Below are 115,343 nucleotides of genomic sequence, written 5' to 3'. Positions count from 1 at the left end.
GATGCCACAAACTATTTTTTTTAAAAAAAAGATTAATAAACAGCGTACGGCAAAAATATATAATACAGCCAAAAAAATGCTTTTTCTAGCCCGTGACTTTACTTCTTTCGAAATAGCCAAACAAATGTTTCCAGACATATCAGTTGAAGCATATCCAGACATAGTAACTTCACTTATCGGCACACTTCATTTTAAGCACCAACGCAAAGGTGTATGCTTATGCGTTCGCAATGATGGTGAAAAGTTTTATTCTGACAATGATTTGTCAAAATTGAAATCCAACTTGGAAAAAGTTGGTGCAGAGGTAACAATTACAGATACAACTATAAAAACTTCTTATTTAAAAATACGTAAAAACATACAGCATTTTATTGAAGAAGCAATAGAAAAGTTTTCTTATTATGATGTCACAATTACCGATCGTTACCATGGTACTATTTTTTCTCTTGTAGCAGGAACACCCGTCATTATAATCAAAAGCAATGACCATAAAGTTGTAACAGGTGCAGATTGGTTTAAAGGCGTTTATGATGATTATGTATTTGTTGCAAAAGACCTAGATGATGCCATCACAATATATAGTAGAATTAAACAAAAATCTCTAAATTGCACACTACAATCTTATTTCGCAGATCAATACTACAATAAATTAGAAAGCAAATTCAAAAATATTATTAAATAATTTTCAATGTTTTATCTAATTTTATTCTTTGCCATATTGGTATTGTATCTCTCTTTTCCGCAACAAAAAGAAAAAGCTTTAATCTTTTCTATGATACTCCTGTTTATACCTTGGGGATTGCAGTTTGAAATGGTGCAAGATTGGACCGCAAATTACAGCAGATGGCATATCGTAAATAATCTAAACCAAACAGCACAATATGGCAACCGCGAAATAGAAGTTGGTTATGTATGGCTGCTAAGATTTGCAAAACCACTTGGATTCTTTGGGTATTTAATGGCATGCGCAATAATTGAACTTTGTATAATAGGAATATTCATAAAAAGATATGTAAGACCTCAGTTTTATTGGTTGGCAATCATGGTTCTTATGCTGAATCCCAATTATGGAATGCTAATTATCAATTCAAATAGACAATCTGTTACATTGACATTGACACTTATTGCTGTTTTTATTATTTTCGAAAGCAAAAGAATTTCGTTTTTAAAAAATATCCCCCAGTATGTAATATATATATTAACAACCATATTGATTGGCATCAGCACTCAAATTCACAGCGGTTCATACTCAGCTTTTGTACTTCTAGCTATTTTCATCTTGGCTAGATACTACAAAGGAGAAAAATTATTATGGATGTTCATTGTTTGCAATCTTTTATATTTTGGTCGCTATTTTATTGATTCATCCCATTGGCAAACATTGGTGTCCTCTCAATGGACATTTTTAGGAGTAGAAGGTTTTGATTCATATATTGAAGAACTAGATAATTCCATCCGTAAATATTCTATTGTAGAACAATTTATTTGGATATTTTTCATGAATTCCGCCATCTATTTCTACAAAAAGATGGATTTACCTCAAAGATTTTTTATGCTTTGTTTAATAATTGGCTTTTTAGGTGATGGGTATCTGATTCGTACCATTGCACGCATATTGATATATTTCAACATTTTTACAATCTTTGCAATTCCCGAAATTATAAGACAATGGTCACGTGTAAAAAATCAAAGAATAAAGGAATCTAGTAAATTCATTTTTATCGTCTCAATTGCATATCTATTCTTCATGTTTTACAAAAGCCAAACAAAAGGAGTATACTATGAACGCTGGGCTGATTTTCAGACTGTTTTTTCTGCTCCTTTATGGTTATAACTATATTATCAAATATGAAAATACTTTGGATTACAAATACTTTATTACCACCTTTGGCTGAAATTTGTGGAAAGAATATTATTGGCTCAGGTGGTTGGATGTATGCTTCTTTACAAGCACTACAGCAGCAAGATCCTACATTACAGTTTGCTGTAGCTACCATGGGAGGCAAAGGAATAAATTTGAAAGAAGAAATTAATGGTATAACATATTACCTGCTCCCATTTGAAATAAATCCTAAAACATATAACTCGTCAATGGAAGTCGCATGGCGTAAGGTTCGTGACGACTTCCAGCCTAATGTTATTCATATTCATGGAAGCGAATACATACAAGGACTTGCATATATCCGTGGATGTAGTAACAAACATGTGGTACTTTCTATTCAAGGCATAATCAGTGTGATTCAGCGCTATATCACTGGGGGGCTCACTCCGCATGATGCTTGGGATAATCTAACTTTAAAAGAGTTTTTCAAAGCAGAACTTCGAAGAATGCCAGAACATAACCAAAAGCGAACTAACATAGAAATAGCTTACTTCAAAGAAATACAACATGTTATAGGACGTACATCTTGGGATAAATGCCACACTCTTTCCGTAAATCCAAAGTTAAATTATCACTTCTGTAATGAGACCTTAAGAGATGCATTTGAGGGGCATAAATGGTCTCCTTATTCTTGTGAGCGACATAGCATTTTCATCAGCCAAGGTATGTCACCATTAAAAGGTATGCACAAGATTATAGAAGCCCTCCCATTTATTCTTCGTTATTATCCTAATGCACAGGTTTATGTAGCCGGCAAGAATATCACTTCAGTTACCTCACTTAAAGAACTATTCAAGCTATCAGCATATGCCAATTATCTACGTCATTTGATCCGAAAATTTGACGTTTCAAAACATATTCATTTTTGTGGTATACTCACTGCTGAACAGATGGCTCAACGTTATTTGAACAGTAACGTATTTGTTTGCCCTTCATCTATTGAAAATTCTCCTAACTCATTGGGTGAAGCCCAATTGCTAGGAGTGCCATGTGTATCTTCTTTTGTGGGAGGTGTTCCTGATTTTGTAGAGGATGGTAAAACTGGACTTCTATACCGATTTGAGGAGACTGAAATGATGGCTGATTGTATATGTCGAATATTTGCAAACGACCAGTTCGCAATACAACTTTCCAATGAAGAGCAAAAAGTGGCTTCTGTTAGGCATAATAAAAAAAACAATGCTTTAGAAACAATCAAAATATATAGTGAGATTGCGAATGAAAAATAAACATCTTAATTTTTTGTGTCATGATTTCCGAGGTGAAATTTGGTTTATTTGTGCCAAGATATTCAAAATACAACACACTGCAATAACAACAATGTTAACTAAAGTATTACTTACAATTGGAGGAACAAAGTATGGCAAAAATCTCAGTTGTCGCGGTATTTTACAAGTATCACGTGCGCAGTGTAGCACAATAGTGATTGGCAATAACTGTAAATTCAATTCATCTTCACTTTATAACCAAAGAGGTATTGATCACCGATGTATAATATCTACAGGAAAAGAAAAGGCTCGCATCATCATCGGTGATCGATGCGGTTTTTCTGGAGTAAGTGTGGTTGCGGACAAAGAGGTTATAATAGGAAATGATGTAACAATTGGAATAGGTGTACGCATAGGTGATCGAGATGACCATGAAGAGCTTTATGAGACAAATGCCAAACCTGTTCACATAGGAAACCACGTTTGGTTAGGAATGAATGTCACTGTAATGAAAGGCGTTACCATTGGAGACAATAGCATTGTAGGAGCTGGCGCCATTGTAACAAAAGACATTCCTTCTGGCGTTGTAGCGGCAGGCATACCAGCTAAAGTAATTAAAATTTTGAACTAATTCCGATACATAACTCTCTATTGAGTTATAACCATATGAACGAAATCACATTAAATATAGTATATGTGGGTAACCATAACTTCCCATTTGGCAATGCCACAACCAAGCGTATCAGGTATCAAATTGATTATCTGAACGCTCAGCATATATCCTGCCACAAGCTAATTTCAGGAATACGAGCTACAGGAGAACAGAAAGACAAACAATTACCATTTGGGATATATGGATTTTGCGACTATGTAGATATTACACCTATTGCTGAGCAAAAAGGGCTTCGTGCCTTTTGGAAGATAGGTAAAGACCAATTAAAAAAATGGTATGATCCTAATGCTAAAAATGTTATGATAATGGGCATTCTTTTAAAACCGGCAGAATATCCATTTTACCGCTATGCACGGAAATTAGGTTATAAAATTGTATTTGACCAAACAGAAACTAGCTTATTTCACAGTAGTCACAATATGCCATTTCGTCACAGAATGAACATATACATTAGCGAATGGCTTTCGAAACGTGCTTACGCTCAGACTTCATCATTTGTCATATCTAAAAATCTGTGGCATGAAAATAAGGAACGATGCCCCTACATTAAACTATGTCTGTTACCAAATTCAACACCTATCATCTGCGAAAAACCGAAATTAACATTGAATTATCCACTGAAAGTTCTTTATTCTGGAACTTACGGCGAGAAAGAGGGTGTTTCATATCTTATTAATGGGATTATTCAAGCCAGAGAATCCGGATGTCCTTGCGAACTTTATCTTCTAGGTAAAGGCTCACAAAGAGATATGGAAATTTTAAAAATGGCAGACAGTAAACCATATATTCATTATCTTGGTTTTGTTAGTGATGAGGAATTATTACGCTTAATGAAAGAAAGTGATGTACTTTGTATGGTACGCACAAACACCCGTTTTGCAAATTATGGATTTCCATTCAAGTTGTCCGAGTATTTGGCCACAGGAAATATTGTATTAGCCACTAATGTAGGCGATGTTTGTGACTATATAGAGAACCAAAAAAACGCATACATTATAAAACCAGAAAGCAGCCAAGCCATAGCTAATGCTTTATTACACATACAACAAAATCAGTCCGAAGCGATACAAATAGCAGCAGGTGGTTTAGAAATAATGAAAAAGTATTTCAGTATAGAAAAAGTAGGAAAGCAATTTGTTGATTTTTTGAAATTGATTTGAGTAATGCTATTTTCAATTAAACATATCAATGTTCAGACAATCTTAAATATTATTAAGTTATGAACCAATATATTACTGTATTATTCTCCAAACACAAGAAAAAATTACCTAAAAAATTTCAAGGTACAATATTAGACGAATGGATTCGCTACGGTTTCCTGACAATTCTTTCAGCATGGTTTTTTCAAGGAATGTTATACGCTAATTGGCGTGAAAATGTTATTAAAATAAGCTTGGATATAATTATTACAATACTATTATCACTAATAATACCATGGTGGATGAGTTTATTTATTGCTCATACTCTAAATTATATGTTCAATGCCCAAGCAAAAGCTGTCTATAATCATATGGGAGCTGGTAATAAGCCTGCAATCGACTTCTATAATAACACCCTAGCCATGAGAAATAGATTGGAGAAAACAGATTGTTTAATGTCAGCAATAGCCTATGGTTCGCTTTCTCGAGGTTGTTACAAACCGACTTCAGACATTGATGTACGTTTCATACCTAAGCCAGGCGAATGGAATTATTGGAAAGCTTGTTTTTGGACATTAAAGGAACGTTGCATTAGTTTTTTATCAGGATACCCATTAGATAGTTATGTGTTTACACTAGAGCACACCCAAAAAGTCATGCGCAGTGACGAACTACCTATCCTAATATTAGAGCGTGATGATACAATCAAGAAATTATATCCAAAACGAATAGAATGGAAAGAATGGTGTAATGTGTTTAAGAGAGAGCAAAAATTGACATCCATGAAATGAATTATGCAACAAAGATTTGAATTCATTGATTTAGCTAAAGGAATTGGAATGATGATGGTCATATATTTACATGTGACAATCAATTATCCTAGCAAAATAAATATATACGCAGGCTCCCACTGGGATATATTTGTACATTCTATGTTCATGCCTATATTTTTCATTCTATCTGGAATGTTTTTTTCAACAAAAACACCATTCAAAGAATGGATAGTAAAAAAGATAAAGAGACTTCTAGTTCCTTTTGCCATATTTTACACATTGACCTATCTATTAAATATAATACTGGTAACATTTCTAAATGTAAACTTAAAGAGTGGTTTCAGCTACTGGGATATATTTGCCGTATTTCATAAGGATGTTTATCCCAACTCTGCTTTATGGTTTCTATTAGCATTATTTTGGTGTTCATTATACTTATATACTATAATAAAAATTACACAGATATTTTGGTTACAGGTGTTATTCGTTGCTATCTGCTTTAGTATAGGTATAATGTTAGATAAGACGGCAACAGATATACCACTATACATAGATACAGCTTTTACATCTGTACCTTTCCTGTATATAGGTTATTGGACTAGAAAAAAGGATTTACTCAATTGGTTGCAATCCCAAAACAAAATTGTACATATATGCTATACGTTCAGCATAGCTGTAATCTGTTTTTTTATAGATTGGCAGATTGGAGAAGGGGTTAGTATGGTTAATAACAGCAACGGTAATCCTTTATATTTTTTGATTGGGGGAGTAGCTGGTTCTTTATCAATTATAAGTTCCAGTTTCCTAATTGGCAAGTTGCCAATAATAAGTTATATTGGTAGATATTCGATGTTTGTACTCTGTACCCACATGTTCTTAACCAACTTATTTACAAAAGTTCTATTGAAATTTGATGTTTCATTTTTCATAAGTTCTATGCTTGCTACTTTTTTGGTTTGCCTTTGCTATTTCATAATCATACCTTCTGCAAAACGCATCTATTTTATAAATAAATTATTATAACAAGGCATAAACACACCAAATGAAAGTAGCATTTACAACCGTTGACCTCTATCCTGGCCGTGAGTTTCTGATGCCTTGGCGTACTGTTATTGAGGTATGCAAAGTGATGAATCTGGAAGGATATAACGTCCAAGTGGTAACCGTACCAGTATCATGCAATAATAATGACTATGAGTTTCATGGGATGAAAATCGTATCTGCCCCTCGTGATTTCAATCGGTTTTGCAGATTTATAGAGAATGAGCAATTTGATGTATTGATTTATCCAATACCATGGCGGGAAGCTTTGAAAGACATCGCCGCTTTTGGCAGATTAAAATGTAAAAGAATCGCTTACATTCCGGGAGGAGTGTATTCCATGGGTAACAATCTCGCTCTTTGGAAATGGGGAGGATTTGCAGCAGCAAAACCTTACATTATCGACACTCTGACATCTTACAGTAGATATGTAAACAAATTGAAGAAACTAGGCTTTTCTTCAATCGTGAGCTTAAGTCCATATACGGCTGATGCAGTATGTAGTGCAGGGTTCAAAAATGCCCTCTGCATCTTGCCCGGCAAAGATAATTTTGAATTACTGGAAGATGAACCGGAAGTTCTAAAACGCATAGGTCTGAAATCTAACGAAAAGTATCTACTTTTTACAGGAGCTCCGGCAACTACACGGGGCAGTCAAGTACTAATGAACGTCTGCAAGCGGTTAGCCCAACGGAAAGAAAACATCAAAGTTCTCTTCTTGATGCGGAAGGATACGGGTTCTGACTTCACATTATTTGAATCGACCTATAATGCTTTGCCAAGTAAAGCTAACGTTTTAGTTGCAACAGAACAGGTTAATAGAAATGAACTGAAAACACTGATGAAACATGCCCGTGGCGTGATTCTGCCTTTTCTGGTTATACCGTCAGAAATTCCTATTACTTACTTTGAAGTACTCTCTTTAGGCACCCCAATCATTACTTTCAAAAATAATGGCACTACCGAATATCTGAAAGATGCATTACTCACCTGCAAGTCGGGCGATACTGCCGGTTTAGCCGAGAATATGAAGCGCCTGTGGGAAGACGATGATTTACATACAGAGCTCTCACAGAAAGCGCTTGATATCATGGCAAGTCACCCTACATGGAATCAGATATCAAGCCAGTGGATCAATCTTATCAAAGAATGAAAAAGTATATTATAATATCGGGCATTGATGGCAGTGGTAAGACAACCGTCATCAACGAACTGACCAAAGCGCTGGAAGCTGAGGGAAAAACGACCGAATACATTTGGATGCGTTTCAATCACTACAGTGTGAAAGCAATGAACATGTTAGCTCGCATGATGGGTTTAAGCGTAAAAGTTCATAATGCTTTTGGTGATGTGTGGGAGCATCGTCTTTATAAAAACCGTACCTTTTGCAAACTCTATGTCTGGTGCTCGTACATAGATAATAAGCTTGCCCGCAGCAAAGCATTGAAGCTGGACGCAGACTATATTATTTGTGATCGCTGGATGAATGATACACTCATTGATTTAGGTGCCGAATGTCGCATTAGCAATATATTAGACGGTAAATGGTACTATCGATTTCAAAACATTCTACCTGAGAATAGTATACAGTTTGTTGTGATACGCAATAAAAAGAATATATTGGATTGTCGGATAGAAAATATAACTAACCCTGACTTCCCATACCGTTATGCTCTCTATGAGAAATTACTAGAAAAGCCAGAAATAAATACGGTAAATAACAGTGGTAATATCAATGAAAGTGTGCAACAAATAATAAATATCATCAAGAAGTAAAAATTATGGCATATATTATATCAAAGTCATTATCCCAACATGTACTAATGGTAGGCAGTGTTTTTAAGACAACTATTCCTGGTGGAGGTGGTATTCAGTCTGTGATAGCTTCTTATAATGAATACATTAAAAACATGCGCCATTTAGCAACATGGAAACCAACAAATAAGTTGAATAAGGCTTGGTTCTTCTTTTACCACTATTTATGGTTGTGGTTTTTATTAAGCTTTGATAGAAGAATAAAAATCGTACATATTCATTCTGCGGATGGCCCTTCTTTAAGAAGAAAATTGATGATAGCTAATGTAGCGAAACTAATGGGTAAAAAAGTAATCATGCACATGCACTCAGCCAATTTGAAAGACATTTATGCAGAAGGAGATGACAATACGAAGAGAAAAATACGTGAAGGTCTCCAAATGGTTGATATAGTAATTGTACTGTCTGAATCTTGGAAAGATTTCTTTATTAGTATCGGCATTGATAAAAATAAAATCATTGGACTCAACAATATTATCACCCCACCAACAGAGAATGTTTTGGCAAAAAAAATGTCTGTATTGGGCAACCGTTTACCTATTAAGATACTATTCCTTGGATGGTTGGGCAAGCGCAAAGGTATTTGGGATTTATTGGAGGTGATTATAGCCCATCAAGATGAGTTGTACGGCAAACTCATTCTAAAATTTGGAGGTAATGATTTTGAGGAGGAAATCAGATCATTGATAAACCGAGAAGGAATAGGTAACATTGCACAGTTTGAAGGATATGTGACAGGAAATAATAAAAAATCATTATTGGAGTGGAGCGACATATATATACTCCCATCATACAATGAAGGATTGCCAATATCCATACTTGAAGCTCTGAGTTATGGTATGCCTATCATATCAACAACAGTTGGCGGTATACCCGAAGTAGTAAAAGATAAAAAAAATGGATTGCTTATAACTGCCGGTGACAAAAAGCAAATCTGGCAATCCTTGAAATTCTTTATAGAAAATCGGGACAAAATCATCCCTTATGGCAAGGAGAGCCTTAAAATTGTAAAACTATATACGCCTAATTATGTAATTCATGATTTAAAGGTAATATATGAAAAACTTTTAAAATAGCACCATGACTAAGATACCTAAATTTTGTCTGACATCGTCTGCCGGTGGTCATTTACACGAACTATTATTAGCCATCAGAAACATAGATACCACCAATAGTTATTGGGTAATGTATAATTCTCCCCATGTACGTAAGTTCTGTAGTGACAAGAAGCACTACTTTGTGATGAATACCTCACCAACAAACAAACTCACATGGCTAGTGAATGCAGTGAAGTCACTGCTTATCTTATTGCGTGAACGTCCGGATGTTATTATATCTACAGGTGCAGGTGTCAGCTTTCCAACCATGTGGCTAGGTAAGAAGCTTTTGGGAGTCAAAGTTATTTATATTGCATCGGCAGCAGATGTCACTCAACCTGCCCGAACTCCCTATCGTGCTTATGGCATTGCTGATCTTTTTCTTGTGCAGTGGCCAGAGATGCTCCATTTATTTCCAAAAGCTAAACTAATCGGTGTTTTATGAAAATACTTTGCTCACTAGGGACACATACACAAGATTTCTCTCGTCTGGCGCAGGCAGTGGATGAGTTGGCCGGCAAGACTGATTATGAATTCTCTGTACAAACAGGTGCTACCAAATACAACTTCAAACATATACAAAACCATTTCGACTATTGCTCCAAAGATAAAATGAATCAGTTGATGAATGAAGCTGATATCCTCATCTTACAAGGCGGTTGGGGAGGTATTGAAGAGGCGATAGATAAAGGTAAACGTTGTGTCTTAGTCCCTCGGATAGAAGGTTCGGAACATATCCACAATCAGGAACAACTCGTCCTCAAACTGGATGAAATGGGATGTGTGATCGGTTGCTTCAATGAGAAGCAATTAGGCGAATGCGTCCAACATGCCTTACAAATGAATGTTCAACCTTTGGAAAAAGGTGATGCTACAGAATGTATTTACAATGCGCTGAACGAATGGTTTGGCTTTAAGAAATTATGAATAACATAAAAGTTTCAGTCATCACAGTGGGAATGAACCACTTGAAGTACATTAAAAACCTATACAGAACCCTCTTGGTGGAACAAAGACCATTAGTCTATTTTGAAGCTATTTACGTTGATAATTGTTCGACAGACGGTAGTCAGCAATGGTTACGTATGACATTTCCAGAGGTAAAAATTATTCAAAATGAACATGTTTATGGTTTCGGTGAAAACAATAATATTGGAGTCAAAGCATCGTGTGGCGAATATATAGCCATCATCAATCCAGACATTGAGATTCTTGATCATGCAATCGATCGTCTTATAAGTTATGCTGACCAAAATAAAGGACGATTTGGAATAATAGCACCCAAATTACTAAATCCTGATGATGAACATACCGTACAATACAGCGTCAGACATTTCATCACATTAGGTATGTTCGTAAACCGTTTTTTTAGTAGAGGTAATGACAATTCTGATAATACCAAAGTGTGTAAATACCTTTGTAAGAATTTGGATACAACAAAAGTTCAGCAGGTCAACTGGGCTATGGGTGCAGCACTTTTTCTAACCAGAAATTTCTACAATCAACTAGATGGATTTGATCAGGATTACTTTCTCTATATGGAAGATGAAGACATCTGTTTGCGTTCATGGAAGGTTGGTAAACCTGTTATTTATCATGGTGAAATAGCTGTCATTCATAATCATCTGCGCGGAAGTTCTAAGGTTGGAAAAAAAATGTTGAGACACTTTCAGAGTTTATTTACATTCTTCCGTAAGCATGGACTAAATGTAAAAAGTTATGTTTAAATTAGTACCTTAAAAATATATTTTTCAGAAAGCTCTTGTTTATTATACACATTATCTTTACATTTACCGCAAATTTCATACATACTACAATTGCTTGTTCCAAACACCTATCCTTGTGACAAGCAATAGCGGAGCGTACTCTGCGGAAATGAACTACTTCTTTATACATCTTTAAGTTGAAAATAACTTCGCTTCTTGGCTATAGAATAATAGCTATATGCCTTTGCTTACTATTGGAGGGTACACAACTACGCGCCCAATATTCAATGGGAAATACTGGGTTACTAAATATTCCTACAGCAGACATGCAAGAAACCGGAACTTTTATGGGTGGCGGGAATTATCTTCCTAATGGCATGACACCATTTAATTTCAATACAGGAAATTACTTCGCAAATGTAACTTTTCTATCTATCCTGGAATTGAGTTACCGATGTACATTGCTAAAAAGAACCCGGTATGACGGGAAGCAAGGTTACTTTCAGCAAGACCGGTCTATGTCGGCCCGAATGCGTCCTTTGAAAGAAGGGAAATATCTTCCAGCATTAGTAGTTGGCACTAATGATCCTTTTAAGGACACAGGTATCAATTACTTTGCCACCGTATACGGTGTGCTGACCAAAAGCTTTTCCATTATTCAAGGTGATCGTTTGGCAGTATCGGCCGGATATTATATTCCACTGAATAATCATAGTGTGCAAAAAGGACCATTCGGAGGGATCAGCTACTCCCCTGCTTCGTGCAGGGAAGTAGCTTTCATGGTAGAATATGATTCGGATGGAATTAATGTAGGAGCCGCCGCAAGAATATGGAAGCATCTCTCTATACATGTGTTTACACGGGAGTTCAACTGTATTTCTGGAGGAATACGATACGAATGCAGACTATTACACTGAGAATAATGACTAGTGATTCAAGCAGAATGAAGTTCTATTCATATTTCAAGATTACGTCTTATTTACGGTATATATCATTTGCGGTATGTTGCTGTGTTCTATCAACCATTCACGCACAAATAACAGAAGAGTTGAAATCCATCGGTATGGAAAATATCCGATGTGCACAAAGTCCCGGCATGACCACTGTAAGTTTTGAAAATAATGTATACAGAAGTTCCTACAATGGCGTAGGAAAAGCAATAGATGCCTGTTTAAAAAGCAAAATACAAGGTAATCTGCAACTGGTAGTATTAGTGAACCAAATCCCCAGATTATGTATCAGCCTGCCGGATACGCTGCTTCAAGCCTATCAGCAAAAAAAGATCACCTTGAAACAACTCTATCAACGAATGGGAATCAGTGTAGATACCGACCAAGCTATGGATGCATTAAAGAATACTGATAAAGAAGTAGCATCTTCTGCTTGGAAGATTGACTTAGTAGTATATCCTGATCTGTTTTTGGAAAATAATACATTTGATGAGCTATATACATACGCTATTAATCTGAATCCTGCCGTAGAAATGGAATTATGGAAGGGAGGCAGAGTGACCGCACAAGTCATTTTACCTATCGCCACCAATCTGAATGGAGAGATGAAACGAATAAGGCCCAGTGTGATTGCTTTATCCCAAGATATAAGGCTCAGGCATAATATCTTCGGGAAACTGACTATAGGAAACTTCACCAACAACCGCATTGGTGCACAATTGGAAATGAAATACCGCAATAACAACGGACGATTGGAATTCGGTACCTTGGTAGGTTCTACAGGATTTTCAGCAGTAACATCGAATGAAGGATGGTATATCGGTAGAAGACAACGCATCAACGCTTCTATTTCAGCATCGGTCTACGAACCTAACACCAACTTGCAATTCGACCTGAAAGCAAGCCGGTATATATATGGAGATTATGGGCTGAGAGGTGATTGTACAAGGCATTTCGGTGAATATGCCATAGGTTTATATGGAATCTATACAGATGGAGAGATTAATGGAGGCTTCCACTTCGCCATCCCTCTGCCAGGGAAGAAATGGAGTCGAAAAGGATTTATCCGGATAAAACCTGCCGACTACTTTGCATGGGCATACAGTATGGTGGCGGATGGCAAGTATATCGATGAACAAATGGGTAAAAGCTACAACGTCAGTCCAAATGAGAACCGCAGCAGCAATTTCTATCAACCGGACTATATCCGCTATTTCCTTATCAAGGAAACAGAAAAGAATACTCGAAATTAAAATAAATACATAGTAAGCATATCAGTATTATTAAATGACAAAGTTTATGAGAAAGAGAAGTTTGTTTTTGGAAGGTTTATTATTAATAACTATGACCTTTGGTATATCCGGTTGTGCCATTGGCGGAGATGATAAAGAAAACGAAATCGTAGAAGATCCGCTGAAAAACCAATCAGAATACTACATTGTGGGTACTGTGAAAAGTTCCACCGGAATGATCTCCAACGCTACGGTGACAATATCCGACGATATTAAAACAACCACCAATTCAAGTGGCGTATATTCATTAGCAGTATCCGAAGCGAAAACATATAAACTGACAATTACTGCAGACGGTTATGAAACTTTTGAAACTACAGCCAGTCTTGCATCCGGTATCGCTAAACGCAGTCTGACAACAAACCATGTCAAGTTAGCTAAAGCTTTGGCTTTCGGTCCGTTGTATAAAGCTAACGGAGCTACTATTGAAGTACCAAAACTGGAAAGCCTTTCTCAAGAGATAGCCGGTATTATAGGTATTCCGATTGATGGAGCAGATGATAATACGAAAATCGCAGCTGTAGCCTTTGAAGAAGCTCGTGTAGCCAACCCGGCAATTTCTACTCAACCTCAGCAGACGCAAGCTTCCAATAACAACATTGCGATTAAAGCAAGTCCTAGCGACGCCAAAGCTACTAAAGATATCAAGATATCGATACCAAATCCAAGTGCTCAAGCTAATCAGGGATATTTCAACATCAACAACATGACTGTTGAATCCAAGAACTTACCCGTAACCAAAGCCGCCTCTCCTAACGTAAACTTTGAGAATAACCATTATATCATCACCATTCCCAAAGGTGAAATGATTGCCGGAAAATATTTCCTTAGAGTGAAGTTTACCAAACAAGCTGAAAACATTGTAGCAGATGGTTACAACTCTGTAAATGGCAAAAATGGAGTCCTGAAAATAGAAAACAGCGACTATAGCGCCCAAACAAACATCCCAGTGAAACTCAAAATAAAAAGCGGATGGGATTATATAACCACTCCGGACAAAGCCCTAAAAGATGCAGGCGCATCCGATGCTTTAGCAACGGAAATCGGTAAATATATCGAGGATGAAGAAGGTGGAAAGAGTGGCTCATACGAAATTGAGAAAAATCTGACCACAAGCATCAGCGGAAACCACGTGTTATACTATGGAAGCAAATGCATGAGCCGAGTGAAAACATATACTTTCAAAGTAATGGTGAACGGACAAAACAAAGATATCGCAATAAAACTGAAAAGTTATGAAGGTCATAAAGAAGAATATACCAATGGTCCTATCAGTCAACATTCAGGTGGAGGTACAGGTACTCAGAAGTAATTTTTAATTAATCGAACAAACATACATACAAATTATGAAGAAAATAGCATTGATCTCAGGTATAACAGGTCAAGACGGTTCATTCTTAGCAGAATTCCTTATTGAGAAGGGGTATGAAGTACATGGCATTCTACGCCGTTCCTCCTCTTTCAATACGGCACGAATAGAGCATTTGTATCTGGACGAATGGGTACGCGATATGAAGAAAAGCCGTCTGGTAAATCTGCATTATGGAGATATGACGGATAGTAGTTCGCTTATCCGCATCATCCAGCAAGTGCAACCGGACGAGATATATAACCTTGCCGCACAGAGCCATGTCAAAGTAAGCTTCGATGTACCTGAGTACACTGCCGAAGCAGATGCCGTAGGTACACTGCGCATGCTCGAAGCAGTAAGAATCTTAGGACTCGAAAAGAAAACACGGATATATCAGGCCTCGACTTCTGAACTTTATGGTAAAGTACAGGAAGTTCCGCAAAAAGAAACAACTCCTTTCTATCCACGTAGTCCGTATGGCGTAGCAAAACAATACGGCTTCTGGATTACTAAAAACTATCGCGAAAGCTATGATATGTTTGCTGTAAACGGCATCCTCTTCAACCACGAAAGTGAGCGACGGGGAGAGACATTCGTTACCCGGAAGATTACCCTTGCCGTTGCACGCATCGCCCAAGGTTTTCAGGATAAATTGTATCTCGGCAATTTAGATTCGCTGCGCGACTGGGGATATGCAAAAGATTATGTAGAATGCATGTGGTTGATTCTGCAACACGATACGCCTGAAGACTTTGTAATTGCCACAGGTGAAATGCATACGGTACGCGAGTTTGCCACACTGGCATTCAAGGAGGCAGGAATTGATTTGCGTTGGGAAGGAGAAGGAGTTGATGAAAAAGGCATCGATATGAAAACAGACCAAGTTCTTGTTGAAGTCGATCCCAAATACTTCCGTCCATGCGAAGTTGAACAGTTATTGGGCGACCCCACCAAAGCAAGAACCCTGCTGGGATGGAATCCTACTAAAACAAGTTTTCCTGAATTAGTAAAAATCATGGTAGCGCACGACATGAGATTCGCCAAGAAGCTCTACATGAAAGCGCAAATGGGAGAATAAATAAAATAGAGACTACAAGAAGTTAACCCTTTAAAACATCAACAGATCATGACATTACAAAGTTTCTTATCAAGCCGTACCGGCAAACGCTTCTACAACTTTTGTTATTGCTGGGGAGCATGCCTCGTTATTCTGGGTGCCGTATCAAAAATAGCATACCTACCATACAGCAACGTTTTTTTAATGGTCGGCCTCATCACAGAAGTATTAATATTCTTCATCTCTGGTTTCGACGAACCTTCTAGAGAGTATAAATGGGAAAGAGTATTCCCTATACTGAACAGCAAAACTGCTAATACAGACCCTAAAGTAGCCGCCACTAACATAAATCTTTCAGGCTTTAACCCTGTTGCGAGTGAAACAAGCAAAATGGAATTAGCTAAATTGGAAGATAATATAAAGAAACTCAGCGAGGCCTATGAAGTTCAACTGAAACAAGCCAACAAACAAATAGAATTGCTGAATAACATGCAGCAAGCAGATTTACAACAGGGTATTCAGCAAATGGCTGCATACATCGAATTGCTCAACAAGCAATACAAACAAATGTTGGATGCACTCAACGTAAAAACCGAAAAGTAAACTACAACTATGCCAAAGTATGTAATGCCGCCAAGGCAGAAAATGATCAATCTGATTTATATCGTTCTGATTGCCATGCTAGGTATCAACGTTTCTCAAGACGCACTGGAAGGGTACGACTTATTCAGTAAAGATTTCCAGCCTCAAATTGCCTTTTTACAAACATACAATGTAAATCTGGGAGCAAATATTGCAAAGGATAAACCGGAACTGGAAACCATTACCCAACAAGTGAGAGAGAAAACTGAAACCATACAGCAGGAATTGAACCAACTGAAAGTAAAAATAGCTCAGACCGCAGACCGGAGCAACTACCAAAACGGTAAGTTACTGAACCGGGATAATATGGACGCCACCCCGAATGTCATGCTAAACTTCGGGCAAGCAAAAATACTCCGGACTAATATAGAGACTTACAAAAAGCAGATGAATCTATTTGTAGGTAATGGAGAGCAGCTGAATTTGTTGGGTAGCTATCTTGATACCAATCCCCAAAGAGGCAATTCATCTTGGGAGAACGAAACCTTCGCACATCTTACTGCCAATGCAGGAATCGCTATCCTCAACAAACTGGAAGAAGAAGCCTTGACTTATGAAAAGGAAGTCTTGCAAGCTCTGATCAATCAAAAAGATGAACTTCCTGAATCGCAGCCCGAAATTCCTCTTATTGATGAAAATCAAATCTACATTAATGGCGCCCCCGTAGATGTATTAGCCAATGGAACTATCCACACCCCGCTGGTGCAAGTCAGTTCGGAATCAGCATCCATCTTGTATAAAGGATATGAAAACAGGCTGAATCTTGTCAGTATCGGTGTTGCCGGACATGATTTGAAGCTATCCATGAAAGGAGGTCAAATCATAGAACGGAACGGACAATATTGGGCAATACCCGATAAGACTGCTCAAAGTGCCGGTATCACTGCCAGCAAAGGTAATGAAGTATTGGCACGCTATGACTATTTAGTAAAAGAGTTGCCTGATCCGATGCCCTATGTAGTTTACAATGAACAAGGAAAGCAACAGTTATACAAAGGCAATGTACCTTTGAGCAAGAGTAAAGTGCAAGCTATGACCGAACTTGTTGCCTCAGCTTCGGAAGGTCCTCAGATAGCCTATCGCATCCAGTCCTTCGAAACCGTCTTCATCAAATCGGGAAGTGACAAAGTGATTACTTTGAAGAACCAGGGGAACAAATTCTCTGAAGAACAACGAAGATTAATCAATCAGCTACAACCCGGAGATAAATTCTACATCACCTCGATCACGGTGTCGGGAGGAGCAAAGAATAACGAGCAGATAGCTTCCATCAATATAGTGTTGATCTAACAAAAAGATAAAACAATGAAACAAACTTTGAAATATATTGTGCTTGCCATGGTACTTCTGTACACCGGCAATCTCGTTGCACAGGAAGAAAACAGCAGAAAGCTTTATGAGAAATACAATTGGTTTGTCTCCGGAACCTTGAACGGTGAATGGCTATTTAAGACTACCGGCAACATGTATTTGGGTGGCAAAATAGGTGGAGGTATTCACCTGGACCGCTTCTCGGCCATACGGTTAAACTTTCTTGCGGGAAAGAATCGTATAGATAGTCAGGAGGCGGAACAATATGGTGTAGGGCTGGATTATATGGTAACACTGGTTGGCAACAACGGATTCCGTCCTTTCAATCTGGCAGCCATCATAGGAGCCAACTTCAACTTTCTGAATACCGACCAACTGGGAATAAAGTATAAGGATATCAGTGCCATTGGCGGTACATTCGCTATCCAGGCATCCTACAATATCAACCGGAAACTCAGTTTCTTTATCGAACCGTCGCTATCTATTCTTCCTAAATATTATAGCGACAAGAATAAAGACAACATGTATTTACAGACCAACCTTGCTCTCGGTATCTCTTACAGTTTTAAAGATAAATACAAAGTTCAGCAGTCACAGAGAAAAGCAAATGCCAATGCTATCAGTAGTGAAGATGCGGAAGAAATAAAGAATAAGATCAACCTGATGCTGAAAGAGATTGAGATATTAAAGGAAGAATACCAGACGAAGCAGAAAGTAAAGCAGGAAAAGAACCTGATTATCGAACCCAAGCAGAAAGAGACGGTATCCATCGACGTCTATTTCGATGAATTTAGCTCTTTTATCAGCCAGGAACAAACCGGTAAGATCGAGAGCATCGGAGAGTGGATGAAGGAAAATCCCGCCTCCATCAAGATTGTTGCTTTCAGCAATGACCTGAAAGACAAGGATGCGGAAGAGAACCTGCGCAGCAAACGTACCGAAGCTATCAAAAGCCTATTAATAACCAAATACCATATCGCTCCCGAAAGAATAAATTCTGCTACTCCCGAATCAATGGGCTATGAGAACAAAACCGGCAGCAATGCCATGATTATTTATATACCCGACCACCAATAGCCCTTTCTTCTTTATGACCATAGCCATTGACTTCGACGGAACTATTGTAACTCACCGCTATCCACAGATCGGAGAAGAAATTCCTTTTGCTACCGAAGCTCTGAAATTACTTATAAAACAGCAACACCGGCTCATTCTTTGGACTGTACGCGAAGGAGATCTGCTTAAAGAAGCTGTAGATTGGTGCAAAGAAAGAGGAGTAGAGTTTTATGCCGTCAATCGGGATTATCCGGAAGAAGCAACTACGCACACCGGATTTTCCCGCAAAATAAAAGCCGATATCTTTATAGATGACCGCAATCTGGGCGGACTGCCCGACTGGGGAACTATCTGCCAAATGATCCAGGAGAAACTGACTTATGAAGACTTGTACCAAGAAAGTCAAGAGCCCCCTCAAGCCAAAAGAAAAAGTCTATGGAACTACTTTAGAAACCTATGATATTCTAAATTAGTTTTTAGGATATAGATCATTCTGCCCCACTTCGGCAAAGAGCTTTGCCAGCTTTTCAATGACCGGTTTCACATACCGTGCACCCTTTTCAGCAGAAGCCTTCTTGGGGTTCCCTACCCCACTGTCTACAGTTGCTTTGTCCCAATGGCGAGGAGCCCAGGCCACTTTTTCATTCAAAGAAGGAATAGCAAAAGGGTTGGATTCACCGTCGCCAGCCTCAGCTAGATTGACCAGTTCAGGATGATAATGCATCATCACAGAAGTTTCCGATTCACCTGCATGATCATCTATTTCAGCTTCAAAGTACCCCTTAGGAGAAACGATGCTGAACCAATCAGTAGCAAGAATCAGAAAATCGGGATATGTAAACGCCAAATCACGAATCATGCCTTTGAAGTTATTACCTCCATGACCACTAATGATAATCAGCTTCCTGATACCTTGCGCATACAGCGAAGCCACAATATCTTCCAAGATAGCCTGCTGAGTAGCATAGCGGGTATGAATACAAAACGGAAGTTCGCGTTGTCCCGGATTATGTGCACCAAATGGCACGGGCGGCATCACCATACAACGAACACCGGAGTTTCGCCATGCCCATTCGGCAGCATCCACCGCAATATCATGTGGCAAAATACAATCAGTAAGATAAGGTAAATGCAAGTTATGGGGCTCTGTAGCCCCCCAAGGCAGGATGACAATGTCATACTTTACATCTTTCACCTTTCCATAGCAGGAAACGGTTAGATCAATTTCTCTTTTTTCCATGATAGTTTATTTTTGGGGGTATGAATCTGTACCTGCAAAAATAAACATTATTCTGACACATTCGCCTTATTGTTTGCGATATTCTTTAGGTGATAAACCCGTATGGTGCTTGAAGTATTTGCCAAAGAAAGACTGATTGGCAAAATGCAATTCGTCGGCTATTTCCTGAATGCTCAATTCAGAAGATTTCAAAAGCGCTTTTGCTTCCAGAACAACTAAATCATCGATCCATTCCCCGGCCGTCTTGCCACTAACCTCTTTCACTACAGTAGATAAGTGCTTGGCAGTAAGAAACATCTTATCAGCATAATAAGAGACACTACGCTCTTCTTTATAAGACTCGGAAATGTAACGAAGAAAGCGTTCGAACAAATCTTCTTTACGACTTTTAGGAACACGTTCCTGAACATTAAATCTCTGATATATATTAAATATCTCATAAAACAATGCTATCAACAGTCCTTGTGTAATTTCAGTACGGAAAGTATTATCTTTCAGCTTCACCTTGCTCCAAAGAAAAGAATGGTATTCTTTAAAAGACTGCAAATCTTCAGATGTAAGACGCACGCAAGGACACTCTTTTATCATAAAGAATAATGGAAACAGTTGTTGCATCGTCGGAAGTACTCCGTCCACAAACCCTTTGGAAATAGCAATAAAGAGTCCTGAGAAATCTTCCGAACAATCTTCATGCTGAATAATCTGGTCGGGAAGCACAATGCCCATCATGCCTTCGAACAATTCGTACTTCTGCAAATTAATACTCATCTTACACCACCCTTTCACACAAACCATGAAACATGCAGCATTCAAACGAGTGGGATAATGAGACGAAGGCATATCTCTAACATCATCAAAAATAGCAAAATCATTGCCGATGAAATCAATCATCGGTAAATGTTGCATCAAAGATATGTCTACATTACGTATATTCCTATTTTCCATTGTTATCGCATTTCGATCACAAAAGTAAGACTATTTAACCTGATATTGTTCTTATCATGTACTTTTCTTTTGCCTTGGTGCCAAATGGTGTACTTTTCTTTTGTCTTGATGCAAAAGAAAAGATACCAAAAGAAAAAATCAAGGCTGCACTTACGGGGCTACTCCGGCAGTATCCGAAGAGGACGGGGCGAAAACTTGCACTTCGTGCTTCGAACAAACGCCCCTTAAACCTCTTCGGATACTACCTACGCCTTACGCCCCTACAGTGAGGCCGGAAAACCATGCGGCATAAAAGTGAAAATGTGTAGTCTCTACGAACAGTACTATTCAGACCCTCTGAATAATGAAGCACATAATTCGCTCCTCCCATCACCTATCCTCAGCCTCCCACCGCGCAGCTTCGGGCATAGGCGTAGGTGCGTCAGCGCAGTCGCTGTCAGGCGCAGGTAAGGGGCGTTTGTTTGAGCGAAGCGAGTTTTCGCCCCGTCTGCGAATGGCAGTGACGGAGTAACACCGTAGACGAAGCCCTTGATCTTTTCTTTTTGGTATCTTTTACTTTTGCATCAAGGCAAAAGAAAAAGTACTCAATGCATTAAGGCAAAAGAAGTGCTTCCCCTTTAATTATAGAGTTTGAAGCCGATGAAGAAGGTTCGCGGTTGTGTAGGTCCGTAGAAGTAACCGGCATCTCGGAATTCTCCTTTATCCAGATCTTTCTGGAAGCTATTGAAAATATTCTGTATACCTGTATTGAGCTGTAACTTGATATGGTCGCGTAGGACAAAAGTATAATTCAGTTTCAGGTTCAGATCGAAGAACTGGGGCGTATGCTCCATACGGTCATTCTCAATATTGGCAAAGGCACCTTCGGGGACGGATTCAGGAGCAAAGTGGGGAACAATCATCTTGCCCGTATAGGTGCCTGACAATGAGAAATCGAAATTCTTCACTGGAGCCGAAGAGAAAGTGAAGTAGCCGTAATAATCCGGAGTTCTGGGCATACGTTTGGTGGTCAAATCGACGCCATCTATTTGAGTCCAGACTTCTTCGCGAGTATAGCGGCTACGCTGTGCGGTGAAACCTAGTTGAAATTGAGCCTCTTTGCCATGAGCTATCTTGGCATCTAAGTTGGCACCATAAACACGGGCGCCGTTACCGTTCCGACGTTCTTTGATGACATCTCCTAATTCGTTCTTACCTATATCTTCCAGGACAAAGACATGGTTCAGGTCTGTGTAGAAGCCTTCTACCAATATATTAGCTTGCCAATGTCCGAGATAGGTAGTCCAATCTACAGAACCGCTATAGCTATTGGAACGTTCTTCACGCAGGTTATCGGCTAATTTGATTTGCACTCCTTCGCCTCCTACAGCCGTTACATGTAAGTCTTCATCGTAGGCTTGGGGAGCACGGAAACCGGTTGAATAAGTCAAACGGGCTTGAAAGTCTTCGGTAGGTTTATATAGGAAGTTGACACGGGGACTGAAAATGAGCTTGTCAATCAGATTGTGTTTATCCAGACGGGCACCAATGAGCATAGTGAGGTAATTCATATTCCATTCGTTCTGAACAAAAGCGCTGGCGATACGTACATCTTGCTCCATATCACGGTGGTATCCGGTCATGATGTCGTGCAGGGAATTATCCTGATATTCCAAACCTCCGGTAAAGGTGGCAGGAGCAAAGAAGCAGTTATCCATATTGCCTACATACATGCCGCCGGCTACCCAAGTCAAATCTTTAGTTTTGCCGTAGGCATTCATGTTTTTCTGGGCTCCATAATAGCTATTGCGGTCGGTATGCTGAATAGAACCATAGAGAGAGAGCTTATGTTTATATTCCTTCCAGAACAGATCGTAGCTGACACCTCCACTGTTAATGATATGTTTGGTTTGTTCCGTTATATCCGTTTCATGGGGTTGCAAATCAAATTTATTACCTCCACGACGGAACTCGTTGGTAGTATGATATTCCAGATTGATACGGCTGAATTGCGTAGGACGATAGTAAGAACGAAAACCGAACGTATTCATATTCAGTTTGCCCAACTCGGAAAAGCCATCACCGTCACGGTCGTATGGATTGCGGTTGCGGTAGCTTTCGTAAAGGGCAATGCCGTATGAGTTATCTTTGGCAACCAATGAAACGTTACCGCCCATATACTGTTCCCAGGACTTTCCATCCATATTAGAGAACATGCTCGACACTTGGAAAGAGTTGTTTATAGGGTCTTTGGTAATGATATTGATGGTACCGCCTACGGCATTGGCACCGAATAAGGCAGAGCCTCCTCCACGCACCACTTCTACCCGTTCGATCATATTCACGGGGATTTGCTCTAAACCATATACACCACTCAGTGCGCTGATAATGGGACGGCTGTTAATCAGTATCTGTGAATAAGGGCCTTCCAGTCCATTGATACGTACTTGTGGGAATCCACAATTCTGGCAGTTATTCTCTACCCGCAAACCGGACTGAAAATTCAACGTTTTCGCCAAGTCGGTAGAGTTGACCATCTCGAATAGTTTTGCGCTCATCACATTGACTACCACCGGAGCTGCTTTACGGCTCACTTCATTACGATTGGCCGAAACAACGACCTCGTCGGTCATAAAACTTTCTTCCACCATCTGAAAATGGATGACTGCTGTAAAATCTTTATCCACTTCCACTTCTTTTTCCTGTGTCTTGTAGCCTACTGCCGATACACGGAGTTTATATTTCCCTCTAGGGAGTTTACGGAACTCAAATTGTCCTTCTTCATTGGAAACCGTACCTTGACCGGTGCCCACAATCAAAACCGTTGCATACGGTATGTTTTCTTCTGTTCCTTTCACGATGACGTGACCGGAAATCATATTGCCTTCCTTTATAGGATTTACGGCCAAAGCTACGTTGGTGCTTACCACTGCAAGTACCAACGCTATTATATATTGTTTCATTAAACTAGCGTTCTTTTAATATTATAAATAAACTTGGAATACATCATCCAAATCGCCCGGAGTTTGCTCTCAAATTGCCCGGAATTTTGGGGTGAAATGCCCGGAGTTTTCAATCAAAACGCCTGGCTTTCGGGGAGTAAACATGAGGCTTTTGGAATGAGAACATGAGGTATTTCGTCAGAATTATAAAAAAACGGTAGGAGGAGCACGAAGTGAAAGTGTACGGATAACCTCTCCTTTGATGGTAGGAGTTGCCTTATCCGCTTTGAGCACAGCCAGCAAAGCACGCATCGGGTGTAGGTTTCCACAGACATCAACATTCGGAGAAAAGAACGTTGATAGATACCCGATAGAACTAAATGAGGTACTGGAATGTGAATGTGTAGTATGAAAAGGGTGCGAGTGTGTAATGAGCACCCCATTTATATAATGAATATGGGTAAATGCCGAAATGCTTGTCTGGTATATGATAAACAATACCAGAAAGCATAAGACACCTATAATTCTTCTTTTTTGCTTCACGTACAAATACTACACTTCGAGTTTAGGGGCGCAAAGATAGTAAATTATTCTTTAACATTACCAAACAAAAGTTCATAATCGCGTTTCGAAGCTGGCACTGCCCATTCTTCCGGAATAAACTTCCATTGATTCAGAGAACGGGGTTCAATCGTGTTCTTACGCTCAATAAACTGCATCAGATAGTAGCGTAAATCCTTATCGGTAGAACTGATGATACGCTCCTTCAAAGCATCTTGAGAGATACCGGCACCCTTCGTCAATAGCTCCCCTCCGCCATTGCCACGATAGGAGTTCAAGGCTACTTTATACGTCTTATCCATGTCAAAAGGGGTTTCATCCGCCATACTGATAATCTGAACTTTCTTTCCATCAGGCTTCGTAACGTCAACCGTATAAATGATACCTGCGGCAGAATCGAAATTGAAACTGAAGTTTTTGAAAGAAGCTCTGTCTTCAGCTCCTTCACGGCGATGTTCACGGAGCAATAATATATGATCTTCGGGAGATTTCATCTGGTTAGTCCATAAGTCATACGACATTTCCAAAGCATCTCTTATCTCTTTTCCTGTAAGGCGCATGGTATAGAGCATGTTTTCATACTTATACAAATTGAACATATCGCTCACAAAGACATCGCCTTCCTTAATTTCGGTATCGTATGATAAGGGAGCAGCAAATGAAATGTCCGCACCACTGATTTCCATTTGTAATTCATGAATCAAGTCTATAAAGGCAGAAGAACCGAAGTAGGCAGGTCGAGTAGAAATGGTTTCTGTAAAATGACCGATCTTTTTAGAAACAAAATTCTGTATGGTTTCATATTGAGGGGCGAATTGTTGCGTGAACTCTTCACTAATACCGTCATCCTTTGTGTTTGTCAGTACTCCACTAATCTGCTTATCTATAACTTTGCCACCACGCAGCTTCAAAGTTACATCTACATCACTCACTACAATCCCATTACTGGCTGGGTCCATAATCAAAACGTTTTTACCGGCTACATTTTCTATTGTCTTCTGCTCACGGGCATGGTCGTGGCCCATCAATACAATATCAAATCCCGGAACGTTGCGGGCTACTTCCACCGAAGCATTTTCACGGTATAAACCACCCATTAGCTGGGCATCTTGTCCGGCATGAAACATACCGATTACCAAGTCCGGTTTTTCTTTTTCTTGAATGATCTTCATCCATTTACGGGCGGTTTCTTCCATATCGTCAAAGCGCAACCCTTTCCATAAGTTCTCAGACAACCAAACAGGAATAGCAGGGGTTATCATACCCAAGATGACAATCTTCACGCCATCACGCTCTAAAACTTCGTATGGTTTGAAGTGTGGCTGTCCGGTGGCAGTGTCGATAATATTGGCTCCTAGAATAGGGAATTGGCAATCGGTAGCCCAACGGTCGAATACGGCACGCCCGGTCTCTACATCATGGTTTCCCATGTTTCCGGCATTGTATCCCATGAAGTTCATCATCTCTGCTGCCAGATGGGGAGCAATTGTATCTATATAGTTGTAATAGTAAGCTGTGGGCTGTCCTTGCAGAATATCTCCGTTGTCCAACAAAATCAAATTGTCCTTGTAGATTTCACGATTCTTTTGCACAAAAGCGTGTACACGCGCCAGACTTCCCGCCGCACCCCGACGATGAATAAAATCGTAAGGATAATAATTGCCATGTATATCACTGGTTTGTACAATCTTCAGTTGTACCACTCTTTCCTGCGCAGGCAATAAGCCCATCATGGAAATAATCGACACTAAAAAACAACTAAATCTTTTCATATTAAAAGTCTACTGTTATAAATTCATCGGATGTGTAAACATGAACCGGGCTCCACCGGTATAAGTAGGATCTATCCAAATCGTCCCACCCCATTTATCGACTGTCAGTTTACAAATAGACAATCCAAGTCCAGTACCTTGTACATATTCATTCAGCTTCTCAAAACGGTCAAACACTTTCTTCTGTTTATCCAAAGGTATACCACAACCTGTATCTGTTACGGAGAATATAGCAAGATTCTTCTTTTTGTCTACTTCCAGCTTCAACGCGATAACACCTTCGGTAGTAAATTTATCGGCATTGGAAAGTAAATTGATAATAACTTGTTGTAAGCGCTGTATATCAATCCGCATTTCCACCGACTGGTAGTCACATTCAAACAGAAATTGATTCTTGGATCTGCGCGCCTGAGCTACGGAAACAACCACTTGCTGGCACACTTGCAACACATCGCAACTTTCTAATGCAAGGGTTATGCGGTCTGCTTCCAAGCGGGACACGTCCAAAATATCATTAATCAATCGGAGAAGTAAATCGGAATTAGTCTTGATAATATCAAAATATGCACGTTGTTCTTCTTCCGAGCTTCCGCCTGCCGACAATACATCCGAGAAACCAACAATCGCATTTAACGGTGTACGTATCTCATGGCTCATATTAGCAAGGAAGGCACTCTTCAAGCGACTCGACTCTTCTGCACGATTCTTTGCATCACGCAAGGCATCTTGAGATTCTTCCAATTCATCTTTCAGTTTTTTTGTATGATAGAAGAAATAAAGGGAGACAAATAAACCAGCCAATAAAACAATCAAAACAGCAGAAAAAGACCATATCTGATATTTATATTGTTCATAAAAAGAAGGTTGAACATTCATCAACTTTACCGGTCCGGAAATAGCAGATATATCTATTTTATTTCCCTTGATGATTTCCTCATCAAATATAGTCTCATTAGGAATAACCTCCATCATATTTTGTACTTGTTCCGGATTCTCCAACAAGTCGATAGCTTGTTTCGCCATATCTCTTCCCAATGGCCGATAGGCAGGTACTATACCTCCAATAGCCCAATACCCCAACCCTACGGAAGTTATCGAAAACACAGGTAGATTAGGGGCAGCTTCCATCATGGAATAAGTAGCATTCCGCATAAAGTAACCATCGTTCATATCTACCCGCCATGTTCCCATCAACAAGACCGTATGATCTGGTAAAGAGTGTAATTTATCGCTGATTGTATAAATAGTATTTACACGTCCATCCAACAAAATCAGATTTAATTCGGGGAAATTCTGCATTTCCTTCGTCACGTATGACTGTAAAGAAACGCCACCGTATGTATTATCGGAAACAAAAGCTATATTTTTAGTATTCGGGTATAGTTTCTTTATCATATTGATGTTACCAGCCACATCATATTCATAAATAAATCCGGTTTTGATAGGTGAATCCTGAAAGTCCTCGTAGAAATCAACGGATGCCGGCATCCATGTTTTCAGATTCTCTTCTTTATCCGGTAACAGAATAGCATTTCTACTAGATAAAGCACTCAATACTGGTGTATTACCTTTTAGTGAATCTTCTAAAGACAAGTAAGCCGCCCATGCTTCCTGACCAATTAAAACAATTAAGGAAGGACTTTCTACTCCTTGATATTTAGCAAGAAGTTCTTTCATGCGTTTTGTCCACCAAGGAGATTCAGAAAAACTTTTGCAGTTCATGTTTTCCAACGCAACGGTACTTTTACCGCCCAATCGTTGAAATTCTTCCATAAAATCAGAGATATTTCCAGATGTTTGACGTGCATCAGGATTATATGAACTTATTATCAATACAGGATGTTCACCTGTCATAGAGAAGGCAGGCAGAAAGCAGAAGCAAAACATCACTAAACTTGACAATATTTTATATGATATATTCTTAAAAAAAATCATTTAGTTCCTTCTTTGGTCGTGGCAAATATACATAATTTTCTCTAATTCTACTATTTTTCTTTGCAAACGATCATAATACTTTATAATCTCCAGTTTCTTAATTCTATCAAAGTTCTCCCTGAAAAAGGTTCTCCCACATCCTCCTCATCTTCGATTATAGTTTTATGAATTTTCTGGATTCCTTCCTTGACTTTAGCATCTACTGATTTAGAACATAATATTGAATCCACACAGTCTTGTACATCAAATGGTTCAAGGATAACCTCGATATTAGGATAGTTTGATATTTTCTCCGTGAATTTACAGCCAAGGGCCGAACCTAAAAGATATGCAGCTAATGGAGTATTACCATAATTAATGATTTGGGCAAATAATTCAATGAGATTCTTACACTGTGGTGCTTGCGTAGCTGCTCTGTATCCTTTTACGCAAACAGCATTACCCGATAAACGAAAATGCAAATTACCATATTGAGAAAGAGGTCCACTATGATTCTGGAGATCAGTACCATAACAAAGACTACCAAATACAGGAATCTCAGACATTTTCAACAGACGTTTCTCAGCCATAGAATCTTTATCCATACGCATTGAGATATATCCGGGTCCTCTTCCTCGCAATAAGTTAGGATTTGACCAGTCCGCCAATTCAATGGAGGGACCATCATTAGGTTTGAGATCTGAATGTATTATTTTCTTAAGAGATGCATTTCGTCTCATATGTGCTGGCATTGATTGATATAAAGAACCCGCTTTGAAACCATCCTTATTAAACCAATCAGAAGCATTTACCGTAACCTGTATGGGTAAGCTACGTAAATAATGCTCCAAAGTTGTAATAGCATTCTCTTTTTTCTCAGGTATCTGAATATATTGGTCTATGAAACTAGTTACCACATTTTTATACTCTGATTCATGTGCATCTATTTCTTTATCTTGTTGTTCTTGAAGCTCATCCAATGGAAGACCTACGCATTTTCTCAATTCAACCAATGGTAATTGAAAATTCTCTTCGGCAAAGGAGCGCGAAATATTACCCACAAATTCCTTAGGAGAATACTCAACTTGCGCGGCGTCTATGGTAACTTTCGGAAGGTCACGTGCATCACTATTATTTTTGTATGCACACAATCGACTCATAAATCTAGCATACAACATATCCAACATTAATCCCGGTTCAATACCTGACCTTAAAGCCATTTCTTTAATTTCATAAGCCGCATCAAACAGAGAAAGTATATTTTTTAAATATAAAGTAATTGGGTCAATACCACTCATCATGGATACACGATGTATCAATAAAGGAAAAGAATCAATAGTATTCTTATTCATTTTTTTCTCATTAAATACTATTGAAGAAGTCAAGGAAAGTTCGTTTACAAAAACGCGTGTCAAGTAGAGAGCTATTTCAGACGTTTTTCCTGGCATATTAACCGCTGATGTATGAGCAATCGCCTCAGCGACACAATCAATAGCACAACTCAACAATACAGAATTATAAAGTTCATCATTCCAGTTCTCAGTTTCAGCTTTATTTAAAAGATACTGTGCTCTGGATGCAAAATCATCAAATAACCATATATTTTCAGAATTTCTTATTCTTAGGAATTCTCTGGAGGGAGAATAAAGCTCCTTTTTTGTCTCAGTACCCCCAAATGGTACTTTCAATATTATATCCCACATAGTAGTCCATGGGATTTTTTCCATCTGTATTACTTTCGAAGTTGAAGCAGTCTGCAAACAATGTCCAGCACCGTAAATGCCATTTATCATTTTCTTCAGTGCTAAACTACTTGAGCGTGAATCTTCTATTATCACTTTTTGAGAGCATGTTACCCCGCTGTACTTTTTCTGTACCTCGTTTTTATGCAATGAATCCGAAGTCACTGTTTCATATTCCATACAACATACACTTATAGTCCATCCACAAAATTAATTATTTTTCTAATTCTGAAAACCTTTTATAATTGTTTTTTGTAATTTTGGCATCCACAATAAATAAAGATTCAAAATGATACAAAATTTTCATCGAATGATATCCGCCGCTCTCGGCATATCGGAAAAACAAATAAGCCAAACCCTTGGTTTGCTCAATGATGGCGCTACCATTCCTTTCATCAGCCGTTATCGTAAAGAGGTGACGGGAGGCTTGGACGAGGTACAAATCGAGTCTATCCAAACACAATATGAAAAACTCAATGAAACTGCCAAGCGAAAAGAAACCATTCTCAATACCATTGAGGAACAAGGTAAACTAACGCCCGAACTCAAAAAACGTATCGAAGAGACTTGGGACAATACCGCATTGGAAGATATCTATCTCCCCTATAAGCCCAAACGCAAAACCCGTGCCGAAGCTGCCCGCCAAAAAGGTCTGGAGCCTCTTGCCACCCTACTGATGCTGCAAAGAGAACCTCATCCCGAAAGTCGTGCCGCCGATTTTGTAAAAGGAGATGTGAAGGACATAGAAGATGCCCTGAAAGGTGCACGTGACATCATTGCCGAACATGTAAGTGAAGACGAACGAACCAGAAATATAGTCCGCAACTCTTTTGCCCGCCAAGGTATCCTTACTGCCAAAGTGGTGAAGGGCAAAGAAGAGGAAGCTGCCAAATACCGGGATTATTTTGATTGTTCAGAATCACTGAAGAGATGCAGTTCCCACCGTCTGCTTGCCATACGCCGGGCAGAATCGGAAGGTTTATTGAAAGTCAGTATCAGTCCGGATGATGAAGAGTGTACCGAACGTTTGGAACGACAATTTGTACGTAGCAATAATGCTTGTGGGCAACAGGTGGCAGAAGCCGTACAGGATGCTTACAAACGCCTGCTGAAACCATCTATCGAAACCGAATTTGCCGTACAAAGCAAAGAACGCGCAGACGAAGAAGCCATCAAAGTATTTGCCGAGAACCTGCGACAATTGCTACTTGCCTCTCCATTGGGACAAAAGCGTGTGATGGGTATCGACCCCGGATTCCGTACCGGATGTAAAGTAGTATGCCTGGATGCGCAAGGCAACTTGATGCACAACGAGAACATCTATCCGCATCCTCCGGTAAGCAAAACCAAAGAGGCCTTCTCGAAGATACAGAAAATGATAGAGTCCTATAAAATAGAAGCCATTGCCATTGGTAATGGAACAGCCAGTCGCGAAACGGAAGATTTCTTGAAGCAACATGTTTTCAATCAAGAAGTTCAGATATTTGTGGTCAGCGAACAAGGTGCTTCTATCTACTCTGCCTCTAAAATAGCTCGTGACGAATTTCCCGAATACGATGTCACCGTTCGTGGAGCCGTATCTATAGGAAGACGTTTGATGGACCCGCTGGCTGAACTTGTTAAAATAGATGCAAAATCTATCGGCGTAGGTCAATATCAGCATGATGTAGATCAGCCGAAACTAAAGAAATCATTGGATCAGACAGTAGAGAACTGCGTGAATCTAGTAGGTGTCAACCTGAATACAGCCAGTAGCCACCTCTTAACCTACATATCCGGACTTGGCCCGCAACTTGCTCAGAATATTGTAAACTTCCGCGCAGAAAACGGAGCATTCGCTTCCCGCAAAGAGTTAATGAAAGTCCCCCGAATGGGTGCCAAAGCCTTTGAACAATGTGCCGGTTTCTTACGCATCCCGCAAGCCAAGAATCCATTGGATAATACTGCTGTACACCCGGAAAGTTATTGCATAGTAGAGCAAATGGCAAAAGACCTGGGATGTAGCGTGATTGAGTTGATAGCCAGTAAAGAACTTCGTCTGAAGATACAACCGGAACGTTACCTCTCTCCCACCGTCGGTATGCCCACTCTAAAAGATATATTACAAGAGCTGGATAAACCCGGTCGTGACCCACGAGGCCCCATCAAAGTGTTTGAGTTCGACAAGAATGTTCGTACCATCAACGACCTGCGCGAAGGAATGGAACTTCCGGGTATAGTAGGTAACATCACCAACTTTGGTGCATTCGTCGATATAGGCATCAAAGAGAACGGCCTGATACACCTTTCCCAACTTGCCGACAGGTTCATTTCAGATCCTAACGAAGTCGTTTCCATTCATCAACAGTTGCGAGTGAAAGTACTCAGCATCGATTACGACCGTAAAAGAATACAGTTGACGTTGAAAGGGGTGGAACAGGGATAGCGATTACTAATCACTATTTCTCAAATAATATCTCATAATCACCACCGTCCCAATCATCAATAACACAGAGCATAAAATGGAACCTTCAAATCCGAAGGTTCCTCCATTGAGGAGATTCGCTTCGGGCAATCGGAGCTCTAGTAGACTTTCTCCAAATTTATTACCACTTACCTCGTATCCTAAAACAGAGCCTTGCAACCAGTTCCAGAACCAATGCAATGCTATAGGAAAACAAAGATTGCGAGTATATATATAAGAGGCTCCCAAGAATATACCCGCCAAAATGATATTCAGGAACGGAATAAAAGCGAAATTCGGATTAAGAATATGCATCAAGGAAAAGATAACAGAAGAGATAAACAGTGCCAGATACTTGTTAAACCCACCATCTATCAAGCATCCCAATATAAAGCCACGAACCATAAATTCTTCTGCGATAGCTACCAATAAATAAAATACAAGAGTCAACAACAAAGATGAAGGTTGAAAAACAAACCCGACAATTTCTACAGCTCCAAATGCCAAAGACAGCCCGAAACCAACTGCATAGAGAATAATAGCAAAAGCAATACCACCCAGCCAATCCTTCCAATGCCCTTTCAAAGATAGTCCCAGTCGTGCAAGAGGAGACTTCCGAATACGAAATACAATCCATGCAGCAAGAAATACACAGATTAACATTATTGTTTCATACCAAATAAGAAACTGAATGTTTGTTGACACCTGAATATTTTTCAGATCATCAAAGACAAACGCCAATGGCATAGTAAACAACATAAAAGAAACACCAAAGAACACAGCAAACATCAATATATCAATCACTGCCCGCCAATAATGCTTGTTTTTACTATCAGTAACCTGCATTTCATCTCTATTTTTTTCTCTTTCCATCCTTTTTTATATTGATTAATATCCGACAAAAATAGCAATAAAAAGAAAAAACTTCATTCATACCTGATAGATTCTTCTTATATTTGAAAATTAATCAATCTGAAATTAAAAGCATGAGACTAAGAAAAATACTCTTAATAGCCGCCGGACTGGGTATGATGCTGAATGCCTCAGCACAAAAATCGAAAACATATTTTGTAGCTAAACCCGGTACTTTAATAGAACTAATGACCGAAGCCGAGGCCAATGAAATTACACACCTCACCCTGCAAGGCAAACTAAATGCCATCGATTTCCGCCATCTGCGGGATGAATTCAAAAATCTGGAATTACTGGATATATCAAACACATCCATCAGCCTGTATGCAGGTAAGAATGGTACTCATTCTGCCGGATTCTACATTTATCCGGCTAACTGCATTCCTGCCTATGCTTTCTGCAAACGTCAGAATGATAGTACATTCGTAGGAAAGAAATCCCTAACCCGAGTAATTCTATCCGATAAGACTAAGAACATTGAAGATGCCGCATTCAAAGGATGCAACAACTTAAAGATTTGCCAAATAAGAAAAAAGAGTGCTCCCAATTTAATGTCCGAAGCATTGGCAGATAGCGTTACCGCTATATTTGTCCCGTTGGGAAGCAGCGATGAATATCGGAGCAAAAAGAAATGGGAAACCTTCGCTTTTATTGAAGGAGAACCTTTAGGAGTAACCGTCCAAATAGGCAAAATGGGAAGTCTTGCCAGCGAATTGCTAAGAGGAGGCATGCAACCCAAAGATGTGAATTTCCTAACCATAGAGGGCAAGCTGGACGAAGCTGATTTCACCTTGATACGCGACTATATGCCCAATCTGGTTTCAGCCGATTTATCGAAAAGTAACGCCACCGTCATTCCAGATTATACTTTCACTCAAAAGAAATACTTATTGAATATAACTCTTCCCCATGGACTGAAAAGCATTGGACAACGTGTATTCAGTGGATGTAGCCGTTTATGTGGAACTCTAATACTTCCATCTGGCGTTACTGCTATTGAATATGGTGCCTTTATCGGATGCGATAATTTGCGCAACGTAGTCGCTACGGGAGATAAAATCACCACATTAGGAGACAATCTTTTTGGAGAAGGAAGGGATAAGCTAATTTATATGAAGCAATAATTACTTTCTTATCATAGCAATTTCACACATATACGAGCGAAGGCTCACACATATATCTGCGTAGCGTTACGCACTTATATGTGTGAGCCTTCGCTCGTATAAGTATAAACAACTTCTTTTATGCTCCGTACATACGTGCTCTCAGTTCCTTGATATGGTCTGAAGTAATGTACTCATCATATTCCATCATTTTGTCGATAATACCATTCGGTGTCAACTCAATAATACGGTTGGCAACCGTCTGTATAAACTCATGGTCATGAGAAGAGAACAGTATATTACCTTTATATGCTTTCAGGTTATTATTGAACGCCTGGATAGATTCCAAATCGAGGTGATTGGTAGGCGTATCAAGAATCAAGCAGTTGGCATTACGCAATTGCATACGGGCAATCATACAACGCATCTTCTCCCCTCCCGACAATACACTGGCTTTCTTCAAAACCTCTTCACCGGAGAATAGCATACGACCCAAGAAACCCTTCATATACACTTCATTGCCTTCGCCAAACTGACCTAACCAGTCTACCAAATTCAAATCTGTATTAAAGAAATCCGTATTATCCACTGGCAGGTATGCAGTAGTGATCGTAACACCCCAGTTGAAAGTTCCGGCATCCGGTTTTGTATTTTCATTTATAATCTCGAAAAGTGCAGTCATGGCACGCGGATCGTGAGAAAGGAATACAATCTTATCTCCTTTTTCTACATTGAAGTTAACATCACGGAACAGTACAGTACCATCATCCAATGTCTTGGTCAAACCAGAAACTTCCAAGATTTGATTACCCGGTTCACGTTCAGGAGTAAAAATGATACCCGGATATTTACGTGAAGAAGGTTTGATTTCTTCAACATTCAGCTTCTCCAACATCTTCTTACGACTGGTTGTCTGCTTGCTCTTCGCTACATTGGCACTGAAGCGACGGATAAATTCTTCCAGTTCCTTCTTCTTTTCCTCGGCCTTAGCCTTCTGGTTCTGCTGCTGACGAAGTGCCAACTGACTGGATTCGTACCAGAAGCTATAGTTACCGGCAAACATATTGATCTTGTTATAGTCAATATCTACCGTATGTGTACAAACTGAGTCGAGGAAGTGACGGTCGTGGCTCACAACCAATACCGTATGTTCAAAGTTAGAAAGATATTCTTCCAACCACATCACCGTGTCCATATCCAAGTCATTGGTAGGCTCATCCAGCAACAAGTTATCAGGATTACCATATAAAGCTTGCGCCAACATGACGCGTACTTTCTCCTTATTATTCAATTCGCCTACAAGGACGTAATGCTTGTCTTCCTTAATACCCAAACCGCTCAACAAAGCAGCAGCATCACTTTCGGCATTCCATCCATCCAATTCGGCAAACTTCTCTTCGAGTTCGGAAACTTTCAATCCGTCTTCGTCCGTGAAATCTGTTTTTGCATACAGTTCTTCACGCTGTTTCATAATATCCCACAGCACAGTATGTCCCATCATAACGGTATCCATAACTGTATAAGCATCCCACTTAAAGTGGTCCTGGCTCAAAACTGAAAGACGCTCTCCCGGTCCTAGCATAATAGTTCCTGTAGTAGCATCCAGCTCACCGGAAATAGCCTTTAGGAAAGTTGATTTTCCGGCACCGTTAGCACCGATAATACCATAACAGTTACCACTAGTAAACTTCAAGTTTACATCATTAAATAGAACTCTTTTACCAAACTGTACTGAAACATTAGAAACTGTAATCATCTGTATATTTACGATTTATTTATTTACGATTTACGATTTAACACCTGCAATTCTGCTGATTGCGGGTGCAAAGATAGTCATTTTTCTACGAATCACCCCAAGAAGCACTGTCAATGTGACATAAAAGTATTACCTTTGCACCGTTTTTAGCAATGGCAACCTTTTTGGCAAAGTTTTTGTTGATGTACACGTATTAGTAATAACTTAAACCCTGAACAGCAATGAAAACAAATCCTTTTTACAAGAACAATAAGAATAATAAGCATAAAAATATGAACCCGAAAGAAAAAGAAAACATCCAGGAAGAAGAGTTGAAAGCTCAAGCTACTCAAGACGAAGGTAATGAGGAAACTACAGCTAACGAAGCTCCTCACGAAAATGAAACTCCTTTGACTGAAGAGGAGAAGCTTACTGAAGAGTTAGCAAAAGCTAACGAACAAATTGAAGAACAGAAAGACAAATATCTGCGCCTTTCTGCCGAGTTCGATAACTACCGCAAACGTACCATAAAGGAGAAAGCAGAACTTATCCTGAATGGTGGTGAAAAGAGCCTCAGCAGCATCCTACCCATTGTGGATGACTTTGAACGTGCTCTCAAAAATATGGAAACTGCTACCGATGTAACCGCAGTTAAAGAAGGTGTAGAACTTATCTACCAGAAATTCATGTCTGTATTGGCACAGAATGGTGTTAAAGTGATCGAAACAAAAGAAAAACCGTTAGACACAGATTTCCACGAAGCCATTGCCGTGATTCCGGCACCGGATAAAGCACTGAAAGGCAAAATTCTGGACTGTGTACAAACCGGTTACACGCTAAACGACAAAGTGATCCGACATGCCAAAGTGGTTGTTGGAGAATAACATAAAACTGTATGGAAAAAAGAGATTACTATGAAGTTTTAGGCGTTGAAAAAAACGCATCAGCAGACGAAATAAAAAAGGCATACCGCAAAAAAGCTATCGAATATCATCCTGACAAAAATCCGGGAGATAAGACAGCTGAAGATAAATTTAAAGAAGCGGCAGAAGCATACGACGTACTAAGCAATCCTGACAAGCGCGCCCGTTACGACCAGTTTGGCCATGCCGGACTTGGTGGTGCTGCAGGCAATGGAGGTCCGTTTGGTGGCTTCAGTGGAGGTATGTCTATGGATGACATATTCTCCATGTTTGGTGATATCTTCGGTGGACGCGGCGGCGGATTCGGCGGAGGTTTCAGCGGCTTCAGTGACTTTGGCGGAGGTTCGCAACAACAACGACGTTATCGTGGCTCTGATTTACGTGTAAAAGTAAAACTGAACCTGAAAGAAGTAGCTTCCGGTGTAGAGAAGAAGTTTAAGCTGAAAAAATATGTTCCATGTACTCATTGTCATGGAACAGGTGCCGAAGGTGACGGCGGTGCAGAAACTTGTGCCACTTGTCATGGTAGCGGTACAGTCATCCGCAATCAGCAAACGATACTTGGCACTATGCAAACGCGTGCCACTTGTCCTACCTGTGGCGGTGAAGGCAAAATCATCAAAAACAAATGTAAAGAGTGTGCCGGCGAAGGTATTGTTTATGGTGAAGAAGTTGTCAGCGTAAATATTCCAAAAGGTGTAATGGAAGGCATGCAGCTCTCTATGGGTGGCAAAGGTAATGCCGGCAAACATAATGGTGTGCCTGGCGATCTTTTGATTCTTGTAGAAGAAGAGCAAGATAAGGATTTGATCCGCGATGAAAATGACCTGATTTATAATTTACTTCTCAGCTTCCCAACTGCTGCTTTAGGTGGTGCGGTAGAAATCCCAACCATTGACGGGAAAGTGAAAGTAAAAATAGAATCGGGTACACAGCCGGGTAAAGTACTCCGCCTACGCGGTAAAGGTTTACCAAGTGTAAACGGTTACGGAACGGGAGATTTATTGGTAAATGTCAGTGTATATGTCCCGGAAGCTCTGAGCAAAGACGAAAAGAAAGCGTTAGAGGATATGGAAGAATCAGATAACTTCAAACCAAATACTTCGATCAAAGAGAAGATATTCAAGAAGTTCAAGAGTTTGTTTGACTAGTCATCAAAGAACAGAATATTAATAACCTGATTTGATATAAGAGATAACTCATTATTTTCCGGTTATGAATTAATTCTGAAAGGAACACAAATTACACAAATAACACAGATATTGCCTTTCTGCATATCTCACTGTACACAGCGCAGCTATTTATTTGTGTAATTCGCGTAATTTGTGTTCTTAACTTTAGGTCATTATTGAATGGATTTGAGCTGAGTAAAGTATAAGTGTTCTAAGATTAAGTATCTTGCTATTTTTGCCATTGTATTGGCAAAGTTTTGCCTAGATGATGGCAAGGTTTTGCCAATGCGATGGCAAAAATTGGCACAATAATATTCATTAGTAGATTCTTCACTACGTTCAGCATGGCAAATACTACAATATCATAATTGTGGTGACATACTTATAAAGAAACAGATGCTTCCTTTATTATTCTATTTCTATTCGGGTTATTTCCTGAGTACGGATTCCCGGCTTCAACTCTCCATTAATAGAGAATACATCGCCATTCCAAACAACTGCAGCTGCACCTGCACGAGCGGTATAGGGAGTACAAGCTATCGTTTGCCACTGCTGCTGACGAGTATTATATGCAAGAATACATTTATTGAAACGATACCACTCTGCCGGATGCGACAAATAGTCGGGTACAGGAACTTGAAGTGCCTGCAAAAATATGTCTTTATGGACGCCGCCCATGCAAAGTATCAGGCTATCACCCCATGCAACAGCAGTTCCACCTCCCAAAGACACCGCATCGCCCGAGTTATTGACCGGAGCAGCCAACGATGTCCATTCACCGGAAACAGGTGAGTAAATATATCCATCAACCGAAAGAGAAGCAGGACGTCCCTCTACCGGAGCAGCAAAGCCACCCCATAAGTAGAAACATGGCTGACCATTGGCATCCAATTGAACAGCACTTACCGGTTGTACGCGAGGAGAGCCCGGGAAAGCTGGAAGTTCTTTCCATCCTTCGGAAAGCCGTTCGGTATTCAGACAATAGAAAGCATTGGAGGCTTTTCCATTCTTATTGCCTCCGGCAATATAGAGTGTATTGCCCAATATGGCACCTGTCATATTATCCAGCGTACAAGGCAGGGAGGGAAGAGTTTCAATCTCAGCTTTCTTATTCTCAATCCGAATGCGATATACTGTTGTCAATGCTCCCTGTTCATTCATACCTCCTGCACAAATAACTCCATCAGAAGTCGATACAGACACTCCATAAGCTACAGGTTGCGGGAGTTTTCCTATCTTCTTCCAAGATAAAATGGAGCCGGTTGAAGTTTCGGCTACATAGATATCCTGATAGTATTTCTTAGTACCTCCATCTTTGGCTAGTGTCTTAGGAAAATTACATCCGCCTGCCAATAATAACTGCCCATCTACCGTACCGGCAAAGCAGGCAGATACACCTTTGGCAAAATCCTTGTCGCTCTTTGGAAAGCCCGGAATCTGCTGTATCTGACGAACTGTCATAAAATCAGCAGGAGCTACTGCACGAAAAGTTGATGCAGGCAATCCGGCACCATTAACTAAATTGGCTCGTGTAAACGGCTGCCATCCATAACGTACAAAACGCGGATTCTTAATCTTCTCACTATAAACTTTCATGCAGTTATTCTCTACTTCGGCAATGGCAGGTTCATACAATCCATCAGCTTCGGCTACTTCAAATGTACATAAGGGTTTACCATCAGCACTATGCATGTCTTCGCCACAACTGAAGGAGACATATACCGCTCCATCACGAAACTCAGCACTTTGGAATAGAGGACCGGAAGGAACTACCTTCTTATACCCATATGTATCATTCAACGCCCAGCGGGACAAACGTTCGCCCACTGGTTTCTTATTAGTAGGATGAACGTCCAGTGAGTCTCCCTGGTCACTGGAAACAGCCATGCCAGTATGAGGTATAGTTTCCAAAAACCTACGCTGGCTGTCACGGAACCTAGGCCATGAGGGTCTGTCAATACTGGATAATTGTACATAATAGAATGGAAGATTCTCATTGTTCCAATTCTTACGCCAACTCTTCACCAATAAAGAGAAAAGTTTCTCGTGCGCTTCTATATTATGTGCATTCGATTCGCCTTGATACCAAATCACCCCTTTCAGTGGATATTGCTCCAAGCTACGAATTCCAGCTTCGTACAAATAGCAAGGCTCGTATGGATGACGTTGCTGAGCATCACTGGATTTTTTCACATTCAAAGCAGCACGGCCACGTACCCAATCCTGAATGAAATCGTTCTTAGTCCAGTCTCTCAATATGGCAGGAAAATCATATTCCAATGTAGATCGGTCTATCCATGCCTCAGTAGGCGAACCACCGATGGCATTACAAATCAATCCAACAGGAACTTTGAGACTATCTTGGAGCATTTTCCCAAAGTAATAAGCTATTGCCGAAAAGTTTCCTGCCGATTGTGGAGAGGCTAACTCCCAACGAGCATCGGCATAATATTGTAAATGATTCAGAGAGTCAAGTACCGTACTCTCCCACTCTACCGCATCTGTCCGCCAACGGGCTTTCATATCGAACAGGCGTATCTGATCATTGGTCGCTTGAGGTATATCTATCTTTCCTGTTCTGGATTGCTTCAGCATAAACTCCATATTCGATTGACCGGAGCACAGCCATACCTCACCTGCCATTACATCTTTATAGACTAGCTTGCTTGTACCGTCTGTTACACTCAATACGTATGGTCCTCCTGCAGCCAAAGGCAACAGTTTGACTTGCCAACGTCCGTCAGAAGCAACTTTTACTGTCTGTTTCTGACGAGCAATATTTACTGTCACCATCTTACCGGCATCGGCCATTCCATGAATAGTAAGAGGACAATTACGTTGCAACACCAGATGATCCGTATAAGTTATAGGCATACGCAGCCCTCCGAAATCTCCCGAAATAGCAGAATACACAGTCTCGGCCAATATCTTTGCACCCTCGGGAGACGGATGAACCGCATCGGGAAGCATGAAAGGATAGGGATATAAGGGTGCTTCAAAATCCATCAGTTGCACTCCGGCTATACGTGCCACATTTTCGATAGCCAACTGTATCTGGCCGCGCCAGTCGCGAGTGCCTGACTCAAAACGGGCATGACGATGAGCAATTGGAGTCAATCGGGCAATGATAACCCGACAATCCGAATTTGCTGCACGAAAGGAGTCTATCAGATTCAAGTAATCCTTGATGAAGAAGTCTTGATAGTTAGGCCAATTTCGCGGATCGGTATCATTTATTCCTAAATGAATCACGACGATATCAGCAGCAAATGCAATAGCATCTTTATAGGCCTGCTGTTGGATATAAGGACGGTGCCCTTCAGACAAAAGTGTGGTGCCGGAATGACCGAAGTTCTTTACCTCATAATCACTTCCCAGCATCTGTTGTAATTGTACCGGATAAGCTTGTGTTTCGCGATCGGGTAATGCAGCACCATAAGTAATACTATTCCCAACACACGCTACTCTTGTCTGCTTCTGTGCAAATCCTGGAAGAGCAAATAGTAATATTAAGAAAGGGATAACAATCTTTTTCATCGTTCGTCTACATAAGGTTTAACAACTTCCACCCACTTCAGATAACCTTTTCCAAGTAGATGCAGTCCGTCGTTGGTATATTCTATATTCATTTTACCGGTTGCTTTATCCACAAAGTTCGAGTAAAGATCGATATAAGTCAAGTTCTTCTGTTTGGCTAATTCCTGCAATCCTTTATTGATATCAGGAATGATTGATCCTTTGTCGGTATGTCCTTTGAACATATTGTAATGATCGGTCACCGGTAATACACTCTGCAAATAAAGTTTCGTACGTGGAGAATCTGTCTGTATCTTCTCGGCAATCAGGGTAATATTCTTAACGATACTGTCTGACGACACTCCTCTATTTACATCATTTATGCCTATCAGCAAGAATATTTTCTTAGGCTTACCGGATAGGATTGCATCCAATCGATCGTATACCCCCATCGTTATATCACCGCTGATGCCGCGATTCTTTACATTAGGATTACTGAATAATTCTCCCCACTCCGCACCATTCGTGATACTATTGCCCAAGAAGATTATATCGTTCGAAGTCACAGGCAACACCTCGAATAAAGAGGCGCGTTGTTGATAAAATGTGGAGTACTTCCGTTCCTGCGCATCGGCAGTCCATGTCATGCAACAGATTACTAATAGTAAGAAAATTCTTTTCATCATAATATTATTTTAAAACCTTTTCGGGTGAATAAATAAGTCCTTCTACTTCCCTACTTCCATCCTTAGATACAAAAACGGCACTAAACATCCATTTCACCAAGCGGACTTGAAGACTTTTAAACTGCCCGATAGGCAGTTTGAGGATTTCAGGATGGTACCATTCTTATCAAAATACTCGGTTCCCCCACCCAGCCAAGATCTTTCGGCAATAGCCAGCATATTGGGATAAAGATGATTCTCTAGCACTTGATTCCACTCTTTTTCCACTAAACGGTCATTCCAGATAGCAATAATTGTCCCTGCAATATCATCAGAACCTTGTTCTGCATTATAAATACGACTATTATACAAAGCTATGATGTCACCGAACGTATCAAAATGGTTTAAGTAATGAAATCTGGAATCAATGGCGGGAATGCCTTTCTGTGCTTTACCACGGTTGCTCCATAGATGAGTCATATCAATCTCACCGGATTGATATTTCCAACCGGGATTCCAAGAGATTACCTTTTTTCCATAGGAGCGGACAAATGCTACCATTTCAGGAACAAAATTTGGATTGGTGAACTTCACTTCGTCCGTACCGATATGAATATACGGAACATCGAATGTTTCGCATACTTCTTCCATCAGTAATTTTAGAATCTTCATCCCTTCGGGGCTTTGCATATCGTGGCGAAATGCACACACAAATGCTTCACTATGCCCCGGCATATCAAATTCGGGAATCAATAGTACGTTATGAGCCTTACAGTAAGCTACTAAATCTTTGGCCTCTTCGAGCGTATAATACTTGCCCGGCATACGAGTGGTGTTTATACTATCGTTCAGCATCGGAAATATCTTGCTTTCCAAACGCCAAGATTGGTTCTCTGTAAGATGCCAATGGAATACATTCATCTTAAAGCGAGATAACATGGCTATCTCCCGCTTCAGTTCTTCAACAGAGATATAGCTACGCCCTACATCCTGCATCAGTCCACGGATACGGAAAGCAGGCCAGTCGGTTATTTCGCAACCTTCAAAAATCACTTTCTTTCCTCGTTTCTTTTGTAACTGAGCTAACGTCTGCATAGCCCAATAAACACCATGTTCAGTAACAGCCTCAACCAGTATTTTGTCAGTGCCTATTACCATGTGGTAGGCTTCATCTTCATTCAGCGTTACCCCCGGCAACGAAGATACTAATCGGACTTCAATCATTGAATGGGATTTACTGTCAATCACACCACCTCGCTCAATAACAAAGTTTTGCCATTCGTCAAGAAGTACCGGTGAAGTAATACGGGTTTTACCCAATGCAAAGGTACCCTTGGAAGCAACAAACTTCTGCGGTTGCGGAAGCAGGTGTTCTCCACCTGCCCGAACCATAGAAATAGTACATATATTTATTAGAATAAGAACGAATAAAACGTATTTATACATTATTTTAGATTTAAGTATGTGAGATTAAAAGACTATTTACTTTACGATATCCTTCAAATTCACAGCTTGAAACGTCATGTGGGCTACACTACTTTCATAGAAAATTCCGATAGTTTCTTTATTTATCATTGACAAACAGGAATATCCCCAATTTTCATCTTCGTCCAACAGGAGCTGATGTTCGGGCAACCAAGTCACACCACCGTCCAAGCTAATCTTGATGGTGATACTATGACGCCCTTTAGTAGTATTGGGATTTGAAAATATCAGTATATCCCTGCCCAACACATTATCTTTAGCTTTCACGCTGATAATACTTGCCATACAAACAGATTCCTGTAAAGCACTACGACTGGAAACATGTTCAGTCCATGTCTTACCCAAATCTTTAGTAATCGATACTGCACGGCTTCCACCACGGTTATCGCGCATGTTCAGCATCAATACACCTGGTTCTACTTCTACTACTTGAGCTTCGGTGGTATTAGTGCGTGCATGGTTGTGTATATTCCAAGTCTTGCCACTGTCTTTGCTGTACATGATACCCGCATTAGGAATGCGGTCCGCACCAATATACTGAATGGGGAATACTAATGTACCATCGCTCATAGTAATGCCACGTCCCGGTCCCTGCAATAAGAAGTACCAAGAAGGATCTTTTACTTGTTCCGTCACATTGATAGGTTCTGACCATGTCTTTCCGTCATCCGTACTTTTGCTCATTACCAATTGTGCTGTATGATTCATATCCATTCCCGGATGCGAACTCCACCAAGCACGCTGATTACCCATTCCGTGTGTCCATGCAGCCACTATCCATACAGTATTTGTCTTGGTGTCGACCAGAATGGAAGGATCGCCCACGCCATTCTGCGCAGCAGGCAACCCGCCTGTTTCACCGAAAGCCAGAGGTAAACGCATTTTCTCCCAAGTCTTTCCACCATCCGTACTGCGGCTAAGTCCTACATCTACATGTTCCTGCAAGTCAACGCTACTATTATAGCGTACATCATACACGCCAAGTAAAGTGCCCTTGTTAGTCGTCACCAAACCGGGGATACGGTATGCGGCGGAGTTTTCATCTCCGGCATGGCGTACTCCCACACCCATACGGTGTTCGATGCCATCAGAAGAAAACATTTTTACCGGAGCTTCTTTTCCGTCCAAAATAATGGAAGTTAGTTTTGCCGTCACCTTTGCACCCAATTGTGTTCCAGGATTCATTTGTAAGCTAATCCAGAAAAAATTCACTCCGGGGAAAAGTTTCTGACCACTCTTCAGCAGTACTTCATTTTCCGGATTAGTTACTTCAGAATTCTTGATTGAATAAGAAGAGTTGGCAGCCAGAGTTTTTCCCGGCTTATGACTGGATATATATTCCACAGGAGCAAAACGGTTCTTGCCTCTATCCTGCAATGCTTCCGTACCTCCATAATAAAGTTTCACAGCATGAATATCAGAAAGTTTCACATCTTTGCCGAAACTTAAAGCCACATTGTCCAATGTCTGATTTTCTCCGGCATTTAAACGAATATAAAACAGCACATTGTCCTGTCTTTCAATCAAAATCGGAATACGCGTTTCACGAACAAATATAGAATCGCCGGCATGAATCACTTGGGTGGTGCCCCATAAAACGAGAAGGAAAAATAGGTTCAATACTTTTTTCATAATATTAATGGATTAGAAATAATAAAAGTTTTAATATTGAAAATGCAAATATAGTAAATATTTTAATTAACAACACCGAATTAATAAATATAATCAATATATAAAAACTAAATAATTCTTATTTGTTTAATACAAGAAGGGATATACTAATTTTGCATAAATTATTTGCTTTCGAGCTTCAGCACTGCTTTTTTCAGTTTCTCAGCCGTAGCTTCAAGTACGATATCTCCCGGTTTATCGGTAGTGGAGACAATAGCAGTCATCATACCGTTGAACACTTTCATTCTCGGAGTCTGAAAACTTTCCAGCGAAGCCGGATTGCCGTTGGCACCCGCACAATAAGAACCGGCACCTTTTACCTTGAAGTGAATTTCGTTTTCGGCAAGCGGACAAAGATTGCCATCTTTATCTACTACCTTTACAGTGACGAATGACAGGTCTTCACCATCGGCTTTGATGACCGTGCGGTCGGCATCTAACTCTATATGATGTGGTATACCGGCAGTATGTACCTCTTTCTCGGCAACAGCTTTTCCATCTTTGTCATAAGCAACCACCTTTATGCTGCCCGGTTCATATTTAGTGTCCATCCACATCAGGCGATAACGTTGCTGACGCTTGAAGTCTGCCATAGAAATCGAATCCCGGCTATTTTCCACCGTTACAGACATATCCTTGCTACGCTTACCCTGACTTTTGCCATTAATGAAAAGTTCGGCAGACGGATAATTGGTATAGACAAAAACCGGAGTCACTTCTCCTTCTCTGCCTTTCCAGTTCCAGTGCGGGAGGATGTGCAATGTCTCTTCTCCAGAATTCCAATGACTGCGATAGAGATAAAAACGATCCTTAGGCAGTCCCGCAAGGTCAATGATACCGAAAAGAGAGGAATGGCTAGGCCAGTCTGTATAGTAAGGAGTAGGCTCTCCCAGATAGTCAAAGCCCGTCCATACAAACTCTCCGATACACCAAGCATTATCTTCATGCCATATCCAGTCATCCTCCGGCAAATTACTCCAGCCACAATGTTCCACATCATAAGAAGAAGACTGATGATCAGGATACTTCTGCATGGAACGACGCTTCACAGGAAACTTGTACACTCCGCGGGAGCTGATTGTAGAGGCTGTCTCACTGCCTAAAATGATACATTGGGGAAGTTTATTATAATTTTCCTGATATTTATGAGGACGATAGTTGAAACCCGCTACATCCATTACAGCCGCCATGTTATTATTCACTACGGCATCCGGAGCATCCATGCCTTGAGTAACAGGGCGTGTAGGATCTTCGCGGTGGCAAATATCCTGAAGCATGCGTGAGAGTTTCGGACCACGGTTACCGTTCCACTGGTCGGGCACTTCATTTCCAATACACCACATCACTATACTCGGATTGTTGCGGTAGTGACGAATCAGATTCACCAAATCCTTCTCTACCCACTCATCGAATATCTTGTGATACCCGTTTTGTACCTTAGCACCTTTCCATTCGTCAAAAGACTCTGCCATCACCATCATACCCATTTCATCGCAAGCACGGATCAGTTCGGGAGCAGGCATATTATGAGAAGTACGGATAGCATTGCAACCCATATCTTTCAGAATCCTAATCTGGCGACGGATGCCCGCCTCATTGGCTATACCACCTAAAGGTCCCAGATCGTGATGGTTGCATACCCCCTTGAACTTCATCATCTTTCCATTCAGGAAGAAACCCTTTTCAGGAATAATCTCCAGGGTACGAATACCGAAACGAGTAGTATATTCATCCTTCAATACATTCCCCTCATATACCTTAGTTTCTGCCGTATAGAGTACAGGAGTATCGGGCGACCACAAAGAAAAATTATAAAGCGTAAAATTCTGATTGAAGAAAGTGGCATCCAGCTTATCTCCCGGTCTGTCATCCGAAGACAACATACGGCCATCCGCCCCTTTAATCTGAGTCACGATACGATAATCTGATATTTTTTTCCCGGCAGGCATCACCAGTTCTGTTTTCACATTGACTCTGGCAAATCCCTCTTCCACTACCGGGGTGGTCACTACGGTGCCCCATACAGGAATATGCACATCTTCATTGATGACAAGATGCACGTTACGATAAAGTCCTGCACCCGGATACCAACGTGAAGACTCCGGTTCGTTTTCCAAGCGCACAGCAAGCGTGTTCTCCTCCTTTTCTTTCAGGTAAGGAGTGGCATCTATAGAAAAGGAATTATAACCGTAAGGCCAATAGCCTGCTTCCAATCCATTGATATAAACACGGGCATGGCTCATGGCGCCATCAAACACCAAAGTGGCCTTTTTGCCTGTCATGGAAGCAGGAGCCTCAAATTTCAAACGATACCATCCCACACCGACAAAAGGCAAACCACCAGTACGTCCAGCATGTTCCATCGCTTCCTTCTGTCCGTCCTGAGTAATGGCTACACTCTGCTTATCATTATGGATACTGAAAGGCCCGTAAATAGCCCAGTCGTGCGGCACCGTCACCGATTGCCATTTGGTATCATCGTAAAATTGCCGACTAAAATCTTTGCTGTCTTCACGGGTAAACTTCCATCCTTTCTTGAAAGTCTGTTCATTACGTACCTGTGCCTGAAGTAATAAAGGTATAGCCAACATTGGAATAACTGCAAGTTTCAATATTCGATTCATATCATTATCTTTTATTATTTTCCTTTCATTTAAAGTATTTTTATTTCACTACGTTATTCCGTCCCCCACTCCGTCGGTTTATCCGTCATCACTACTTGAAGTGTGCCTCCTTCCATCAGTTGCTGGTGGGTGAAGTAAGGTTTAAACAAAGGCTTTCCGTTTAGAGTGGCGCTCTCAATATATTTGTTGACTGCAGAATTGTTCTTTGCCACAATGCGGAACTCCTTACCTTGCGACAGATGAATGGTTGCAGCATTGAACAGTGGACGGCCGATGGAATACTCTGGCTTACCCGGGCAGAGCTGGTAGAATCCCATTGCATTCAGCACATACCATGCAGACATCTGACCGCAATCTTCGTTGCCGGAAAGCCCGTTGGGATTGTTGAAGTATTGACTATGAAGCACACTGTCCACCAAAGCCTGCGTTTTCCAAGGCTGCCCCACCTTATTATATAGATGCAAAATGTGATGGCTCGGCTCATTTCCATGGGCATACTGTCCTATTAGTCCCGATATGTCGGCAGAAGTCAGGTCACCCTCCAAAGCGGAGTCGGCAGTAAACAAGGAATCCAGCTTACCGATGAAGCCCTCACGACCGCCCATCAGCTGTACCAATCCATCCACATCCTGCGGCACGAACCAAGTCCATTGCCAAGCAGTACCCTCACAATAATCGTCTTCACGATGATTGCTAGAACGGGGGTTGAACGGTGTACGCCATTTCCCGTCAATATCCTTTCCACGCATAAAGCGTACTTCCGGATCAAAATAATGACGATAGGAACGACCAAATTCGGCATAACGGCGTTGGTTGACCGTATCGCCCAAAGCTTCTGCCAGTTGGCTGATGCACCAATCATCATAAGCATATTCCAGCCCCTTTGCCACAGCCTCGTGTTCTTTGTCACAAGGCACATAGCCCAGTGTATTCTTATAATATTTGGAAATAGGCATCAATGCGGCATGTTTCAGATAGTCGGTCGTGGCAATGGGAGCCAATGTATCATACTCGGCGCTACGCAGACAAGCTTTCAAAGCCAAGTGGGCATCAAAACCACGGTCGCCCTTCATATAGGCATCTACTATCACAGGCACGGCGTTGTAACCAATCATGGTGCCGGTATAATTTCCGGCAAGCTCCCACATCGGCAAGATACCTCCATCTTGGTACTGCTTCAGCAAAGCATTGATGAAGCGAGTATTCAGTTCCGGGTCAATAATAGTAAGCAGTGGATGCAAGGCACGGAACGTGTCCCATAAAGAAAAGACGGTGTACATGGGCTTATCCGCCCCGGCAGTATGTATCTCACGGTCAAGACCACGGTAGCGTCCGTCCACATCGGTAAACAGACTCGGAGAAATGCCCGTATGATAAAGTGCCGTATAGAATATGGTCTTCTGTTCCGGATCATTTGTCTCAATGTTTATCTTGCCCAGATAGCTATTCCAGTCACGACGAGCATCAGCCTTTACCTGTTCAAAATCCCAGCCGGAGATTTCTGCCAGATTCTTCTCCGCTCCTTCTGCATCTACCGAAGAAAGAGCGACCTTGACCAGTACTTGCTCATCTTTGGCAGTTGCAAAATGCAGTAAAGCCTTCTTCACCGGCAATGGATGCTGTCCCTTTGGCTGAAGGATAGAATCGGTCAGGATTTCACAAGTAAAAGGCTTGGAAAACACTGCCTCGAAATAGACATCGTGCCTCCATGCCCAACCATTGGTATTCTTATAACCGCGAAGCGTAGAGTCATTCACAATCTCCAAAGAAAGATCACGGTTGCGCTGTCCTTGCAGAGAGTAGTCCAGATCAAGGATAAAACCCGCCTCGCTGCTTTCGGGAAAAGTATAGCGATGTAGCGCCACACGCGAAGTAGCGGTCAGTTCTGCTTTCACTCCGTATGTATCAAGGAATACAGAATAATATCCGGGAGAAGCCGTCTCATTCTGATGCGAGAAACGGGAAGCATAAGGCAACGTCTGATCCGGCGAACCGCCCGTCGTTGCGAAAGAAGCAGTAGCAGAAGCAGTAGTGGCAGAGAGTGTTGTACGTTGCTTTCCTACGGTAGGCATCAGCAATATTTCACCATAGTCACCACAGCCTGTCCCACTGAGGTGAAGATGCGAAAAACCGTTGATGACGGTATCCGCATCATAATAGCCCGAACAGGCATCCCAACCGTAGATACGGGTATCAGGTCCCGGTTGTATCATGCTGTTGGGAACAACAGCACCGGGAAACGTGTGTCCATGTCCTCCAGTACCGATAAACGGATTAACATAATCTGCATAATCTTTCTGTACGACATTTGTGCCGCAACTTACAAGGAGTGCTCCGAAAGCTGCTCCCCACAAATATCTGTTCACTGATTTCATACTTCTGCTATCATTGATTCTTCTTTTAGTCTATCACAATCTCATCTACAAACAGGAAACCGTAATTTCCCTTTCCACCATGCCAGGCAGGAATGGAATGTTCCGAAGGAGCAAGGATATGTACGTAACGGGTCTTGACGGGTGTAAATGTCTGTTTATGCTCGTACAAGCCATTGCGGTCAGTTTCCTTCATTGCCGGATATTCTTCCGAGAAGACTTTAGTAAATATCTTGCCGTCATCCGACACCTCGATGGAGATACCACGCACATCAAACACCCAGTCGCCCTTCTCCACACAAGTAGTGAAGGTTACGCCGGAAATTTCAGTAGGCTGCTGCAAGTCGATGGTCACATCCATGTCATTGCGGTAGAAAGCAATCCATCGACCGGTCTTGTAATTGCCGTTACCTTTCAGTCCGTCGGTCAAAGTAGATATACCCTTGAACTCGTATTGTTTGTTCACCGGTTGGTTCGCCACGATAGGCTTGCAGGTGGACTTACTGAAAACGATTTTTTCGGAAAGGATGCGGCTGTTGCCAGCAGGGCGTATAGCCATAGCCTGAAGCGGACAATTCTCCTTGATGGAAAGCACGCTATCTGCTACAGGTGAAGCGGCAGTAGGCTCCGTACCATCCAATGTATAATGAATAGGCGCGTTGTCGATGGTATTCATGCGTACATCTATGGCACCAGTCTGTGTATTGGCCTGAAAATCGGCAGTCACATCGAACACATGTTTAGCGTAGTTATAACCTTCGACCTGATATAACTTGATGAGCTGCGGCAGACGGTTCAAGAAGTTTCGATAGTTCTTCTTTTCCGGCTGGCTCCATTGAATTTCGCAGAGGGCAGCCCAACGCGGCAATGCCATATACTGCAAATGTGCAAGTGTAGGTATGTATTCCGTCCAGTGGTTGGCCTGAACACCTATTATATATTTTTGTTCTTCGGGAGTAAGCGAACGGGGCATCGGCTCGTAGTTATAAACATGTTCCAATGGCAGGTAACCACCAATGCCAAGAGGTTCGTTTTCCGTATCCTTGGTCTGGTAATAGTCAAAGTAGAGATAGGTGTTCGGAGTCATAATTACATCATGATGCTGCTTGGCAGCCTCGATGCCTCCGCTTTCGCCACGCCAAGACATCACGGTGGCATTCGGTGCCAGACCGCCTTCCAGCGTCTCATCCCAACCTATCATCTGACGACCATGTGTATTCAGGAATTTCTCACCATGATTGATGATAAAGCTTTGCAGATATTCTTCCTTGCTATGCTTAGCATCAGCCTTGATACCCAAAGCCTTGACGCGTGCCTGACATTTAGGACAAGTTTCCCATTTTACTTTCGGGCATTCGTCACCACCAATGTGTATGTATTCCGAAGGGAAGATATCCATTATTTCCGTCAGTACATCGTCAATAAAAGTCAGTACACTGTCATTTCCAGCACAAAGTACATTGTCAGACACTCCCCATATCGTCCATACGTCATACGGTCCTCCTGTACATCCTAAATGGGAATAAGCAGCTAGTGCAGCCTGCATGTGTCCGGGAAGGTCTATTTCGGGGATCACGGTGATATAGCGTTCAGCGGCATAAGCCACAATTTCCTTAGCTTGCTCCTGGGTATAGAATCCGCCATAGGGTTTGCCGTCATACTCACCAGAGTTTCGGCCGATAACGGTTTCCTTGCGCTGGGAACCAATCTCGGTGAGTAGCGGATATTTCTTGATTTCAATGCGCCAGCCTTGGTCATCGGTGATGTGCCAGTGCAGACGGTTCATATTATGCAGCGTCATCATGTCAATGAAACTTTTCACCTCCTCCATTGTGAAGAAGTGGCGGCTCACATCGAAGTGAACACCCCGGTAGTCGAAACGGGGGGCGTCATTTATTTCAACATCAGCCAGTACAGGAGTGCTGTTTTCTACTACGGGGATGGACTTGCGTAAAGTCTGGATTCCATAGAATACACCCGCCTCGCTTGCACCTGAAATGACAATACCTTCACTACTTACTTTCAATTGATAGGCTTCCGGTTTTTCGGTATTCGGAGCCAATTGGAGAAGAATATTTCCCTTACCTTCAGTGCCTGCCTCTGTCTGATAAGTCTTGCCGGTGGCTTTTTTCAAATAGTCAGCCAGGTATTGGGCATTGCGCTGCATGGCCTCATTTCCATCCTGATAGATAATTTTAACACCGCTACTCAATGTAAACTCACCGTCGGTAGCCATCACAATCTCTTGAGGGATAGGAATGACCTGGTAATTTGCTTCAGTTTTTTCACCGGAGCAGGAACATAGCCATCCGGTCATGACAATCGCTGCTGCTGTCTTCAATAGGTTTTTCATATTTACAAGTTTTAAAAAATTAATAAGTCTCCCGTATATGCTTTATGGTTATCTCAGGTTTTACCCCTTTCTTGACTTCCGGAGAAGTAATCACAATCTTACGCGTCTCTCCCGGCAGAAGGTCAAAGAAATTATCTGTAAAACGTGCGCCTTGATAAGGTATCTGCACAAAAACGTCCTTTGCCAACTTCGGAGAGGAAAGTGTAACTTCACAACTGCCCTCCAAAGTCTTTACACTATACTTAATAGCGGTTTGAGGCAAATTCAAGTCTTTGGTGGGGACAAAATAATGCACATCGTGCGCCACCTCACGTCCGGTCTTGTCTTTGAGAGTGAGCAACAGATAGCACTCTTTGCGCCGGCTCTCGTCCGCCCACTCATTCAATGCTTTGCCAAACACCTTCACAGAGGTATTGGCGGCAACTTCCGTCTTCACAGACTGTCGAGTCAGTCTCTTGCCGCTGAAATCCATCAGTTGCATATCTAGAATCATACCTGTAGAGTTCTCCAGCTTATCAGAAAGCAGATAAACATTCAGATTACCTTCCTCATGTACAGGATTGATAATCAATGGGGCAAATGCACGCTTAGCTTGATAATGCAGTGCTTTCCAGTTACCGTAATAGTCAATGCCCGACCACGATACAACCGGCCAACTGTCATTCAACTGCCAATAGAGAGTACCCATGCAGTAAGGACGGTTGCGGCGATGTGCTTCAAAACAATAGCGCATACCCTGTCCTTGCAGTACAAGACCCACATAGACAAAATCCTCGAATTTCTCAGGCACAATGAAGTCACGTTCCATATAAGTACATATCAAATCGTTACCTAAGGAACTCTTCTGATGGGCATTCATCACTTCAGATTCTATCTCATAATCTTCGGGCGAGGCAAACGTAGCGATAGTCTTCATTTCGGGGAATGATTCAAAACCGAACTCGCTCTGGAAACGGCCGAACTCTGTGTCGGATGACTCAAAAGTCTTCTTGCCATACCAGATACCCCAGTTGTGGCTATCACCAATCTTCCATGAATCAGGACGTCCCCAATTGGAGAAATAAGGAGAGGTATGGACATAAAAGCGTCCCTCGTCCCACTCCTTCACTTTGGCAGGAAGCAATTCGCGGAAAAGCTTGTCGTAGTTGCGATAAAATTCTTCATAAACTTCGGGGGTGAAACGCGATTGCCATCCCCAATATTCCAAGCCTTCCAGTATCTCGTTGTTGCCGCACCATATAGCGAGACAAGCATGATTGCGCAAACGCTTGATATTATAATCCGCCTCATGGGATACACGGTTCAAAAACGTAGGGTCCGCCGGATAGATAGTACATCCGAACATAAAATCCTGCCATATCAGAATGCCGTTCTCATCTGCGAGGTCATAGAAGCGATTATCCTCGTAAGTACCTCCTCCCCATACACGAATGACATTCATGTTGGCTTCCTTGATATCACGGAACAGGGTGGCATATCGTTCATCGGTCATGGAGGGAAGCAAAACATCATTGGGAATAAAGTTCGCTCCTTTGGCAAACATTGGAATACCGTTCACTTCAAAGTAATAAGATTCGCCATGTCCATCCTTTTCATTCACTAAACGGACGGTACGCAGACCGATACGGTGGTATTCGGAAGCTATCGTCTTTCCCCGACAAACCACTTGTGCCGTAAAGTCATACAGGGTAGGTTTTCCCCAGCCATTCGGCATCCAGCGCTCCGGATTCTTTATCTCGACAGGAACTTTCACATGATTGATGCCGGGATTCAATACCACCGACTGTCTGACTGTAAGAGGCTGCCCGTCCTTCAATGAACAGGACACAATGATTTCAGCTTCCTCTTTTCCTGAAAGCACACTATTTATCTCCAGTTCATTGGAAATTTCTGCACGCTGATCGGTCAGCGAGAGTTGTTTTACATGATAGTCACCGATGGTAGCCACATCATAGAAACGCAGGAAGGCGGGACGCCAGATGCCACTGGTCACCATACGGATTCCCCAGTCCCAGCCATAGCTATAAGGTGCTTTTCGGGTAAATACACTGAGCCGCTTATCCAGATGGTCATTGTCTGCCGGATAGTCGAATCCATTCGATGCCCATTGCGGCAATGTCTCCTTGATGGGTGAGCGAAAAAAGATGTGCAACCTGTTCTCTCCGCAGCGAAGTACTTCTTTCACCGATACGGAATAACCCACGAACATATTGTCCGCCTTCAATAGCAGCGCTCCGTTAAGATAAACGTCCGCATACGTATCAAGCCCTTCAAAAGTCATCATGGCAGCATCCCGCGAAAGTTGTTCTTCAGTCACGGTGAAGACAGTCTTATATTCCCAGTCTTCATTCTCCACCCACTGGATTTTTTTCTCATTAGTCCCGAAGAAAGGATTGGGAAGTAATTGGTGATTCAGCAAGTCCTGATGTACAGTTCCAGGCACGGTGGCAGGCATCCATTTGTCAGTACCCGACTGTGCAAACATCCATCCTTGATTCAAAACTAATATTTCCGAAGTGTTATTAGCCCGGGCATACAACAACCCAAAGCAAACAATAAAAGTGTACAAAATTTTACTTCTCATGTTCTTAGATAAAGGATTTTGTGCAAATATACTATTTATATATTTAAAACATGCAGTGTGTTAATATATATTTTTAGTTTATGCAGCATACTTAATTAAATATTATCATTTTACCCATTGGTTTTTGCTAACTTTTCACTAAAACATCAAACTCTAATGAAAATACCACAAAAAAAGTCATTCTTTATTTTTTGCTTACGCTGCTTACTTTGTATGCTTCGGCTCAGAAACGCACCAAAGTGACATGCGTAGGAAACAGTATCACTTACGGTTACACTCTACCCGAACATGAAACACAATCCTATCCGGCGCAGTTACAACAAATGTTGGGCGACACCTATCAGGTGGAAAACTTCGACAAGTCGGGAGCTACTCTGCTAAACAAAGGACACCGCCCCTACATGCAACAAGAAGAATTTCATAAATTCATGGCGTTTGCCGGTGACATTGTGGTCATTCATTTAGGAATCAATGATACCGATCCATGCGACTGGCCCAACTACCGAGATGAATTTATCCGTGACTATCTGGCATTTGATTACAGTGAAGGCTTACACAGTGCCGACGGTCAGCCTCTACGCACTTTCGAGGTCGCAGAAATTGACGGATTGTTCAAACCTGCCGTTGCCGAGGTAGAAGGAAACCGCTTGAAGGTTTATAATAAGAGTATCAAAAATCCACGCTATGTGCGTTATGGTTGGCAACCTTTTACACGGGCCAATTTAGTGAATGAAGCAGGATTGCCGGCTTCTACCTTCCGGGCAGAAGAAGTTCCAAATTAACTTTGTAGCGGAGAATACCCGCACCTTCCTTCTCCGCTACAACTCCGCTATTCCTCCGCTTACGGGTATTCATAAGCGGAGGAATAGCGGAGAAATAGCGGAGCGGGTATATTTCATTCATAGTAACTTTCCGGATATAAGTATCTTGTAAGATACAAAATCTCGCCACCGAGGAACAAAGCGTTCGGCTCCGAGGAGCGTTCCTTTCCCCAGTGCCGGACAATTGGTTCATTTCTGGCGGGTTTTGAATTAATTTGAAGTAAATGAAAGTCTAGCGCAGCCTAAGCCTGAAAGGCTTTTATCTTGCAGCCCAGGGCATCGCCCTGGGTACAATAATAGGTTGCTAACGTTGCGCCCTGAAAGGGCAAAAGTCACATATACAGGTATTATGCCCTTTCAGGGCGCGGGGTGTGTAGGCATTCAGAGACCCAGGGCGATGCCCTGGGCTGTAAGATAAAAGCCTTTCAGGCTTAGGCTGCGCTAAATTATTATTTAGTTCATATATTCCCTTTTAACTCCTTTCTTCTCCGTTATGAAACTGTACCAACTTATTTTTTAAGCATTACTAAAAATGGGAGGGGAGGAAAGTGCTAAAATGTACTTTTTAAAGTAGACTCAAGAATGCATTTATCTGTTGCTATTGTCTCTTTATTCTTTAAGTGTTACTTAATATTTTACATGATTTCATCCAGTCGGACAACTGTATATCCCTGGTCTTTAATAAGATGAAGTATCTCTTTTAACAGAAGGTCACTGTTAGGCATACGATCATGTAAGAGAATGATAGAGCCGGGACATAACTTCTTGCGAATACGTCGCAATATCTTTTCAGTGTGTGGTTGTTGCGTGTCGAAAGTCCTGATATTCCAACCGATAGTAGTGTAGCCCAACTTTTTGATAGTTTTAGCTATAGTAGGGTTAGTTACTCCAAATGGCGGGCGGAATAGTTTCGTTTTCTGCGAAGTTACTTCTTCCAAAGCTGCTTGACAGGCTTGCAAGTCTTTCTCCATCCTTGAAAGACTGTATAGAGGAAAAGTATTAGTGTGTGAAAAGGAATGATTACCAATCAGATGCCCTTCACCAATTATCTGCCGGATTAACTCTTCGTTTCCTTTTACTTTATTACCGATGCAGAAGAAGCATGCCGGTACTTGTTGCTCCTTGAGAACTTGCAGTACTTTAGGAGTCTGTATCGGGTCCGGTCCGTCGTCGAAGGTGATAGCTACTATCTTTTCTGTTGTTTGTTTCTTGCTGAACACCTTTAAATAAATATTAGACCGGATGTTGCAAGAAGCATAGACAAGGAAAGCAACCGCTAGAATGATTATAATTTCTGTTATCATTGTCTTTTGCGGATTAAAATCAGTGAGTGGTTAATGGAATGAAAATGGTTGTATATCAAAACCGTTTGTTCCGGTGCAGTCTGTTCACCGAATGCTTTGACTACTTTCCATACTGCATAAGACGAGGCAGTGGGGTATTCGCCACATTCATCTTTAAAAGTACTACAGGTGGCATTAGAAAACAAGCTGTTTTCTAATGCGATGTATGGAGCATCTTCTTTAGAATGACCATTCTTACCGGTGACAAACCAGTCTACTTGTTCGGGTGTCAATTGGTGTTGTTGCAGGAAATGATGAATTCGTACACTTATTTCCTCTACGGAGGCTGTATCTATAAAAGTGGATACTCCAATGACTTCAGCCAAAGTGGATGTTGTTTGTTGATGTCCAAGTAGGAAGAATTGCGCACCCTCTCCTGCTTGTATATCTTTCAGCAAACCCAGTCGTTGATGTAAGGTGTAACTACTGGGGGTGATCTCGTCAATGGTTCCCAGTAATACATTCTTATTTCCTTCCCAGATTTTCATCATACCATCCAGCAAGGCACTCTCGAAACTCAATCCCCGATGTACATACGTCATGTTGTAGGCATGTATTTGCCTGATTAATGCTATTTGAGCACCGATAGTATTGAAAGTAGACTGGATAAATGGGGTAGGATTCAGCAATCTTTCTTCATTTTCGATGATGGCATTCAGGAATTTTTCGGTATCTGCCAGGCAACCCAGTCCGGTGGCAGTGATAATGGCGTGTACTTCTTCGGAGGGCAGCGAACTGATGCACTCCAACCCGCAGGTAACTCCCATTTTTATGATGCGGCTCATGCGTCTGCGTAACGTGGCATTTGTGATAATGCTTTTGTAGTCCGGTTCGTTGGCAGACAGATACAGAGTGTTTTCTGAAGTGACGTCTGCATGAATAGAGGCGATATGATTGATATAAACAGGCTGCATCATTTCTCTTTTAAAGTGGAAAATAGGATTGAGGAATTATTTCCTCCGAATCCGAAAGAGTTTGATAATACATTGCGGATAGATAAACCTTCACGGAAAGAAGTCTCAGGTATCAGTCCGGTTTCTGCTATCGGTTCTTTAAAGTTTAGATTGGGATAGACAAAACCATGATAAACGGAAAGGACTGAATAAACGGCCTCAATACCTTCAGAAGCTCCCAATGTATGACCGATAAAAGCTTTTACAGAACTGAATGCAGGGGCGTTTGTTCCAAAAATACGACGAATGGCAATTCCTTCCGAGAGGTCATTACTCGGAGTTCCTGTGCCGTGCACATTGATATAATCTATTTCTTTGTATGGGATGTTATTCTGCGAAATGGCTTCCTGCATAGCTTGAAATGCACCATCTCCTTCAGGAGAACTGCCCGTCTGATGAAATGCTTCATTGACATTGGCATATCCGTTTAACAGACAATAGGCTTCTTTCCGAAGAGATTTTTCAGATTGTAGAACAAGGTAACCGGCACCTTCTCCTAGATTCAGTCCGGCACGGGATGCGTCGAAAGGACGACAATGCTCCTTATCAAGAATCAAAAGTGAATTAAATCCATTGAGGGTGAACTTGCATAGAGCATCCGTGCCTCCTACAATGGCGGCATCCAGTAAGCCATGTTGAATCATGCGGGCTCCTAACATGATAGCGTTCGCAGCGGAAGAACAGGCTGTACTGATAGTTGTAACAAAATCTTTTACTCCTAAGTAGCCGGCTATCATCTCGGTACTTGCCCCACAATCATGGGAGATGACTTCCCTTAACCGGCCTTTCTCGGGGGCCTTTCTGAATGAATCGTAGAAATGCTCGCTTAGATCCATTCCTCCTACCGAAGTGGAGGAAATAAAACCGGTACGTAAGGATGCAATATCCAGTTTGGCATCCTCAACAGCCTCTTTAGCAGCGAGGCATCCCAGTAATGCTGTTCGTGACGAAGTTTTTTCAACGTCTAAAGATAGTAATCGTTTTAGGTCTTTATTACTGTATTTAACCTCCGATACAGGCTAAAGATAGTAATCGTTTTAGGTCTTTATTACTGTATTTAACCTCCGATACAGGCACATCGAGTACTGTAGGAAAAAGGGTTACTTTTCCCATGCCATGCTGATGCTTTCTGAGCGAAGTTATATTCTCAGCAACTCCCAGACCAATGCCGGAGACAACACCTAAACCGGTTACGTAAATCTTCATTTATTCTGGTTTTCAGAGATATAATCAGCCAAAGTGCGTATAGAATAAAAAATCTGTTTCCCTTCTGCCGGGTTCTTTATCTTGATTCCGTAATTCCGTTCCAGGATGAGAATGATTTCGAGTGCGTCGATGGAGTCGAGTCCCAATCCTGCATCACCAAACAAGGGTGCATCCGTATCAATGTCTTTCGGGGTGATTTCTTCAAGATTCAATTCTTGGATGAGTTCTTTTTTTAGTTTGTCTATCAATTCTTCCATATTTTTATTCCATTAGTTTAAATTCTGCTTTATATTGTTGCTTTAATAATTCACACCACCCGATTATACAAGCCTTTAAGTTCCCTTTTTCCATGACAATCCGTGCATATTGTTCCAGTTTGCCCGCATCTAAATCCTGTTCGATGAAAAAGGTATTTTCACCTTGTATTTTATGTCGGATACATATTTCTCCTGCCACAACATTAGGTAAAGTATACACAAATACTGCGGGGCTGGCTGCATGGTCTCCTTCCTGATTGATAATTTCCTGATGATGAATATCCGTGTGCAGTGAAGAAGCTGAATTTACCAACAAAATGCCGATATCTTCCGGTCGGAAGTTTTTATCTTGCAGCAGATATTCGGCAGCAGTATATCCTAGTTTGCAAAGGTCGTCCATTTTGTAGAACTTCATGTTACTTCCTCCTATATTTTTATAGGCTTGGCGGATAAATAATGCAAAGTCAGTAGATGTAGAAGAGAAAAGCGGCTTTTCGTTAACTTTCACACAAGCATTTTCTATGGAAACGCTTGCCGTAGTGCGGATCGTTTTCGTTTTCTGTTTTTTAGAAGATTGCTTTTGGAATGCAGGCAAGGTCAATACTATGGCTGCGTTGCATCCCCCGAATCCGGATGCAGTTTTAATGCAATGCTTCATTGGCATTTCACAATGATCTGCCTGGACTATGATGGGCATACTTACTCCGACTTTTTCATAACCTAAAGTGCCAAACAGCATATTCTCTTTTAATTCATGCAGGCAGATAATGGATTCAATAACTCCCGATGCTCCTAAAGTATGCCCGAAGTAAGGCTTCATACTATTTACAGGTACAACTTCCAGACCAGCTAAATGAATGGCCTTGGATTCCATTTCGTCGTTATAGGCAGTAGCCGTTCCATGTGCATTGATAAAACTGATATCTTCGGGATTTACTGATGCCTCCTCCATTGCTTGGCGCATGGCGAAATAGAGTCCGTCTCCGGTACGTGACGGTCCGGAAATATGGTTGGCATCATTGCTGATAGCTCCTCCTGATAATATAATATCCAAATTACTTCCTTCGGAACTCAGCAGAATAGCTCCACAAGCTTCTCCTAGATTAAGTCCGTCTCTCTCTGCGTCATAAGGACGGCATATCGTGGAACTAACTGATCGAAAAGAGAGAAATCCGCTGGTAATGAAATGGGAAAGTATATCACCACCTGCTACAATAACTTTCTTATATCTGCCTGTTTCTATCCATCGCTTGGCTATAATCAAAGCTGATACTCCTGATATACAGGCATTAGATATAATCTCCACTCGATCCTCAGCCTGAAAATGTCGGCCGATTCTTTTTCCCATTTCCCATAGATAAACTCTGATGTCCGGTTCGTTGGGATGATGGGCTAATAGATCTACATTGCCTTTGGTGGTAGAAAGGATTAGTCCGCAATCATTGTCCGCCAAACTAATGCCTGACTGGGATAATATATCTTGGATGGTAAGTATAAATAATTGTTCCAGACGTGTATAGGTATCCGGCCCTTTGACTGAATCGGAAATAGTAGCAGCCAGTATGGAACTATCGGCTATCACTCCTGCTTCATGCCTAGTAATTCCACTCCGGTATTCTCGGATCGCTTTTAAATTCTCTTGGGTATTCTTTCCTAAAGAACTTATCAGGGAGTCTGCTGTAATATATACGATTATCGGATGTTCCATCTCTTTTTCCATTCCTGATAAAAAGTAGGTGTTACTAATTCCAGTTCTCTGTTTAGGTTCAGAAAGACCTGAGTGGTGCTTCCGGTAGCTACAATATTTTGGTTTGTAGCTCTGTAAAGCACATATTCGAATTTTATTTTAGCGGCTTCACAGGAGATATATCGGGTCTCGATAATCACTTCTTCACCTACCGAAAGAGGCTGTTTAAATTGGCAGGTTAAGTCAACGATGGGTACCATATATCCTTGCTCGTATATATCCATGTATCCTAATCCATAGCGTTTTCCGAAAGATTCTCTTCCATCCTCAAAATAGCGGACGTACTCACCATGCCATACGATTTGCATGGAATCCACTTCGCTGAAACGTACCTTGGTGGTGGTACGATCAATGAGTGCTGCTGTATGTAGGTTCGTTTTTTGTTTCATTTCTTTTCTAAGAATATTTTCATCCGGCATTCTGCAATAACTTTATCAGAAGTGCTTACACAGGCACTCACTAGTGTTATATCGAATACTTCCTGGATAATTGTGATTTCGGTAGATAATATTTGTCCGATTTCCGGTAAATTATGAATTGCCAGCTTATCTACGGAACCGATAAAGCCTAATGGTATCGGTTCGTCTTTTTGTAAGTAGATATATCCGATCCGGGCAGCCGCTGATTGGGCAATATGTTCGATGATGCCGGCTTCTTGTAACTTACCTTCTTGACAGAATATATTGTCAGGAGTAATTGTCAAACCTGAATAGGAATAATCGTTTTCAATGCCGTAGAATGTATCTACCATAACGATTGGCGGACGTTGCGGTATCAGGTTCAAGATGCCTTCACCTTGTATGATAGGGAGTGATTTCATTTCAGTTTACATTTAACGATGCTATGTCCCAATCCCAGATTATCATATATCTCTTCTATTTCCAGTCCGGATGCATGGATACAGCGTGCCATATCATCGGAATGGTACATTTTGCTATTTCCGTTGGCCATTGCTGTGAAATAGATACTGATTTGTGTCAGGCAGTATGCAGCCGTTTCAAACTTTTGTCTGTCCCAAAATGTCTCCATTATATAGAGTCTGCTACCTGTTCCCATTGATTGTGCGGCACGCGACAAAATACTGGTTACTTCGTCTTCGGAAAAACAATCCAGAAACTGACTCATCCAGATGGCATCGAATCCTTCAGGAAAAGGTACATGCTTGTCGAGCAGATTTACTCCATGTCCATGAATACGTTCATATCCAGAAGTGTTTTTTGTCTTTTGTTTCATCATTTCCAGCTGTTGTGGCAAGTCCATGATGGTGACTTCTACTTCTTTATTATACTGTACGCATCTGGTAGCCCATCTTCCGGTATTTCCTCCTACATCCAGTAAGGTTAGGGGAGAATCCTTGAAAACAAATTCAAGAGCTTGGTCGAATGAATTATCTGAGTAGAAGTGGTCAAAGCCAAACCAGCTTTTTTGTACTTGTTCGGGTAAGCTGGATAACCCTTCGTAGATGGTAGGCCATTCTCCAAACTCTTTTAAACCTTCCGGGCGTTCATTAATCAATGCTTCTTCTAAATGAAACAAACCTTTATAGTTCACATCTTGGTTAAAGTCCATGTTAACTTTTGCCATTTCATCATTCAACAGAAACCATCCGGCTTTGGCTAGCAGATATTTGTTATCTTCTATCAATACCGTGCCGATTGTAAGTGATGCTTCTAGCAGAACTTGTGCCGCGTAGCGTGATAATCCGGTAGATTGGCTGATTTGTTCCAATGGCATGCCTTCCCTATTATCAGAAAGCAGACGGAAGATACCGAATTTCAGCATCAGGCGTGATACCTGAAACACAACAGGGCCGAAGGCTATTTCTTGCGCCAGTCGTTGTGCCTCTACTGCGGAGAACCGTTCTTTGGTGTATCTTTTTTGTAATGAAGAAGTTCGTTTCATTTTGTTTTTTCATTTTATTCAGGCAACTTCCAAAAAGGATAATAATTAAACCATTGTTCGGGATATTGCTTGATTATAGTTTCAAGAGCGTTGACGTATTGTTCTAACAGTAATTGCTCAGCTCTTTTTTCTTTTGAACCGGAGACTTTTTCTGCTTGTATGAAGTGGAAATGATAAGTCTGCTTGGCTTCTCTCATGGCAAAATAGAACACAACCGGGACTTTCATCCGCGATGCCAAAAGGAATGGACCGATTGGAAAAGCAGCCTCTTCCCCCATGAATGTACAAGTCAGCAACTTATCGGCATTTAAATAACGATCTCCCTGGAAGCAAACATATTCTTTATTATTCAGTGCTTCCGTAATTTTGAATATATGAGCCAGGTTGTCTTCATTAACTGGTATTATTTTATAAGGTTGCTGCTGCCCGTTCTTTTGCAGTACTTCTTTGATCTTTTGATGTTCGGCATCATACATTACTACATTCATCTTCTTGCTGTAATCGTTGAAGAAGGGAGTACCTATTTCCCAGTTTCCAATGTGGGCGCCAATCATGATGACTCCTTGATCACCGTCCAATACATTCAGAAATTCTTGATAATGATTGAATTTGAAATGATATTTGTTTATCATTCCATTACTGATGGCTACTTTGTCAATGAGTATCTGCCCTAAGCGATAATAATTGTTCAGAAGCAAACCTGCCGAATGTAAGTGATTTCGTTTTAAGATACAACGTGCGTAGTACCAGATACTCTTTGTCGCTTTCGGTGCGAATGGTATGAAATAAAGTACGACCAGAGCCAGAAAACCATAAGCGGCCTTAATGCCGAGATACCTGATCATGTAGATGAAAAACAGATATCCGGAAACACCACCACGGGTTTTACCTTTCCACATCTCCTTTATTCGTTTTTATTTTCTGCCATACGGGTGATGACGAGGTTATAAAAGTCCTGGAATGTTTTGATTCCTACAAAGTCTTGTCCGGTCACATTAAATCCGAAGTTCTTTTCAATTAGCACTACCATATCAACCAGGTCCAGACTATCTAACTCAAGTGTTTGCATGAGCGGAGCATCAGACTGGATAAGATCAATATCTACTTCAAATTCTTCGGATAAGGTTTCTCTTATCTTTTCAATGATTTCTTCGTTGGTCATACTTATTTTATTTCTTTACTTTTTTAATAATTAGGGTGGAATTTGTACCACCGAATCCAAATGAATTGGATAAGAACGTATCAAACTCCGTATTTACTCGCTGAGCGGGAATATTGAGCAAACAAGATGCTTCGTCCGGTTCTTCAAAGTTCAGGTTGGGGGCAATGAATCCATTCTGCATCATCAGGGTGGAATAGATAACTTCGCTGGCTCCCGCCATCCACATTTCGTGTCCGGTCATGGATTTGGTGGAAGTTACATACGGGCGATGTCCCTCGAATACTTCAGCAATGGCTTTTGCTTCATTCAGGTCGCCAATAGGTGTAGAGGTAGCATGTGCATTGATGTAGCCAATTTTCTCCAATGGGATTTCTGCATCCCGGATAGCCATCTGCAATGAACGCTTCGGACCATCTATATTGGGAACGGAGATATGGTCGCCATTGGATGAAAAGCCATAACCTATTACCTCTGCCAGTATGGGAGCACCTCTTTTCACTGCCGATTCGTAGCTTTCCAGCACTAAGCTGGCACCGCCTCCGCTAGGCACAAGTCCATCCCTGTTTTTGTCGAAAGGTCTGGATGCTTTATGAGGATCATTTTCCCGGGTGGAGAAAGCGCTTAATCCGTCAAAGCTGCCAACAGAAAAAGGATTAACTTCCTGTGCACCCCCACATAGAATGCAATCTTGCAGTCCTGATTTGATAAGCAGATATCCCATGCCAATGGCGTGAGAACCACTTGCGCAGGCACCGGAGATCGTAAAATTCACTCCCCTGAGCTTGAATATGACTGATAAGTTCATGGAGACAGTCGAGTTCATAGATTGAAAAATAGAACCCGAACCTACCAAAACTGTATTTTTCTTTTCACGAATGATGTCTATGGCATTTATAACCGGTGCAGTACTGCTATCATTTCCGTAAAGTACACCTACTTCGTTGGCTTCAAGGAAGGCATCGTCAATGCCGGCATTTCTAAAGGCTTCTACAGTTGCCATGTAGGCATACTCTCCCTGTTCTGGCAAACAATGACGTTTCCGTCTGTCTAATAGCTTTTTGAGGTCGGGACGTTCCAGCAATCCGGTTAAAGCAGAGAGGTATCCCAACTCTTTTCGTTCCGGGTCGATGCCAATTCCCGATGTCCCGTTATATAAGGAGTCTTTTACTTCTTCCAGATTTTTTCCGATACACGAGTAAATCCCCATTCCTGTAATCACAACTCTTCTCATGTATATAATCCTCCATTAATTGAAATAACTTCTCCTGTGATATAAGAGGAATTGGGAGAAACCAGGAAGCCTACTAAATCGGCAACCTCTTCCGGTTCACCGAAACGTCCGGCGGGGATGTGTTTCTTCCATTCATTTTCATTGATATCTTCGGTCATCTCTGTGCGGATAAATCCTGGCGCTACAGCATTAACGGTTACATGTTTCTTGGCTACTTCCTGAGCTAAAGCTTTGGTTGCAGCGATAATGCCTCCTTTGGCAGCAGAGTAATTGGTTTGTCCGGGCATGCCTTTGATTCCGGATAATGAAACGATGTTGATGATACGTCCGAATCGTTTTACCAACATGTTTTTAAGTAATGCCTGGGTTACGTAGAAAAAGCCGTTCAGGCCGGTGTTCAGCACTCCGTTCCATTCTTCTTCGGTCATCCATAGCATAAGATTATCTTTACGAATACCTGCATTATTAATCAGAATCTCTATATATTCGTCAGGGTGCTGTTGACCCCAGTTACCCAATGCTTTGGACACAGCCGCTGAGTCGGTGACATCGAACTTCAATAATTCTCCTTCTCCACCCTTTTCATGGATCATCTGTAAGGTCTTTGCAGCTTCTTTATCGTTACTTTGATAATTTATCAGCACTGCATACCCCATATCTGCCAACTTGATGCTGACAGTACGACCAATGCCCCGGCTTCCGCCTGTTACTAATGCGTACTTCATTTATTGTTTGTTACATTTTATCATTTATTCCTCAAAGTGTAGATCGAACTTTTTAGTTTTGAGGTATTTATTCATAGCCTCAATTTCTTTGTACTTTGGGGTATCTTTGGTGAATACGGGAAAGAAAGCCCGTATCTCATTGTATACACAGTGCGATTCTGTACTTAACTGCTCCTGTATTTTCAAATAATCTACGGCTTGTACAATCCCCATGAATAAAATACTCATGACCTGATATGAGTTTTCGACGACTGTTTTAGCAATTAAAGCCGAATTTGTTCCCATACTTACAATGTCTTGATTGTCATTGTTATTTGGAATGCTATGCACATACATTGGATTGGAAAGTGTCTGACATTCGGCAGTTGTCGATGTAGCCGTAAATTGTGAAGCTTGCAATCCATAATTTAATCCTAGTACTCCCAGATTGACAAAAGGAGGAAGTATTCCGTTGATGCGGTCATGGAACAGATAGTTCAGCTGACGTTCGCAGAGCATGGTTAGTTTCGTAATGGCAATTTTTAATTTGTCCATTTCAAAAGAAACATAATCTCCGTGGAAATTTCCGCCGTGGTATACATTTTGCGTTTCCGGATCTACAATAGGATTATCGCAAGCCGAATTAATCTCATTGATGAGCACTTCTTCCGTGTTGGATAAGGTGTCAAGAATAGGGCCTAATATCTGAGGGGTGCATCTTAGGGAATAATAAGGCTGCACTTTATGTTCAAATATCTTTTCTTTGTGCTTTTGGCTGTATAACTCATTTTCTCGTTTACGGGTACAATGGCTGTTTTGCATCCAATCTCTCATGACCTCAGCTATTTTTTGCTGTCCTTTGTGATGTTTGGCGTCATTTAGAGGTCGGGAAATGAAATCATCGTACGATCCTGCGATTTCATTCATCATAACCGATGCACAAACCGACCAATTAAGTAGTTGGTAAGCATGTATCAGATTAACTACACCTATGCCTGTCATAACAGAAGTGCCATTGGTAACGGAAAGTCCTTCGCGTATATGTATGGAGAAAGGTTTAAGCTGATTTTTCTCAAATACCTGGGCGGTAGGTTGTAAGTGGTTTTGATAGAATACTTCTCCTTCTCCGATCAGTGTCAGTGCAATATGGGCAAGTTGTACTAAATCCCCACTTGCACCTACGCTGCCATGTTCGGGTACATAGGGGCAAATGTTTAAGTTGATAAACTTTACAAGTAATTCTACCAATTCAGTATGTACACCCGACTTTCCTTGAAGAAAAGTGCATAGCCTGGCAATCATTGCAGCCTTTACATAAAGTGGGGGTAAGGGTTTACCCGCTCCGGTAGAATGGCTTCTGATGATATTATATTGTAGTTCAGTTAATGATTTGTCTTCGATTCTATATTGAGCCATAGGACCGAAACCTGTATTAATTCCGTAAATTATTTTATCACTTGAGAATCTCTTTAAGAAGAGAAAACTCTTTTCAACTTCTTGAATGCAATCATCGGAAATAATAACTTCTTCATCATCAAATAGCAACTTCCGGAGTATTTCTAAATTAATATATTTACCGACTATCATAGTATACTTATTGATATAATGTGCAAAAGTAGGCATTTTATATCAATAATGTAGGCGTTGAACTAATAAAACTTTTGCTCGGAAGATAGTTTCAATCCTCTATTCTCGTTACCTGTTTGATGTTTTGAATTTGTTTTAAGTTATCACATATACTTCGCACATCATCAACATCGTGCACATAAAGCTGAATCTTTCCTTCAAAAATGCCATCGGTAGTTTCGATGGTCAACTTCCGGATGTTTACATTCAGTTGACGGGAAATGACTTGTGTCACTTCATTCAGCAATCCCATGCAGTCAATACCTTTGATATAGATAGTTACGAGGAATGAAAGTTCCTTGTGGGTATCCCATTCGGTGGCAATGATACGGTTGCCGTAACTACTCTTGAGTCGGGAGGCGATAGGGCATTGACGCTTATGAATGATTACCCGGTTCTGTTCATCAATATAGCCCAAAACATCATCTCCGGGGATAGGATGGCAACAATCTGCCATGATATAATTCTTCGAAATGGTTTCCTCGGTTAGTTTTAGGATTTGTTTGGTATTGATTTTCTCTTGCGGAACTTTTTCTTCCGGTTGTTCTTTGATTTCTTTGTTATCTTTATTACCGAAAGAGAAGGTCAGGTATTTCTTCCAGTTGGTACCTTGCTTTTCTTTAAATACATTCTTGTCCGCATCGCTCAAGACGAGCTTTTTGCTACCTACTGCTACCAGAAGTTCATCAAACGTGTGGAAATTATGCAGTTTTGTCAGCTTGTTTAAGGCTGCATCATCAATGCGAATCTCTTCGTTCTTAAAGAAGTCGGCTATAATCGCTTCACCTTCTTTTTGGTAAGCTTTCGCTTCTTTACGCAGGATAGTAGCAATCTTGGCACGGGCACGGGCAGTGGTGGCATACACTTCCCATTCCGGCTGTACCCGTTGTGATTTGGATGTTAGTATCTCTACCTGGTCACCACTCTGCAATTTATGGCTGAGAGGTACCAATTTATGATTTACTTTGGCACCGATGCAATGGCTGCCTATATCGGTATGCAGAGAAAAAGCAAAATCCAGTGCAGTAGAGTTCTGTGGCATTGTTTTGAGATCACCTTTCGGGGTGAAGACAAATATTTCAGAAGCAAATAGATTGAGCTTGATTGTATCTAGAAAGTCGATGGCGTCCGGCTGTGGATCGTCCAGAATTTCCTTGATGGTGCGTAGCCATTTTTCCAGTTCGCCTTCGTCTTCGCTACCACCACCGTCTTTGTATTTCCAGTGTGCTGCAAAGCCTTGTTCGGCAACGTCATTCATGCGCTCGCTGCGGATTTGTACTTCAATCCATTGTCCGTTATTACCCATCAAGGTAACATGCAGCGCTTGGTAACCATTTGCTTTGGGATGGCTTACCCAGTCGCGCAGACGATCCGGGTGTGGCTTGTATATCTTGGAGATGGAGACGTAAATGTCAAAGCAATCGTTCAATTCTTCCTCCTCATTGCGAGGCTCGAAGATGATACGGGCAGCTAGCAAATCATAGATTTCCTCGAAAGGCACATGTTTGGTTTGCATCTTATTCCAGATGGAATAGATGGATTTTACCCGCGCAAGGATACGGTATTTCAACCCCATCTTGTCTAATTGGGCACGTATAGGAATGGTGAAATTGTTGAATACTTTGTCACGCTCTACTGCAGTAGCGGCAAGTTTCTCTTCTATTTCTTTGTATTCTTCCGGATGTTCGTATTTGAAGCTCAGGTTTTCCAATTCAGTCTTTATCTTGTACAGACCTAAACGGTTGGCTAACGGAGCGTATATATAAAGGGTTTCACCCGCAATCTTGAACTGCTTGTTAGGCATCATGGAGCCGAGTGTGCGCATATTATGCAGGCGGTCGGCTATTTTGATAAGTATCACACGAATATCATCGGACATGGTGAGCAGTAACTTCTTGAAGTTTTCTGCTTGTGCCGAAGCACGGTCGCCGAAGATACCGCCGGAGATTTTAGTCAGTCCATCTACAATTTGGGCTATTTTCGGTCCGAAGATATTTTCTATATCTTCTACTGTATAATCGGTGTCTTCTACTACATCGTGCAGCAGTGCGGAACAAATAGATGTTGATCCCAGTCCTATCTCATTACAGACGATCTTAGCCACTGCAATGGGGTGCATGATATAGGGTTCGCCCGAACGGCGTTTGATACCTTTGTGTGCCTGATTGGCAAAGTTGAATGCTTTGGTTATTATTTCGACGCGCTTGCGGTGCTTAGTTGCCAAATAGTCGTTCAACAGTTCCTGGAATGCCTGGTCGATTATCTCTTCTTCGGCTTTCTCTTTCTCCTTCTGGCTTAAGTTTTCTTCCATATACTGTTTTTTCTCCTTTCTTCTTTCTCTTTCTGCAAAAATAAGCATTTTTCAACACCGTACAAGCTTTGGGAGTACTTTTTCTTTCGGCTTGCCCCGAAAGTAAAAGTACCAAAAAGAAAGAGGCACGGGCTTCGGCCTACTCCGACACTGCCAGGTGCAGACGGAGCGAAAACTCGCTTCGCTCAGACAAACGCCCCTTACCTGCACCTGACAGCGCCTCCGCTTACGCACCTCCGCCTATGCCCGAAAGCTGCGCGATGTAAGCGCTGCGCTGTTCATAGCTTTTTGCAGCACGTTTAAATTCTACAACGTTCAGCGGTACTTAAACATAGTGCAACGCAAGAGTAGCAATCGTATTATATATAATGAGTAACCTAATCACAACTCCTATTACGCCGAAAGGTTTCCCGGCATCACTGTAGGTGCGTGAGCGTAGGTGTCAGCAGAAGAGGTTTAAGGGGCGTTTGTCTGAGCGAAGCGAGTTTTCGCCCCGACCTCTTCTGGTGGCACCGGAGTAGCACCGAAAGTGTAGCCTTGATTCTTTCTTTGGTATCTTTCTTTCGTATCAAAACGAAAGAAAGTACTTTATTTATAAATCTTCAATCGCTTGCCTGCTGAAATGTTGTTATTGCGCAGTCCGTTCCAGCTTTTTAACTGACTGACACTGACTCCATATTTGCGGGCGATGCTGCCAAGATTCTCTCCACTACGGATTTTATGGTAAGTGGCATTCCCAGAGGATGAGCTGCTTTTGCTGCTACGAGTGTTGGAACGTGTGTCGTTTACTGCTACCACTTTACGATTTTTGAATAATTCGTCGTTGCGGTGTGCATAAATTGTATCTTGCTTGTCGATAAAGGTGCTGATGGAGTTCATGGGGAGACGTAATGTTTGAGGTTTGCTCTCTCCCGGGATGATATTCTTCTTGTATTGTGGATTCAAACTCTTGATTTCATCAAGGTTGATACTACAAATATCGGCTATTTGTTCAAAATGGAGGTTACGGCTTACTTGTACGGTGTCTGTTGCATCTGGAATATTGGTTTCCATGGGGCAAATGTTGTGCTTGCAATAGTAAGTCATCACATAATTAGCTGCAATGAATGCGGGTACATAACCTCGGGTTTCTTTGGGGAGGAAGTTATAAATCTCCCAATAATCGGTCTTACCACCGGAACGGCGGATGGCTTTGTTGATGGTACCGGGACCACAGTTGTAAGCAGCAATCACTAAGTTCCAATCTTTATAAATATCATACATATCTTTCAGATAACGTGCGGCAGCCCAAGTGGCTTTTATCGGATCGCGACGTTCGTCTACCAGACTGTTACTTTCGAGGCCGTACATTTTTCCGGTTCCCAACATGAATTGCCATAGACCGCAAGCACCGGCACGCGATACGGCGGAAGGATTGAGGGCTGATTCGATGATCGGCAAATATTTCAGTTCGAGAGGTATATCATAAGCATCAAGAGCTTCTTCAAAGATAGGCATGTAGAAATTGCATGCACTTAACATGAAGGCAACATGGTTGCGCAGGCGACCTGCATACATATCAATGAACTTACGTACGATTTCATTGTATGGCATCTCCATAACGGTCGGCATACGAGAGAGCCGATCTATATAAGTGGAGTCGCTGAACAGAGGATTTTCGGTAGAAGTACTACAATCTTTACCTAAATCTATGTAATTTTTTGCTTTCCAGTCGGTGAACAAACTATCCAGTGGATAAGTCATACTCTTAGGAAGTTCAATGCTTTCTTTTCGTTCTGTTCCATTCTCTTGGATAAGTACGTCGATACTTTCCTGTGCATGTATTTGTGGTGTTGAAAAGATGCTGAACAGGAGCGAAGTACCGATGATGATTTTCTTCATATATGCTGGCTTATTTATCATGAGTATATTTATTATGTTTGTTGGTATTAGAATCGGAAACTACATTGTACGCCTACCGACCTGTTCGACGAACCGGTCATTTGGGTGTTGATTACTGCAGGCTCAACCTTCATACTTAAATCCGGTGAGATGTCGAAGTTGGATAATTCCGCATCTACATAGGCATCTACTACAGATAGCAAATATACGCCTATAAAGGCAAAGATACTTAGATCGCGGTATCGGCGGTAGGTGTCTTTACGTTTTCGGAGGGTCTCCGTTAACTGCGAGGTAGATACATTATTAATATAACCCGGAGGTAATAGGTCTGTGATGCTGCTTGAATTCCAATTTCCATTTACGGCATCCTTGTAGGCCTGGGAATAATCCTTATACATTTTGCCGTTCCATGTAAGTGCATAGGCACAACCGGCAAAACCACCGTAGAAGATGGGTAGTTTCCAATATTTACGGTTGTAGATTTGTCCGCCACCGGGGATGACGAGGGCGAGCCATGTGGCTTTTACAGGATTAGGAACCCATATTTTGGGACTTACTGCTTTTTGAAGACTGTCCTTAGGTACGGGGGGAGCTTCCAGCGAAGGATTGGCCGTAAGTTCAAGCAACTTCTTTTTATTTTCTGCGGCAATACTGTCTGCAATGGCAATACTATCCGACTTAAGTGAAGTTATGTCGTTTATCTCGGTGTTCAGACTGTCAACTAATGGACGCAAAGGCCGAAGTACGGTGCTGAGGGAGTCTGTTTGCTGTCTTTGTGACCGCTTTGCTGCGGCACGTGGACGATCCTGACCATACATAGCAATCCCTGCCGTCTGCAAAAAGCAGAGAAGCAGGGCAATCGTTATTTGATATATTCTTCTTTTCTTTGTCATTTATTTCTTCAGCGTATCAAGGATGCCGATGATACGTTCCAATTCTTCTTCGTTACTGAATGGGATACTGATTTTGCCTTTTCCTTTCTCTGAACAAGTAAGTTGTACTTTGGTGCTGAAGAAACCTGATAGTTGCTGTTTCAACATGTTGAATTCTTCGGGCAACTTGGCACGTTTGGGAGCAATCTTGCGGGTGCCGCTTTTTACGGTTTCGCCTTCGCTCAGGGACTTTACAATTTCTTCTACTTTACGAACGGAGTAGTCGTGCTCCAGAATTTCTTCGAATATCTTTACTTGCAGTTTGGGGTCACCAAGAGTTACCAGGGCACGGGCATGTCCCATGTCTATCTGTTTGTTTTGCAGTCCCATTTGTACGGGTGCGGGCAACTTCAACAGGCGCAGGTAATTGGCAATGGTGGTGCGTTTCTTTCCGACACGCTCGCTGAGGCGTTCCTGGGTTAGTCCGTATTGCTCTAACAGATGTTGGTAGGCAAGGGCTATTTCCACGGAGTTTAGATCTTCGCGCTGTATGTTTTCAATGAGTGCCATTTCCATGACGTTCTCATCATCAGCTGTACGGATGTAGGCTGGGATACTAGTCAGTCCGGCAAGTTGGGAGGCACGGAAACGACGTTCACCGGCGATGATCTGATAGGTTTCGTCGTCTACCTTTCGCAAGGTGATAGGTTGAATGATCCCTATCTCGGAGATGGAGTCGGCAAGTTCCTGCAACGCTGTTTGGTCAAATTCACGGCGGGGCTGGTTGGGATTGACTGCAATCTTCGACAGTTCTATTTCGTTGATGGAGGAAGAGCCTTCCGTCTGCACTTCATCCATGGAGAGCAGGGCATCCAGCCCGCGTCCTAATGCGTTTCTTTTCTGTGCCATCTATTTATTTACAATTTGACGATTTACAATTTACAATTTGGCTGCGCACTTAATCACTAATCACTGACAACTAATCACTAAACTCTCAATCACCGCTTCTCGTTGCGGTCGATCAGTTCCTTAGCAAGTGTCATGTGATTTTTGGCTCCGGTAGAGTCTGCATCATATAATATAGTAGGCAGGCCGTAGCTGGGAGCTTCACTTAACTTAACGTTACGTTGGATAACGGTTTCGAATACCAGTTCCTGGAAGTGGCGTTTCACTTCATCGTAGATTTGGTTGGCTTGGCGTAGACGAGAATCATACATCGTCAACAGGAAGCCTTCGATTTCGAGAGCCGGATTCAGCTTGGATTTGATGATTTTGATCGTATTCAGTAATTTACTGATGCCTTCCAATGCGAAATATTCGGCTTGAACGGGGATAATTACAGAGTCGGCGGCAGTAAGTGCATTGATCGTAATCAGCCCTAGAGAAGGAGAGCAATCTATCAAGATATAATCAAACTCTTCTTTCAGCGGGACAAGTACTTCTTTGAGTATTTTCTCGCGATTTTTGAGGTTTAACATTTCTATCTCGGCACCTACCAGGTTGATGTGGGAAGAGATAACCTTTAAGGTTTCTATCTCTGTGTCATGAAGAGCATCGCGCACGTTAGCACGGTCGATAATGCATTCATAAATAGTACATTCCGACTGCTTGATGTCCACGCCCAAGCCTGATGAAGCATTGGCCTGCGGGTCTGCATCTACAACGAGCACTTTCTTTTCAAGCGTGGCTAGCGAGGCTGCGAGGTTTATTGTCGTCGTAGTCTTGCCTACACCACCCTTTTGGTTTGCCATAGCAATTATTTTTCCCATAATCTCAATATTTTATCGGCAGCGAAATAAGTGATAATTCCGTATAGCACCTACTAAAAAAGAGAAATATTGCAAAAACGGTTGAAAAGTCGCCTGTTTTGTTAATAACTCACAGACGGTTATGTTACTTTTCTGTTGCCAAACCGTTTGAAAACAATGTCTTTTCTTTGTTTTAGCAGGCAAATATACATATTAATATTGAAACAAAGAGGCTTTTTTGCCTCGCTTGCAGAAGATTAAGATTTGTTTTATGCTTTTACTCCTGCTGTTTATACCTTGGCTTTGAGGCTTTATTCAGTGAATGTGTGCTTTCTATCTCTCGGTCATATCCTCCGAAAGCATGTGTTTTATCTCATTGGTATATAGTGTATTATCGTACCACCCCTATAGGATACGCCCGTATCTGCCAGTGGAAACGCTCGTATCTGCTGCTGGAAACGTCCGTATCTGCTAGTGGGTACGCCTGTATCCGCAGGTGGGGACGCCCGTATCCGCTAATGGGGACGATCGTATCCGCTGGTGGAAACGGTGGTAACCGCTGATGTAACGGACGTGCATCTTAGTTCCTGTTGATTGACGTCTATATCAGTGTGTTAATAAACTGCCAGATGAAGTATCCACATACAACACATTTCAATACAGTACCGAATAGAAAGCCAAATAATGATCCTAAACCGGATTTTAGTGCTTGACCAGTTGCTCTGCCGCCTAACAGTTCGCCAAGAAAGGCACCGAGGAACGGACCGAGAATAATACCCCAAGGCATGAAGAATAGTCCGACAACAGTACCTATGAGGCAACCGCGCGTTCCCCAACGACTCCCTCCGCTGTATTTGCTTCCAAGCATAGGAATGAAGTAGTCCAGCACTTGCAAGAGAATGACAATAAACAGCCATGTCAGCAGTTGAGCCGTAGTAAATTGTGCTTTATCTGTAAAGTGTAGCAGCAGCAGGCCTGCATAGGCTACGGGTGGTCCAGGAATTATCGGTAGGAAGCAGCCTGCCAGCCCTATAATCATGCAAAGTGCCCCTAGAATGATAAGCAAAATATCCATAAGCTTTGTTTTTTTGGTGAGTATAGTGTAATACAAAGATAACAATAAAGTTATTTTTACTACTTTTGCAGTCAGAAAAATAAGTTAAGTATGGAAAATCAAAGACCTTTGATATTGATTTCCAATGATGACGGTATCATTGCGAAAGGTATTAGCGAGTTAATAAAGTTTCTTCGTCCGTTGGGCGAGATTGTAGTGATTGCACCAAATGCTCCACGTTCAGGAGCTGCCTGCGCATTGACTGTTACGGAACCTATTCATTATCAGTTGCTACGTAAAGATGTAGGGCTGACTGTTTATAAATGTTCGGGTACACCGGTAGATTGCGTTAAACTTGCCTTTCATACTGTGCTCGACCGTAAACCGGATCTTGTGGTAAGTGGTATCAATCATGGTGACAATTCTTCTGTAAATGTGCATTATTCGGGAACAATGGGTGTGGTGATTGAAGGTTGCCTGAAAGGTATACCCTCTATCGGTTTTTCACTTTGTAGCCATGAACCGAATGCTGACTTTGAGCCGGCAGGACCTTATATCCGTGAAATAGCTCGTCAGGTTTTGGAGAAAGGTTTGCCTCCGTTGACATGCCTCAATGTGAATATCCCTAATACAAAAGATCTGAAAGGCATTAGAATTTGCGAACAAACAAAAGGACAATGGGTAAACGAGTGGGAAAACTTCGCTCACAGAGGTGATACCCATTATTACTGGTTGACCGGTGAGTTCGAGAATAAGGATAATGAAAATGAGAAAAATGACCATTGGGCACTCGATAATGGCTATGTAGCTATTACTCCGACTACGGTGGATGTAACTGCTTACAGTTTGATAGAGGACATGAAAACTTGGTTTAACTCTCCGCTTCAATGAAATATTACCTGATTGTTGGTGAAGCATCCGGCGACCTGCATGCCTCGCACCTGATGGCTGCCCTGAAAGAAGAAGATCCTCAAGCGGAATTTCGTTTCTTTGGCGGTGACCTGATGGCAGCGGTAGGCGGGACTATGGTGAAGCATTACAAGGAGTTAGCCTATATGGGCTTTATCCCTGTACTGTTGCATCTGCGTACCATCTTTGCTAACATGAAGCGTTGTAAAGAGGATATCGTGGCATGGCAACCGGATGTGTTGATACTAGTTGACTATCCGGGTTTTAATCTGAATATCGCTAAGTTTATTCATGCCCGGACAACGATTCCTGTTTACTATTATATATCTCCTAAGATTTGGGCTTGGAAAGAATATCGCATCAAGAATATCAAGAGAGATGTCGATGAACTCTTCTCCATCCTCCCGTTTGAAGTTGAATTCTTTGAAGGAAAACACCAATATCCGATACACTATGTCGGCAATCCGACGGTGGATGAGGTGACGGCATTCTGTTCTTCCCATTCAGAAACGTTTGAGGACTTTGTGCAATCGAATGGATTGAGTAGCCAGCCTGTCATTGCACTGCTTGCAGGTAGCCGTAAGCAGGAAATTAAAGACAATCTGCCGGATATGCTTCGGGCTGCTTCTACTTTTACTGATTATCAGCTGGTGCTGGCAGGTGCTCCGGGCATTTCTCCTGAATATTACAAGCAATATGTGGGTGACGCAAAAGTGAAAATCATTTTCGGGCAGACATTTGCCTTGTTACAGCAGGCTACAGCTGCATTGGTCACTTCGGGAACGGCAACATTAGAAACAGCTTTGTTCCGTGTGCCACAGGCAGTGTGTTATCATACGCCGATAGGAAAAGTGATCGCTTTTCTGAAACGTCATATACTGAATGTGAAATACATCTCTTTGGTTAATCTTATAGCAAACCGTGAGGTTGTGAAAGAATTGGTTGCCGATACAATGACAGTAGAGCAGGTTCGCGCCGAATTGAATCGTATCTTATATAATAAGGAGTACCGGCAGCAAATGCTCGATGGTTATCAGTATATGGCATCTCGCTTAGGAGAGGCTGGAGCTCCGAAGCATGCCGCCCGCAAAATGATTGATTTACTTAATGAACGTTGTCGGGAATAGCAATATTTAAAGAATTTGTTAAAATAGATAGAGCCGGTGCAGTAAATGCCCGGCTTTTGTATTTTTTAGACAGAAACAAATGAAATATAAACAAATAAAAAGAACTTTGATTATGAAAAAACTACATTGGCTTTTTATGGCGATTTGCTTGGCAGTGATGCCTGCGTTACAATCATGTGATGATCTCGACGATGGTTATTCAGTGGGAGATTTTACACCTCCCTTGTGGGCTACCGTACGTGTTACCGGTGGTGCATTTTACCTGGACTGTGATACTTGGGGAACACTTTGGCCGGTTAATACGAACCTTGGTTGGTATGAACCTGCTGATGGTCAACGTGTAATAACGACTTTCAACCCACTTTATGATGACTTTCAAGGTTATGACCATGCAGTAAAGATTCTGCGTATGCAGGATGTATTGACGAAGGGGATTGAAATTATGACTCCTGAGACTGAAGAAGAATTTGGAAATGATCCCATACTGATCTATAAAGGGGATATGGGTATCAGTGGCGGTTATATGAATATTATTTTCGCACAGAACCTTCCGGCAAAGACCAAACATCGTATCAGCCTGGTACGTACAGAGGAAGGTGAGACCTTGTATGCGGAAGATGGTTATATCCATTTGGAACTGCGTTACAATACATACGATGATGTAACCGGTTATCGTGCTTACGGAGCTGTATCTTATAATTTGAATAGTTTGGATATAACTTCTGCCACAAAAGGTATCAAACTAAAGCTGAACTCCAAAGTTAACGGTGAAGTGGAGCTAACGTTCGATTTGAAGAATTCGGGCAATAGTTCGAAGAAATCAACAGAAGATTTTTCAAAGATGCAATTGCAGTAAATAGTGTGTTGTGTATGAATGTTGAGGGCACGGAGTTATCTAAAACTCCGTGCCCTCTTCTTATTCTGTTTATTGAGAATTACTTGTGTAATTGATTAATAGTATTTTTCAATCCCGCCAAATCCTGTTATCTTTTTATTTTCTTTCGTTTTGCTGATGAAGTGATTTAATCGTTTCTCAAACTCCTCCAAACGTACCCTTGCGGCTTCAATGTAGGCAATTCGGATTCGCTTGTATGAGTCGGAAAACTGTTGATAGTTTTTCCATACTATTTTATCTTCCTTCAATTTGTCGATTATGTCTTTGGGAAAAATAAAAGGTTCAGATAAGACTTTCTGTATTTTATCCTCAAACCTTGAGTGTATCATTTTATTTTCCAATAGCCATTTAAGTCTTTCTTTATTGGCTTGCGAGTACGTACTTTTAGGATTTCTGGGTGTGAAACGCTGAATCTTATGTTCTTTATCAAGCGATTTTATCGTACTGTCAATCCATTCGAAACAAAGGGCTTCTTCAACCGCATCATTGTATAAAATACTTTTTTTGCCTGACGACTTAGTGGGGAATACAAACCATATTTCCTTGGCGCTGTCAAAGTTGGTTATTAACCACTTTCTCCAGTCTTCCCGATTCTCAAAGTACTGTATTTTATTTTCTGTCGTCATAAGAAGTTATTCAAACTAAATTGCTTTTATTTGAACAGCGTCATAACATATAAATAAAGAACAGCAGCCGGAATAGCCATCAATGCACTATCGAAACGGTCGAGCATACCTCCGTGGCCGGGTAAAATGTTTCCTGAGTCCTTAATACCTAGTTGTCGCTTCATTAACGATTCCGTCAAATCTCCCCAAGTACCGAAAATAACAACTACTACTGCCAGGCCTGCCCATTGCCACATAGGCATGAACGGGAAGAAGTGGGCGAATACAAAAGAAGATGCGACGGAAAATACACCGCCTCCAATACTCCCTTCCCATGATTTCTTAGGAGAAATACGTTCAAACAAGCGGTGCTTGCCGATTAAAGAACCTACACAGTAAGCTCCCGTATCACTCAGCCAAATAAATACGAAGATAGAGAGTGGCAGGATAGGATTGTAAGTTACACTACTCGTTTCCGGAGAATTTTGAAAAGCAAGTACATTCAGCAAGGCGAAAGGTAATGCTACGTATAGCTGACTAAGCATAGAGAATGCCCAGTTACCGATAGGATTCTTTTTCTTAAGGTATAATTCTGTAATCATCAGATAGAGTAAAATACCTAAATAGGGGAGGAATACACGTGCATCAGCAGCCGAAGTACAGAATCCCATTAATGCGAGAAACAGATAAGCGCCTCCTAATGCAGTAATGATTTTGTTGGTACTGATGTCTCCGCTCTGATTCACTAAATGTGAGAACTCGTGTACACTCAGCGCACAGATAAGGGTAAATAATATACCGAAAGAAAGGGGGCTGTAAAGAATACAGCCCACTAATATTGCTACGAATAACACACCGGTTATAGTGCGTTGGATAAAATTGTTTTTCACGGTGTTTCCGTTTTAATTTTTAGATTCAGTTCCTGTAGAGGGCTGATTATCTTCTGCTTTACTGCCGTTGCTTTGCTCATTGGCGGCTTCTTTTTCACCCTCTTCTTTTACTTCTTTTTCGGCTTCCTTAGCTTTGATAGCCTCTTCTGCTTCAGCTTTCTTCAACTCATCCGAAATTTTGGTAGCACTGATGATCTCTTCTGAACGTGAAGCCCAAGGACGTTTGCCGAATATATGTTCTACATCTTCTGCGAAAATCACTTCTCTTTCAATCAGTATTTGTACCAAATTGGCATGACCTGCACTGTTCTCTAAAAGAATTCTTTTAGCGCGAGCATACTGCTCGTTTACTATATGCTTCACTTCTTCGTCAATCAGTTCCGCAGTCTTTTCACTGTACGGACGGTTGAAGGAGTATTCATCATTATTATAGTAACACAGATTAGGTAACTTTTCGCTCATACCTAAGTAGGCGATCATACCGAATGCTTGCTTTGTTACACGTTCGAGGTCATTCATGGCGCCCGTGGAGATTCTGCCTAAGAATACATCTTCGGCAGCACGTCCTCCTAAGGTGGCACACATTTCATCGAGCATTTGTTCTTTCGTTGTAATTTGACGTTCTTCCGGAAGATACCAAGCAGCACCTAGAGCACGTCCACGTGGTACAATTGTTACTTTTATCAAAGGATTGGCATATTCCAATAACCAGGAAATACTGGCATGACCAGCTTCATGGATAGCGATGGAACGGCGTTCTTCCTCGGTAGTGATTTTAGTTTTCTTTTCCAAACCACCTACAATTCGGTCAACGGCATCCAGAAAATCTTGTTTACCTACAAACTTCTTTCCGTGGCGGGCTGCGATCAATGCAGCTTCGTTGCAGACATTAGCAATATCGGCACCGGAGAAACCGGGCGTTTGACGAGCTAATAAGTCAACATCTACTGAATCGTCTATTTTGATGGGGCGCAAGTGTACGCCGAATACTTCTTTACGTTCGTTAAGGTCAGGCAAATCCACATGAATCTGGCGGTCGAAACGTCCGGCACGCAACAAAGCTTTGTCCAATACATCTACACGGTTGGTGGCAGCAAGGATGATAACACCGCTGTTAGAACCAAAACCGTCCATCTCTGTCAATAACTGATTCAATGTATTCTCACGTTCATCGTTACCTCCCATGGCAGCAGCCTTAGCACGGGCACGTCCTACGGCATCTATTTCATCGATAAACACGATACAAGGAGCTTTCTCTTTTGCCTGGCGGAAGAGATCGCGAACGCGGGATGCACCCACACCGACAAACATTTCCACAAAGTCGGAACCTGCCAATGAAAAGAAAGGTACATTGGCTTCACCGGCAACTGCTTTTGCAAGCAAAGTCTTACCGGTTCCCGGAGGGCCTACCAACAGTGCACCTTTAGGTATTTTACCTCCCAAGTCCGTATATTTTTGTGGTTCTTTCAGGAACTCTACAATTTCTTCCACTTCTTGTTTGGCACCAACCAAACCGGCAACATCTTTAAATGTTACTTTGATGGGAGAACCTTTTTCGAACAGTTGAGCTTTGGACTTTCCTACGCTGAAGATGCCTCCGCCACCGCCCATACCTCCGCCACCACTCATACGGCGTGATATGAATATCCAGAAACCGATCAGAAGCGCGAACGGTAATATCTGCCAAAGGATGGCACCAAAGTAGTTACGTTTCTTTTCGTAACTGATAGAACCGTCGAAACGGGCTTCATCCTTTTCTTTCTGAATAAAGTTACCTAAGCTTTCGCGAGAAGGGGCTTCGGTAGTTATCATAGGATTCTTGCCTACTTTGCTGGAATCTCCACGAAATACATTAGGAACGAACTGCGGTTTGACAAAAGCTTCTACAGAGTTGTCGTCAAAACCGGTAACTTTGCTTATATAGCCGTCACGAACATATTGCTGGAATTCGTCGTACGAGATGTTTTTGGTTGCCGTACCACTTTCGTTGGTAAGGTACAAGCCCAGAAGCATCATAGCTATAATCATATACAGCCAGTTCAAGTTGAACTTGGGCATGTTTACTTTATTGGGTTTCTTATTGGTATTATTGTCCATAAGTTTAAATTAATCGAGGTCGGGGATTTGGGTTAGTTTGGCGTCAGCCCAAAGATGTTCCAGGTTGTAGAACTCTCTTGTTTCCGGTAAGAAAACGTGTACTAATATGTCGGAGTAGTCCATGGCTACCCATTCCGCATTGCGCAAACCATCAATGGCAAACGGTTTCGTGTCAGCACCTTTGCGTGTAAAATCCTTTACGGATTCAACAATAGCTGTCACTTGGCTGGGGGAGTTTCCTTGGCAGATGACTAAATAGTTACATATTGTATCGCCTATCTTGGTTAGATCTGCTACAATGATTTTTTTTCCTTTTTTATCCTGAATACCTTCTGTTATCTGTTGAATTAGTTTCTTAGCTTCGTTCATTATACATTATTATATTAAAACAGTTGACAAATATACGTTGAATTCTCATATCAAACACGTAAAAGAGGAAAACTCTTTTATTTTTTGATTTTTTTTAGTTATATAATTCTTTGGACTACGGTGTCTTATTAGAAAATTAGGAAAAAAATAGCAGAATTTGTTTTAGATTATCGAAATCTTTGTATCTTTGCAACCGCAAAACAGAAATGGTTTGTTATTGGGCTATGGTGTAATGGTAACACTACAGATTCTGGTCCTGTCATTCCAAGTTCGAATCTTGGTAGCCCAACTCGGAGACCCCGTTAAGATTTTCTTGACGGGGCTTTCTGTTTTTAGGCACATTCTGTTCTGTAAGCCGGAAATATTAAGTAATTTTGTTGCCATTCAACTCAAATAAAGATTATGGCAAAAGAACTAGAACTAAAGTACGGCTGTAACCCCAATCAGAAGCCGGCCCGCATTTATATGCAGGAGGGGGAATTACCTATCAAAGTATTGAATGGACGTCCGGGTTATATTAATTTTATGGATGCACTAAATGGGTGGCAGTTAGTAAAAGAACTGAAAGAGGCTACCGGAATGCCCGCTGCAACCTCATTTAAACATGTGAGTCCTGCTGGTGCGGCAATTGGATTGGAACTGGATGAAACAATGAAAAAGATTTATTTTGTAGACAATCTGCCACTTTCTCCGTTAGCTTGTGCTTATGTACGTGCCCGCGGTGCTGACCGTATGTCGTCATACGGTGATTTTATCGCTTTGAGTGATATTTGTGATGAAGCTACCGCCCGTTTTATTAACCGCGAAGTTTCGGATGGCGTTATTGCGCCGGGATATACCAAAGAAGCACTTGAAATATTGAGTACTAAGCGTAAAGGTACCTACAATGTAATCAAAATCGATCCTGATTACCGGCCTGCTCCAATTGAACATAAAGATGTTTTTGGCATTACTTTTGAACAAGGACGTAATGAGATTAAATTGAATGGTGACGAGCTGTTTACTAATATTCCGACTCAAAACAAAAACTTCACGGATGCTGCAAAGCATGATTTAATGATAGCGCTTATTACTCTGAAATATACACAATCTAATTCAGTTTGCTATGTAAAAGATGGCCAGGCAATTGGTATTGGTGCAGGACAGCAGAGTCGTATTCATTGTACACGTTTGGCAGGTAATAAGGCTGATATTTGGTATCTGCGTCAACATCCTAAAGTATTGAACTTACCTTGGGTGGATAAAATTCGTCGCGCTGACCGTGACAATACGATTGATGTTTACATTAGCGATGATTATAATGATGTTTTGGCTGATGGCGTTTGGCAGCAGTTCTTCACAGAAAAACCGGAAGTGTTGACAAGAGAAGAGAAACGTGTTTGGCTCGATACACTGAAAGGTGTTTCTTTAGGTTCCGATGCTTTCTTCCCGTTTGGAGATAATATAGAACGTGCGCATAGAAGCGGTGTGGAATATATAGCTCAGGCAGGAGGTTCGGTACGTGATGATCATGTTATTGAAACCTGCGATAAGTATGGTATTGCTATGGCATTTACCGGTATTCGTTTATTCCACCATTAAAAGAGGAGAATAATACCGTTAATAAGGTACACTCTTAAAAGAAATGAACCCCAAAAGTCAAATAAGACTTTCGGGGTTCATTTCTTTTGTTATTCTAGTGTTTAATTCTCGTTCTTAATGTTGTCATCAAGTACTTTAATCTTTTCTTTAACCAGATCAATATCAGCTTTCAACTTCTCTACTTTGCGATTGATCTCAGTCAGTAGGCTGTTACCTTTCTTTGAAGAAGCAGTAAGGAAGCCTAGGTTGTTTTCATAGGTCTGAAGTTCGTTCTTCATGTTATCTAAGGTACGTACCAACTTTTCGCGTTCGCGGTAAAGTGCCTGCGGACTACCTTCCTGTATGGAACTGATAGAAGATTTGAAATTACTCAACTTCTTATTTGAAGCACTTATATTGAAGCGGTCAAACAATTTGTCTACTTGACTGTGGTATGACTTATAGATCTTATCCTTTTCTTTGAAAGGAACGTGTCCTATGTTATTCCATTCCTTCATCAAGTCGCGTACAAGCTGAGTGGCTTCTTCTGTATCCATGCTCTCGTCAATGCTGGCTAACTTATCTACGATGGCTTTTTTCTTTTCCAAATTTTCTTGTTCAACGGAACGTTGGGAAGAAGTAGCTTTATTCTTCTGTTCAAAGAAGTAATCGCAAGCAGAGATGAAACGTTTCCAGACAGCATCCGAATATTTTTTGGCAACCGGACCGATTGTTTTCCATTCTTTTTGAAGTTTGGTTAGTTCATCGGCGGTAGTTTTCCAGTCAGTACTGTCTTTTAATGCTTCGGCCTTTTCGCATAGAGCACGTTTCTTGTCCAGATTTTCGTTCATGCCTTCCTTCAAGGTTTTGAAGAAATCGCCTTTCCTATGGAAGAACTCGTCACATGCTTTACGGAAACGCTCGAATATCTTGACGTTCATTTTCTGTGGAGCAAAGCCGATGGTTTTCCACTTGTTTTGCAAAGCAATAATTTCTTGTGTCTTGCTTTCCCAGGATGCGAAATTCGTCAACTCATTATAGTCGATAGCCTCAATAATTTCGCAGATTACAGTTTTCTGATCGAGATTGTTCTGTTCTGTTTCTTTTAGAGACTCAAAATGCTGCTGGTGGCGGCGGTTTACATTAGTCGACGCTACTTTAAAACGTGCCCAAATCTCATCCCGCAATTCTTTGGCAACGGGACCCGTATCACGAAACTCCTGATGTAACTTCTGTAATTGATGGAAAGCTGAGACTACATCCGGCTCGTCTGCCAGCTTCTCGGCAGCTTCACAAAGATGTGTCTTGATCTCTAAATTCTTTTTGAAATCATATTCGCGGAATTCGTTGTTCAGTTTCAGGAGGTCGTAGAATTTCTCAACGTATAGTTGATAGTTTTTCCAGAGTTCATTTACCTTAGTCTGAGGTACGAGTTTGATCTCATTCCATTGCTGTTGCAGTTTCTTGAATTCTGTATAGCTTTTATTGGCATCATCGGGAGATTCAACCAATTCTTTCAGTTCCTCGATAATGGATAACTTGACCTGTAAATTCAGTTCTTTCTGTTTTTCTTGTTCGGCGGTAAGTGAACTTCTCTTCTCTTTGATGACGGACATGATATTTTTGAATTCTTCTTCCACATCATCTGCCAGTGGAACGAATTCTTCTGCGACACCTCCGTTTTCTACGAATAGTTTCTTTGCCGCTTCTTGTTCAGCATTATGTATTTTGTAGAAGATTTGCTTCAACCCATCAATGTCACCTTTGGACGCATTTTCTACATCCTCGGCAATTTCTTTCAACTTGGCAAGAATATCTTCTTTAGTGAGCTTCTGAACTGGTTCTACCGGCTTTTCTGAAATCACTTCTTCAGCCGGAGTTTCTGTTGTTGCCGGTTCAGAAACCTCTGCTGCTTTCTTTTCTTCTTCTAATTCCGCCGGTTTTTCGGGGAGATTAGTGTCATGAGTGTCCGTCATTGTATTTACTTTTTAGAAACGGGATGCCCCGTTTGGGTTACATTAAGCTACAAATTAATGAAATAAAATAATCACTTCATACTTTTTTTCTGTTTTTTTTCTGTTTATTCCTAATCTTTCCTGCTGAATAAGAGGGATTGAACCTCAATGGGGTATTAAGATAACAGAACAGTAATGCCCATATACAACATCATACCAATAATGTCATTAGTAATAGAAATAAACGGACCGGTAGCAATGGCTGGGTCTACTTTCAGTTTTTCTAATGTCATAGGTACGAGTGTACCGAATATGGAGGCAAACATAACTACGGCAAACAGGCTGATTGATACTGAATAAGTAACAGTAGCAGTGCTTCCAAACCGTATAAAATTATAGATATATACCAGTAAAGAAATGATTGTCGCATTAATGGATGCTACGATGGCTTCCTTGGTTACTTGCTTAAAAGTATCTTTAGCATCAAGAGAGCTATTGGCAAGACCTTGTACGATGATTGCCGATGACTGGGTTCCCACATTTCCTCCTGTTCCGCCAATCAGCGGAATATAAAGAGCCATTTCGGGATGCATGGCAAAGGTTGTATCGAAATTGCCTAATATCATGGAATTTCCGATTCCTCCTATCATTCCGATAAGCAACCACGGGAGGCGGGCAGAAGTTTGACGCATCACATTATCGTCTGTCTCTACGTCTTGTGACAAACCTGATGCCAACTGGTAATCACGTTCAGCTTGCTCACGTACTTCGTCCATGACGTCGTCTACCGTAATTTGTCCGACCAGACGTCCGATACTGTCTACAACGGGAACGGCAACCAAGTCATACTTCTCAATGGTCTGGACCACCTCTTCAATAGAAGTGTCTACATGAACGGAAATAGGGTCTTTTCTCATTACATGTTTCACCTTGGAGACAGAAGGTGAAGTAATCATCTTCTTTAGTGGGAAGACACCTTGCAGGCGGTCTTCATCGTCAATGACGTATACGTAATAGATCTCATCGAGCTTTTCGGCTTGCTGGCGCATCTCTTTCAAGCATTCGGGCATACTCCAGTTCTCGTTGACGGTTACCATTTCAGTACCCATCAAACCACCGGCAGTATCTTCGTCATATTTCAAAAGGTCGACGATGTCACCTGCCTGTTCAATGTCTTCGATATGCGAGAGGACTTCCTCCTGCTTGTCTTCATCGAGTTCACGCATCAAGTCGACGGCGTCGTCCGTGTCCATATAGTCCACAAAACGCTTGGCGATGGTTTCAGACGGAAGAAGTTCCAGGAACTCTTTCCGGACATCTTCGTCCATTTCAACTAATACGTCAGCAGCAGTCTCATTGTCGAGAAGACGGTAAACGAAGCGGGCCTCTTCCGGTGCAAGGTCATTGCACAATTCAGCAATATCTGCCGGGTGGAGGTCAGTCAAAAGCATTTTGACGTTTTCTGCGTCTTTCTGCTCTATAAGACTTTTGACTTTATCTATGTATTCTTCGTTTATTTCCATAAGATGAGTTGTTAAAGCCTATTGTCAATACATTAATTATAAGAATAGATCAAGGGGACTATCATTCTCCACTCTCTTTCGGAGAGGGGGTGGGTGTGAGGCTTTTCAGTGCTTCTTCCACTTGATTGGTCAGATTGATAAATTCTTGAACCGATAACTGTTCGGGACGCTTGTTGAACAGGATGTCTTCTGTCAGCGGGCAGTCTTTGCCGAGTATCGGTTTTATGGAATTTCTCAGCTGCTTGCGTCGTTGGTTAAAAGTGGTTTTCACTACTTGCTTAAACAGCTTTTCGTCGCAGCCTAACTCTTGCGTATTGTTGCGTGTCATTCGTATAACAGCACTTTTTACTTTGGGAGGCGGATTGAATACATGTTCGCTGACGGTAAACAAATATTCTACTTTGTACCATGCCTGGATCAACACACTTAAAATACCGTATGTCTTACTACCGGGACCAGCAGCGATGCGTTCGGCTACCTCTTTCTGTATCATGCCCGTACAACAAGGTATAATATCTTTGTTTTCGAGCATTTTGAAGAATATTTGGCTGGATATATTATAAGGATAGTTCCCTGTCAGAACAAAAGGTTTCCCGTCGAATAACCGTTGTAAGTTCATTTTGAGGAAGTCGTCTTCAATAATGTTTTCCTCTAACTGTGGATAGGCTTCCCTCAGATAGGCAACGGACTCAAAGTCTACCTCCACAACTTTGACCGGACGCTCTTTCTTTACCAGAAACTGGGTTAATACGCCCATACCCGGACCAACTTCCAATATGGGAAGTTCGGGACACGCATCCACTGTGTCGGCAATATCCTGCGCCACTTTCAGGTCTTTCAGGAAATGTTGGCCGAGAAACTTTTTGGGTTTAACTAATCTCATTTATCAACTAAATCGTTACTTTTGCAGCGTGAATGCAGGTTGCTGAATGATGCTCCTTGTCTTCACGGAGCAAAGGTAGTTCTTTTCGACGAAGAATGAAGAATGAAGATTGAAGAATTTAGAAAGACAGCATGAATAAACTGCTAAAAAAGACATTAAAGATAGTCTTACCTATTCTTTTGGGTAGCTTTATCCTCTATTGGGTGTATCGTGATTTTGATTTTTCCCGGGCAAAGGAAGTCCTTCTACATGGTACAAATTGGTGGTGGATGCTGTTTTCGCTACTGTTTGGTGTAATGAGTCATGTGTTTCGCGGATGGCGATGGAAGCAGACGTTGGAGCCTCTTGATGCTCATCCTAAAACGAGCGACTGTGTGGATGCGATATTTGTATCTTATGCTACCAATCTTATTCTGCCACGTGTGGGCGAAGTTTCCCGTTGCGGGGTACTTTCCAAATACGATAATGTTTCTTTTGCCAAATCACTTGGTACGGTTGTGACGGAACGTCTGGTAGATACGCTTTGTATCCTTCTGATAACCGGACTTACTTTCTTGGTGCAAATGCCTGTATTTCTTCGTTTCTTTGAAGAAACGGGAACCAAGATTCCATCACTGGTGCATTTATTTTCGTCTCCTTGGTTTTATGTTTCTTTGTTCTCAGTGATCGGGGTGTTGATACTGATGTACTATCTTCTACGTATGCTTTCCTTCTTCGAAAAAGTGAAAGGCATTGCGCTAAATGTATGGGAGGGAGTTATGTCTCTTAGGAATGTGAAGAATGTTCCACTGTTCGTACTTTATACAGTGATGATTTGGATTTGCTACTTCTATCATTTCTATCTAACTTTCTATTGTTTCGAGTTTACGGCACATCTTAGCTTTCTGGCAGGGCTGGTGATGTTTGTAGGTGGAACATTTGCCGTGATTGTTCCTACTCCCAATGGAGCGGGACCTTGGCATTTTGCCGTAATTACAATGATGATGCTTTACGGAGTAAATGCAACCGATGCAGGTGTCTTTGCGTTGATAGTGCATGGCATACAGACGTTGCTGGTCATAGTGCTTGGAATCTATGGGTGGTTGCATCTCTCACTAGTTAACAGGAAGAGGGGATAACTGTCATCTTTTTCTTTGTAAATAAATATTATTTCTTACTTCCTTTTTAAAACCCCCGTCAGAATACCTTCTAAGATGGGCTGTAGATTTTTACTAAAAATTGGGTGAAGATTTAGTAAAAATCATCCGGAAATTTAGTAAAAATCCACCTGATTTTTACTAAAAAATAGTTGGGGCCTATTTGTGTTTATTATTTTTGAAATATATAGTAGAAGATTCTTTTATAAAGCACTTCATTTTATAGAATCTTCATAATCATTCCACGCTCAAAAAAAACTTTGCTTCGTCAATATCATTTTTCCGATGAAAAAGGGTTATTTATTGTGAGTTCTCTGAATAAACAAGTATATTTGCGAAAACTAACTTTTTAGAACTATGAGTACAATCTTAAATTTAACTCCACAGAATGTGTGGAAGCATTTCTATTCATTGACCCAAATACCCCGTCCGTCAGGACACATGGAAAAGATTACCGAGTTTTTGGTTAATTTCGGTAAGGGGTTGGGTTTGGAATCATTTGTCGACGAAATAGGCAATGTGATTATCCGTAAACCTGCCACTCCGGGTATGGAAAACCGTAAAGGCGTAATCCTTCAGGCACACATGGATATGGTGCCTCAAAAGAATAACGATACCGTCCACGATTTTGCAAAAGATCCTATCCAAACTTATATTGATGGCGATTGGGTGAAAGCAAAAGGTACTACTCTGGGTGCAGATAACGGTTTGGGGGTAGCTGCTATTATGGCTGTTCTTGAAGACAAGAATTTGAAGCATGGTCCACTGGAAGCATTGATTACCAAAGACGAAGAAACAGGTATGTACGGTGCATTCGGATTGAAACCCGGAACTATGAAGGGTGAAATCCTGCTGAACCTTGACTCTGAGGATGAAGGTGAACTTTATATCGGTTGTGCAGGTGGCATTGACATCTCAGCTACATTAGAGTATAAGGAAGAAGAACCGGTTGATGGTTTCGTTGCTCGCAAAATAACCTTGAAAGGTTTGCGTGGCGGTCACTCCGGTTTGGAAATCAATCAGGGACGTGGCAATGCCAACAAGTTGCTGGCGCGTATCGTGCACGATTTATTGATTGAGTTCGATTCACAACTGGCAAGTTTTGAAGGTGGAAATATGCGTAATGCCATTCCGCGTGAAGCACATGCCGTATTGGTGTTCAATCCTGAAGATATGGATGGATTGGAAGACTATATTAAGGAATATGAAGCTCAACTCAATGCCGAATATGCTTCCATTGAAAGCGATATAACATTGAAAATGGAAGATGTAGTAGTTCCTGCCTCAGTAGTTCCGACAGAAATCCAGGATAATTTGATTAATGTCTTGGTGGCTTGTCAAAATGGCGTAATGCGTATGATACCTACTGTACCCGATACAGTGGAGACTTCCTCCAATCTGGCAATTGTGACTATTATTGGTGGTAAAGCTGCGATTCATATTCTGGCTCGTAGTTCTTGCGACACCATGAAGGACTTTTTGGCAGACAGCTTGAGTGCATGTTTTGCTATGGCAGGTATGAAGGTGGAATTGAGTGGCGCTTATTCCGGTTGGCAACCTAACGTTGATTCACCGATTCTGCATGCCATGAAGCAGTCCTATAAACAACAATTCGGTGTAGAACCTGCTGTGAAAGTTATCCATGCCGGTTTGGAGTGTGGTATTATCGGTGCCAATTGCCCGGGGCTTGATATGATTTCATTTGGTCCGACATTGCGTTCTCCCCACTCACCCGACGAACGTGTTTTGATTTCTACCGTACCTAAATTCTATGACTTCTTGGTAGCTACATTGGAACAGACTCCGGAAAAGTAATTGATATATAATATATAAATAAGAATAGGCAGGATGCTTTAGGGTATCCTGCCTATTTTGTTTATGACAGCTTGCCTTTTGTCTACCGAAAAGACCCCGCTATCCCGCCATAGTATGTCAAAAACATTGCAATAAATGGATACTAATTGACCTAAGTCAAGAAAATGTGTTTTAAAACATGTTTTCCTTGGGTTTATGCTTGCGTTTCTGAACAAAGGCTCTAATTTTGTGTTGTAAAACATAGGAATGATAAGATAAAAGATTGGATTTTAAGGATAACAAAATTGATTTTAGGAGGATAACAAAATGAAAATGTTAAAGAATTTATTTAGTCACATCGGTGGAGCCGATAAGAACATTTGGGGTTATGTAATGCTCTAAGCATGCATCCCCGTTTAGTTAAGTATTGAATTTTGATTTTCAGGTATTAGTTTAATTTTTTTAAGGTTATGAAGAAGAAGATAATGAAGACTTTGAGAAGCATTCTTGCTGAGGTAGGTAGGAATGAAGCATTATCAATGGGTTATACCCTGAAGAAGTAAAGTACACAAGGTATTAGTTTAATTTTTAAGGTTATGAAAAAGAAGATTGTGAATTCGTTTAAAACGATTCTTACCAAAGCGGGTAAGAACTGGATGGAGGCAATGAAATACTATAGTCTCCAAATGTGAGCACACTAACTTAATTTTAGAATAGAGGATATGCTTTCAAAGCATAATCCTCTATTTTTTTTGCCCAAAACTGCGATTGTTTAAACATTATTCGTTTTCTTTGTTATTAATACAAAGACTAAGAAACGAATAATCATGAATAAAATTCAAAGATTTTGTAATTTGCTGCTGTTGCTGACTGTTTTTGGATTGTCGGCAGTGCATGCACAATCGTATGATAAGTTGTGGAAACAAGTAGAACTGGCTCAGAAGCAGAGTCTGCCACAAACTGTAATAAAGCTAACCGATGAAATTTATCGGAAAAGCGAACGGGAGCAAAATGCTCCACAAATGTTGAAGGCTTATCTGTGTAAGGAAACCTATCAGCAGAGTCTGACTCCAGACAGTATTTATTCCAATCTCAGGAATATGGAACGTTGGGTGCTAACGGAGAAAAATCCGGTTAACAAAGCTATTTTACACTCTTTGTTGGCGCGCGAGTATGCCGATTTGATGCAGAATAATCGTCGTGCTCTGCTTCCGAGAACTTTACTGGATGTCGATGAGGCTCCCGGCGATGTTCGTGAGTGGAGTACCAATCAGTTTGTGAGCAAGATAGACGAACATAATAATGCGTCTTTACAAGACTCGCCTGTATTACTCGAAACTTCTGCCGAGAAATTCATCCCTTTTATTATCCTTGAGGATGGAAGTCGTTTCTACAAGCACGATATGTATCATTTGCTGGCAAGTCGTGCCATCTCTACTTACAATGATTTAAGTGGTTTTAATGTAGATACTTTGATATGTGCACGCATAAATACGATTTATGAGAATATGATAAATGCCTACCGTCATCGTGCAAGTTCGGAAGATGCCGTTTTGCTCTGCTCGCTGGACTATTGGGATTGGAAAGTGACGAATGGTACTGGTAATGAACCTTATCAAACTTATCGTATTCGGAAAGAACAAATAGATAAAGCACATATCCAGGCACTGAATGACTTGATTCAAGAATATGGCAATCGTGAAGTATGTGCAGAGGTGTATATTAAAAAAGCAATCTGGCTGCGTACGGATGGAGAAGGGCGTAGCGTTGCCGAGGCGCTGAAGGTTTGTGATGAAGGGTTAAAGCGTTATCCATCCTACAAACGCATTAATGAACTGAAGAATATCCGAGAGCAAATATTACAACCGGAACTTGTTGTAACTACCCGTGAGAGTGCTTATCCTGGTGATTCGGTAAATATGAATATTAATTTCAGTAATTTATCCGGGTTTACCTTGAACTTGTATGCCACTACTTTGAACAAAGTACCTTATATGGATCATGGTATCAATAAAGATACTTACAAGAAATATGCAAGGAAACTATCTTCCACGCATTATGATTTACAACCGTTACCGGGCAAAGGTAAGTTGACCGAGGACGTGCCTTACCTTTCTACGGATACTGTATTTAAGTTTAAAATACCTCAGGAAACAGGTGTATATATTCTTCAGATTGTGCCGGACGTCGGTACAACCCCTACTGAAGATAAATTCTTGGTATCTACCCGTTTCAAAGTGCTGACACTGAATCTGGGAGACGGACGCATGGAAGTTACTACCTTGGATGCTTCTAGTGGACAGCCGATTGCCGATGCAAAAGTGAGTTTCTATTCTTCTTACAATGAAGAGAATCGAAAACTTTTGGCAGAACTTGTTACTGATGCAGGTGGAAAAGCTGTGCTACCTTGGCAGAAGGGGATCAGTAGTTATGTAGCAAGTAAGGGTAAGGATACTGCGATGATGCCGCAGTCTGTTTATATGAACCGTCCAAATAACGATAATAAAGAGGTTGACTGGAAGACAATAGCTTTGCTGACCGACCGCTCTCTTTATCGTCCGGGACAAACTGTTTATATAAAAGGTATAGCCTATAAACAGAATAATGACAGTGCTCATGTACTGGAAGGCATTAATTATGAAGTTGTACTATTAGATACTAATCGTAAAGTACTTGCTACTAAGAAAGTACGGACAAATGATTTTGGTTCCTTCACCACAGAGTTTGTGCTCCCGGCGGCTTGTCTCAATGGTATGTTCAGTGTGCAGACTAACGATCCCCGATCTACCGTTTCTTTTAGAGTGGAAGAATATAAACGACCTACTTTCGAAATAACCTTTACGCCGGTTTCGGAAGCGTATCGGCTAGGTGACAAAGTCCTATTGAAAGGAAACGTTAAAGCTTTCAATGGAATGATGGTACAAGATGTACCGCTGGCTTATACCGTGAATCGCCGTAATCCTAGACTGAGTTATTGGAGTGGTTCGGAGAAGCCATTGCTTGCCGATACCATACAACTGAATGCCAACGGTGATTTTGCCATTCCTTTGACCTTGGATGCACCTATTGAGAATGAAGGCAGATTTGGGAATGTCTATACGTATAGTGTAGAAGCCGTTGTGACGGACGAAGCTGGTGAAACACAAACAGCATCCTATAATCTGCTGGCAGGATCTAAAGCCTATTCGTTCAATGTCAATTTACCTCAATATATATGCAAAGAAGATAGCATGTTCTTTACTTTTGGTGTGGATAATATAATGAGTATTCCTCAGAATATTAAAGGCACTTACAAACTATATTCGTTTGCGGATATGATTGAGAATTCTAAAAAAGAACCGAAGCAAGTAGTACTTGAGGGAGACTTTATTGCTAATCAGCGCCAAGACTTCTCTGCATGGAGCAAACTGCCTTCAGGAAACTATAGTTTAGAACTTTCTGTTCGTGATAGTTTGGGTCGTGAGGAGAATAGCGGAGAGTATTCAAGCAATCGTTTCTTACTTTTCTCAAAGAAAGATACACGTCCGGCTGCATTTACAAATTTCTTCTATTATAAAGAAAATGAAGAGTTCGATGCACAACATCCTGCTGCTTTCCTTTTAGGAACTTCTTATAAAGATGCTTACGTACTTATGGATGTTTTCTGTGATCAGAAACGTATTGAGAGTCGTGCGCTTCAATTGAATGATACGATTATCCGTATGGAGTACCCTTATAAAGAATCGTATGGCAATGGAGTATCTATACTTTTCAACTTTGTAAAAGGTGGGGAAATGTATAGCCAACAAATCTATCTGAAAAAACGGCAACCGGAACGCACTCTTGATATGAAGTGGGAAGTATTCCGTGACCGTTTGCATCCCGGACAGGAAGAAGAATGGAAACTTGTTATAAAGACTCCGCAAGGCATGCCTGCAGCTGCTGAAATGTTGGCAACCATGTATGACGCCTCGTTAGACAAGATTTTTAAGCGTAATCAGCTATTGCGAGTATTCTATCCGGATAATCTTTATAGTGTTTACCGTAATGCGAGTTATTTTAATAATAGCTATTTCTCAATCTACTTCCCGTTAAAAGCTTGGAGAGTACCGAAGTGGAGGTATGATTATTTCTATTCTCCTTATGGTAAAGTAGAAAATTTGTCCCAGATTGTAGAGGATGGTACCCGTATAGAGGCTACTGTAATGAGTTATAGAAGTGATACTAAATCGACTACTGGCGGACTGAAAATACGAGGAGCAGCAAATATGGCTGCTAAAGCGGGAGCCGTTCAAGAAGAAGCTGAGGATAATTTGGTAACTGACGTTGTTTTTGAATCGGAAAAGATTCCTGTTGGTAGAGAAACTTTGCAGTCAGTTCCCGGTCTTCGCACTAACTTTGCAGAAACAGCCTTCTTCTATCCGCAACTTCGTACAAACGAGTTGGGAGAAGTTGCTTTCTCCTTCACCATGCCTCAGAGTCTGACTCGGTGGAACTTCTGTGGTTACTCGCATACTAAGAACATGATGACGGGAATGCTCGATGCAACAGCCGTCACTGCTAAGGAATTTATGCTAACCCCAAATATGCCTCGCTTTGTCCGTGTAGGTGACGAGACCCAAATTGCCGCTACTATTTCTAATTTGTCGGGCAAGGCAGTAAAGGGAACGGCTACATTCACGCTTTTTGACCCCATGACGGAGAAGATTATTTCTTCCCAGCGTCAGAAATTCTCTGTAGAAGCTGGAAGAACAACGGCCGTTAACTTCCATTTTGAAACGACCGACCGGTATGATCTGCTTGGTGTACGCATGGTAGCGGATGGTGGTACGTTCAGTGATGGCGAACAACATCTTTTGCCTATATTAAGCAATAAAGACTTTATTACCGAAACGCTTGCCATGCCTATTCGTGGTGAAGAAACCCGTACATTCTCATTGGATAGCCTATTCAATCATAATGCCCGTACAGCAACCGAACGTCGTTTGACGGTAGAGTTTACCGGAAATCCTGCTTGGTATGCTGTGCAAGCTTTGCCGGTACTGAGTTTGCCATCAACAGACAATGCTATATCATGGGCTACAGCTTATTATGCCAATAGCTTGGCTGGTTATATTGCCAATAGCCAGCCAAGCATCAAAGCAGTATTTGACAGTTGGAAACTGGCAGGTGGAACTAAAAATACTTTCCTCAGCCAGTTGGAGAATAATCAGGATGTGAAGAATATCTTACTCGATGAATCACCTTGGTTACTGGAAGCTACTACCGAGGCGGAACAACAAGCACGTATTGCTACTTTGTTCGACGTCAATCAAATGAATGGCCGGAATCTTTCAGCTTTCACCAAGTTAAAAGAACTACAGGGCGAAGATGGTGGATGGAGTTGGTATAAAGGTATGTCCGGTAGTCAATATATTACCGGTTATATCACCGAATTACTAGTACGTCTTCCTTTAATGACTAAAGAACAACTTCCTTCGGAAGTAGTTGCAATGAAACAGAAAGCCTTTGACTTTCTGCATAAGCAAGCATTGGAGGAATACCGTATGATTCGCAAGGCGGAAAAGGACGGCGCAAAGATTACCACTATTTCCGATGCTACCATGAATTACCTTTATCTGGTAGCCCTCGGTAACGAAAAGGTACCTGCTGCAAATGAAGCTGCCTACCGCTACTTTCTCTCTATGGTAAGTCGTAATCTAGAGAATGGAACGATGGTATGTAAGGCACAGTCTGCCATTATCCTGTTGAAAGCCGGACGTACAAGCCAAGCTAATGAGTTTGTAGCATCCATCAAGGAACACTTAGTGCAAACGAATGAAATGGGTGCACATTTTGCTTTCTATGCCAATCCGTATGCTTGGGGAATGTTGCCTATACCTGCTCATGTTGAAGTAATGGAAGCACTGCTTATGGCAGGTGGAAACGAAACATTGGTAGAAGAAATGAAACTTTGGTTGCTGAAACAAAAGCAGACCACCAGTTGGGATTCTCCGATAGCTACGGCAGATGCTGTATATGCTTTGCTTTGCCAAGGTAGTGATTTGTTGGATAATCGTGGAGATGTACGCATCACTTTGGGTAATAAAGTAATGGAAACTCTTTCACCGGCAAAGACTGCTGTTCCCGGATTGGGATATATAAAGGAAACCTTTACACAAGGCAGTCCTGAACTAAAAGCTAAATCCATAACAGTAGAGAAACGAGATGCCGGTATAGCTTGGGGTGCTGTTTATGCCCAATACCTTTCACCTATATCCGATGTAAAACAACAAGGTGGTGAGTTGAATATTGAAAAGAAGTTGTATATAGAACGTATTGCTGCCGATGGAAAGAAGTCCTTGCAGCCAATTGCTGATGCTACTCAATTGTCCGTTGGTGACAAAGTCGTTTCACGCCTGACCATCAGCTTGGATCGTGCTATGGATTTCATTCAATTGAAAGATCAGCGTGGCGCTTGCTTCGAACCGGTAGGAGCTCTTTCCGGTTATCGATGGAATAATGGTTTCGGCTATTTTGTGGAAGTCGAAGATGCTGCGACCAACTTCTTCTTCGATCATCTGGGTAAGGGTGTCTATGTGCTGGAACATAGTTATCGCATAGCTCGTGGTGGAACGTATGAAGCCGGTCTGGCTACCATACAGTGTGCATACGCTCCGGAATATGCTTCACATTCGACTGGCGGAACTGTAGTTATAAAGTAATAGAGAAACTTAAATAGTGATTAGTGTTTAGTGATAAGTGATTTGAAGGAATAAGCAAATCACTTATCACTAAACACTAATCACTATTTATTTTAGGTACTCTCAACGAAAACTCCTATTTTTGTGCAGCTAATTTAGAAACAAAATAAATGAAACGTATCTTTACTACTTTATATGCACTTGCTGCTGTGGCATTGGTAGCTGTGGCACAGCCGCGCTTTACCTCTAATACCGAAATGCATAGTTTCGGTCAGATAGAATGGAAACATCCGGTGACGGCACAATATACCATTACAAATACAGGTGACCAACCTTTGGTACTTACTGAAGTTGAGCCGGATTGTGCGTGCTCAATAGCCCAATGGACTAAAACACCAATTGCTCCGGGAGCAAAAGGTACTGTTAATGTTACTTTCGATGCGGAGGCATTGGGACACTTTCAGAAATCCGTAGCAATCTATACGAATGCTCAACCTCATTTGGTCTATTTGAAGTTTAACGGTGAAGTGGTACAGGAAATCAAAGACTTTACCAAGACACATCCTTATCTGATAGGTCAGATACGTATTGATAAGAACAGCCTTGATTTTCCGGATATACACCACGGTGAACGTCCCGTTATCCATATTGGTGTAGTAAATCTTTCAGATCGTCCTTATGAGCCGGTTTTGATGCACCTGCCTCCTTATTTGGAAATGGAAGTGAAGCCTGATGTTTTGCAGAAAGGAGAAAGAGGTGTTATTACTCTTACTTTGAACTCAGAAAAACTGACTGATTTTGGACTTACACAAGCTTCTGTTTATCTGGCCCGTTTTGCAGGTGACAAGGTAGGAGAAGAAAATGAAATTCCTGTTTCCGCTATTCTTTTGCCGGATTTCTCAGGTATGACTGCTACTGAAAAGGCGAATGCACCTGCTGTTAGTCTGTCTGCCAAGGATATTGATATGAGTGCAGTGCTGACGAAGAAGTCGAAAGCCCGCCAGGATATTACTGTAACCAATACCGGTCTCTCTCCTTTGCAAATAAGCAAGCTGCAAGTATTCCATCCGGCAGTAGGTGTTAGTTTGAAGAAGAGTGTGTTGCAACCGGGCGAAAGTACCCGTCTACGTGTAACGGTTGAAAAGAAAAATATCGGTAAAAAGCGTCGTCATCTTCGTTTCTTGATGATAACTAACGATCCGATGCAGCCGAAGGTTGAGATTAATATTAAAGCAAAACAATAAAAAGTTATGAGTTGTTAGTTATAAGTTATTTGTTTATATTCTTAATAGAGTAGTAGTATACAAAAAACTTATAACTAACAACTCATAACTAATAATGGAGCATTATGGAACATCCGGAAAATAATGAAGCATACAAAGGCTTGGTTGTCAATGCAGGCATTGAGCAACCGTCATCTGTGAATCCTTATCTGAAACGGAAAGCAAAGAAACGCCAGCTTACTGTTTCGGAATTTGTAGAGGGCATTGTAAAAGGCGATATTACAATATTGAGTCAAGCGGTAACATTGGTGGAAAGCGTGAAACCGGAACATCAAGCTGTGGCGCAAGAAGTGATAGAAAGATGTTTGCCTTATTCGGGGAACTCTGTTCGTATTGGCATCAGTGGTGTGCCGGGGGCTGGTAAGAGTACTTCTATTGATGTCTTCGGTCTGCATATTTTAGAGAAATATGCAGGAAAACTGGCTGTTCTTGCCATCGACCCTAGTAGCGAACGCAGTAAAGGCAGTATCTTGGGTGACAAGACGCGTATGGAGAAACTTTCTGTGCATCCCGATTCGTTTATTCGTCCCAGCCCCTCAGCAGGTTCATTGGGAGGTGTAGCTCGAAAGACACGTGAGACAATTGTTCTTTGTGAAGCTGCCGGTTTTGATAAAATATTTGTTGAAACCGTCGGGGTAGGGCAAAGTGAAACAGCCGTGCACTCTATGGTGGATTTCTTTTTGCTTATTCAACTTGCTGGAACCGGAGACGAACTGCAAGGTATCAAACGCGGTATCATGGAGATGGCGGATGGCATTGTTATCAACAAAGCCGATGGTGACAATCTGGACCGTGCTAAGTTAGCGGCTGCCCAGTTCCGTAATGCTTTACATCTTTTCCCTGCTCCTGATAGTGGATGGACACCTCAGGTTCTTACCTATTCAGGTTTTTATGGCTTGGGCATAAAAGAGGTTTGGGATATGGTATATCAGTATATTGACTTTGTAAAGGAGAATGGTTACTTTGAGTTCCGTCGTAATGAACAAAGTAAATATTGGATGTATGAGACAATTAACGAACAGCTCCGTGATAGTTTTTATCACAATGCCAAAATTGAGTCCATGCTGGCTGATAAAGAGTCACAGGTACTGCAAGGCAATCTTACTTCGTTCGTTGCTGCCAAGAAGCTACTCGATACCTATTTTGAAGAACTGAAAGGGTAATGAGTAGTCTTTAATTTATCCTACCATTAATATCTATGACTAACACTTACGAAGACAATATGGGAATAGCGCGGCGGTTTACCCGCCGCCTTCATGAACTCCCTTCCGAGGAGTTAGAACTAATAGCCGGTTTGTTTGTGCGCCATGAAGTGCATAAAGGAGAACTATTACTCAGTGAAAAAGATATAGCCAAAGATATTATTTTTGTAGAAAAGGGATTGCTCCGTCAGTTTTATTTTAAGGAAGGACGTGATATTACTGAGAATTTTGCGTGCGACGGAGATGGTGCCATGTGCATTGTCAGTCTGTTTACAGGACACCGGAACTGCCTGCAACTGGAATCTTTGGAGGAAGGAGTGATTTGGGCTATATCGTATGCAGGCTTAGTTGAGTTATCCGAGCGTTACTTACATATTGCTCGTTTTCATCGGCACTTGCTGGAAGGTTCACTTATTCTATCTCAATATAAAGCAGACTCTTGGCGCTTCGAAACATCGCGTGAACGGTATGCACGTTTCTTGAAAGATTATCCCCAAGTTGCCAAACGGGCATCAGTCAATCATATTGCATCTTATCTGTTAATGACGCCGGAGTCTTTGAGCCGGGTGCGTGCCGGAGTACTATAGCTTTTTCCCTTCTTGCTCGAAATCTTTACGTGACTTACTTTGAGTCACGATATATACCCCGAGGAATACTAAAGCAATGGCAATCCCTTTTTCCAGATTGAACGTCCCCATCCCCAAAATGATAGCAGCGGTTGAGGCTACAATGGGTTGCATATAGTTGTACATACTCACTACGGTGGGGCGCATCAGTCTTTGAGCGGTCATGATAAATATATAAGCAAGAAAACTGCCTCCTATTACTACATAACTGACCTGTAAGAATGCAGCTGACGATATTCCACTCCACTCAATGGCTGCTACATCACGGTAAGAGAAGGGGATATAACACATGGAGGCGTAGATAAACATCCATTTATTCAGGGTGATGGGAGAGTACTTCTGCGATAGTCCCTTGAATACAGTAAGGTAGATAGAGAAACTGATCTGTGCTACCAGACAAAGAAGATCGCCGATGATACTGCCGTTGCCGCTACTGGCACTTTGACTGCTTATGATAAGTATCAGTGCTCCCATGGCTCCAACAAAAATGCCTAGTACTTTCTTGTTTGTAATGGGTTCTTTCAAATAGAGAGCTGCAACAATCATGGTGACGATGGGTAAGGTCGTTGTCACAATAGAAGCATCTATAGGAGAGGTTAAGGAGAGTCCAAAGATATAAACTCCTTGGTTAAAAACCAATGCAAACAAAGAAGCAAAAAATATCTTCAGCATATCACGATGATCGACTTGCTCTCGCTTGAAGAAGAGGGATAGCAACCAGAAACAGGCTGCTGCTCCTACCATACGAAAGGTTGTTACTGACAACGGAGAGAATTCCATCAAAGCCGATTTGCCAATAGGAGCCATTAATCCCCATAATATGTTTGCGGTCAGAGCATATATATGCCCTTGAATATTTTTGTTCATAATTTGTATTATTGGGCTGCAAAAGAACAACTATTTTCTGAGATAAGAAACATCTGTTCTTCTTTTTTATTTTCTATCTTTGTGGCTAAAGTGGCAAAAACAATAAATTGTCCGAATATGAAAAATTATCTGATACTGGTGAAAGTCGCAATTGCAGTATGTGCTTTCTTATTCTCTATACAAGATATCCATTCGCAGGAATTGGACGTCAAGCAAATCCAAAACCGCCTACTGGATTCTCTTCGTAGTAATATCCTCAACGAACGGCAGCAAATGGAATGTTATGTGGATCTTTATGATTTGTCTGACGACAGTAATAGTCAGTCTGCTTATATCCGCGAGGTTTTGAATCGGGCTTTACGGTTGAAAGATCAGGAATACATTTTTGAAACACTGGATATACTTTGCCGCATTCATAAAGACACTCCTGATTCCTTACGTTATTATCAACATATAGGAGAAGAATGTCTGAAGGGAGACTATCGGAACTTCTGTATGGCATGGCTCAAGGCCTACCCGTCTGTCCGCAAGATGGATGAGGCTGATAAACCCGATGAGGCAAATGGTGAAATTTCCCGCTACAAACAACATAAGACTAATCTTTCGGATAAGCCGCAAGAGGTGAGATGGGAGATGATTCTTTGTTCGGCTATGGAATGCGTGGAATATTTCTCGCCCGGAGTTATTCGTTCAGAAGACCGTATTACACATTTAGAAAACATTCATCGGCTGGTTAGCGAACTTCCTTTTGGAGTTTCTTACAAATTCAATTGGTACTATCTGACACGCTTAGAGTTCATTTACCGTACTATGAACCGGGCGGATGGCGGTGCCAAAGCGGTGAAGACTTTGGATGAACTGGAGCGGCTTTATGATACCCAGTTCGAACGACCTTTTTATAAGAGAAGGCCTTACCTCCGTATCCGTGATCGTGAATCGTTGCGTATAGGTGTCTATTGCGAATTACTTTACTTGGGAGAGGCTATCGGCAGAAAGAGGGCGGACGAGATTTATCTTCGGATGAAAGAATACTATCAGCCTCTGAAATCTGAAGAAAGCAGGAGGGATTTCTTGTCTTCTGTCTTGCCCTATTACTCTTATACGGAACAGTATGACCTAGCACTGCAAGGTGTTAACGAATTGCTGGCACAGACCGACTCGACCGATATGAACAGGCGGACTGAACTGCTGGCAAAGAAAATAGAACTGATAACGCGCTGGAAGCAGCACTACGAAGAGGGTTTCAACGCTTTCTGGGAATATAACTCGCTTATGGACCGTACTCGGATGGAAGAGACTGATGAGAAACTGGCAGAGATGCGCTCATTGTTTGAGGTAGATAAACTGAAGATAGAACAAGCTGAACTCCAGGCACATTATCATCGTATCGCTTTAGTGGCTGCTCTTGTATTGTCATTTGTCTTCCTTGCGTGGGGATTTTATCAATATTGGCTGAAGCGGAGGCTGAAAGCTGCCCAGCGGGCTTTGCTCTTGGCGAACGAGAAAGTGGCCGAAGAAAGTGAACGAGCCAAGGCTAGCGATCGTATGAAGACGGAGTTCCTCCAGTCTATGTCTCACGAGATACGTACTCCGCTTAATTCCATCTGTGGTTTCAGTGCCCTGTTGCTGAACGAAGACATAGATACGGAAGAGAAAAAGGTATTCCCTGCCATCATAGAAAAAAACTCCCGCCAGCTGACGGACTTGTTCGAGAGTATCTTACAGGTGTCGGATTTAAGCAGTTCATTGGAACTGTTTCCCATGGAGCAGGTGGATATCCTGCCGGATTGTATCGAACTTTTTGAGGCATATAAGCAGAAAACCAGTGCACGCGGACTGACCTGTGTGTTTGATAGTGTCTTGACACAATGCCTGATAAACACGAACGTCCTCTATCTGAAATACGTTGTGGAACATCTTCTGGGCAATGCTGCCAAATTCACCGAAGCCGGAAGCATCCGTATGAGCTTGGAGCGTATAGATGACAAAGTGCGTATCAGCATAGCCGATACGGGAGTGGGGGTTCCGGCAGATAAGGCTGGGTATATCTTCGGCCGTTTCACCAAACTGGATGACTTTATGCCGGGCACCGGACTGGGACTCTATTCATGTCGCCTCATTGTCAACCGGTTGGGTGGTTCTGTTTATTTGGATACCTCCTATCAAGGCGGTGCCTGTTTTTGCATAGAATTGCCGGGCTAGGGACGATTTTATGTTCAGAAGAGTGCATAATCAGAGATAATACTCTATATTTGTTTCCATTAAACCTAAGAAATCATGGAAGTACAGGCCGATTATATTAAACGTATTGAGATACACGGATTGTGGCATCGGTACAATATAGCTTGGGATTTGCGTCCCGACGTAAACATTCTTTCGGGTATTAACGGAGTGGGGAAGACTACCATTCTTAATCGTTCGGTAGGGTATCTTGAACAAACTTCCGGTGAAGTAAAAAGTGACGAGAAGAATGGTGTGCATGTCTTCTTCGACAACCCTCAGGCTACTTATATTCCATACGATGTTATTCGTAGTTATGACCGTCCGCTTATTATGGGAGACTTTACAGCCCGCATGGCAGATCCGGAAGTAAAATCGGAACTGGACTGGCAGATATATTTGCTTCAACGCCGATTTCTGGATTATCAAGTGAATATAGGCAATAAAATGATTGAATTGCTGAATGGTACTGAGGAACAACGTTCACAGGCTTCTTCTCTTTCTACTCCGAAACGGACATTTCAGGACTTGATTGATGAATTATTCAGTTATACCCGTAAGAAGATAGATCGTAAAAGTAATGACATTGTTTTCTATCAGGATGGGGAGAAATTATCTCCTTATAAACTTTCTTCCGGTGAGAAGCAAATGCTTGTCATACTGCTGACAGTCTTGGTGCGCGATGGTGGCCATTGTGTTCTGTTTATGGATGAACCGGAAGCTTCACTTCATATAGAATGGCAACAGAAGCTTATAGGCATGATACGCGAACTCAATCCGAATCTTCAGCTTATCTTGACTACACACTCACCTGCCGTCATTATGGAAGGCTGGCTGGATGCGGTGACGGAAGTAAGCGAAATCAGTACAGTGATTAGTGGTTAGTGATTAGTGATTTATTGATGATTCCTTTCAATACAAATCATGTAATCCTGAAACACACGCTAATCACTAATCACTAACCACTAATCACTATTTTCCGTGGCAATATCTTTAAAAAATAATCTGACTTCGGCTTATCTGGATGCCGCACACAAGCTCTCGCCAAAGAAGGCTAAGAGACGTATTGTGGCTTATGTGGAGAGTTATGACGATGTAGCTTTTTGGCGGACGTTGTTGGCGGAGTTTGAAAACGAAGAACGTTATTTTCAGGTTATGCTTCCTTCGGCTACCTCGTTGGCTAAAGGGAAAAAAATGGTATTAATGAATACGCTGAACACGACAGAATTGGGAAGGAGCCTGATAGCTTGTGTCGATAGTGATTATGACTTCCTGTTACAAGGAGCTACCAACGTATCCCGGAAGATAAACCGCAACCCTTATATATTCCAGACATACGGATATGCCATTGAGAATTTTCACTGTTTTGCTGAATCTCTTCGTGAGGTCTGTGTGCAAGCTACGCTGAATGACCGTTTTATTCTGGACTTCCCGGCATTCTTAAAGCGTTATTCACAGATTGCTTATCCACTGTTCTTATGGAATGTTTGGTTCTATCGCCAGCATGATACCCATACCTTCCCTATGTACGATTTCAATGCTTGCGTACGTTTGCAGGATGTAAATATCCGTCATCCATACAAGTGTCTGGACGAGATGCAGCGCTCGGTGTCGGCAAAGCTCTCAGAATTGCAAACCCGCTTTCCGCAGAACATAGAAAATGTGGAGCATTTGAAAGAAGATTTGCAAAAGTTAGGGCTGACTCCCGATACTGCTTATCTGTATATACAAGGACATCACATTATGGATTGTGTAGTTTTGAAAATCCTTATACCTGTATGTACGGTTCTACGTCGTGAACGGGAACAAGAGATAAAGCGCTTGGCAGAGCATAATGAACAATTCCGTAATGAGTTTACCGGTTATGAGAATAGCCAGGTCAATGTCGCTTTAATGTTAAAGAAAAACAGTGGTTACAAGAACCTTTATCTTTACCAGTGGTTGAAAGAAGATATAAAGGAGTTCTTGGAGCGGGAGAAACTCTGAGCAATAATAACCTATCTAAATAATCGTTTATGGATATATTGAGAGATATAGATGAGCTTCTTATTTCTTGGGGCATGATCCCTTCTTTAGCGAAAGCACTCGATCAGTATATTGCTTTTGCTATTGTTTTGATTATTGCATTTGCGGCCGATGCAGTATGCAGGCATATTCTTTTGAAGGCTGTGGCACATTTGGTAAGGAAGACAAAGGCTACTTGGGATGACATCGTATTCGACCATAGAGTAATGGTACATGTCAGTCGTATGGTTGCACCGATCATTATCTATATATTTATTCCTGTGGCTTTTGCCGATACAAATTCTGCGACTTTAGCATTCTTGCAGCGCATTTGCCTGATCTATATTATTATTACATTCCTTAGTTTTATCAATTCTCTTCTGAAGGCTGTTTATACGGTATATAGTGAAAGGGAACAACTTCGCGACCGTCCTTTGAAAGGTATGCTGCAAACAGTGCAGGTTACCCTTTGGTTTGTGGGGGCTATCATCGTGGTGAGCATTCTTATTAATAAGTCACCCGTTTCTTTACTGGCAGGTTTGGGAGCTTCAGCAGCTATTTTGATGTTGGTATTCAAGGATAGTATTATGGGATTTGTTTCCGGCGTGCAACTTTCTGCTAACGATATGTTGAAGGTGGGCGATTGGATTGCGATGCCTAAATATGGTGCGGATGGAACAGTGATTGAGGTGACCTTGAATACGGTGAAAGTGCGCAATTGGGACAATACGATTACCACCATTCCTCCTTATCTGCTTGTCAGCGATTCTTTCCAGAACTGGCGTGGTATGAAGGAAAGTGGAGGACGGCGTGTGAAGCGTTCCATCAATATCGATATGACCAGTGTTAAGTTCTGTACTCCGGAGATGTTGGCAAAGTATCGTAAAATCCGTCTACTGAGAGACTATGTGGAACATACGGAGCAGGTTATTGAAGAGTATAACGAAGAGAACCACATTGATAACTCCATTCTCGTCAATGGCCGCCGCCAGACCAATTTAGGTGTATTTCGTGCCTATCTGACTGCTTATCTGAAAAGCCTTCCCGATGTAAACCAGGAGCTTACTTGCATGGTGCGTCAGCTGCAACCCACCGATCACGGAATTCCGATGGAACTTTATTTCTTCTGTTCTATTAAGGATTGGGTGCCTTATGAAGGAGTACAAGCCGATGTCTTCGATCATGTACTTGCCATTATCCCGGAATTTGATTTGCAAGTATTCCAGTCTCCGTCAGGTAGGGATTTTCAAAGGGCTTTCTCCTGAGAAGGTCTTCGGCTTTCAACGGTTTCCGATTCTCAATAGCTTCTTGTTCCCGGAGGTTTCTTATTCCAGCCGGTTAAACTCCTATATCTATTGTATCTCTCATTAGGACTTAGTACCTCTAATCCGTATATTGAGAGGACATAATATCCCCATCTTTTAGAGTAAAAGACCCGGATCTTTTACTCTAAAAGATGGGGAACTATTGCATAAAAAGACCCGGATCTTTTGGGGTAAAACATCCGGGTCTTTTGCTATCTCAGTCGTAATATGAAGCGGGTTAAGCTATGGACTGTGGGGGGTAGCGTGTGTGTTTACTTCACCCAGTTGCCTGCCATCCAGTCGCATTCGGCTTTAATAGCAGCAAAAGAGGTGTATTTCAGATTGGCGTCAATGGTGTTTCCGGCAGCTACAAAAGCATCGTTGGTATAGATACCTTTTTCGTTTTTCAAAGCGGAATCAACCGTCATATTAGAGAGTTTGGAAGTACCTGCCAACAGGGCTTTTTCGGTCTCTTCACTTTCCAGGGTAACGGCATTTCCCTTACCGCAAACTTTGGCGTTGTCTATGGTGACTTGAGTGCCTCGACGCAGACGGATACCACGTTTGTTTTCTGTAGAGCCGTTGCCTACGAGAATGAGGTTCTTCAGTGTCGGGTGAGCTATCGGTGTAGCGGCAAAGTCATTTTCGTAGTTATCTGCTTCGATGAGGCAGTCGCAGTCATAACCCAATGTGGCTTGCGGTTCCTGATAGGCTACGAGGTTTGTAGCTGTGCCTCTCCAACCTTCTGTCCAGTCATAAGAGTCGTCACTACAGCTTACTACAACCATGTTGCTGATATTAACCGTACCGCCGAAGAATTCGAAACCATCATCAGAACCTTTGTAGGCTTCGCAATGATTTACGGTAGTTCCGCTGCCTACGCCATAGAAGGTGATACCATTGGCTTCTTTTTCCGGGTTGAATGCGTAACCGCTATATTCCACACGTACATATTTCAGTGTACCGGAGTTGTCGGCATCATCCTTACCGCCGTATGCAGCATCGCCGATTTCGGATATGCCGGAGCCGACATTGGTTTGTGCCTTGCCGCAAATGTGGATACCACCCCATGCACCCGGTTCAGTCACGTCGCTGGTCATTACGATAGGCTTATCTGCGGTACCAACAGCATTGATTTTACCGCCTTGTTTGACAAGGATATAATCTACAATGTCGTCATCGCCGATAGCGGTGATTGTCACACCTTCTTGGATATGCAGAGTGGCACCGTTTTCTACGATATACTCACCGCTTAGTTTGTAAGAATTACCAGCTTTCAATGTTACGTCCGAGGTAACTGTGCCTTTCAGGGTTGCGCCATTTTCTACTTCATTACCATTATTTTCTCCATCCCCATTGCTATCATCGCTGCATGCGGTGAAGAAAGACATTCCGGCTAACATTGCCAGAGAACACAATTTCCAGTTTAATGATTTCATACTAATTGAATTAATTAAGTGTTATTAATACTGTAACTATCTATTTAAAAGTTGTAGCTTGCGCCTACCTCGAAGCTGGTGCCTCGTTTATAGCGTTCCACTTCTATATTTTGTCCTGTTTTGGGTACATCTTGATTGAAGATAATAGCACGATTCAGCAGGTCGTTCACTTGTAGCTTCATGCTGAAATGCTTGTTGAAGTTGTAACCGGCGTTGAAGTTCAGTGTGTGTACAGCTTGTTGCTTCACGTCGCCAAGCCCGGAAATCCCTACTGAATGAATGCGGCTGCCTTGTAGGTTGTATAGCAATGCCAGGTTCAACTGACGCTCTTCTCCGAAGCGTGGGGAGTAGGTGAGGTCTGCATTCACGAGGATGGGCGATGCACCTTGCAGAGAACGTTCTTTGTTGGTATAAGCACCACTTTCGGGCAACTTTACGTTAGTGTACATATAGCTGACATTGGCGCCTAGTCGCAGATCGCGTACCAACTGCTTGCGGATTTCTACCTCTACACCACCTGCCATGCCGTTATCTGCATTGTTGAAAGAGTGTATCGTGCTTCCACCGTTGAGCATCTGTGTACGTTCTATAGGTTTGTCCAGGTACTTGAAGTAACCGGTAACGGAGAGCATGTCGCCGTTCTTCTTGAAGAGCTCGTAACGCAGGTCGAAGTTTAGATTATAGCCATTCTGCAAATCGGCATTACCACGTATCTGTGCCGAACCGTAGGATTCCTGATATAGGAATGGTGCCATTTCGATGAATGATGGGCGGGTGATGGTACGTGAAACAGAGAAGCGTACGCTGTTCTCTTCGTTCACCGCATATCTCAAGTTTAAGGTTGGAAAGAAGTCGTTTTTGTCCAGATCACGGCGTTTGGAATACTTTTCACCTCCGTCTGTGGCATATTTCACCCACTGTTTGCTGATCTCGTATCTTACGCCGAGGTTCACCAGCATGGATTCCATAGGGTAGAAGTCGGTAACTATATAACCGGCATAGATGTCATTACCTGCTTTGTAGGTTTCGTAGGGATACATGTAGCGTCCCACGGTGATATTGCCGTTGGCTATATTCTCTTGATTCAGAAAGCCGTCTGTGTCGTAAATGTTGTCAATGGTAGGTTTCAGCTTTCGCACATCGTAATAGAAGCGTGTACCTGCATAGTCCCGGTTCTTGTCCTTGTAATTGAAGCCTACTTTGACGAAGTTCTGTTCATTCCATCTCCATTTCAAACCAAGGTTGGCATTCCATTCTTCTTCATTCAGTTCGCCGAAGTAGCGTGCGGTTTCTTGTTGGTTCAGGGTGAAAAGGCTGAGACCTCCCTGACTGTTCTTGATGTACATCACTTGGCGGCGGTCGGGTTCTTCACTACCTGTTTTGCCGTAAGAACCTCCCCAAGTCAATTCCCACTGTTCGTCTTCACCGAAGTTGTGCAACCCGTTCAGTTGATGGTTTTGCAACGTATAGATATGGGTGACGTTGTTGCTTCCGGTCAGTTCATAGCCTTCAGAGTCTTCTCCCTCCCGGCGCTGGTAGGTATCACTGGCGTTGCGGGCATAAAAGAAGGTGTAACCGATTCGGTCATGCTTGCGTAGCGTATAGCCTAGATAGCCCAATGCTGCTAATTTCAATTCATCCGAATAACTGTCGTAGCTAAAGTTATCTAATGCGTTTCCATTTGCTTCCAGGGTTTTATAGAAGGAGTTGTTCATGTTCTGTTGCCCGTTACCGGCGCTGATGGAAGCAAGCATGCTCAATGTTTGGTTGCCGATGCCGATGTTCTTGCCGAAACCAATGTTACCACTCATTTCCGGTAAAGACGTTTTCTTGCTTACGGCAAACGAGGTGTTGAATATATTTTTGGTTTTTACGTATTCGTTAAACTCGGTCTTACTCATATTCAGTGCCGCCTGGTCCATAGACGGTGTTTGAAAGAGTGAACCGCTTCGATCCATCTGATAACGATCTTTACCCAAAGTATTGAATTTACCTCCTACGTTGAGGCTGATATTGAAGAAGTTGCTGGTAACATTTTCTTTCGTGTTGATGTCAATGTGTGCACCTGAGTAATCGGCGAAGGCACCGGCGTCATATACCTTGCTTACAGTAATGTTTTGTACGGTACTTGAGGGGAAAAGGTCAAGCGGGATCAGTTTGTTGTCCGGATTGGGTGAGGCGATGGGAAGTCCGTTCAGTGTGGTGGTGCTATATCGGTCGCCAAGTCCGCGTACAATAAGCTGTCCTGCACTGGCGATGGATATCCCCGTAATCTTCTTTACACCTTCTTCTACATTACTGATACCTTTGATTCCCATCTCCTTAGATCCGAGATTCTCAATGGAAAGAGTGGCTTTCTGCCGTTCCATCTGCAAGGCACGCTCACTTTCCAGATTCTTTTTGGCAACCACGCTGACTTCACCCAAAGCTTGTGCATCACTGTCCATCTCGAAGTTCAGGAGTGTTTCACCTTTTACTTTGGTAGCATCTAGGATGATGTCCTTGTAGCCGATGTATCTCACTGTCAGTGTATAAGTACCGTTCTTTATATCAAGCGAATAATGACCGTCGATGTCTGCTACGGCGCCCGATGTTGTTCCGGATATTTGTACGGTAGCTCCCGTTAACGGCTCTTTGGTTTGTTTGTCAATGACTGTTCCTTTGATGGTTCCCGCCATGGCGGCCATAGTGGAGAGTGTCAATAGTAAAATAAGGAAGAAAATCTTTCCTAAATCTAGTTTCATACTCATCTTTTATACGTTTCTTAAATCCGTTGCAAAGATGGGGCTGTGACATTACATGCTTAATACATATCTCATACAATTTATTTTCAATTTTATTACGCTTTCATTACACAATTCTTTTAGTGAGGTACTTCTTGTTAGCGAATAGAAATGCTGAATGAAAAAATAATATGAGCTATTGTTTATTAGAGTTTTATCTTTATTTTTGTAGCTTAAAACAAATATGAAATATATGACTGCTACTCATCTTGACGATAATGAGCGCTTTAAGCGTCTTTCTATTCTTGGACGCATAGGTTGGTGGGAAGCCGATTTTTCCACAAGACAGTTTGTGTGCTCAGATTATGTGTCTGAGATGTTCGAAATGGAGGGACAAATTTTGAGTTTTGCTGATTTTGCTCAAATGATTCGTGAAGATTACCGGAGTCGTATAACTCGTGAATTTCTTTCTATAGAATATCAGGATGTTTATGAGCAAACTTTTCCTGTTTATATTTCGGAAGGAATCGTTTGGATACACTCCCGTATGGGATATAAGGAGGAGGGGGCTGACGGATCGGTAAAAACCTTCGGAATATTACAGCGCGTAGATGCTCCTGACAATGAAGAAGGTAAGCAAATTATGCACCGGATAAACGATTTGATGTATCGCCAAAACTCAATCTCACAATCTTTATTCCGTTTTTTGAAGGATGAAGAAATAAACTCCGGAGTTTATGAAATATTGAAAGATATCCTTGACTTTTTTCATGGAAGCCGTGTTTATATCTTCGAGTATGAAGATGGTTATCTTTACCAGAATTGTACGTACGAAGTAGTAGCTCCGGGTGTACATCCTGAGAAAGAGGCTTTGCAGAAAATGGCTCTGAATGATTTACCGTGGTGGACATCTCAAATCCTTGACAAGAAACCCATCATACTGGAAACTTTGAAAGAAATCCCGGAGTCGGCACATGCGGAATATGAGGTACTAGCCGTGCAAAATATTAAATCTTTGATGGTAACCCCATTGATTGCCAATGATATAGTATGGGGATATCTGGGTGTTGACCTGGTTGATCGCTCAAAGATGTGGACAAATGAAGATTATCAGTGGTTAAGCTCATTGGCAAACATTATAAGTATCTGTATTGAACTGCGCAAAATTAAAGATGATGCTATTCGTGAACGGAGCTTTCTCGGTAATTTATTCCGTTTTATGCCCTTGGGATATGTTCGTTTGTCTGTTATTTGTGACGAGAATGAACGACCATACGATTATCGTGTAACAGATGCTAACGAAATTTTTACAGATTTATCGGGAGCACCTCTTTCTAGCTTCTTGGGGATGAAAGCATCAAGCCTTTATTCTGATCAGACTTTCAAAATACAACTGTTGAATGACATTCTGGACACCGGTACGTTTAAAGAGTTGGAAGAGACTTTTGAGAGAACAGGTAAACATTGCCATGTCGTAATATATTCTCCTGAAAAGAATGAGGTTGTAGCTTTGTTTCTCGATGTAACAGATTCCGTACAAACTCATCAGGCATTGGATCGTAGTGAGAAACTATTCAAAAATATATTTGCTAATATACCCGCCGGGGTAGAGATTTATGATAAAGAAGGTTGTCTGTTAGATCTTAATAATAAAGACATAGAAATTTTTGGTGTGCGGGATAAAGCTGATGTGCTTGGGGTCAATCTTTTTGAAAATCCTAATATACCCTCTGATATCATTGAGCAGATAAAGGCGAATGATGTTGTTGATTTTAGATTGGATTATGCATTTGATACGGCACTGAGTTATTATGATACCAACAAGAGTAATGTAATCAATCTTTATTCTAAGCTTAGTAAGATTTACGATAGTAACGGTTGCTTTACAGGATATGCATTGATTAATATTGATAATACAGAACGTATAGATGCTCTAAGTCGTATCAGTGACTTCGAAAACTTCTTTTTGTTGATATCCGAATATGCAAAGATTGGTTATGCTAAATTGAATATCGTTGACCGTAAGGGATATGCTATTAAGCAGTGGTTTAAAAATATGGGCGAAGACGAGAATGCTTCGTTAGCGGATATAGTAGGGATTTATGGGAAAATGCATCCGGAAGACCGGAAAAGCATGTTGGACTTTTACAAGAAAGCTCGTACCGGTGAAGCCAAATATTTCAAAGGTGAGATGCGTATTGCCCGTCCGGGAGAGAAGCATAAATGGAATTGGGTACGTACGAATTTGGCTGTGAACGTCTATGCACCGGAGAAAGGGCAGATTGAAATGATTGGCGTCAATTATGATATTACAGAGCTAAAAGAAACTGAAGCCATGTTGATTGAGGCCAAAGATAAAGCAGAGACTGCCGACCGGTTGAAGAGTGCTTTCCTTGCCAATATGAGCCATGAGATACGTACACCGCTGAATGCGATTGTCGGCTTTTCCAGTTTGCTGGGTGAAACCGAAGAGATTGAAGAGAGAAAGCGATATATGGCAATTGTTGAAGAGAATAATGAACTGTTATTGCAATTGATTTCTGATATTCTGGATTTGGCGAAGATAGAAGCCGGTACGTTCGATTTTGTAGAGAGGGAACTGGATGTTAATCTTTTGTGTGAAGACATTGTTCGTGTTATGCGCATGAAAGTAAAACCGGGTGTCGAGATTATATTTGACCGTCACTTGCCGGAATGCCAGATATTGAGTGACCGTAATCGTCTGAATCAGGTGATTGCTAATTTTGTGAACAATGCCATTAAGTTTACTTCTACGGGAAGCATTCGTGTAGGATATGATAAGATC

General features: G+C 41.6%; 85 protein-coding genes, 1 tRNA gene and 3 pseudogenes (1 of these 89 running past the window's edge). 43 read left to right on the top strand and 46 right to left on the bottom strand.

What is annotated here, in order from left to right; genetic code table 11:
- From Q1W14_RS01195 to Q1W14_RS01100, 21 genes are all read left to right on the top strand, one after another.
- Nucleotides 1-682, top strand: partial view of a polysaccharide pyruvyl transferase family protein gene (locus Q1W14_RS01195; protein WP_300698435.1) — the 3' portion only. Its footprint begins 449 nt before the window's first position; the window shows 682 of its 1,131 coding nt (coding positions 450-1,131); its start codon lies beyond the left edge, outside the window; it ends in the stop codon at nt 680-682.
- Nucleotides 683-688: 6 nt separating this feature from the next.
- The gene (locus Q1W14_RS01190) at nt 689-1,834 is read left to right on the top strand and encodes an EpsG family protein (RefSeq protein WP_300698433.1); all 1,146 of its coding nucleotides are present in this window, start codon (nt 689-691) and stop codon (nt 1,832-1,834) included.
- Nucleotides 1,835-1,848: 14 nt separating this feature from the next.
- Nucleotides 1,849-3,111: a glycosyltransferase gene (locus Q1W14_RS01185; RefSeq protein ID WP_300698432.1), complete on the top strand. Its 1,263-nt coding sequence runs from the start codon at nt 1,849-1,851 to the stop codon at nt 3,109-3,111.
- Entirely contained in the window at nt 3,101-3,721 is a 621-nt protein-coding gene (locus tag Q1W14_RS01180) for a DapH/DapD/GlmU-related protein (protein WP_300698430.1), read from the top strand. Before Q1W14_RS01185 ends, Q1W14_RS01180 begins: the two co-directional genes overlap by 11 nt.
- A gap of 35 nt (nt 3,722-3,756) precedes the next feature.
- Complete coding sequence (locus Q1W14_RS01175) at nt 3,757-4,923, top strand: glycosyltransferase (RefSeq protein WP_300698428.1); 1,167 nt, start codon at nt 3,757-3,759, stop codon at nt 4,921-4,923.
- A gap of 59 nt (nt 4,924-4,982) precedes the next feature.
- Nucleotides 4,983-5,693 carry a hypothetical protein gene (locus Q1W14_RS01170; protein ID WP_300698426.1) on the top strand — a complete coding sequence of 237 codons (711 nt, stop codon included), beginning with the start codon at nt 4,983-4,985 and terminating at the stop codon, nt 5,691-5,693.
- Nucleotides 5,694-5,696: 3 nt separating this feature from the next.
- A complete protein-coding gene (locus tag Q1W14_RS22010) occupies nt 5,697-6,698 on the top strand; it encodes an acyltransferase (protein WP_366945713.1) in 1,002 nt (333 codons plus the stop codon).
- Between the two features lie 19 nt (nt 6,699-6,717).
- Nucleotides 6,718-7,869 (top strand): glycosyltransferase, encoded by a 1,152-nt coding sequence (locus Q1W14_RS01165; RefSeq protein WP_300698424.1) that lies wholly within the window; start codon nt 6,718-6,720, stop codon nt 7,867-7,869.
- Entirely contained in the window at nt 7,866-8,492 is a 627-nt protein-coding gene (locus tag Q1W14_RS01160) for a thymidylate kinase (RefSeq protein WP_300698422.1), read from the top strand. Before Q1W14_RS01165 ends, Q1W14_RS01160 begins: the two co-directional genes overlap by 4 nt.
- A 5-nt stretch (nt 8,493-8,497) precedes the next feature.
- Nucleotides 8,498-9,607 (top strand): glycosyltransferase family 4 protein, encoded by a 1,110-nt coding sequence (locus Q1W14_RS01155; RefSeq protein WP_300698420.1) that lies wholly within the window; start codon nt 8,498-8,500, stop codon nt 9,605-9,607.
- 4 nt (nt 9,608-9,611) lie between these two features.
- The gene (locus tag Q1W14_RS01150; RefSeq protein ID WP_300698418.1) at nt 9,612-10,073 is read left to right on the top strand and encodes an oligosaccharide biosynthesis protein Alg14; all 462 of its coding nucleotides are present in this window, start codon (nt 9,612-9,614) and stop codon (nt 10,071-10,073) included.
- Nucleotides 10,070-10,555: a glycosyltransferase gene (locus tag Q1W14_RS01145; RefSeq protein ID WP_300698417.1), complete on the top strand. Its 486-nt coding sequence runs from the start codon at nt 10,070-10,072 to the stop codon at nt 10,553-10,555. The genes Q1W14_RS01150 and Q1W14_RS01145 overlap by 4 nt, the downstream gene beginning before the upstream one ends.
- On the top strand, nt 10,552-11,355 hold the full coding sequence (locus Q1W14_RS01140) for a glycosyltransferase family 2 protein (RefSeq protein WP_300698415.1): 804 nt from the start codon (nt 10,552-10,554) through the stop codon (nt 11,353-11,355). Before Q1W14_RS01145 ends, Q1W14_RS01140 begins: the two co-directional genes overlap by 4 nt.
- A gap of 266 nt (nt 11,356-11,621) precedes the next feature.
- Nucleotides 11,622-12,251 carry a YjbH domain-containing protein gene (locus Q1W14_RS01135; RefSeq protein WP_300698413.1) on the top strand — a complete coding sequence of 210 codons (630 nt, stop codon included), beginning with the start codon at nt 11,622-11,624 and terminating at the stop codon, nt 12,249-12,251.
- Nucleotides 12,252-12,277: 26 nt separating this feature from the next.
- Nucleotides 12,278-13,537 carry a YjbH domain-containing protein gene (locus tag Q1W14_RS01130; protein ID WP_300698452.1) on the top strand — a complete coding sequence of 420 codons (1,260 nt, stop codon included), beginning with the start codon at nt 12,278-12,280 and terminating at the stop codon, nt 13,535-13,537.
- 46 nt (nt 13,538-13,583) lie between these two features.
- Nucleotides 13,584-14,888 carry a carboxypeptidase-like regulatory domain-containing protein gene (locus tag Q1W14_RS01125; protein WP_300698412.1) on the top strand — a complete coding sequence of 435 codons (1,305 nt, stop codon included), beginning with the start codon at nt 13,584-13,586 and terminating at the stop codon, nt 14,886-14,888.
- Between the two features lie 34 nt (nt 14,889-14,922).
- Nucleotides 14,923-16,005 carry a GDP-mannose 4,6-dehydratase gene (gmd, locus tag Q1W14_RS01120; RefSeq protein ID WP_300698410.1) on the top strand — a complete coding sequence of 361 codons (1,083 nt, stop codon included), beginning with the start codon at nt 14,923-14,925 and terminating at the stop codon, nt 16,003-16,005.
- A 48-nt stretch (nt 16,006-16,053) separates the two neighbouring features.
- A complete protein-coding gene (gldL, locus tag Q1W14_RS01115) occupies nt 16,054-16,587 on the top strand; it encodes a gliding motility protein GldL (RefSeq protein ID WP_300698408.1) in 534 nt (177 codons plus the stop codon).
- A gap of 9 nt (nt 16,588-16,596) precedes the next feature.
- Nucleotides 16,597-17,916: a GldM family protein gene (locus Q1W14_RS01110; RefSeq protein ID WP_300698406.1), complete on the top strand. Its 1,320-nt coding sequence runs from the start codon at nt 16,597-16,599 to the stop codon at nt 17,914-17,916.
- 15 nt (nt 17,917-17,931) lie between these two features.
- Nucleotides 17,932-19,014: a hypothetical protein gene (locus Q1W14_RS01105; RefSeq protein WP_300698404.1), complete on the top strand. Its 1,083-nt coding sequence runs from the start codon at nt 17,932-17,934 to the stop codon at nt 19,012-19,014.
- 13 nt (nt 19,015-19,027) lie between these two features.
- Nucleotides 19,028-19,453, top strand: coding sequence for a BT0820 family HAD-type phosphatase (locus Q1W14_RS01100; RefSeq protein ID WP_300698402.1), 426 nt, complete (start codon nt 19,028-19,030; stop codon nt 19,451-19,453).
- 9 nt (nt 19,454-19,462) lie between these two features.
- On the opposite strand, the gene Q1W14_RS01095 is transcribed toward Q1W14_RS01100, so the two are convergent.
- The 6 genes from Q1W14_RS01095 to Q1W14_RS01065 all read right to left on the bottom strand — a co-directional run bounded on the left by Q1W14_RS01095 (nt 19,463) and on the right by Q1W14_RS01065 (nt 30,268).
- Entirely contained in the window at nt 19,463-20,233 is a 771-nt protein-coding gene (locus tag Q1W14_RS01095) for a creatininase family protein (protein ID WP_300698400.1), read from the bottom strand.
- Nucleotides 20,234-20,299: 66 nt separating this feature from the next.
- A complete protein-coding gene (locus Q1W14_RS01090; RefSeq protein ID WP_300698397.1) occupies nt 20,300-21,178 on the bottom strand; it encodes a helix-turn-helix domain-containing protein in 879 nt (292 codons plus the stop codon).
- Nucleotides 21,179-21,795: 617 nt separating this feature from the next.
- A complete protein-coding gene (locus tag Q1W14_RS01085; protein WP_300698394.1) occupies nt 21,796-24,120 on the bottom strand; it encodes a TonB-dependent receptor in 2,325 nt (774 codons plus the stop codon).
- 566 nt (nt 24,121-24,686) lie between these two features.
- Nucleotides 24,687-26,432 carry a bifunctional UDP-sugar hydrolase/5'-nucleotidase gene (locus Q1W14_RS01075; protein ID WP_300698390.1) on the bottom strand — a complete coding sequence of 582 codons (1,746 nt, stop codon included), beginning with the start codon at nt 26,430-26,432 and terminating at the stop codon, nt 24,687-24,689.
- A gap of 15 nt (nt 26,433-26,447) precedes the next feature.
- The gene (locus tag Q1W14_RS01070; protein ID WP_300698451.1) at nt 26,448-28,319 is read right to left on the bottom strand and encodes a HAMP domain-containing sensor histidine kinase; all 1,872 of its coding nucleotides are present in this window, start codon (nt 28,317-28,319) and stop codon (nt 26,448-26,450) included.
- A 128-nt stretch (nt 28,320-28,447) separates the two neighbouring features.
- Complete coding sequence (locus Q1W14_RS01065) at nt 28,448-30,268, bottom strand: hypothetical protein (protein ID WP_300698388.1); 1,821 nt, start codon at nt 30,266-30,268, stop codon at nt 28,448-28,450.
- 109 nt (nt 30,269-30,377) lie between these two features.
- Here Q1W14_RS01065 and Q1W14_RS01060 point away from each other — a divergent pair, with 109 nt between their 5' ends.
- Nucleotides 30,378-32,513 carry a Tex family protein gene (locus tag Q1W14_RS01060; protein ID WP_300698386.1) on the top strand — a complete coding sequence of 712 codons (2,136 nt, stop codon included), beginning with the start codon at nt 30,378-30,380 and terminating at the stop codon, nt 32,511-32,513.
- A gap of 6 nt (nt 32,514-32,519) precedes the next feature.
- On the opposite strand, the gene Q1W14_RS01055 is transcribed toward Q1W14_RS01060, so the two are convergent.
- Nucleotides 32,520-33,404 (bottom strand): type II CAAX endopeptidase family protein, encoded by an 885-nt coding sequence (locus tag Q1W14_RS01055; RefSeq protein WP_300698384.1) that lies wholly within the window; start codon nt 33,402-33,404, stop codon nt 32,520-32,522.
- Nucleotides 33,405-33,517: 113 nt separating this feature from the next.
- Here Q1W14_RS01055 and Q1W14_RS01050 point away from each other — a divergent pair, with 113 nt between their 5' ends.
- Entirely contained in the window at nt 33,518-34,567 is a 1,050-nt protein-coding gene (locus tag Q1W14_RS01050) for a leucine-rich repeat domain-containing protein (RefSeq protein WP_300698382.1), read from the top strand.
- A gap of 118 nt (nt 34,568-34,685) precedes the next feature.
- On the opposite strand, the gene Q1W14_RS01045 is transcribed toward Q1W14_RS01050, so the two are convergent.
- Nucleotides 34,686-36,302 (bottom strand): ATP-binding cassette domain-containing protein, encoded by a 1,617-nt coding sequence (locus Q1W14_RS01045; RefSeq protein WP_300698380.1) that lies wholly within the window; start codon nt 36,300-36,302, stop codon nt 34,686-34,688.
- 221 nt (nt 36,303-36,523) lie between these two features.
- Here Q1W14_RS01045 and Q1W14_RS01040 point away from each other — a divergent pair, with 221 nt between their 5' ends.
- Entirely contained in the window at nt 36,524-37,165 is a 642-nt protein-coding gene (locus Q1W14_RS01040) for a nucleotide exchange factor GrpE (protein ID WP_300698378.1), read from the top strand.
- 11 nt (nt 37,166-37,176) lie between these two features.
- Nucleotides 37,177-38,355 (top strand): molecular chaperone DnaJ, encoded by a 1,179-nt coding sequence (dnaJ, locus tag Q1W14_RS01035; RefSeq protein ID WP_300698376.1) that lies wholly within the window; start codon nt 37,177-37,179, stop codon nt 38,353-38,355.
- A gap of 429 nt (nt 38,356-38,784) precedes the next feature.
- Here the strand turns inward: dnaJ and Q1W14_RS01030 are convergent, their stop codons facing one another.
- From Q1W14_RS01030 to Q1W14_RS00995, 8 genes and pseudogenes are all read right to left on the bottom strand, one after another.
- Nucleotides 38,785-41,913, bottom strand: a complete 3,129-nt coding sequence (locus Q1W14_RS01030; protein WP_300698374.1) for a cyclically-permuted mutarotase family protein — start codon at nt 41,911-41,913, stop codon at nt 38,785-38,787.
- Nucleotides 41,910-42,575, bottom strand: coding sequence for an SGNH/GDSL hydrolase family protein (locus tag Q1W14_RS01025; protein WP_300698448.1), 666 nt, complete (start codon nt 42,573-42,575; stop codon nt 41,910-41,912). Before Q1W14_RS01025 ends, Q1W14_RS01030 begins: the two co-directional genes overlap by 4 nt.
- 138 nt (nt 42,576-42,713) lie before the next feature.
- Nucleotides 42,714-44,003, bottom strand: a pseudogene (locus Q1W14_RS01020) (family 20 glycosylhydrolase); the annotation flags it as partial.
- A 36-nt stretch (nt 44,004-44,039) separates the two neighbouring features.
- A complete protein-coding gene (locus Q1W14_RS01015; RefSeq protein WP_300698372.1) occupies nt 44,040-45,674 on the bottom strand; it encodes a sialidase family protein in 1,635 nt (544 codons plus the stop codon).
- Between the two features lie 161 nt (nt 45,675-45,835).
- The gene (gene galB, locus Q1W14_RS01010) at nt 45,836-48,337 is read right to left on the bottom strand and encodes a beta-galactosidase GalB (protein ID WP_300698369.1); all 2,502 of its coding nucleotides are present in this window, start codon (nt 48,335-48,337) and stop codon (nt 45,836-45,838) included.
- Nucleotides 48,338-48,390: 53 nt separating this feature from the next.
- Nucleotides 48,391-50,712, bottom strand: a complete 2,322-nt coding sequence (locus tag Q1W14_RS01005) for a GH92 family glycosyl hydrolase (protein WP_300698366.1) — start codon at nt 50,710-50,712, stop codon at nt 48,391-48,393.
- Nucleotides 50,713-50,737: 25 nt separating this feature from the next.
- Entirely contained in the window at nt 50,738-53,062 is a 2,325-nt protein-coding gene (locus Q1W14_RS01000; RefSeq protein WP_300698364.1) for a glycoside hydrolase family 20 protein, read from the bottom strand.
- Nucleotides 53,063-53,081: 19 nt separating this feature from the next.
- On the bottom strand, nt 53,082-55,646 hold the full coding sequence (locus Q1W14_RS00995; RefSeq protein WP_300698362.1) for a glycoside hydrolase family 2 protein: 2,565 nt from the start codon (nt 55,644-55,646) through the stop codon (nt 53,082-53,084).
- A gap of 179 nt (nt 55,647-55,825) precedes the next feature.
- On the opposite strand from Q1W14_RS00995, the pseudogene Q1W14_RS00990 reads away from it, so the two are divergent.
- Nucleotides 55,826-56,179 (top strand): annotated as a pseudogene (locus Q1W14_RS00990) (GDSL-type esterase/lipase family protein); the annotation flags it as partial.
- A 217-nt stretch (nt 56,180-56,396) separates the two neighbouring features.
- Here the strand turns inward: Q1W14_RS00990 and Q1W14_RS00985 are convergent.
- From Q1W14_RS00985 to Q1W14_RS00895, 19 genes and pseudogenes are all read right to left on the bottom strand, one after another.
- Nucleotides 56,397-56,549 (bottom strand): hypothetical protein, encoded by a 153-nt coding sequence (locus tag Q1W14_RS00985; RefSeq protein ID WP_300698360.1) that lies wholly within the window; start codon nt 56,547-56,549, stop codon nt 56,397-56,399.
- 553 nt (nt 56,550-57,102) lie between these two features.
- Nucleotides 57,103-57,771 (bottom strand): polysaccharide deacetylase family protein, encoded by a 669-nt coding sequence (locus Q1W14_RS00980; RefSeq protein ID WP_300698357.1) that lies wholly within the window; start codon nt 57,769-57,771, stop codon nt 57,103-57,105.
- The gene (locus tag Q1W14_RS00975; RefSeq protein ID WP_300698446.1) at nt 57,768-58,724 is read right to left on the bottom strand and encodes a beta-ketoacyl synthase chain length factor; all 957 of its coding nucleotides are present in this window, start codon (nt 58,722-58,724) and stop codon (nt 57,768-57,770) included. Before Q1W14_RS00975 ends, Q1W14_RS00980 begins: the two co-directional genes overlap by 4 nt.
- A pseudogene (locus Q1W14_RS00970) lies at nt 58,724-59,969 on the bottom strand (beta-ketoacyl-[acyl-carrier-protein] synthase family protein). Before Q1W14_RS00970 ends, Q1W14_RS00975 begins: the two are co-directional and overlap by 1 nt.
- Complete coding sequence (locus Q1W14_RS00965; RefSeq protein WP_300698355.1) at nt 59,966-60,226, bottom strand: phosphopantetheine-binding protein; 261 nt, start codon at nt 60,224-60,226, stop codon at nt 59,966-59,968. The pseudogene Q1W14_RS00970 and the gene Q1W14_RS00965 overlap by 4 nt, the downstream one beginning before the upstream one ends.
- Nucleotides 60,227-60,230: 4 nt before the next feature.
- Nucleotides 60,231-61,934 (bottom strand): beta-ketoacyl synthase N-terminal-like domain-containing protein, encoded by a 1,704-nt coding sequence (locus Q1W14_RS00960; protein WP_300698354.1) that lies wholly within the window; start codon nt 61,932-61,934, stop codon nt 60,231-60,233.
- Nucleotides 61,919-62,362, bottom strand: a complete 444-nt coding sequence (locus tag Q1W14_RS00955) for a thioesterase family protein (RefSeq protein WP_300698352.1) — start codon at nt 62,360-62,362, stop codon at nt 61,919-61,921. The genes Q1W14_RS00960 and Q1W14_RS00955 overlap by 16 nt, the downstream gene beginning before the upstream one ends.
- Nucleotides 62,359-62,793 (bottom strand): hydroxymyristoyl-ACP dehydratase, encoded by a 435-nt coding sequence (locus tag Q1W14_RS00950; RefSeq protein ID WP_300698350.1) that lies wholly within the window; start codon nt 62,791-62,793, stop codon nt 62,359-62,361. The genes Q1W14_RS00955 and Q1W14_RS00950 overlap by 4 nt, the downstream gene beginning before the upstream one ends.
- The gene (locus tag Q1W14_RS00945) at nt 62,790-63,875 is read right to left on the bottom strand and encodes a class I SAM-dependent methyltransferase (protein ID WP_300698348.1); all 1,086 of its coding nucleotides are present in this window, start codon (nt 63,873-63,875) and stop codon (nt 62,790-62,792) included. Before Q1W14_RS00945 ends, Q1W14_RS00950 begins: the two co-directional genes overlap by 4 nt.
- A gap of 14 nt (nt 63,876-63,889) precedes the next feature.
- Nucleotides 63,890-64,774, bottom strand: a complete 885-nt coding sequence (locus Q1W14_RS00940; protein WP_300698346.1) for an acyltransferase — start codon at nt 64,772-64,774, stop codon at nt 63,890-63,892.
- 5 nt (nt 64,775-64,779) lie between these two features.
- A complete protein-coding gene (locus tag Q1W14_RS00935) occupies nt 64,780-65,037 on the bottom strand; it encodes an acyl carrier protein (RefSeq protein WP_294610311.1) in 258 nt (85 codons plus the stop codon).
- A 7-nt stretch (nt 65,038-65,044) separates the two neighbouring features.
- Nucleotides 65,045-66,268, bottom strand: coding sequence for a beta-ketoacyl synthase (locus Q1W14_RS00930; protein WP_300698344.1), 1,224 nt, complete (start codon nt 66,266-66,268; stop codon nt 65,045-65,047).
- Nucleotides 66,265-66,993 (bottom strand): 3-oxoacyl-ACP reductase FabG, encoded by a 729-nt coding sequence (gene fabG / locus Q1W14_RS00925; RefSeq protein WP_300698342.1) that lies wholly within the window; start codon nt 66,991-66,993, stop codon nt 66,265-66,267. The genes Q1W14_RS00930 and fabG overlap by 4 nt, the downstream gene beginning before the upstream one ends.
- A 24-nt stretch (nt 66,994-67,017) precedes the next feature.
- The gene (locus tag Q1W14_RS00920) at nt 67,018-68,559 is read right to left on the bottom strand and encodes a histidine ammonia-lyase (RefSeq protein WP_300698340.1); all 1,542 of its coding nucleotides are present in this window, start codon (nt 68,557-68,559) and stop codon (nt 67,018-67,020) included.
- 91 nt (nt 68,560-68,650) lie between these two features.
- Complete coding sequence (locus Q1W14_RS00915; protein WP_300698338.1) at nt 68,651-70,909, bottom strand: RelA/SpoT family protein; 2,259 nt, start codon at nt 70,907-70,909, stop codon at nt 68,651-68,653.
- A 588-nt stretch (nt 70,910-71,497) separates the two neighbouring features.
- Nucleotides 71,498-72,811 carry a lytic transglycosylase domain-containing protein gene (locus tag Q1W14_RS00910; protein ID WP_300698336.1) on the bottom strand — a complete coding sequence of 438 codons (1,314 nt, stop codon included), beginning with the start codon at nt 72,809-72,811 and terminating at the stop codon, nt 71,498-71,500.
- Nucleotides 72,812-72,837: 26 nt separating this feature from the next.
- On the bottom strand, nt 72,838-73,683 hold the full coding sequence (locus Q1W14_RS00905; RefSeq protein WP_300698334.1) for a DUF5683 domain-containing protein: 846 nt from the start codon (nt 73,681-73,683) through the stop codon (nt 72,838-72,840).
- A complete protein-coding gene (locus Q1W14_RS00900) occupies nt 73,684-74,571 on the bottom strand; it encodes a ParB/RepB/Spo0J family partition protein (RefSeq protein ID WP_300698332.1) in 888 nt (295 codons plus the stop codon).
- A gap of 89 nt (nt 74,572-74,660) precedes the next feature.
- A complete protein-coding gene (locus Q1W14_RS00895; protein ID WP_300698330.1) occupies nt 74,661-75,431 on the bottom strand; it encodes an AAA family ATPase in 771 nt (256 codons plus the stop codon).
- 305 nt (nt 75,432-75,736) lie between these two features.
- Between Q1W14_RS00895 and Q1W14_RS00890 the strand changes: the two genes are divergently transcribed.
- Nucleotides 75,737-75,973 carry a hypothetical protein gene (locus Q1W14_RS00890; RefSeq protein WP_300698328.1) on the top strand — a complete coding sequence of 79 codons (237 nt, stop codon included), beginning with the start codon at nt 75,737-75,739 and terminating at the stop codon, nt 75,971-75,973.
- 38 nt (nt 75,974-76,011) lie between these two features.
- Here the strand turns inward: Q1W14_RS00890 and Q1W14_RS00885 are convergent, their stop codons facing one another.
- On the bottom strand, nt 76,012-76,485 hold the full coding sequence (locus tag Q1W14_RS00885; RefSeq protein WP_300698326.1) for a DUF456 domain-containing protein: 474 nt from the start codon (nt 76,483-76,485) through the stop codon (nt 76,012-76,014).
- Nucleotides 76,486-76,575: 90 nt separating this feature from the next.
- Here Q1W14_RS00885 and surE point away from each other — a divergent pair, with 90 nt between their 5' ends.
- The 3 genes from surE (at nt 76,576) to Q1W14_RS00870 (ending at nt 79,356) form a co-directional block, all read left to right on the top strand.
- Nucleotides 76,576-77,355 (top strand): 5'/3'-nucleotidase SurE, encoded by a 780-nt coding sequence (gene surE, locus Q1W14_RS00880; protein ID WP_300698324.1) that lies wholly within the window; start codon nt 76,576-76,578, stop codon nt 77,353-77,355.
- Nucleotides 77,352-78,500, top strand: coding sequence for a lipid-A-disaccharide synthase (gene lpxB, locus Q1W14_RS00875; protein WP_300698322.1), 1,149 nt, complete (start codon nt 77,352-77,354; stop codon nt 78,498-78,500). Before surE ends, lpxB begins: the two co-directional genes overlap by 4 nt.
- Before the next feature lie 112 nt (nt 78,501-78,612).
- Complete coding sequence (locus Q1W14_RS00870) at nt 78,613-79,356, top strand: NigD-like protein (protein WP_300698320.1); 744 nt, start codon at nt 78,613-78,615, stop codon at nt 79,354-79,356.
- A 95-nt stretch (nt 79,357-79,451) separates the two neighbouring features.
- On the opposite strand, the gene Q1W14_RS00865 is transcribed toward Q1W14_RS00870, so the two are convergent.
- From Q1W14_RS00865 to rsfS, 4 genes are read right to left on the bottom strand one after another with little or no spacing between them, the layout of a single operon-like run.
- Entirely contained in the window at nt 79,452-80,021 is a 570-nt protein-coding gene (locus tag Q1W14_RS00865) for a YdeI family protein (protein ID WP_300698319.1), read from the bottom strand.
- Between the two features lie 26 nt (nt 80,022-80,047).
- Complete coding sequence (locus tag Q1W14_RS00860; RefSeq protein ID WP_300698317.1) at nt 80,048-80,890, bottom strand: phosphatidate cytidylyltransferase; 843 nt, start codon at nt 80,888-80,890, stop codon at nt 80,048-80,050.
- Nucleotides 80,891-80,902: 12 nt separating this feature from the next.
- Nucleotides 80,903-82,987: an ATP-dependent zinc metalloprotease FtsH gene (gene ftsH, locus Q1W14_RS00855; protein ID WP_300698315.1), complete on the bottom strand. Its 2,085-nt coding sequence runs from the start codon at nt 82,985-82,987 to the stop codon at nt 80,903-80,905.
- Between the two features lie 9 nt (nt 82,988-82,996).
- Nucleotides 82,997-83,356, bottom strand: coding sequence for a ribosome silencing factor (gene rsfS / locus Q1W14_RS00850; protein WP_300698313.1), 360 nt, complete (start codon nt 83,354-83,356; stop codon nt 82,997-82,999).
- A 218-nt stretch (nt 83,357-83,574) separates the two neighbouring features.
- Between rsfS and Q1W14_RS00845 the strand changes: the two genes are divergently transcribed.
- Both Q1W14_RS00845 and Q1W14_RS00840 read left to right on the top strand, forming a co-directional pair.
- Nucleotides 83,575-83,645 (top strand) — tRNA-Gln (locus tag Q1W14_RS00845).
- Between the two features lie 113 nt (nt 83,646-83,758).
- Entirely contained in the window at nt 83,759-84,937 is a 1,179-nt protein-coding gene (locus tag Q1W14_RS00840) for a phosphoribosylaminoimidazolecarboxamide formyltransferase (RefSeq protein ID WP_300698311.1), read from the top strand.
- A 101-nt stretch (nt 84,938-85,038) separates the two neighbouring features.
- Here Q1W14_RS00840 and Q1W14_RS00835 read toward each other — a convergent pair whose 3' ends face one another.
- From Q1W14_RS00835 to rsmA, 3 genes are all read right to left on the bottom strand, one after another.
- On the bottom strand, nt 85,039-86,892 hold the full coding sequence (locus Q1W14_RS00835) for a DUF349 domain-containing protein (protein ID WP_300698310.1): 1,854 nt from the start codon (nt 86,890-86,892) through the stop codon (nt 85,039-85,041).
- A gap of 155 nt (nt 86,893-87,047) precedes the next feature.
- Entirely contained in the window at nt 87,048-88,388 is a 1,341-nt protein-coding gene (gene mgtE, locus Q1W14_RS00830) for a magnesium transporter (protein WP_300698444.1), read from the bottom strand.
- 67 nt (nt 88,389-88,455) lie between these two features.
- On the bottom strand, nt 88,456-89,277 hold the full coding sequence (rsmA, locus tag Q1W14_RS00825) for a 16S rRNA (adenine(1518)-N(6)/adenine(1519)-N(6))-dimethyltransferase RsmA (RefSeq protein WP_300698308.1): 822 nt from the start codon (nt 89,275-89,277) through the stop codon (nt 88,456-88,458).
- A gap of 131 nt (nt 89,278-89,408) precedes the next feature.
- Here rsmA and Q1W14_RS00820 point away from each other — a divergent pair, with 131 nt between their 5' ends.
- The 6 genes from Q1W14_RS00820 (at nt 89,409) to Q1W14_RS00795 (ending at nt 101,941) form a co-directional block, all read left to right on the top strand.
- Nucleotides 89,409-90,395: a lysylphosphatidylglycerol synthase transmembrane domain-containing protein gene (locus Q1W14_RS00820; protein ID WP_300698306.1), complete on the top strand. Its 987-nt coding sequence runs from the start codon at nt 89,409-89,411 to the stop codon at nt 90,393-90,395.
- Nucleotides 90,396-90,770: 375 nt separating this feature from the next.
- The gene (locus Q1W14_RS00815) at nt 90,771-92,228 is read left to right on the top strand and encodes an aminoacyl-histidine dipeptidase (protein WP_300698304.1); all 1,458 of its coding nucleotides are present in this window, start codon (nt 90,771-90,773) and stop codon (nt 92,226-92,228) included.
- 806 nt (nt 92,229-93,034) lie between these two features.
- Entirely contained in the window at nt 93,035-98,890 is a 5,856-nt protein-coding gene (locus Q1W14_RS00810) for an alpha-2-macroglobulin family protein (RefSeq protein WP_300698302.1), read from the top strand.
- Between the two features lie 149 nt (nt 98,891-99,039).
- Nucleotides 99,040-100,113, top strand: a complete 1,074-nt coding sequence (locus tag Q1W14_RS00805) for a DUF1573 domain-containing protein (RefSeq protein WP_300698300.1) — start codon at nt 99,040-99,042, stop codon at nt 100,111-100,113.
- A 104-nt stretch (nt 100,114-100,217) separates the two neighbouring features.
- Nucleotides 100,218-101,315: a methylmalonyl Co-A mutase-associated GTPase MeaB gene (gene meaB, locus Q1W14_RS00800; RefSeq protein ID WP_300698298.1), complete on the top strand. Its 1,098-nt coding sequence runs from the start codon at nt 100,218-100,220 to the stop codon at nt 101,313-101,315.
- 35 nt (nt 101,316-101,350) lie between these two features.
- Nucleotides 101,351-101,941: a Crp/Fnr family transcriptional regulator gene (locus tag Q1W14_RS00795; protein WP_300698296.1), complete on the top strand. Its 591-nt coding sequence runs from the start codon at nt 101,351-101,353 to the stop codon at nt 101,939-101,941.
- On the opposite strand, the gene Q1W14_RS00790 is transcribed toward Q1W14_RS00795, so the two are convergent.
- Nucleotides 101,936-102,847: a DMT family transporter gene (locus tag Q1W14_RS00790; RefSeq protein WP_300698294.1), complete on the bottom strand. Its 912-nt coding sequence runs from the start codon at nt 102,845-102,847 to the stop codon at nt 101,936-101,938. The two genes, Q1W14_RS00795 and Q1W14_RS00790, sit on opposite strands and share 6 nt — an antisense overlap.
- A gap of 117 nt (nt 102,848-102,964) precedes the next feature.
- On the opposite strand from Q1W14_RS00790, the gene Q1W14_RS00785 reads away from it, so the two are divergent.
- From Q1W14_RS00785 to Q1W14_RS00770, 4 genes are all read left to right on the top strand, one after another.
- A complete protein-coding gene (locus Q1W14_RS00785) occupies nt 102,965-105,049 on the top strand; it encodes a HAMP domain-containing sensor histidine kinase (protein ID WP_300698292.1) in 2,085 nt (694 codons plus the stop codon).
- A 75-nt stretch (nt 105,050-105,124) separates the two neighbouring features.
- The gene (locus Q1W14_RS00780; protein WP_300698290.1) at nt 105,125-105,952 is read left to right on the top strand and encodes an AAA family ATPase; all 828 of its coding nucleotides are present in this window, start codon (nt 105,125-105,127) and stop codon (nt 105,950-105,952) included.
- A 96-nt stretch (nt 105,953-106,048) separates the two neighbouring features.
- On the top strand, nt 106,049-107,053 hold the full coding sequence (locus Q1W14_RS00775; protein WP_300698289.1) for a DUF4435 domain-containing protein: 1,005 nt from the start codon (nt 106,049-106,051) through the stop codon (nt 107,051-107,053).
- Between the two features lie 29 nt (nt 107,054-107,082).
- Complete coding sequence (locus tag Q1W14_RS00770; RefSeq protein WP_300698288.1) at nt 107,083-108,336, top strand: mechanosensitive ion channel domain-containing protein; 1,254 nt, start codon at nt 107,083-107,085, stop codon at nt 108,334-108,336.
- 311 nt (nt 108,337-108,647) lie between these two features.
- Here the strand turns inward: Q1W14_RS00770 and Q1W14_RS00765 are convergent, their stop codons facing one another.
- Nucleotides 108,648-109,814, bottom strand: coding sequence for a hypothetical protein (locus Q1W14_RS00765; protein ID WP_300698286.1), 1,167 nt, complete (start codon nt 109,812-109,814; stop codon nt 108,648-108,650).
- Nucleotides 109,815-109,858: 44 nt separating this feature from the next.
- A complete protein-coding gene (locus Q1W14_RS00760; protein WP_300698284.1) occupies nt 109,859-112,564 on the bottom strand; it encodes a TonB-dependent receptor in 2,706 nt (901 codons plus the stop codon).
- Between the two features lie 217 nt (nt 112,565-112,781).
- On the opposite strand from Q1W14_RS00760, the gene Q1W14_RS00755 reads away from it, so the two are divergent.
- The coding region (locus tag Q1W14_RS00755; protein WP_300698282.1) for a histidine kinase dimerization/phospho-acceptor domain-containing protein at nt 112,782-115,343 on the top strand (2,562 nt) is incomplete at its 3' end.

It is taken from the genome of Bacteroides sp. (genome assembly GCF_030151085.1).
Lineage (GTDB): Bacteria > Bacteroidota > Bacteroidia > Bacteroidales > Bacteroidaceae > Bacteroides.
This window is presented reverse-complemented; position numbering and strand designations above follow the sequence as displayed.

Bases quoted from the DNA above. Each gene is read 5' to 3' on its own strand.
- Q1W14_RS01180 (WP_300698430.1), top strand. From the start codon at position 3,101: ATGAAAAATAAACATCTTAATTTTTTGTGTCATGATTTCCGAGGTGAA.
- Q1W14_RS01065 (WP_300698388.1), bottom strand. From the start codon at position 30,268: ATGGAATATGAAACAGTGACTTCGGATTCATTGCATAAAAACGAGGTA.
- Q1W14_RS01170 (WP_300698426.1), top strand. From the start codon at position 4,983: ATGAACCAATATATTACTGTATTATTCTCCAAACACAAGAAAAAATTA.
- Q1W14_RS00930 (WP_300698344.1), bottom strand. From the start codon at position 66,268: ATGAGAAGAGTTGTGATTACAGGAATGGGGATTTACTCGTGTATCGGA.
- Q1W14_RS00965 (WP_300698355.1), bottom strand. From the start codon at position 60,226: ATGGAAGAATTGATAGACAAACTAAAAAAAGAACTCATCCAAGAATTG.
- Q1W14_RS00995 (WP_300698362.1), bottom strand. From the start codon at position 55,646: ATGAGAAGTAAAATTTTGTACACTTTTATTGTTTGCTTTGGGTTGTTG.
- Q1W14_RS01015 (WP_300698372.1), bottom strand. From the start codon at position 45,674: ATGAAAAAAGTATTGAACCTATTTTTCCTTCTCGTTTTATGGGGCACC.
- Q1W14_RS00865 (WP_300698319.1), bottom strand. From the start codon at position 80,021: ATGACGACAGAAAATAAAATACAGTACTTTGAGAATCGGGAAGACTGG.
- Q1W14_RS00780 (WP_300698290.1), top strand. From the start codon at position 105,125: ATGGAAGTACAGGCCGATTATATTAAACGTATTGAGATACACGGATTG.
- ftsH (WP_300698315.1), bottom strand. From the start codon at position 82,987: ATGGACAATAATACCAATAAGAAACCCAATAAAGTAAACATGCCCAAG.
- Q1W14_RS01025 (WP_300698448.1), bottom strand. From the start codon at position 42,575: ATGAAAAGAATTTTCTTACTATTAGTAATCTGTTGCATGACATGGACT.
- Q1W14_RS01140 (WP_300698415.1), top strand. From the start codon at position 10,552: ATGAATAACATAAAAGTTTCAGTCATCACAGTGGGAATGAACCACTTG.
- Q1W14_RS01155 (WP_300698420.1), top strand. From the start codon at position 8,498: ATGGCATATATTATATCAAAGTCATTATCCCAACATGTACTAATGGTA.
- rsmA (WP_300698308.1), bottom strand. From the start codon at position 89,277: ATGAGATTAGTTAAACCCAAAAAGTTTCTCGGCCAACATTTCCTGAAA.
- Q1W14_RS01090 (WP_300698397.1), bottom strand. From the start codon at position 21,178: ATGGAAAATAGGAATATACGTAATGTAGACATATCTTTGATGCAACAT.
- Q1W14_RS01185 (WP_300698432.1), top strand. From the start codon at position 1,849: ATGAAAATACTTTGGATTACAAATACTTTATTACCACCTTTGGCTGAA.
- Q1W14_RS00975 (WP_300698446.1), bottom strand. From the start codon at position 58,724: ATGCAGCCTGTTTATATCAATCATATCGCCTCTATTCATGCAGACGTC.
- Q1W14_RS01070 (WP_300698451.1), bottom strand. From the start codon at position 28,319: ATGTTTTGCTTCTGCTTTCTGCCTGCCTTCTCTATGACAGGTGAACAT.
- Q1W14_RS01130 (WP_300698452.1), top strand. From the start codon at position 12,278: ATGAAGTTCTATTCATATTTCAAGATTACGTCTTATTTACGGTATATA.
- fabG (WP_300698342.1), bottom strand. From the start codon at position 66,993: ATGAAGTACGCATTAGTAACAGGCGGAAGCCGGGGCATTGGTCGTACT.
- Q1W14_RS01150 (WP_300698418.1), top strand. From the start codon at position 9,612: ATGACTAAGATACCTAAATTTTGTCTGACATCGTCTGCCGGTGGTCAT.
- Q1W14_RS00810 (WP_300698302.1), top strand. From the start codon at position 93,035: ATGAATAAAATTCAAAGATTTTGTAATTTGCTGCTGTTGCTGACTGTT.
- Q1W14_RS00950 (WP_300698350.1), bottom strand. From the start codon at position 62,793: ATGAAATCACTCCCTATCATACAAGGTGAAGGCATCTTGAACCTGATA.
- Q1W14_RS00935 (WP_294610311.1), bottom strand. From the start codon at position 65,037: ATGACCAACGAAGAAATCATTGAAAAGATAAGAGAAACCTTATCCGAA.
- dnaJ (WP_300698376.1), top strand. From the start codon at position 37,177: ATGGAAAAAAGAGATTACTATGAAGTTTTAGGCGTTGAAAAAAACGCA.
- Q1W14_RS00835 (WP_300698310.1), bottom strand. From the start codon at position 86,892: ATGACGGACACTCATGACACTAATCTCCCCGAAAAACCGGCGGAATTA.
- Q1W14_RS01100 (WP_300698402.1), top strand. From the start codon at position 19,028: ATGACCATAGCCATTGACTTCGACGGAACTATTGTAACTCACCGCTAT.
- Q1W14_RS00940 (WP_300698346.1), bottom strand. From the start codon at position 64,774: ATGTGGAAAGGTAAAACCCGTGGTGGTGTTTCCGGATATCTGTTTTTC.
- Q1W14_RS01110 (WP_300698406.1), top strand. From the start codon at position 16,597: ATGCCAAAGTATGTAATGCCGCCAAGGCAGAAAATGATCAATCTGATT.
- Q1W14_RS00920 (WP_300698340.1), bottom strand. From the start codon at position 68,559: ATGATAGTCGGTAAATATATTAATTTAGAAATACTCCGGAAGTTGCTA.
- Q1W14_RS00870 (WP_300698320.1), top strand. From the start codon at position 78,613: ATGAAAAAACTACATTGGCTTTTTATGGCGATTTGCTTGGCAGTGATG.
- Q1W14_RS00980 (WP_300698357.1), bottom strand. From the start codon at position 57,771: ATGATAACAGAAATTATAATCATTCTAGCGGTTGCTTTCCTTGTCTAT.
- Q1W14_RS00805 (WP_300698300.1), top strand. From the start codon at position 99,040: ATGAAACGTATCTTTACTACTTTATATGCACTTGCTGCTGTGGCATTG.
- Q1W14_RS01085 (WP_300698394.1), bottom strand. From the start codon at position 24,120: ATGAAACAATATATAATAGCGTTGGTACTTGCAGTGGTAAGCACCAAC.
- Q1W14_RS00840 (WP_300698311.1), top strand. From the start codon at position 83,759: ATGGCAAAAGAACTAGAACTAAAGTACGGCTGTAACCCCAATCAGAAG.
- Q1W14_RS00955 (WP_300698352.1), bottom strand. From the start codon at position 62,362: ATGAAACAAAAAACGAACCTACATACAGCAGCACTCATTGATCGTACC.
- Q1W14_RS01055 (WP_300698384.1), bottom strand. From the start codon at position 33,404: ATGGAAAGAGAAAAAAATAGAGATGAAATGCAGGTTACTGATAGTAAA.
- Q1W14_RS01105 (WP_300698404.1), top strand. From the start codon at position 17,932: ATGAAACAAACTTTGAAATATATTGTGCTTGCCATGGTACTTCTGTAC.
- gldL (WP_300698408.1), top strand. From the start codon at position 16,054: ATGACATTACAAAGTTTCTTATCAAGCCGTACCGGCAAACGCTTCTAC.
- Q1W14_RS01190 (WP_300698433.1), top strand. From the start codon at position 689: ATGTTTTATCTAATTTTATTCTTTGCCATATTGGTATTGTATCTCTCT.
- Q1W14_RS01160 (WP_300698422.1), top strand. From the start codon at position 7,866: ATGAAAAAGTATATTATAATATCGGGCATTGATGGCAGTGGTAAGACA.
- gmd (WP_300698410.1), top strand. From the start codon at position 14,923: ATGAAGAAAATAGCATTGATCTCAGGTATAACAGGTCAAGACGGTTCA.
- Q1W14_RS00905 (WP_300698334.1), bottom strand. From the start codon at position 73,683: ATGACAAAGAAAAGAAGAATATATCAAATAACGATTGCCCTGCTTCTC.
- Q1W14_RS00985 (WP_300698360.1), bottom strand. From the start codon at position 56,549: ATGAATGAAATATACCCGCTCCGCTATTTCTCCGCTATTCCTCCGCTT.
- Q1W14_RS01165 (WP_300698424.1), top strand. From the start codon at position 6,718: ATGAAAGTAGCATTTACAACCGTTGACCTCTATCCTGGCCGTGAGTTT.
- Q1W14_RS00900 (WP_300698332.1), bottom strand. From the start codon at position 74,571: ATGGCACAGAAAAGAAACGCATTAGGACGCGGGCTGGATGCCCTGCTC.
- Q1W14_RS00790 (WP_300698294.1), bottom strand. From the start codon at position 102,847: ATGAACAAAAATATTCAAGGGCATATATATGCTCTGACCGCAAACATA.
- Q1W14_RS01175 (WP_300698428.1), top strand. From the start codon at position 3,757: ATGAACGAAATCACATTAAATATAGTATATGTGGGTAACCATAACTTC.
- Q1W14_RS01030 (WP_300698374.1), bottom strand. From the start codon at position 41,913: ATGAAAAAGATTGTTATCCCTTTCTTAATATTACTATTTGCTCTTCCA.
- lpxB (WP_300698322.1), top strand. From the start codon at position 77,352: ATGAAATATTACCTGATTGTTGGTGAAGCATCCGGCGACCTGCATGCC.
- surE (WP_300698324.1), top strand. From the start codon at position 76,576: ATGGAAAATCAAAGACCTTTGATATTGATTTCCAATGATGACGGTATC.
- Q1W14_RS00885 (WP_300698326.1), bottom strand. From the start codon at position 76,485: ATGGATATTTTGCTTATCATTCTAGGGGCACTTTGCATGATTATAGGG.
- Q1W14_RS01040 (WP_300698378.1), top strand. From the start codon at position 36,524: ATGAAAACAAATCCTTTTTACAAGAACAATAAGAATAATAAGCATAAA.
- Q1W14_RS01045 (WP_300698380.1), bottom strand. From the start codon at position 36,302: ATGATTACAGTTTCTAATGTTTCAGTACAGTTTGGTAAAAGAGTTCTA.
- Q1W14_RS00960 (WP_300698354.1), bottom strand. From the start codon at position 61,934: ATGGAACATCCGATAATCGTATATATTACAGCAGACTCCCTGATAAGT.
- Q1W14_RS01145 (WP_300698417.1), top strand. From the start codon at position 10,070: ATGAAAATACTTTGCTCACTAGGGACACATACACAAGATTTCTCTCGT.
- Q1W14_RS01060 (WP_300698386.1), top strand. From the start codon at position 30,378: ATGATACAAAATTTTCATCGAATGATATCCGCCGCTCTCGGCATATCG.
- Q1W14_RS00765 (WP_300698286.1), bottom strand. From the start codon at position 109,814: ATGAAATCATTAAACTGGAAATTGTGTTCTCTGGCAATGTTAGCCGGA.
- Q1W14_RS01005 (WP_300698366.1), bottom strand. From the start codon at position 50,712: ATGAAATCAGTGAACAGATATTTGTGGGGAGCAGCTTTCGGAGCACTC.
- Q1W14_RS00915 (WP_300698338.1), bottom strand. From the start codon at position 70,909: ATGGAAGAAAACTTAAGCCAGAAGGAGAAAGAGAAAGCCGAAGAAGAG.
- Q1W14_RS00795 (WP_300698296.1), top strand. From the start codon at position 101,351: ATGACTAACACTTACGAAGACAATATGGGAATAGCGCGGCGGTTTACC.
- Q1W14_RS01075 (WP_300698390.1), bottom strand. From the start codon at position 26,432: ATGAAAAGATTTAGTTGTTTTTTAGTGTCGATTATTTCCATGATGGGC.
- galB (WP_300698369.1), bottom strand. From the start codon at position 48,337: ATGAATCGAATATTGAAACTTGCAGTTATTCCAATGTTGGCTATACCT.
- Q1W14_RS01000 (WP_300698364.1), bottom strand. From the start codon at position 53,062: ATGAAAAACCTATTGAAGACAGCAGCAGCGATTGTCATGACCGGATGG.
- Q1W14_RS01095 (WP_300698400.1), bottom strand. From the start codon at position 20,233: ATGGAAAAAAGAGAAATTGATCTAACCGTTTCCTGCTATGGAAAGGTG.
- Q1W14_RS00770 (WP_300698288.1), top strand. From the start codon at position 107,083: ATGGATATATTGAGAGATATAGATGAGCTTCTTATTTCTTGGGGCATG.
- Q1W14_RS00760 (WP_300698284.1), bottom strand. From the start codon at position 112,564: ATGAGTATGAAACTAGATTTAGGAAAGATTTTCTTCCTTATTTTACTA.
- Q1W14_RS01125 (WP_300698412.1), top strand. From the start codon at position 13,584: ATGAGAAAGAGAAGTTTGTTTTTGGAAGGTTTATTATTAATAACTATG.
- Q1W14_RS00815 (WP_300698304.1), top strand. From the start codon at position 90,771: ATGAGTACAATCTTAAATTTAACTCCACAGAATGTGTGGAAGCATTTC.
- Q1W14_RS00945 (WP_300698348.1), bottom strand. From the start codon at position 63,875: ATGAAACGAACTTCTTCATTACAAAAAAGATACACCAAAGAACGGTTC.
- Q1W14_RS22010 (WP_366945713.1), top strand. From the start codon at position 5,697: ATGCAACAAAGATTTGAATTCATTGATTTAGCTAAAGGAATTGGAATG.
- Q1W14_RS00785 (WP_300698292.1), top strand. From the start codon at position 102,965: ATGAAAAATTATCTGATACTGGTGAAAGTCGCAATTGCAGTATGTGCT.
- Q1W14_RS01050 (WP_300698382.1), top strand. From the start codon at position 33,518: ATGAGACTAAGAAAAATACTCTTAATAGCCGCCGGACTGGGTATGATG.
- rsfS (WP_300698313.1), bottom strand. From the start codon at position 83,356: ATGAACGAAGCTAAGAAACTAATTCAACAGATAACAGAAGGTATTCAG.
- Q1W14_RS01135 (WP_300698413.1), top strand. From the start codon at position 11,622: ATGGGAAATACTGGGTTACTAAATATTCCTACAGCAGACATGCAAGAA.
- Q1W14_RS00895 (WP_300698330.1), bottom strand. From the start codon at position 75,431: ATGGGAAAAATAATTGCTATGGCAAACCAAAAGGGTGGTGTAGGCAAG.
- meaB (WP_300698298.1), top strand. From the start codon at position 100,218: ATGGAACATCCGGAAAATAATGAAGCATACAAAGGCTTGGTTGTCAAT.
- Q1W14_RS00910 (WP_300698336.1), bottom strand. From the start codon at position 72,811: ATGATAAATAAGCCAGCATATATGAAGAAAATCATCATCGGTACTTCG.
- Q1W14_RS00820 (WP_300698306.1), top strand. From the start codon at position 89,409: ATGAATAAACTGCTAAAAAAGACATTAAAGATAGTCTTACCTATTCTT.